Origin of the sequence: Actinopolyspora mortivallis (assembly GCF_003001495.1) — a bacterium.
GTDB lineage: Bacteria > Actinomycetota > Actinomycetes > Mycobacteriales > Pseudonocardiaceae > Actinopolyspora > Actinopolyspora mortivallis_A.
The window spans coordinates 1-93,618 of record NZ_PVSR01000011.1 but is presented as its reverse complement, the minus strand read 5'-3'; the positions used below and the strand labels follow the sequence as shown (position 1 = coordinate 93,618).

69 protein-coding genes and 4 pseudogenes are annotated in these 93,618 nt (G+C 66.9%); 31 read left to right on the top strand and 42 right to left on the bottom strand.

Going from position 1 to position 93,618, the window contains the following annotated elements; genetic code table 11:
* The first annotated feature begins 86 nt into the window (after window positions 1-86).
* Together CEP50_RS09435 and CEP50_RS09430 are read left to right on the top strand one after the other, a co-directional pair.
* Entirely contained in the window at window positions 87-653 is a 567-nt protein-coding gene (locus CEP50_RS09435) for an ImmA/IrrE family metallo-endopeptidase (RefSeq protein ID WP_106113564.1), read from the top strand.
* A 7-nt stretch (window positions 654-660) separates the two neighbouring features.
* Window positions 661-1,773, top strand: a complete 1,113-nt coding sequence (locus CEP50_RS09430; RefSeq protein ID WP_106113563.1) for an MAB_1171c family putative transporter — start codon at window positions 661-663, stop codon at window positions 1,771-1,773.
* Window positions 1,774-1,817: 44 nt separating this feature from the next.
* Here CEP50_RS09430 and CEP50_RS09425 read toward each other — a convergent pair whose 3' ends face one another.
* On the bottom strand, window positions 1,818-2,237 hold the full coding sequence (locus CEP50_RS09425; protein WP_106113562.1) for a helix-turn-helix domain-containing protein: 420 nt from the start codon (window positions 2,235-2,237) through the stop codon (window positions 1,818-1,820).
* A gap of 210 nt (window positions 2,238-2,447) precedes the next feature.
* Here CEP50_RS09425 and CEP50_RS09420 point away from each other — a divergent pair, with 210 nt between their 5' ends.
* The gene (locus CEP50_RS09420; RefSeq protein WP_106113561.1) at window positions 2,448-3,338 is read left to right on the top strand and encodes a helix-turn-helix domain-containing protein; all 891 of its coding nucleotides are present in this window, start codon (window positions 2,448-2,450) and stop codon (window positions 3,336-3,338) included.
* On the opposite strand, the gene CEP50_RS09415 is transcribed toward CEP50_RS09420, so the two are convergent.
* The 6 genes from CEP50_RS09415 to CEP50_RS09390 all read right to left on the bottom strand — a co-directional run bounded on the left by CEP50_RS09415 (window position 3,303) and on the right by CEP50_RS09390 (window position 8,979).
* A complete protein-coding gene (locus CEP50_RS09415; RefSeq protein ID WP_106113560.1) occupies window positions 3,303-4,298 on the bottom strand; it encodes a pyridoxal-phosphate dependent enzyme in 996 nt (331 codons plus the stop codon). The genes CEP50_RS09420 and CEP50_RS09415 overlap by 36 nt on opposite strands.
* Window positions 4,256-5,242: a GHMP family kinase ATP-binding protein gene (locus tag CEP50_RS09410; protein WP_106113559.1), complete on the bottom strand. Its 987-nt coding sequence runs from the start codon at window positions 5,240-5,242 to the stop codon at window positions 4,256-4,258. Before CEP50_RS09410 ends, CEP50_RS09415 begins: the two co-directional genes overlap by 43 nt.
* Window positions 5,239-6,069, bottom strand: a complete 831-nt coding sequence (locus CEP50_RS09405) for a Rossmann-like domain-containing protein (RefSeq protein WP_106113558.1) — start codon at window positions 6,067-6,069, stop codon at window positions 5,239-5,241. Before CEP50_RS09405 ends, CEP50_RS09410 begins: the two co-directional genes overlap by 4 nt.
* 90 nt (window positions 6,070-6,159) lie before the next feature.
* Window positions 6,160-7,149 carry an ABC transporter substrate-binding protein gene (locus CEP50_RS09400; protein ID WP_106113557.1) on the bottom strand — a complete coding sequence of 330 codons (990 nt, stop codon included), beginning with the start codon at window positions 7,147-7,149 and terminating at the stop codon, window positions 6,160-6,162.
* Complete coding sequence (locus CEP50_RS09395) at window positions 7,146-7,937, bottom strand: ABC transporter ATP-binding protein (protein WP_106113556.1); 792 nt, start codon at window positions 7,935-7,937, stop codon at window positions 7,146-7,148. Before CEP50_RS09395 ends, CEP50_RS09400 begins: the two co-directional genes overlap by 4 nt.
* Before the next feature lies 1 nt (window position 7,938).
* Window positions 7,939-8,979, bottom strand: a complete 1,041-nt coding sequence (locus CEP50_RS09390; protein ID WP_106113555.1) for a FecCD family ABC transporter permease — start codon at window positions 8,977-8,979, stop codon at window positions 7,939-7,941.
* A gap of 303 nt (window positions 8,980-9,282) precedes the next feature.
* Between CEP50_RS09390 and CEP50_RS09385 the strand changes: the two genes are divergently transcribed.
* The 4 genes and pseudogenes from CEP50_RS09385 to CEP50_RS09370 all read left to right on the top strand — a co-directional run bounded on the left by CEP50_RS09385 (window position 9,283) and on the right by CEP50_RS09370 (window position 14,442).
* Entirely contained in the window at window positions 9,283-10,524 is a 1,242-nt protein-coding gene (locus CEP50_RS09385; RefSeq protein WP_106113554.1) for an MFS transporter, read from the top strand.
* An 867-nt stretch (window positions 10,525-11,391) separates the two neighbouring features.
* Window positions 11,392-12,729: pseudogene (locus CEP50_RS09380) on the top strand (glycoside hydrolase family 6 protein); the annotation flags it as partial.
* Between the two features lie 186 nt (window positions 12,730-12,915).
* Entirely contained in the window at window positions 12,916-13,587 is a 672-nt protein-coding gene (locus tag CEP50_RS09375; RefSeq protein WP_106113552.1) for a lytic polysaccharide monooxygenase auxiliary activity family 9 protein, read from the top strand.
* 90 nt (window positions 13,588-13,677) lie between these two features.
* The gene (locus CEP50_RS09370) at window positions 13,678-14,442 is read left to right on the top strand and encodes a GH12 family glycosyl hydrolase domain-containing protein (protein ID WP_106113551.1); all 765 of its coding nucleotides are present in this window, start codon (window positions 13,678-13,680) and stop codon (window positions 14,440-14,442) included.
* Window positions 14,443-14,544: 102 nt separating this feature from the next.
* Here CEP50_RS09370 and CEP50_RS09365 read toward each other — a convergent pair whose 3' ends face one another.
* Window positions 14,545-15,576 (bottom strand): LacI family DNA-binding transcriptional regulator, encoded by a 1,032-nt coding sequence (locus CEP50_RS09365; protein ID WP_106113550.1) that lies wholly within the window; start codon window positions 15,574-15,576, stop codon window positions 14,545-14,547.
* 512 nt (window positions 15,577-16,088) lie between these two features.
* Between CEP50_RS09365 and CEP50_RS09360 the strand changes: the two genes are divergently transcribed.
* Window positions 16,089-16,541 carry a hypothetical protein gene (locus CEP50_RS09360; protein ID WP_106113549.1) on the top strand — a complete coding sequence of 151 codons (453 nt, stop codon included), beginning with the start codon at window positions 16,089-16,091 and terminating at the stop codon, window positions 16,539-16,541.
* A gap of 15 nt (window positions 16,542-16,556) precedes the next feature.
* Here the strand turns inward: CEP50_RS09360 and CEP50_RS09355 are convergent, their stop codons facing one another.
* On the bottom strand, window positions 16,557-17,555 hold the full coding sequence (locus CEP50_RS09355) for a glutathione S-transferase family protein (protein ID WP_106113548.1): 999 nt from the start codon (window positions 17,553-17,555) through the stop codon (window positions 16,557-16,559).
* A gap of 241 nt (window positions 17,556-17,796) precedes the next feature.
* Between CEP50_RS09355 and CEP50_RS09350 the strand changes: the two genes are divergently transcribed.
* Window positions 17,797-18,549, top strand: coding sequence for a DUF427 domain-containing protein (locus tag CEP50_RS09350; protein ID WP_106113547.1), 753 nt, complete (start codon window positions 17,797-17,799; stop codon window positions 18,547-18,549).
* A 126-nt stretch (window positions 18,550-18,675) separates the two neighbouring features.
* Entirely contained in the window at window positions 18,676-18,843 is a 168-nt protein-coding gene (locus CEP50_RS20100; protein ID WP_181188302.1) for a hypothetical protein, read from the top strand.
* Between the two features lie 29 nt (window positions 18,844-18,872).
* Here CEP50_RS20100 and CEP50_RS09345 read toward each other — a convergent pair whose 3' ends face one another.
* Window positions 18,873-20,435 (bottom strand): serine/threonine-protein kinase, encoded by a 1,563-nt coding sequence (locus CEP50_RS09345; protein ID WP_106113546.1) that lies wholly within the window; start codon window positions 20,433-20,435, stop codon window positions 18,873-18,875.
* Window positions 20,436-21,181: 746 nt separating this feature from the next.
* Window positions 21,182-22,228, bottom strand: a complete 1,047-nt coding sequence (locus CEP50_RS09340) for an XRE family transcriptional regulator (protein WP_146134778.1) — start codon at window positions 22,226-22,228, stop codon at window positions 21,182-21,184.
* 86 nt (window positions 22,229-22,314) lie between these two features.
* Here CEP50_RS09340 and CEP50_RS09335 point away from each other — a divergent pair, with 86 nt between their 5' ends.
* Window positions 22,315-22,632, top strand: a complete 318-nt coding sequence (locus CEP50_RS09335; RefSeq protein ID WP_258175115.1) for a hypothetical protein — start codon at window positions 22,315-22,317, stop codon at window positions 22,630-22,632.
* Between the two features lie 144 nt (window positions 22,633-22,776).
* Entirely contained in the window at window positions 22,777-22,911 is a 135-nt protein-coding gene (locus CEP50_RS20565; RefSeq protein ID WP_258175113.1) for a hypothetical protein, read from the top strand.
* A 584-nt stretch (window positions 22,912-23,495) separates the two neighbouring features.
* Here CEP50_RS20565 and CEP50_RS09325 read toward each other — a convergent pair.
* Window positions 23,496-23,885, bottom strand: coding sequence for a hypothetical protein (locus CEP50_RS09325; RefSeq protein WP_106113542.1), 390 nt, complete (start codon window positions 23,883-23,885; stop codon window positions 23,496-23,498).
* 511 nt (window positions 23,886-24,396) lie between these two features.
* Between CEP50_RS09325 and CEP50_RS09320 the strand changes: the two are divergent.
* A pseudogene (locus CEP50_RS09320) lies at window positions 24,397-24,591 on the top strand (Tn3 family transposase); the annotation flags it as partial.
* Here the strand turns inward: CEP50_RS09320 and CEP50_RS09315 are convergent.
* Window positions 24,588-25,403, bottom strand: coding sequence for a hypothetical protein (locus tag CEP50_RS09315; protein ID WP_106113540.1), 816 nt, complete (start codon window positions 25,401-25,403; stop codon window positions 24,588-24,590). The pseudogene CEP50_RS09320 and the gene CEP50_RS09315 sit on opposite strands and share 4 nt — an antisense overlap.
* A 1,556-nt stretch (window positions 25,404-26,959) precedes the next feature.
* Between CEP50_RS09315 and CEP50_RS09310 the strand changes: the two are divergent.
* A pseudogene (locus CEP50_RS09310) lies at window positions 26,960-27,532 on the top strand (SDR family oxidoreductase); the annotation flags it as partial.
* Between the two features lie 424 nt (window positions 27,533-27,956).
* Here CEP50_RS09310 and CEP50_RS09305 read toward each other — a convergent pair.
* Window positions 27,957-28,235 carry a hypothetical protein gene (locus CEP50_RS09305; protein ID WP_106113538.1) on the bottom strand — a complete coding sequence of 93 codons (279 nt, stop codon included), beginning with the start codon at window positions 28,233-28,235 and terminating at the stop codon, window positions 27,957-27,959.
* A gap of 1,079 nt (window positions 28,236-29,314) precedes the next feature.
* Here CEP50_RS09305 and CEP50_RS09295 point away from each other — a divergent pair.
* Complete coding sequence (locus CEP50_RS09295; protein ID WP_258175111.1) at window positions 29,315-34,744, top strand: AAA domain-containing protein; 5,430 nt, start codon at window positions 29,315-29,317, stop codon at window positions 34,742-34,744.
* A 342-nt stretch (window positions 34,745-35,086) separates the two neighbouring features.
* On the opposite strand, the gene CEP50_RS09290 is transcribed toward CEP50_RS09295, so the two are convergent.
* The 5 genes from CEP50_RS09290 to CEP50_RS09270 all read right to left on the bottom strand — a co-directional run bounded on the left by CEP50_RS09290 (window position 35,087) and on the right by CEP50_RS09270 (window position 40,536).
* Entirely contained in the window at window positions 35,087-36,073 is a 987-nt protein-coding gene (locus CEP50_RS09290) for an LLM class flavin-dependent oxidoreductase (protein ID WP_106113536.1), read from the bottom strand.
* Window positions 36,074-36,244: 171 nt separating this feature from the next.
* Complete coding sequence (gene cas6e / locus CEP50_RS09285) at window positions 36,245-37,003, bottom strand: type I-E CRISPR-associated protein Cas6/Cse3/CasE (protein WP_106113535.1); 759 nt, start codon at window positions 37,001-37,003, stop codon at window positions 36,245-36,247.
* A gap of 185 nt (window positions 37,004-37,188) precedes the next feature.
* Entirely contained in the window at window positions 37,189-37,620 is a 432-nt protein-coding gene (locus CEP50_RS09280; RefSeq protein ID WP_106113534.1) for a hypothetical protein, read from the bottom strand.
* Window positions 37,621-37,780: 160 nt separating this feature from the next.
* Window positions 37,781-38,473: a GH12 family glycosyl hydrolase domain-containing protein gene (locus tag CEP50_RS09275; protein ID WP_181188300.1), complete on the bottom strand. Its 693-nt coding sequence runs from the start codon at window positions 38,471-38,473 to the stop codon at window positions 37,781-37,783.
* Between the two features lie 62 nt (window positions 38,474-38,535).
* The gene (locus tag CEP50_RS09270) at window positions 38,536-40,536 is read right to left on the bottom strand and encodes a glycoside hydrolase family 31 protein (RefSeq protein WP_106113532.1); all 2,001 of its coding nucleotides are present in this window, start codon (window positions 40,534-40,536) and stop codon (window positions 38,536-38,538) included.
* Window positions 40,537-40,846: 310 nt separating this feature from the next.
* On the opposite strand from CEP50_RS09270, the gene CEP50_RS09265 reads away from it, so the two are divergent.
* The 3 genes from CEP50_RS09265 to CEP50_RS09255 all read left to right on the top strand — a co-directional run bounded on the left by CEP50_RS09265 (window position 40,847) and on the right by CEP50_RS09255 (window position 46,516).
* Window positions 40,847-43,843 (top strand): glycoside hydrolase family 3 protein, encoded by a 2,997-nt coding sequence (locus tag CEP50_RS09265; RefSeq protein WP_106113531.1) that lies wholly within the window; start codon window positions 40,847-40,849, stop codon window positions 43,841-43,843.
* 99 nt (window positions 43,844-43,942) lie between these two features.
* A complete protein-coding gene (locus CEP50_RS09260; protein ID WP_106113530.1) occupies window positions 43,943-45,337 on the top strand; it encodes a sugar porter family MFS transporter in 1,395 nt (464 codons plus the stop codon).
* A gap of 162 nt (window positions 45,338-45,499) precedes the next feature.
* Window positions 45,500-46,516: a LacI family DNA-binding transcriptional regulator gene (locus CEP50_RS09255; protein WP_106113529.1), complete on the top strand. Its 1,017-nt coding sequence runs from the start codon at window positions 45,500-45,502 to the stop codon at window positions 46,514-46,516.
* A gap of 165 nt (window positions 46,517-46,681) precedes the next feature.
* Here CEP50_RS09255 and CEP50_RS09250 read toward each other — a convergent pair whose 3' ends face one another.
* From CEP50_RS09250 to CEP50_RS09240, 3 genes are all read right to left on the bottom strand, one after another.
* Window positions 46,682-47,008: a hypothetical protein gene (locus tag CEP50_RS09250; RefSeq protein ID WP_106113528.1), complete on the bottom strand. Its 327-nt coding sequence runs from the start codon at window positions 47,006-47,008 to the stop codon at window positions 46,682-46,684.
* Window positions 47,009-47,199: 191 nt separating this feature from the next.
* Window positions 47,200-48,498 carry an MFS transporter gene (locus tag CEP50_RS09245; protein WP_106113527.1) on the bottom strand — a complete coding sequence of 433 codons (1,299 nt, stop codon included), beginning with the start codon at window positions 48,496-48,498 and terminating at the stop codon, window positions 47,200-47,202.
* Window positions 48,499-49,230: 732 nt separating this feature from the next.
* Entirely contained in the window at window positions 49,231-50,256 is a 1,026-nt protein-coding gene (locus CEP50_RS09240; RefSeq protein WP_106113526.1) for a LacI family DNA-binding transcriptional regulator, read from the bottom strand.
* A gap of 402 nt (window positions 50,257-50,658) precedes the next feature.
* Between CEP50_RS09240 and CEP50_RS09230 the strand changes: the two genes are divergently transcribed.
* Window positions 50,659-51,873: an AGE family epimerase/isomerase gene (locus CEP50_RS09230; RefSeq protein ID WP_106113524.1), complete on the top strand. Its 1,215-nt coding sequence runs from the start codon at window positions 50,659-50,661 to the stop codon at window positions 51,871-51,873.
* Between the two features lie 100 nt (window positions 51,874-51,973).
* Here the strand turns inward: CEP50_RS09230 and CEP50_RS09225 are convergent, their stop codons facing one another.
* The 11 genes from CEP50_RS09225 to CEP50_RS09175 form a co-directional block, all read right to left on the bottom strand.
* Complete coding sequence (locus CEP50_RS09225; RefSeq protein WP_181188303.1) at window positions 51,974-53,380, bottom strand: GH1 family beta-glucosidase; 1,407 nt, start codon at window positions 53,378-53,380, stop codon at window positions 51,974-51,976.
* Window positions 53,381-53,454: 74 nt separating this feature from the next.
* Window positions 53,455-54,429 (bottom strand): ABC transporter ATP-binding protein, encoded by a 975-nt coding sequence (locus CEP50_RS09220; protein ID WP_106113522.1) that lies wholly within the window; start codon window positions 54,427-54,429, stop codon window positions 53,455-53,457.
* Window positions 54,426-55,523, bottom strand: a complete 1,098-nt coding sequence (locus CEP50_RS09215; protein ID WP_106113521.1) for an ABC transporter ATP-binding protein — start codon at window positions 55,521-55,523, stop codon at window positions 54,426-54,428. The genes CEP50_RS09220 and CEP50_RS09215 overlap by 4 nt, the downstream gene beginning before the upstream one ends.
* On the bottom strand, window positions 55,520-56,488 hold the full coding sequence (locus CEP50_RS09210) for an ABC transporter permease (protein ID WP_258175109.1): 969 nt from the start codon (window positions 56,486-56,488) through the stop codon (window positions 55,520-55,522). Before CEP50_RS09210 ends, CEP50_RS09215 begins: the two co-directional genes overlap by 4 nt.
* Window positions 56,489-56,496: 8 nt before the next feature.
* Window positions 56,497-57,486 carry an ABC transporter permease gene (locus CEP50_RS09205; RefSeq protein ID WP_106113520.1) on the bottom strand — a complete coding sequence of 330 codons (990 nt, stop codon included), beginning with the start codon at window positions 57,484-57,486 and terminating at the stop codon, window positions 56,497-56,499.
* 30 nt (window positions 57,487-57,516) lie between these two features.
* Complete coding sequence (locus CEP50_RS09200; protein ID WP_258175107.1) at window positions 57,517-59,166, bottom strand: ABC transporter substrate-binding protein; 1,650 nt, start codon at window positions 59,164-59,166, stop codon at window positions 57,517-57,519.
* A gap of 383 nt (window positions 59,167-59,549) precedes the next feature.
* Window positions 59,550-60,560, bottom strand: coding sequence for a glycoside hydrolase family 5 protein (locus tag CEP50_RS09195; RefSeq protein ID WP_106113518.1), 1,011 nt, complete (start codon window positions 60,558-60,560; stop codon window positions 59,550-59,552).
* Window positions 60,561-60,811: 251 nt separating this feature from the next.
* The gene (locus tag CEP50_RS09190; protein ID WP_106113569.1) at window positions 60,812-61,774 is read right to left on the bottom strand and encodes a carbohydrate kinase family protein; all 963 of its coding nucleotides are present in this window, start codon (window positions 61,772-61,774) and stop codon (window positions 60,812-60,814) included.
* 132 nt (window positions 61,775-61,906) lie between these two features.
* Window positions 61,907-63,829 (bottom strand): cellulase family glycosylhydrolase, encoded by a 1,923-nt coding sequence (locus CEP50_RS09185; protein ID WP_106113517.1) that lies wholly within the window; start codon window positions 63,827-63,829, stop codon window positions 61,907-61,909.
* 331 nt (window positions 63,830-64,160) lie between these two features.
* Entirely contained in the window at window positions 64,161-64,382 is a 222-nt protein-coding gene (locus tag CEP50_RS09180; protein ID WP_106113516.1) for a hypothetical protein, read from the bottom strand.
* A gap of 15 nt (window positions 64,383-64,397) precedes the next feature.
* Window positions 64,398-66,005: an acyl-CoA carboxylase subunit beta gene (locus CEP50_RS09175; protein ID WP_106113568.1), complete on the bottom strand. Its 1,608-nt coding sequence runs from the start codon at window positions 66,003-66,005 to the stop codon at window positions 64,398-64,400.
* 652 nt (window positions 66,006-66,657) lie between these two features.
* On the opposite strand from CEP50_RS09175, the gene CEP50_RS09170 reads away from it, so the two are divergent.
* From CEP50_RS09170 to CEP50_RS09125, 10 genes are all read left to right on the top strand, one after another.
* Entirely contained in the window at window positions 66,658-67,701 is a 1,044-nt protein-coding gene (locus CEP50_RS09170) for a 3-oxoacyl-ACP synthase III family protein (RefSeq protein ID WP_258175104.1), read from the top strand.
* 3 nt (window positions 67,702-67,704) lie between these two features.
* Window positions 67,705-68,511, top strand: a complete 807-nt coding sequence (locus CEP50_RS09165; RefSeq protein ID WP_258175102.1) for an SDR family NAD(P)-dependent oxidoreductase — start codon at window positions 67,705-67,707, stop codon at window positions 68,509-68,511.
* A 35-nt stretch (window positions 68,512-68,546) separates the two neighbouring features.
* Complete coding sequence (locus CEP50_RS09160; RefSeq protein ID WP_106113515.1) at window positions 68,547-69,305, top strand: AfsA-related hotdog domain-containing protein; 759 nt, start codon at window positions 68,547-68,549, stop codon at window positions 69,303-69,305.
* On the top strand, window positions 69,302-71,101 hold the full coding sequence (locus CEP50_RS09155; RefSeq protein ID WP_106113514.1) for an acyl-CoA dehydrogenase family protein: 1,800 nt from the start codon (window positions 69,302-69,304) through the stop codon (window positions 71,099-71,101). The genes CEP50_RS09160 and CEP50_RS09155 overlap by 4 nt, the downstream gene beginning before the upstream one ends.
* 108 nt (window positions 71,102-71,209) lie before the next feature.
* A complete protein-coding gene (locus CEP50_RS09150) occupies window positions 71,210-71,983 on the top strand; it encodes a dienelactone hydrolase family protein (protein WP_106113513.1) in 774 nt (257 codons plus the stop codon).
* A gap of 359 nt (window positions 71,984-72,342) precedes the next feature.
* Window positions 72,343-72,924: an NADPH-dependent FMN reductase gene (locus CEP50_RS09145; RefSeq protein WP_106113512.1), complete on the top strand. Its 582-nt coding sequence runs from the start codon at window positions 72,343-72,345 to the stop codon at window positions 72,922-72,924.
* 95 nt (window positions 72,925-73,019) lie between these two features.
* Entirely contained in the window at window positions 73,020-73,352 is a 333-nt protein-coding gene (locus CEP50_RS09140; RefSeq protein ID WP_106113511.1) for a VOC family protein, read from the top strand.
* A 64-nt stretch (window positions 73,353-73,416) separates the two neighbouring features.
* Window positions 73,417-74,100 carry a YczE/YyaS/YitT family protein gene (locus CEP50_RS09135; RefSeq protein ID WP_106113510.1) on the top strand — a complete coding sequence of 228 codons (684 nt, stop codon included), beginning with the start codon at window positions 73,417-73,419 and terminating at the stop codon, window positions 74,098-74,100.
* Entirely contained in the window at window positions 74,100-75,317 is a 1,218-nt protein-coding gene (locus tag CEP50_RS09130; protein ID WP_106113509.1) for an MFS transporter, read from the top strand. The genes CEP50_RS09135 and CEP50_RS09130 overlap by 1 nt, the downstream gene beginning before the upstream one ends.
* Window positions 75,318-75,480: 163 nt before the next feature.
* The gene (locus CEP50_RS09125; protein ID WP_106113508.1) at window positions 75,481-78,219 is read left to right on the top strand and encodes an ATP-binding protein; all 2,739 of its coding nucleotides are present in this window, start codon (window positions 75,481-75,483) and stop codon (window positions 78,217-78,219) included.
* A gap of 64 nt (window positions 78,220-78,283) precedes the next feature.
* Here the strand turns inward: CEP50_RS09125 and CEP50_RS09120 are convergent, their stop codons facing one another.
* The 5 genes from CEP50_RS09120 to CEP50_RS20095 form a co-directional block, all read right to left on the bottom strand.
* Window positions 78,284-79,228 (bottom strand): hypothetical protein, encoded by a 945-nt coding sequence (locus tag CEP50_RS09120; protein WP_146134776.1) that lies wholly within the window; start codon window positions 79,226-79,228, stop codon window positions 78,284-78,286.
* A 62-nt stretch (window positions 79,229-79,290) separates the two neighbouring features.
* Window positions 79,291-79,914, bottom strand: coding sequence for a DsbA family oxidoreductase (locus CEP50_RS09115; RefSeq protein ID WP_181188299.1), 624 nt, complete (start codon window positions 79,912-79,914; stop codon window positions 79,291-79,293).
* Between the two features lie 691 nt (window positions 79,915-80,605).
* The gene (locus tag CEP50_RS19850; RefSeq protein ID WP_146134774.1) at window positions 80,606-80,881 is read right to left on the bottom strand and encodes a hypothetical protein; all 276 of its coding nucleotides are present in this window, start codon (window positions 80,879-80,881) and stop codon (window positions 80,606-80,608) included.
* Window positions 80,882-82,748: 1,867 nt separating this feature from the next.
* Window positions 82,749-83,243, bottom strand: a complete 495-nt coding sequence (locus CEP50_RS19845) for a hypothetical protein (protein ID WP_146134773.1) — start codon at window positions 83,241-83,243, stop codon at window positions 82,749-82,751.
* Window positions 83,244-83,672: 429 nt separating this feature from the next.
* Entirely contained in the window at window positions 83,673-84,374 is a 702-nt protein-coding gene (locus CEP50_RS20095) for a hypothetical protein (RefSeq protein ID WP_181188304.1), read from the bottom strand.
* A gap of 18 nt (window positions 84,375-84,392) precedes the next feature.
* Here CEP50_RS20095 and CEP50_RS20880 point away from each other — a divergent pair, with 18 nt between their 5' ends.
* Complete coding sequence (locus CEP50_RS20880; protein WP_219905403.1) at window positions 84,393-84,707, top strand: hypothetical protein; 315 nt, start codon at window positions 84,393-84,395, stop codon at window positions 84,705-84,707.
* On the opposite strand, the gene CEP50_RS19835 is transcribed toward CEP50_RS20880, so the two are convergent.
* The gene (locus CEP50_RS19835) at window positions 84,658-85,068 is read right to left on the bottom strand and encodes a hypothetical protein (RefSeq protein ID WP_146134770.1); all 411 of its coding nucleotides are present in this window, start codon (window positions 85,066-85,068) and stop codon (window positions 84,658-84,660) included. The genes CEP50_RS20880 and CEP50_RS19835 overlap by 50 nt on opposite strands.
* A gap of 1,628 nt (window positions 85,069-86,696) precedes the next feature.
* Here CEP50_RS19835 and CEP50_RS20875 point away from each other — a divergent pair.
* A pseudogene (locus tag CEP50_RS20875) lies at window positions 86,697-86,864 on the top strand (transposase family protein); the annotation flags it as partial.
* Between the two features lie 488 nt (window positions 86,865-87,352).
* On the opposite strand, the gene CEP50_RS09095 reads toward CEP50_RS20875, so the two are convergent.
* The 3 genes from CEP50_RS09095 to CEP50_RS09085 all read right to left on the bottom strand — a co-directional run bounded on the left by CEP50_RS09095 (window position 87,353) and on the right by CEP50_RS09085 (window position 92,932).
* Complete coding sequence (locus CEP50_RS09095) at window positions 87,353-87,700, bottom strand: immunity 8 family protein (RefSeq protein ID WP_181188297.1); 348 nt, start codon at window positions 87,698-87,700, stop codon at window positions 87,353-87,355.
* On the bottom strand, window positions 87,700-92,499 hold the full coding sequence (locus CEP50_RS09090) for a polymorphic toxin-type HINT domain-containing protein (RefSeq protein ID WP_219905402.1): 4,800 nt from the start codon (window positions 92,497-92,499) through the stop codon (window positions 87,700-87,702). The genes CEP50_RS09095 and CEP50_RS09090 overlap by 1 nt, the downstream gene beginning before the upstream one ends.
* A 163-nt stretch (window positions 92,500-92,662) precedes the next feature.
* Window positions 92,663-92,932 carry a hypothetical protein gene (locus CEP50_RS09085; RefSeq protein WP_106113503.1) on the bottom strand — a complete coding sequence of 90 codons (270 nt, stop codon included), beginning with the start codon at window positions 92,930-92,932 and terminating at the stop codon, window positions 92,663-92,665.
* Window positions 92,933-93,618: the final 686 nt, after the last annotated feature.

Below are 93,618 nucleotides of genomic sequence, written 5' to 3'. Positions count from 1 at the left end.
CCACCGACCCCCGCCCGTGCTCGGCACACCCCCCACGGGGGAAGCTCCCTGCCGCACGCCGCGCCGGCGAACCTAGGATTCTCCGTGTGACGAGGGTGAGGAACGGTGTGGCGCGGCTGGGACACCGGCTGCGCCGCGAACGGGAACTGTGGGCACTCCGGCGGAGGCTGCGTCGGGAACTGGACAACCTGCGACTGCACGGTCCCACCGACATGGCCACGGTCGCCGCCCGACTCGCCGAACGACGTGGCAGGCCGCTGCGACTGCTGCCCATGGCTCTGGACCCGCGGGGGCCTTCCGGACTGTGGATAGCCACGGGGAAGGCCGACTACGTGTGCTACCAGCAGCACACCACCCAGGCCCACCAGGAACACATCATCGCCCACGAGATCGGACACATGCTGGCCACGCACCATCCGGACCCGGGGGCCAACGAGCTGCTCGGACAGCTGCTTCCGGACCTTCCGCCCGAACTGATCGCGCGACTGCTGCCGCGGGAACACCACGACGACGCCCGGGAACGTGAGGCCGAGGACATCGCCACCCTGCTGCTGGAGCGGGCCGAGGTGGCCAGATCCCTGCGCACCCCGGCCCGCTCCCGCCGTGCGGCACGCGCCCAGGCGGCGCTCGAAGACGACCCCGGATGGGTGTGAACGGGATATGGAACCGGTCTCGCGTGTCACGGCCACGGTCGCGCTGCTGGTCCTGTCGTGCGGCCGGCTGCTGCGGCTGCGCCGCACGCCGGGAGATCCCGCCCTGCTCGGGCTGAACGCGTCCCTGCTGCTGTTCCTGCTGATCGAACCCGCGCCGTGGGGCACGCACACGACGCTGGTGCACGCCTTGGCCGGCGGGTCCTCGGCAACGGCGGTGGCGGCCACGCACGGAGTCCGCGTCGCGGCCGTCGCCTCGCTGCTGCTGTTCTTCCACTACAGCGCCCATCCACTCCACGAGGCACACCGACGTGCGCGTGGCGAGCTGCTCGGCGCGGCCGTCGTCGTGCTCGTCCTGGTGCTGCTGACGGCACTGCCGTCGACCTCGGCCGAGGCCGGCGGCGCACCGGGGTTCCACCTGATCTCGGGGGGTTACACGGCGGTGATGACACTGCGGGCCGGTTCCTGGTCCGCCCGTTACGCTCGCGAGGTGGCCTACCGGATGCGGCCGGGCCCCCGGGTGGGTGCCTTCGGGCTGTGGTTGTACGGGCTGGCCGTCTGCGGCGAGGCGGGTACCGAGTTCGTGGGGAGCACGAGCCGGATTCCGGACACTGTGGACAGCACGGTGCAGACGGCGCTGCACACCGGACGGGCCCTGTTCCTGCTCGGACTGCTGTATCCGGTGTGGTTGGCCCGTGTCGACGCCGTGCGGTTGTGGGCACGGCACTGGAGACAGTACCGGCTGCTCACACCGCTGTGGACGAGGTTGCACGAGGTCCTTCCTCCGGCGGTCGGACACCGCGAGCGGCGGTGGCAACGCTGGGTGCCGTGGCGGGTGCACCGCCGTCACTGGCGGCGAACCGTCGAGATCCGCGACGCGCTGCTGCGTCTCGGGCCGCAGTTGGCCGATCTGGGGATCACCGTCGACACCCCGTTGGGGGAGCAGGCCGCCGCCGTGAACACAGCACTGCGCCACGAACGCCAGGGCGTGGTTCCCACCAGCAGCGAGGCCGTGCCGGTGGCCGTCGGTGACACCGAGGACGCCCTGGTGCGACTGGCGCGGGCGGTGGAGGACCAGGACCATCGCGCTTCCCTCCTCCTACGGATGCCCCGGGAGCACTGAGCTGTCGACGGCATCGCTTCCGGGATCCCGCCCCGGTCGTGTGCTCATCGCTCCCCGGAATTCGCCTCGTTCTCCAGCGCCGCCAGTCGCTCGACCAGTTCGCAGACCAACCGACGGTTGTGCGGGGACAGCTCACCCGAACGGGCCGCGATGTGGACCACATCGGCCTCACCGAGCCGCACGGCGGTGTCCATCTGTCGTGCGTAGCGCAGCGCGCGCTCGTCCTCGGCGACGAGGAAGTCCACCGGGACGGAGAAGAACTCGGCCAGCGCCTTGACGATCCGCATGGAGGGGTCGGTCTTGTTCCCCGCCCGCAGCTCGTACAGATAGGAACGTCCCACACCCGTTCCCGCGACGACTTCGTCCCAGGTGTAGCGCCCCCCTCCCGGTTTGGGGAGGATGCGCCGCAGGAAGGAGATCCGCTCGCCCAGCGGAAACCCCTCCACGTTCTCTTCGTCGTCCATAACCCGTCCCGTGTCCGCCACAGTGGACAGTATTCCCCGAACCGTTCGCCCCAGTTGACACGAAAGCCCGGTGCCGCGTACTTTGCGCCTCGCCGGTGTCCACTGTAGCGAACATCGGCGAACGGGGACAGGCCGAACGACACGCCCCTCGGCGTCCCACGTTTCCCTCAGTCCGTCCAGTCGGAACCGGAAGGATCGCGCTGTAGCCGCATGGCCCTTTTCGCGGAAACCCTGAGGTCCTGGCGCTGCTACCGCAGGCTCTCACAACGCCAGCTCGCCGCGCGGGCGCACTGCCACGTGTCGTTGGTCTCGCACCTGGAGAGGGGGAGCAAACGCCCCACACCGGAGACCGCGGCCCGTTTCGACGAGGTGCTCGGGGCGGAGGGCGCGCTGGCCGAGCTCGCTCCCACCCCGACCACGGAGGTCGTCGCCGACCAACTGCCGCCGGTGACCGAACTCCTGGGACGGGAGGACGAGATCCGCAGGATGGACCGGGTCACCCGCCAGTCGCACGTCCTGCTCACCGGACCGGCCGGTATCGGAAAGACCGCGCTCGCGGTGCACTGGGCCCGGCGATGCCGACAACGCTTCGCCGACGGGGTCCTCTACCGTGATCTCGCCGCGGAACCCGATCCCTCGACGGTGCTCGCCGAACTGCTGGAGGACCTGGGGCACCGCGCCCCTCCGGCGGGCCGGCACGCCCGCACGCGGCTGCTGCGCAGCCTGCTCGCCCGACGCCGAGTGCTGCTCGTGCTGGACGACGCCTCGGACGCGGAGCAGGTCCGCTCGCTGCTGCCCGGCACGGCCGGCAGTCGGGTGCTGGTCACCAGCCGCCACTTCCTGAGCGAGCTCACCCTCTCCGGCGCGGCGGAGCGCCTGACTCTCGGAGGGCTGTCCCCCGAGCACGGGGTACGGTTACTGACCAGACACCTCGCTCCCACCGCCCCGGCGGGAACCGCCGAGCTCACCCGACTGGCCGTGCGCGCGGCCGGTCATCCGCGTCGACTGCGGGCGCTGGCCGAGAGTCCCCGGCAACGGCCCCCACACGCCGCCGTGCCGGCGGGGTCACTCCGGTGGACGTCTCCCCCACTCCATCCGTGACCAGGGGTGGGCCAGTCCGTCCACGGTGTCCACCTCGTGGGGGGCCAGCCCCCGCACGTCGCGTGCCCGCCGGTGGTGGGCGAACACGGACTCGGCGTAACGGTGGCCGGTGTCGGCGGCCACGAACAACACGGTTCCCTCCCCGTCCAGGGAGTCCTCCCAGTTCGCCGCGAGGTAGGCCGCTCCACTGGACAACCCCGCGAACACCGCGTGCGAGCGGAGCAGTTCGACGCTTCCCGCCAGGGCGGCCTCGAAGGAGACCCAGTGGATCGTGTCGTAGAGGGTGTGATCCACGTTGTCGAAGGGGATGGAGCTGCCGATCCCGGCTATGATGATGTCGGGGTCGGACACGTGCTGGCCGCCGAAGGTGACACTGCCGAAGGGCTGCACCCCCACCAGTCTGACCTCCTCCGAGTACCCACGGAGGTGGCTCGCCAGTGCCCCGGTGGAGGCTCCGGACCCCACCCCGCCCACCACGGTCAGCCCGGCGGTGCCGACCTCCTCGGCGATGCGTTCGGCGACGCCGCGGTACCCGAGATAGTGAATGCCGTCGTGGTACTGCCGCATCCAGTGGTACTCGGGATGTTCTCGCAGGATCTCCTCGATGCGCCGTACCCGGCGGTTCTGGTCGAGTTCCAGGCTGCCCGAGGGAGGCATCCGCTCCAGCTCAGCACCGAGGATCTCCAGTTGCAGCCGCAGGGTCTCGTCCACGGTGGTCGATCCGACGATACGACAACGTAACCCGAAACGGTGACAGGCCAGGGCCAGGGCGTAGGCGTATATCCCGCTGGAACTGTCGATCACGGTGTCACCGGGGCTGATCCGACCCCGGTCGAGCAGACACCGTACCGCCTCCAGCGCCGAAACGACCTTCATCGTCTCGAAACGGAGGCATACCACCCTTTCCGTGAGCCGTATCAGGCACGGACGGCTGATCGCGTCGGCGATGTGGGTGTCCATACCGGCTGTCCTCCCCTCGGAACGGGATAGGTTCTGAACAGGCGGGAGAACGGGATCCCGTGGTGGTCCAGGGCCCGTACGCACTCCCGCAACCGGGTCCGCACCCCGGGGCTGTCCGGATCGAAGAGCAGGCCGGCCACGTTGCCGCTGTGCGCCACCTGCACTCCGACCGCACCGACCCGCCCCGCGATGCGTTCCAGGATCTCCAGCTCGGGCTTGGGCAGGACCCGTTGGTTGTGCCGGGCGCTTTCGGTGCTGACCCGACCGAGCAGTTCCACGTCGGACTCGGCCACCGCCCGCCGCAACAACCCGCGCAGCCGCTGGAACAGCCGCACGTCCTCCTCCCGCTGCCCGCAGGAGGGCAGCCGCAGGGTGTCCACCGTGCTGCCGCCCCCGGTGAGGCAGCCGACCACCACCATCCGGGGCAGACCGCGCCCGAAGCGTTCGAGTACACGTCCCTCCCGCTGCGCGAACAACAGGGCGGAGTCCTCCAGCATCAGCGGATCCGAGGCCCCTTCGGCGCGCACGGCGATCGCGGCGATGGTGTGCCAGGGCAGCGAAACACCGAACCCCGCGGCCACCGCGCGCACCACGGCGATGACGTCGCTGGTCGAGGACCCCATCCCCACCCCGAGCGGAACGGTGCTGGTCAGTCTGATCCGCCCCCCGCACGGAGCACTCCGGGCGTGACGCGCGCACTCCGCGCAGGCCAGCACGGCGGCCGCGGCGGCTTTGGTCTTGGTGTCGGGTTCCACCCTCAGCGATTCCGGGGACGTGTCGGGCTCGGGCAGGAACTCGGCGTTCACACCGGGGCCGAACACCGGCAACGTGACCAGTCCACGGCACAGTCGCCTCTCGGAGTCACGGAAGACTCCCTGCAGGAGCTCGCCGTGGTGGCAGGAGGAGTGGCCGAACGTCCTGGTGGGCAGCACCGGACCGCTCATACGGTCCCGCTCCCCGCGCGATAGCGGTACACCACCGTGGGATCGGCGCTGAACTGCGAGAACGGGAAGGGTTCGGCCAGCAGGGCGGTGACCCCGTCGCCGAGGAAGGCCCGGGCCGTGTGGCTTCCCGTCTGGGCGTAGAGCACCAGCGGCAGCCCTCGTCGTCGACAGTGGTCGAGGATCACGTCGAACGTCCCGTTGCCCAGGGTCATGCCGGTGGCGATCACGGCCTCCGCCTCGGGCAGCACCTCGGAGAGGTGGTCGGCCACCGGATCGCCCCACCGGGTCCGCTCCAGGTTGAAGTCGCAGAGCACGCACTTTCCGCCTCGTTCCCGCACGGCGGCCACCAAGGGGTCGACCACCCCGATCAGCGCGACGTTCGTACCGGGTGCGATGTCGAGCGAGCCGACGATGGCCGCGTCCCTGGCCTCGGCACGGGTCTCCGGGGTTCCGGAGGGCAGCACGAGGCGTTCGGTTCCCGGAGCCGAGCCGTGCGCCTCCACCGCCCCGAGGTAGGCGTCCAGCGCGGCGGCCCGCACCGGTGACGGCGCGTGCCGCAGCAACCGCTCCACCGTGGCTCCCGACCACTGTTCGCAGACGCGGGGGTCCAGCTCGTTCTCCTCGAAGGCGCAGGCCCCGAAGACCCGCCCCACCCGCACGAGCACGTAGCGGGTGCGGTAGGTCACCGTGCCCCCGGACAGCCGGGTTCCGTGGTGGACCCAGAACACACTGGTGGCACACAGCTCGTCGGGGGACGGCCCCCGGCTCCCGGACAGCACATCGTCCACGAGGTCCTCGACACTGCGTGCTTCGTTGGTCGTTCTCATCGTGAGGTCTCGGCTCTCTTCCCGTTCTGGACGGGCTCGGGGTGCGCATCCGGCTCCGAGCCCGTCGCGGACAACGCGTCCTTCGGGGTCTCAGCGCCCGATCGAACGCAGGTACTCGGCGAGTTTCTCGGCGGCCGCCACGTTGCGGGGCCCGCTCACGGCGCTGCCGTAGTCGAGGACGTGGAAGCGGTTGTTCCGCACCGCCGGTGTGGAGGACAACGGGGGGAAGGATCGGAGGAACCGGATCTTCTCCTCGACGGGTCTGTCGCCGTAGTCGACCACGGCGATCACCTCGGGGTCGGCCTCGACCACCCGCTCCCACCCCACGGTGGTCCAGCGCTGCTGTGTCCCGGACAGGATGTTGCGCCCGCCCGCCAGGGAGACGATCGCCTCGGGGGCGGCCTGCCCGCCGGAGGTGAACGGTTCGTCCGTGCCCGAGTCGTAGACGAACACCCGCGCCGGATCTCCCTCGGGGTGCTGCTCGCGCAGGTCCTCGGCGCGTTCCTTCAGGTCGTGCACCAGTCGCTGGGCGCGCTGTTGGACGCGGAAGATCCGTCCGAGGTCGAGCAGGTCGGTGTACAGCGCCTCCAACGGGGGAACCCGCACCGGGTCGGGTCCGTAGTCGAAGCAGCTCTCGGTGTGCTGGTAACTGCGGATCCCCAGCCGTTCCAGTTTCTCCGGGGTGATTCCCCTGCCCTCGCTGAAACCGGAGTTCCAGCCGGCCAGCACCCAGTCGGCCTCAGCGGCCAGCACCACTTCGAGGCTGAGCACGTCGGTGCTGAGCGTCTCGACCCTCTCGTAGTCCCGCCGCCAGGGGGAACGGGCCACCGAGGGATCGGCGGTGCTGGGCATGACGATCCCGCGCATCCGGTCGGCCAGGCCGAGGGCGAACATCTTCTCGGTGCTGCTCATGTCGTAGGCCACCGGGCGTTGCGGCACCGGGTATTCGATCCGCTGCCCGCAGTTGCTCACGGTGACCGTGTCCCTTGCCCGTGCGGGGGTTGCTGTTTCGGCCCCGCAGGCGGTCACGAGCAGGCACAGGACCAGTCCGGACGCGAGTGCGGCGGTGTTTCCCTTCACGAGTCGTTCCCTTCCGTGTTCTCCGGGTCGAGTGCGTAGTGCAGCTGGGGGACGCCGGTTCTGGGGTGTGGCACGACGTCGGGGGTCACCCCGAAAACCCGCCGGACGGTCTCGGGGGTGAGCACCTCGGCGGGGGCTCCCGTGCTGGTCACCGAGCCGTCGCCGAACACGGCGATCCGGTCGCAGCACAGCGCTGCCAGGTTGAGGTCGTGCAGGGCCACGAGCACCGTGAGGCCGCACTCGCGCAGGTACCTCAGCAGCGAGATCCGGTGTCGCACGTCCAGGTGGTTGGTCGGTTCGTCGAGCACGAGCACGCTGGGTTGTTGGACCAGCGCCCGGGCGATCATCACGCGCTGCCGTTGTCCCCCGGACAGCGAGAGCAGGCCACGTCCGGCGAGATCGGCGATGTCGGTGCGCAGCATCGCGGTGCGGCACAACGACTCCACGGAGTCCGCGGCGTCCCGGGGGCGCGCGGGATGGGGGAAACGTCCCATCGCCACCGTCTCGGCCACGGTGAAGTCGAGACCGACCTCGTTGCCCTGGGTGACCGCCGCCACCGTGCGGGCACTCTCCCGGGGTGACAGCTCCTCCAACCTCGTGTTCCCGAGCCACACCGTTCCCGAGCTCGGGCGGATCGCCCGATAGACGCAGCGCAGCGCGGTCGACTTGCCGCTGCCGTTCGGTCCGACCAGGCCGAGAACCTCCCCGCTGCGGGCGTGGAGGGTGAGGTCCCGCACCAGGGTGGCTCCCGCGTGGCGGACGGAGACCCCGTCGAGCGTCACGTGCATGTCAGTGCCCTCCGAACAGGTAGCCGCTCCGGCGCAGCAGGACGACGAACACCGGAACTCCGAGGAGCGCGGTGGCCACTCCCAGCGGCAGCTCCCGGGGTGCGAACAGGGTTCGGGAGAGCAGATCCACCCAGACCAGCAGGATCGCCCCGGCCAACGGGGCCACGGTCAGCACCCGCCGATGGCCGGGTCCGACCAGCAGGCGCGCGAGGTGCGGCATGACCAGCCCGACGAATCCGACGGCGCCGCTGACGGCCACCAGCACCCCCGTGGTCAGAGCGGTCAGCAGGAAGAGGTTCCGGCGCAACGCGGTGGCCTCCACGCCGAGGCTGGCGGCCGTCTCGTCCCCCAGGGACAACACGTCCAGCCGGGAACCGCTGCGCCGCAGCACGAGCACGGCCAGCACGACCACCGCCGTGGCCGGGGGCAGGGCGCCCCAGGTGGCACCGCCCAGACTGCCCATCAGCCAGAAGAGCACGGAGCGGGCGGTCTCGCCGAAGGGGGAGAAGAACACGATCAGGCTCATCAGGGCCTGGAACGCGTAGGCCAGGGCCACTCCCACCAGCACCAGGCGCAGCGGGGTGAGTCCCGCGCTGGTTCGCGCCGCCAGATAGACCAGGGCGGAAGCCCCCAGCGCCGTCAGGAAGGACGCCGTGGACAGGGCGTAGACCCCCAATCCGGCGAACAGCCCCAGCGAGGCCACCGCGCTGGCTCCCACCGAGGCCCCGGAGGAGACACCCAGGATGAAGGGGTCGGCCAGCGGGTTGCGGACCAGCGCCTGCACGGCGACGCCGACGACGCTCAACCCCGCTCCCACCACGGCGGCGAGCAGTACTCGCGGGCTGCGCACCCGCCAGACGATCGAGTAGCCGGTCATCTCGTCGGGGGCGAGTTCACCTCCGGTCAGCGCGGCCCCGAGGTAGCGGACGGTGTCCTCGAGCGGAACGACCGTGGGGCCGAGGGCGACACCGACGAACAGGGACACCAGCAGCACCGGGACCAGGACCAGCACGACCGGAAGCAGTTCCGGCCGCGTCCCCACGCCGGTCGACGTCGAACGGGGTCTGGAGCGAAGCACGCACCGTCCTCCTCGTGGCTCACCGCACCGGATGAACGCGGGTCCTTCCGGTCACGTCGTGTCATCGACGTGCATATTAATAATGAAAATCATTTTCGTCTAGAGGACGGTCCACCCCGGAGAGATCGGTCACGCCCCGCGTCGGGACGACCCCATGTGCGACGTCTTAATCGAAAACGATTATCATTATCACAAAGGCTCCTCCGGGAACCACCACCGGAGGAAACAGCCGGTCGTCACCACGGCACCCCAGGAGTCGAAAGGACCATGTCCACCACCACCGAACCGAACACGGCCCCGAAGCCCCCGCCCTCGCGAAACATACTGCTCGACAGCGGTTTCCTCCGGCTGTGGGGCGGTTCCACGGCCTCGGCCACCGCAACGTGGGCGCTTCCCTTCCTGCTGGGGCTGGCGGTGCTGCAGAACACGCTCACTCCCACCGAGGTGGGGCTGCTGCTGGCCACCCGTACCACCGGATTCCTGGTCGCCGTCCCCGTCGGGGGCCTGCTGACCGACCGCTACGCGGCCCGCCGCGTGATCCTCCTCTCCGGCACGCTGGCTGCCGCGGCGACGCCCGTGCTCGCCTGGGGGATGGGCCACTCCCTCATGCTCGCCGCCGGCGCCGCCGCCCTGGTCGGCATCGGACAGGGAACCACCCGTCCCGCCTACCAGGCCCTGACCGCCGAAGTCGTCGACCCGGACCGCCTCCAGCAGGCCAACGCGGCACGGACGTTCTCGGTACGCGTGACCACCTTCGTCGCCCCCGCCGGCACCGCCCTGCTGGCCACGACCCTCGGTCTGCGCACACTGCTGCTGCTCACCGCGGCACTGTGGCTGGTCTCCGCCCTGTGCCCTCCCAGCGGCACCCACCGCGGGCACGACGAGGAGGCAGAGACGCCGGGGCTCCTCTCCGGATTCGTCGCGGGCCTCCGGGAGGCCCGTCGCCACAGCTGGTTCCCGGCGGGACTGGTCGCGTTGAGCACGGTGATCACCTTCGGCTACTCGGCCACCAACATCGTGCTTCCCCTGATCAGCCGGGACCGGTACGGAAGCGAGTTCGTCCTGGCCGGAGCCCTGACCGCCTACACGGCGGGAGCCCTGCTCGGAGCCGTCCTCATCGGACGTTGGCGCCCCCGTTCCCCGGGATGGACGGCCCTGGTCGCGCTGGGTTGTTACGGGATCGCCCCGCTCACCCTGCTGCTGCCCGTTCCCCCCTACGTGGTGTTCGCGGGCTACGTCGTCGCCGGAGTGGGCATAGAACTGTTCAACGTCCCCTGGTTCACGGCGACCCAGCGGGAGGTGGACCCCCGGTTGCTGGGTCGGGTCTCCTCACTGGACTTCCTGGTCTCCTACGGTCTCGCTCCGCTGGGACTGGCCCTGATCGGCCCGGCCGTCGAGGCCTTCGGTCCCGGGTGGGTGCTCGGCGCCTGCTCCCTGTTGTGCTTCACGGTCCCGACCCTGCTCACCCTGGTCCCGGGGACCCGTCACTTCGCCCACCCACGACGGTGATCCGCCGGTGCGGCCGGGCGTCTCCCACCCGGCCGCACCCTTCGTTCCCGTGCTGACGGGGCCGGACGGAAGACGGTGTCGAGTCACCGAGGCTCGGGACGGAATCCGTGTCCGGGACGAAGGGCCTCCGCTGTTCGGCGGGACTTCCGGAGTCCGCCGGACAGCCGAGAAAGGAAGAGCACGGCATTTCCCCACCTCGTTCCACCGTACGGTTTCCGACAGTTCTCGTTCGTTTTCCTCGGCGCGGGGTGATGCGCGACCGGCGGATCACCCCGATCGGGACCGAGACGGCACTGACACGAGCCGCGAGTTCCCGAACTCCGTGGACGTTCTTTTCCGGAAAGCGAAAAAGGGGACTCCATTCGTATCCGGACGCGTTTTCCGGTGTGGCCCCGTCCGAGGGCGGAGCGGCTCCCCCGCCTGGCCGCTGCTTCGAGTCCCCGAGGGACACACGGAGGTCCTCCACACGGCCCTCCGTGTCGCTCCGTCTCTTCGGGCACGCGAGCCGTCCTGTCGTTTCGGGAGTCCGGAGGACGAACCGTCTCCCGGAGCCGCCGGGAACGCCTCGGCCGTGTGGAGGACAAGAAGAGTTCGACTCCGTGCAAGGAACGAATTGTTTTCGAACAAGGGGTTTACTGGCTCTTTTTCTGTGCTAGTTTTGGGAGCGCTCCCAGTGATCCATATCACCGATCAGTGGGGCGGGAACGATCTCGACGAAGCACGAGGAAGCACGCCGGGATCGTGGTCGGCGCTCGTGCACCGGCCACTCGCAGAACAGAAAAACAAGGAGTCAGTCCTATGACGTCCACCTCGCCACCCACACGCCGAAAGTGGCGACGTTTCCTGCCCGCGGCCGTGGCCTTCGCCATGACGGCGGCGTTCCCCGTCGCGGCGTCCGGACAGCCCCAGGCGCAAGCCCACGTGGACAACCCCTTCGAGGGTGCCAGTTCCTACGTCAATCCCGACTACTCCGAAAACGTCCAGACCTCCATCGACCGGACGGACTCCCCGGAACTCAGGGAGAGAATGCGGACCGTCCAGTCCTACCCCACAGCGGTGTGGCTCGACCGCATAGCGGCCATCGAGGGAGGCGAGGACAACGGAGGACGACTGGGCCTGCGGGAACACCTCGACGAGGCACTCGCCCAGAAGGGATCCGGTCCCATCACGGCCTCGTTCGTCATCTACGACCTGCCGGGACGCGACTGCGCCGCCCTGGCCTCCAACGGGGAACTCCCGCTGACCCAGGAGGGCTTACGCCGCTACAAGAACGACTACATCGACGCCATCACGGAGGTGTTCCAGGACCCGAAGTACGACGACGTCCGCATCGTCACGGTCATCGAGCCGGACGGGCTGCCCAACCTGGTGACCAACCTGGACGACCCCGAGTGCGCCGAGGCCAAGTCCAGCGGTATCCAGGTCGAGGCCGTCCAGTACGCGCTGGACCGGTTCCACGAGATCCCGAACGTCTACACCTACATGGACTTCGCGCACTCCGGCTGGCTGGGCTGGAACAACAACCTGACCGACAGCGTCGGGCTCTACACCGACGTGGTGCGTGAGACCGAGGGCGGCTTCGCGAGCGTGGACGGCTTCGCGATCAACACCGCCAACTACACCCCCACCGAGGAACCGTTCCTGAACGACCCCTACGGCAGGGTGGGCGGTCAACAGATCCGTTCCAGCCAGTTCTACGAGTGGAACCCGAACTTCGACGAAACGGACTTCGCCGCCGACCTCCACTCGGAGTTCGTCGCCCGGGGCTGGCCCAGTGACATCGGCACGATCATCGACACGGGACGCAACGGCTGGGGCGGTCCCGAACGGCCCACCCGGGAGAGCTCCAGCAACGACCTGGACACCTACGTCAACGAGTCCAAGGTGGATCGCCGTGCCCACCGCGGTCTCTGGTGCAACGCCAGCGGAGCCGGCATGGGACAGCCTCCGCGGGCGAACCCCTCGGTGTCCGCCGACGCCCACCTGGACGCCTTCGTCTGGATCAAACCGCCGGGAGAGTCGGACGGCTCCAGCGAGGAGATCCCCAACAACGAGGGCAAGAGCCCGGACCCCATGTGCGATCCCGACTACGTCGCACCGGAGGCGGGCAACAACCCCACCGGGGCCCTGCCCGACTCCCCGCTGGCCGGGCACTGGTTCCACGACCAGTTCACGATGCTGGTGGAGAACGCCCACCCCACCGTCGGGAGCTCTGACGTGAACACCAACGTCGGCTCCTCGGGCGACCAGGGCTGATCCCCTCCACGGCCGGTCCCGCCACGGACCGGCCACCGGCACGGGTTTCCCGTCCGGGCACGACCGGTGTCGGGACGGGAGACCCGTCCTCCGACGAACCCAGCTGATTCCCACGGAACGAGACGGGAGCGACAGATGCGCTCACGAAGCACGCTGATCCTCGCCGGGGCGCTCGGAACGGTCGCCGCGCTGTTCGGCGCGACCGTCAATCCCGGAGCAGCCCAGGCCCACGGTGGATTCACCTACCCGAAGACCCGGACCTACGCCTGCTACGTCAACGGCCTGGAGGGAGGCCAGGGCGGCGATCTCGACCCCACCAACCCCGCCTGCGCCGAGGCAATCGAACGCGGCGGCAAGACCGCGCTGTGGAACTGGTTCGGCAACCTGATCAGTGACGCGGACGGACGGCACCGCGAGATCATCCCGGACGGCAAGCTGTGCGGCCCCACGGAGACGTACGACGCCTACAACATGGCCCGCACCGACTGGCCCACCACCGAGATGCCGGCGGGCGAGACCGTGACCCTGCGCTACAACGCCTGGGCGGCGCACCCGGGCACCTGGTACCAGTACGTGACCAAGGACGGCTGGGACCCGACACAACCGCTGGGCTGGGACGACCTGGAACCCGAACCGTTCAACGTGGTCACCGACCCGCCGATCAACGGCGAGGGACCGCACGGTCCCGAGTACACCTGGCAGGCCGAGCTCCCGGACAAGGAGGGCAGGCACCTCGTCTACTCGATCTGGCAACGCTCCGACAGCCCGGAGGCCTTCTACAACTGCTCCGACGTGATCTTCCGGTGACGACCACGCCGGTGGGTCACCAACCGCCGCACGGGTGGTGCGGATCCCGCCACACCGCCCGTGCCGAACCGGACCGGGAAGGATCGTTTCATGGTCAACGGAACCAGAGGCCGGCTGCTCGGGGCCGTGCTGTTCACCACGGGTGTGCTGGCGTCGAGCACGGCCGTCGGGACGGCCGCGGCCCAACCCGCCACCACCCTGTGCGACAAGTACGCCTCCACACGGGTGGAGGACGGCCGTTACATCGTCCAGAACAACGTGTGGGGAGCCGAGACCAGGCAGTGCCTCGACGTGGACGGCACCTCGTTCAGGGTGACCACGGCCGAGCACGACAAGCCCACCGACGGGGCCCCGGCGGCGTACCCCTCGGTGTACGTCGGCTGCCACTACGACAACTGCACCACGGGTGACTCCCTTCCGCTGCGGGCCGACCGGATGGGTGAGGTGCGCACGCACTGGGACATCACCACCCCCGACTCGGGGACCTACAACGCCGCCTACGACCTGTGGTTCGACCCGGTGGCGAACCAGTCCGGGCAGAACGCGGCCGAACTGATGATCTGGGTCGACCGCCGAGGGGACATCCAACCGATCGGTTCCCCGGTGGCCACCGTGACCATCGACGGCACCCGGTGGGAGGTCTGGACCGGCGGCGAGGACTGGAACGTGATCAGCTACGTCCGCGCGGAACCGGCCGAGTCCGTCGATCTCGACCTGAGCGCGTTCACCGCCGACGCGGTCGAGCGCGGTTCGGTGGCACCGCACTGGTACCTGAACAGTGTCCAGGCGGGTTTCGAACCGTGGGTCGGCGGAGCGGGCCTGGCCACCAACGACTTCTCGGTCGAGACCGGTTGACCGAGTCCCGGGCACGGGCGGCCCCTGGTCGCGTCCGTGCCCGCTCCCACACCCGCCGGAGGAGGCCCCTCCCCTCCGGCGGGGCTCCCTCGTATCCGTCCGTCAGGCGGAGTCCCGGTGGACCAGCCCGGTGGGCAGGATCACCGGCCCCGGCACACTGTCCGGTTGTTCGATCCTGGTCACCAGCAGGCGGGCGAGTTCGTTGCCCATCCGGCGTACCGGCTGGGAAACACTGGTCATGGCGGGGTCGGTGTTGCGGGCGACGTCCGAGTCGTCGAAGCCGACCACGGCGACGTCGTCGGGAACCCGCCTGCCGTGCTCCCGCAGGACCCGCATGGCACCGGCCGCCATCAGGTCACTGGCCGCGAACACCCCGTCGATCGTGTCGTCGCGCTCCAGCAGCTCACGCATGGCGCGTTCCCCGCTGGCCCGGCCGAAGTCCCCGTGGGCGACCAGCCCGGTGCCACCACGGCGGAACTCCAGGGCCGCACGGTAGCCGGCGAGCCGGTCGACTCCGGCCGCCATGTCCTGCGGACCGGTGATCGTCGCGATCCGGCGGCATCCGATCCGGAACAGGTGATCGGTGGCGGCCTCGGCCCCGGAGAGATTGTCCGCGTCCACGAACGGCATCCCACTCTCCGAGGAGAGCGGTCGTCCGGTGAGCACCACGGGAATGTCGGCGGCCACGAGTTTTCCCGGAAGGGGATCCGCCCCGTGCAACGAAATCAGCACGGCCCCGTCGACACGACCGTCACGCGCGAAACGCTCGACCCGCTCACGCTGTCGGTCACTGCCGGCCAGCATCAGACTCAGCTGAAGATTCGTCCTGGCCAGTTCCTCCCCCAGTCCCCGGACGAGTCCGGCGAAGAACGGCTCGCCGAAAACTCTTTCCTCCGCTTCCGAAACCACCAACAACACCGTGTCGGTTCGTTTGGTGACCAGGTTGCGCGCGGCCTGGTTGGGAACGTATCCGAGTTTCTCGATGGCTTCCCGGACAGCGTGCAGGGTGTTCGTGCTGACTTCGAGCGAGCCGTTGACCACCCGCGACACGGTGCCGCGGGAGACACCGGCCTCGGCGGCGACCTGTTCGAGAGTCGGCCGCCCGGCGGCCCGGGTGCGCCCGGGACTCGTCATAGGTCCTCCAGATCGTCCGCCCACCGGAGCTCATGGTACCGGGGCCACACGGGCGGCTCTTCGGCACCGACGAACGTCACCCGACCGCCCCCGACGAATCCTTCCCGTGACGATCGGACTAACGAGTGGCCCCCGGGGATTCGCACACCACGAACCCTACCCGAAACATCACGCGCGCGAACGCGAACAACGGAGGGATCACCCTCTTTACCGGTCACGAGGGACAAAAAGAACGAAACGATCCGTTTCGGTGAACTCTCTCCGGGACACATCCGGTTGTGGTGTTCAACCGGAATGCGCGAAAGGAATCACTGAATCGAGTTGTCGAACCCACCGGGAAAGTCACGGTCCCGATTCCGGCACCACGATCCCGCACCCGACCAGTGCCGGGAACGACCCGGTTCCGGGCACAGGACCTCGTGCCATCCGTTCAGCGGCTTCGCCGCGGCGGCGGGATCGCTCATCCTGGTCCGGGCGGCCCCTGGCGCCGCCCCGAACGGAGGACAACCGTGATGACCACCGACGCTCGCGGACGGACACCGGACACCGACACCGATCCCCGCAGCGACCCGAGCGGAACCGTCCGGGTGCATCCCGCGGACCACCCCTCCGATCCCCGGGCACGCCGGATCATCAAGACCGCCGACGGGCGGTGGCACGCCCTGACCCACCCGGAACCGAACACCTCGGAACCCCGCGCGGAGGCCCTGCGGGACTGGCCGCCCCAACCGCTGGCCGAACTCGCCCGGGTGCTGTGTGTCTCCTCCGACGGCTCCTCTCCGACCGTGCCGGCGCCCCGGGACGAACACCCGGAGCCCGAGCGCGGCTCCGACCGCACGGGGACACCGCCGAAACGCGCGAGAACACCGACGTTCTGGGAGGTGGCCAAGGCCTACTGTCGGGCGTTCCTCCGCACCGACGAACGACTGGAGCAGTACGAGCGGGGCAGGCTCCCCGGATGCTGACCCCGGTCCTCCCGGTCAGCCCAGAGGGGTGTGCGCCGGGTCCACCCGCTCGTCCTCCCGGACGGGGCCGGGAGGGGTTCCGTCCCCGAACGGACGCCCGCCCAGGGACTGACGCCCGTGGGGACTCGTCCAACCGGACAGGTCGGGTCCACCGGGCACGATGCCGGTGGGGTTGATGCCGCTGTGCACGACGTAGTAGTGCCGTTTGATCTGTTCGAAGTCCACCGTGTCCCCGAACCCGGGGGTTTGGAACAGGTCCCGCGCGTAGGCCCACAGCGCGGGCATCTCGGTGAGTTTGTGGCGGTTGCACTTGAAGTGCCCGTGATAGACGACGTCGAAACGCACCAGTGTGGTGAACAGGCGCACGTCGGCCTCGGTGATCGTCTCCCCCACCAGGTAGCGCCGGTCGCGCAACCGGTCCTCCAGCCAGTCGAGAGCCGACCACAGCCGCTCGTGGGCCTCGTCGTAGGCGGCCTGGGTCTCGGCGAAACCGCAGGCGTAGACCCCCTTGTTCACGTCGGTGAACACGCGCCGGTTGACCTCGTCGATCTCCTGCCGGTGTTCGGCGGGCAGCAGGTCGGGGGCACCCGCGCGATGGTGGGCGCGCCACTCGGTGGACAGGTCCGGGGTGATCTGAGCGAAGTCGTTGGTGACCACCGCGCCCGTGGTGGTGTCCACGATCGCCGGAACGGTGATTCCCCGCGCGTGGTTCGGGTCGCGCCGGAAGTAGGCCTCCCGCAGGCGGTGGATCCCCAGCACCGGGTCGCGCCCTCCGGGGTCGAGGTCGAACGTCCACGAGCGGGAGTCGTGCGTCGGGCCCGGCATTCCCACCGAGATCGCGTCCTCCAACCCGAGCAGTCGCCGCACGATGAGCGCCCGGTTCGCCCACGGGCAGGCGCGCGCGGCGATCAACCGGTAGCGACCGGACTCGACGGGGAAACCCTCGGCCCCGTCGGCGGTGATGCGGGTGGCGATGTACTCACTGTCCCGGGCGGATTCCTTGCCCTCGGTCACGGAGCCTCCACTGCGAGCGTGCGCGGGCCACGATCACCGGTGTCTCCGGCCGTTTCGGTGGCCCGTTGCCGCTCCGAGGCTACGCCCGTTCGGCGTGACCGACACCTCAGCGAACCCGTAGTATGTCAGAAAGCCCTCGCTTGCCGGCCTCGACGCGCGTACGTTTCGCCTTCCTCCTTCCGGAGGTACGGCAGGGGAAACGGCCGCACCACAGCGACCCCGACAGACGGAGGAACCTCCGATGAGTGAGCACAGCCGCGAGGAGATCCGGACCGAGGAGTCCGGCAAGCGCGTGCGGACCGTGCTCGGAGGACGGGTGGTGGCCGACACCCGACGGCCGGTGCTGGTCTGGGAGCACCCCTACTACCCCACCTACTACGTTCCGCGCGAGGACGTGCGGGCCGGGCTGACCGACACCGGCGAGGTGCGGCGGTCGCGACGGCTGGGCGAGGGCACGATCTACGACGTCGTCACCGACTCGGCGACGGCACCGGCCGCCGCGATCGGCTACCGGAACTGCCCGCTGCCCCGGCTGCGCGACCTGGTCCGGATCGACTGGAACTCGATGGACGAGTGGTTCGAGGAGGACGAGCCGGTCTACGTCCACCCCCGCGATCCGTACACGCGGGTGGACGTCCTGGAGAGCTCGCGGCACGTGGAAGTCCGGCTCGACGGCGTCACCGTCGCCGACTCGCACCACCCGCGCATCCTGTTCGAGACGGGCCTGCCGCCCCGCTACTACCTGCCGCTGCCCGACGTGCGGATGGACCTGCTGCGCCCCAGCGAGCACGAGACCCACTGCCCGTACAAGGGGACCGCGAGCTACTGGCACGTGCACACCGGCGAGGCCGAGCACCCGGACACCGTGTGGACCTACCGCACCCCGCTGCCGGAGAGCCACAAGATCGCCGGGCTGGCGTGCTTCTACGACGAACGCGTGGATCTTCTCCTGGACGGCGAGCTCCAGCGGCGGCCCACCACACCGTTCGGCTGAGCAGCCTCCCAGCGGAGTCGCCGTGGGCGGCGGAGGGTCGAGCCCTCCCCCGGAGGGACGGGGGCGAACCGGAGATCACTCTCCGGAAGGAGGACATCCGGGGCGGAGACGTGGTGTGATCGGGTCATGCGACGAGGCCGCAACGGACACCGGTGCCACCCGGACACCTCCCGTATCGGCCTGTGGCGCTGCGAGGTGTGCGGCCAGCAGTGGGAGATCCACGGCGTCGCCGGCAATCCCCGGGTTCGCAGGGTCAGCCGCCTCGGGTGGTTCCTCGCCAGGCTCTTCGGCTGAAGCGGTGCCGAAGGGCGCGGACGTGGGGCTCATCGCCCCAGTTCGTCGAGCCGGGCCAGCATCCGGCGTGCCTGCTCGACGTGCAGCGCGGATTCCTCGGTGGTGGCGGCGGCCAGCACCTGCCGCAGCAGTTCCCTGGCCGCGTTCGTCTCACCGGTGTTCGACAGCAGCGTCGCGAGCTGGACACGGACCTCCAGGATGCGTTCCAGCTCGCTCGGCAGCAGGCGCAGGTAGTCGTTGAGCAGCGAACGGAGTTCGCGGGCCGCCCGCTGGTCCTCGCCGAGCTCCGTGCGGCAGGTGGCGGCCATGAACCGGCACTCCAGCACGGACGTGATGGGGACGCTCGAGTCGTCGTCGAACTCCGCGAGCAGGGTGGTGTACTCCTCCAGCGCCGCCCGGTAGTCGCCGCCGAGGAAGTGGAAGGTCGCGAGGTTGCTCCTGATCTTCGTCCTGCGGTCCGGGGTGAGCTGGCGCCGCAGCGAGCGGTCGAGCAGCAACGAACGCAGCAGTTCCGCCGCCTGCGTGAACCGTCCCTCGTCGACCAGTTCGTTGGCCCGCTGTTGTTCCGAGCGGATGCGCTCCTCGGCCTTCCGTGGGTCCGCGAGTGGAACCTCCTCGGGAGCCCCGGTGGACTCGGGTCGGCGTCGCGAGGTTCGCGGGGCGTGCGGGTGCCGGTAGGGAGTTGTCGGGTCACCGTTGTCGGGGACGGAGGCGGAGTCCTCCGGTGCCGGCAGGTACGGCAGCAGCCGCCGGTAGACCTCCCGCGCGTCCTCGGGGCGCTCCTGCGGGTTCTTGGCCAGCAGATCGAGCACGAGTCGTTCCAGTTCCGCCGGAACCGTCACGCCGCACTCCCGTAACGGGGTCGGTGGCACGCTCATGTGCTTGTGGACGATCCCGGGTGCCCCGGGAGCGTCGAACACCCGCTCGCCGCTGAGCAGCTCGTGCAGCACGCATCCCAGGGAGTACAGGTCACCCGCCGGGGTGGCGGTGTTGTTCATGGCCTGTTCCGGTGCCATGTAGGAGGGGGTGCCCATACTGTCGCCCGCACGGGTGAGTTTGGTGTGTCCGCCTTCCAGCACGGCCGCGATGCCGAAGTCGAGCACTTTGACCGTGCCGCTGTCGGCGATCATCACATTGCTCGGTTTGAGATCGCGGTGGATCAGCGAGGCCTCGTGAGCCGAGGTCAGCACGGCGGCGATCTGCGCGGCGACCGACACCGCCCAGGACACCGACAGCGGCGCGTGCTCGGCGATGATGTCGGCGAGACCGGTACCGGAGATCCGTTGCATGACCAGGAACAGCTCGTCGCCCTCGGTGCCGACGTCGTGCACCGCCGGAACGCCGGGGTGTTCGACCTTGGCGGTGAGCTGCGCCTCGCGCACGAACCGCTTGGTCAGAGTCTGCGGGTCGTCGGATTCGGCCAGCTTGGCCGCCGGCAGCAGCTTCACCGCGATCCGCCGGTCCAGCCGCTGGTCGTAGCCGGACCAGACCTCGCCCATCGATCCCCGCCCGATCGGCGAGGTCAACTCGTACCGCCGCGCGATCACCCGGTTGCCGCCCACCGGCTCCTCCTCGTCACCGTCCACCGTCACGCCGCGCCCGATCCCCGTTCCGGCGGCTGATCCCGTGCGGACCGGGACAACAGCGTCCCACTGCGAACACACGGACAGAAGATCATCCGTATCACCCCGGAAAACAGGGGTCAAAACAGCGGTCGAGGCGCTGTGCTGTCCGTTGTGAACTCGCTCCGTCCTTCCTCGGAATCCGGCAGCGAGGCCGGGCTCGGGAACCGCGTGGACCCGTAAGGCTGCGATCCCCCTCGATCTCGGGTAAGCCGTGAAACGGACACAGCTTTCCCGGGATCAGGGGGAGGTGAAGGTCTCGGTCTACCGGAATTGTGGTTTCGGAGCTTCACCCCGCGCGGGGTGTTACACCCGCGCCGAGCCGGGGGTTACGCGCAGTGCCGGGATGATGGCCGGGGTGCACGAGCATGAGCGCCAGGGCTTACCAAGGACACGGCCGGGTTCGCCTAGATCGTGCGTTGCCTGACGCGCGAGCTTCACGCCCTCTGACGGCGGCCCGCACGGCTGTGAACCGTGGCCAGGACTTACAGCCCTACCCGCGCGCTGCCTGGGGTGCGCGTGGCGGGAAGTCTATTCCGTGCTAGACTCGGCACTGTTATTTTGATCTCTTGGCGGAATCAAGATAGCACGAGCCCTCTGGTCACGATCAGGGGGCTCTTTTTCGTTCGTGACCGAACGTGCACGCGATGAAAAGCACCCCCGGAACGAATCCGAGGGTGCGAAACTGTTCGGCCGGGGATCAGTCGAAGCGAGGTTCAATCGAGTTCACGAATCCGCTGTGTGGCAGCCTCGCTCTCCCACCCTGCGAGGACACGGTGGCCCGCCGCCCACTCGGCACGGGCCCAGGCTTCCGGCATGGCTTCCAGGGATTCTCTCGCGGCCTGACGAGCTTGTTCGGTGTCTCCGAGCGCGTGGAGCACGAACCCTTTGTGGCCGTTGAGGACAGCAGGTATGTGCCAGTACGAACCGTCCGGCAACTCTTGGGGATCGGGTGCATTCTCGATCAGGCGATCGGCTTGGGTGAGCATCCGGGTGGCGGTACGGGTGTCCTCTTGGTGGGCAGCGATCTCGGCACCTTGCAAGTGTCCGTACGCGCGGAGCCCCGGATCAACACGGCTGTCCCGGAGAGAAGCACGGTTGAGATTGGCCGCCTGGCTGTAATTACCGAGCAGTAGTGCGCGATACGCGGAAAAGCTCAGCGCGGTGGCGAGCCGTTGCGGGTCGTCGGCTTCCATCGCCAGCCGCGCTGCGGAGTCCAAGTGGGCTTGCGCGTGGCCGTACTCCTCCCGTGCGATCTTGAGCCACCCGAGGTACTGGCTGACCTCCGAGGCCAGTCCCACCGCTTCGGCTGTGTGCTTGGATTCCTCGGCCAAGTGGTTCACGAGCTCGGCGTGGGCCGCAACGCTGGGCAGGACAGCGCTCGCGGACGTTTCGTCTTCGAGCCTACGCACGGTGGACAACATGTCGGCTGCTTGGGACAGGGCCGTGGCATCGGCCGTGCGGGGGTGCCGCGCGGCCCTGCGGAGCCGTTCGGCTCGTGGGTCGGGTGCGAATCCGAGATCGTGATCGGTTGCTCCGAGAACAGCGCGGAAGGCAGCTCGGTAGTCACGTCCCGGCCGTTGGATCTGTCCACGTTCGAGCCTGCCGAGGTAGTGCCGGTCCAGCGCTCCCGGCCTGCCGGTGTGCTCTGCCAACCATGCGTTGACCCGCTCGGCCAACTCGGCGCGGCTCATGTGCTCACCGGGCACACGGGCCGATTCGGCCGCGTGCCGCGCGGCCTTGAGGTGATCGTTACCGACCATGCTCGTCAGTCTGCCACCGAGCTGCCCCGAGGTGACCCCCATTCCGCCACTGCGCTCAAAGCGACACTGCGTCGATGCTGTGAGTAATGAGTGCGATCAGTGCCGTGCGAGCAGGTCGACATCGTGGCCGGGCTGCCGTGGAACGGGGGAACTCAGTGGAGATCAGCGAGGAGACCAGGCGGGTCGTCGTGTCGTGGTTCGTGCCGGACGGCGACACGTACCAGCACGCGACGTTGGACGCGCTGCCGGTCGAAGGCGGTGCGGTGAGCACGCTCGGCGGGCACGCCTACGCCGAGGCCCCCGCGTCCCCTGACCGCCGCATGCACCACATCCGACCGTTCTGCGACCTCTGCTTCACCGCGTACCTGAAGCTCCACAGGGCCCAACCGAGCCGGAAAGAGTGATCGAACGTGGAAACCACCGAACGATGGCACTACTGGCTACCGGTGCCGGATCGAACCGGCTTCACATGGCACCGGCACGCCTTCCGGGGCAAGCACTGGGACGGCCGCTCCTCCGCCACGTCCGTGTGCGGCGTGCGATGCGCGATGGCGAAACCCAGCGAGCTGGACTGGTTCCAGGCTCCCACCTGCTCGGAGTGCACCGAACTCCTGATCGCCGAGCAGTGCGGGGACGGGAAAGCCGAGCAGTCGGACACCGGCAGCGCCGAGGGGGAACGATGACCGGGCGGCACCGCCAGGCGCCTCGACCACGCGGATACGTCCCCGCGTTCTCCGGCGACCTGTACGAACCCCCGAAGAGAGGGACAACGGTGCCGTACTCGGTTCTCGAACGGGTGCTGGCCAGACTCCGGAGGCTCTGAGAACGCCCACGGGGAAACGAACACCGACAAGCGAGTGTCCTCGTCACCCCTGGACACAACGGCCGAACCAGCGGGTGAGGAACCGCCTTGCCCGCTGTGGACCATCTGTTGGTCATCGCGGTTTTCCGCTGGTTCCCCGATCGTGCCGACTCGGTGCTGGTCTCGGAGCGCGTTGCCCGACAGCCTGACGCAGCCCCGGAACCAGGCTGCCGTCCGGGACGGTTTCCCACCGTCGACGCGAAGGAAGGAGTCTTTTTCTGCTGTTCACAGAGTCAGAGAGGCTGAGTGTCGCTTTGCGGGCAGCGTAGAACGATCCGGACTTCGGATTCCGGCACGGGTTCTCGTGAGTGCGGGTTGGCTATCCGGCCCCACTGTCCCTTTCGGCCCTTTCGGGCGTATCTTGGCCGCACCCGCCTCAGGCCAGTCTTGGGAGCACGAAGCCGACTAGCACTGTTGGGACTGGATGCCGTGGTTCTGACGGGGCAGGGACACCCGCAGGAGCAAGGTCGCGGTCACGATACCGATCACTCCGCTGAGCCCGGACCAGACATTCTGGTCAGCGAAGGTGAATATGCCGGTAGCGCCGAACGCGAACAGGACGATCAGACCACCCAGCCCCGCCAGGCCAACACGCAGCGCATCACTCCCACCCGAGCGGATCGCGACCCACCCTGTCACGAGGATTGCCTGCACGCCGGTGAATACAGCGGCGCACACGAACGCCGACACCCCGGCCCAGCCCAGCGCGATCAGAGCGGCCAGGGCCACAACGACAGCGAGCCCCGTGGTGGCCAGGCGTGGCCCGCCGAAGAAGTCCTCGAACTTCGTAGCCACACTCCAGTGTTGCGTATCAGACACATTTCCGGACGATACCACCGGCACAACTCACTGCACCAATAACGCCGAACCGACGGACCAGGAATTCGCATCCTTCTGCCATGTGGCGAATTGTTCGACCATAGCACCCCAGGAACCGAGCGCGACGACAGAAACGTTGAGGAACCAGCGACGATCTCCTTCCTCGACGTGTCCACAACACAGGTGTGTTCTTGCGCAGCGGGTCGGTCGCGGCCTGCGCCACCACTCCGGATAAACCAATTGTCAAAGCCGCCGAAAGTGCCAGTGTCGTAGCACGTACTGCCGAGCGTTTGACCCCACCAGCTCCTACAGGCGTGCCGAACGCTTGCTCCAGGCGAGGTTTCCCGACGACCCTGGTGTGTGGGTGCTCGCCCGGCACGCTGAAGTCAAGGTCGCCGTAGAGATGTTGAACAGTCCCCCTGACGACGAAGTCTTCGTGCTCGACCGAGAGGTGTGCGGCCGAGAGCGCAACCTCAGTGACGAGCACGACGCCGCCCTCACCCAGCTGCGCGACCAGGGCGATCCCGTCCGCGAGGAGGACGCGGCCCGGCTCTCCCCACTGGGACATGCCCATCTGAACTGCCTCGGCCGCTACACCTTCACCGCCTCCGCCCCCAACACCGGACTCCGCGCCCTGCGCGATCCGGACGCCACCGACGACGCGGACGACGCAGCACTCTAACCAGAACCGGTCTCACCGGCGCGGCTGGCAGTGAGCAGCAGCGGGGTGGTGACGCCGGACCACGCGCTCAGGTCGGCAAGCAGACCACCCAGCCAGCCGAGCGCGTCCAGCGACCATTCGGCCAGCGTCCCGTGGAAGCTCGCCTGATGCCGGGGCGGGCCGTTCCAGAACCGGTCGGCGAACGGAGGCTGCACCGGCAGCGAGTCCTGCTCGGCCAGCGAATACGACTCGCACACGAACACGTCCTGCTCCAGCCGAGTGAGCTGCTTCCGCATGTGCGGCGCCGCCGAACGGATGGACGAGACGTTCCCGCTGTCCAGCCGAAGCTGCACTGACGTCGCGGACTGCGGGTCACGGTCGCCGAACCATTCGGCGTTCTCTAACGATGGCATCAGGTCGGGCTCCGGACGCGACGCGGCATCGAGACCGTCGACGGGCAACAGCAGCTGCACGGCTTGCAGCTGCAGAGTGCCGATCCGTGCCGCGGCGTCTCCAGCGCAGCGCAGAAACGGCTGTACCGGCAGCGGCCGTTCGGTGGGCACCGGTTCCATCCCGACTTGGAACCACACGGCTAGCGGCAATCCAGGGTCCGGGTATAGGTGCTCCTGTCCAGCGTCGTTCATCGTCCACAGACCCGCTGCCCCAGCCTGCCTCGTCTCACGACCTGTGACGGTTTTTCGGGTCGCCGTGTGGATGTCGTGGAGCCATCCCATGGCCTGCGATCTGTCATGGAACAGCGAGTAGGCATCCGTGCCGCTGTCCTGGTCACGCCAGGGATGCGGCGTCAGCTCGCCGTACAGTGCGGCGAACATGGTGCCCGCGGTTCTGCCGCCACCCGGCGCCGCACTGGGGCGAGCTTCTTGACCGCTCCCTGTCAATCGCTACCTCTTACATCCGTCGGCACCACAGGTTGTCCTGCGCCCAGCTTGTTTCACCGGTGTCAACTTCCCAGTTTACGTCGACATCAACCCTAACGGCCCAGCCAGTGTAGGCGTCACCCTGGCAGCGTTCGCGTACGTTGAGCTTTGGGCTCTTGCCGGGAGCTTTGCTGCCATCTCTGGCCGTTTGCTTCGGTCGCCACGTGCCGTCGTCGTAGTACTCGTACAGGATCGCCGTCAGCGTCGCCGTGTTGTTGCTGCAGCTGCCCTTAAACCACCAGGCGTGAGCCGACACGTCGACCCCGTTCGCTGATATATGCGGGTAATCGGACCTTGTCCGAGGTGTGCATGCCGGTATTGCCTTGGCGCCTGACCTCGCGTTCGTGGATGTTTGAGGTTCCTGCGAGGACTCCATCCCGACCTCGGTAGGGATAGCGTCGGGAGGGGCCGGAGCGGGAACCGCATCAGGATCGGGCGCTTGTCCGGGCTCAAGCCCTAGGATCTTCGGAGGGCTAGGCTCCACACCATCCTCCGAGGCCGAGGCTGCCCCAGTTGCCTCTCCAGTGTCTGCTGACGGCGTTGCTGCCATCGCGGACGGCGTCAGCACGCCGACCAGCACCACCGCCGACGCCAGTACCGTGCTGCACCGTCCCGGCATTGACGACTTACGTTCGCGTCGCATCTTCGAACCTCCCAGTACACAGATGAGTCCTTGCCCGCATCAGTGCAAACCCAGGTTTGGGCGTCCCCACACGTCCCCCTGGGCCCCCAGCCCCTACGTCCCTACCGTTTCTGCAGTAGAGGTGATCCATAGTGCGCTCTCCACGGTCGTTGCCACCAGCCGACATCCGAGTGGTATAGATCGTCACAAAGTGGGCGTGGGCGACACGTTCGTGTAAGAACACCAGCTCGATATGCGCGAACAGCGCCAGCATTGCGACGGCGACCTCGCCCATCGCTGAGGTGTCGGTGCTGTCGATTCGAAGATCCCGAGGAGATTCACCGCCAGACTCGGGCGGTGTTCGCCAGCGTGCTCCACCGCCCCCTCTCGGCGGTGCTGCGGCATCTGCTGACCGTGGCCCAGCACTACGAACCCATGCCCGTCCCGAGCGGCCGCGTTTGGTCGACAGCCATCGCAGGTAGCTCGCGATCGCCTCGGCGATCGACGCCCCCTCCGACTGTCCGGCTGCGACGGTGCGCAAGTGCCGCCGTGTGGCCATCGACCCGCCCCACTTCCTACTTGTCTGATAATCGAGACCGCGCACCATCACCCCGTTACTCCGACGTGGAGGAATACGAGAGGCGTTCCACAGCCGCCCGCGCGACCAGACGAATCGCGCTTGTCGCGGCCAGCACTCTGGCCGCCTCCCTGGTGCCGAAAATCCAACGCTTAGCCTGCATGTCTTGTGAGAGAGTGCGCGCGTGGATCAGGTTCAGCGAAGTGAACTGGGACGAGAACTACTTCCGCTCCGGGGCAGGGTCGCGATGAGCACAGTGATCTCACCGAACCGGGCGCTCCAGAGCAGATCCTGGAAGCAGTGATCGAAGCGTTCGGCCACGTCGACATCCTGGTGTGCAACCACGCGCTGACCGGTGAAGACGGCCCGCTGGGTACGTTGACCACCGAGCTGGATCGCCACTGGGCCGTCGATGCCCGCTCGTCTATCCTGCTCGCCCAGGCCTTCGCCAACCACCATGACGGACGCGCCGGTGGGGCTGTCGTGTTCCTGACCTCCGGACAGCATCTCGGCCCGTTGCCGGGCGAGGTCGCCTACGCCGCGGCCAAGGCCGCGCTGGTCGGCGTGACCACGACCCTGGCGGATCAACTCGCCGACCAGGGCATCCGGATTAACACGGTCAACCCAGGGCCGGTCGACACCGGGTACCTCACCGACGAGATGTGGCGCGAAGTCGCACCGATGTTCCCGTTCGGACGCTACGGCCAACCGGATGATCCCGCTCGGCTGATCAGCTGGCTGGTCACCGACGAGGCCCAGTGGATCACAGGACAGATCATCAACACCGAAGGCGGGTTCGGGCGCTACCGTCCCCGAGGCAGGTGAGGCCTCCCTCTGGCTAACGACGATCAATTCACAGCAATCGGTCGTCTACCGGCCGGACCCCGATCTACACGACCGCGCGAAAGCGGCCGTCACCGAGGTCGACTCCGACATGAACGCCCACATACTCGGCTTCCTGCACTGGCTCGTCGGAGACACCGACCAGCTACCACCACGCCCCGAACACCCTCCGCGTGGCGACTGATCACCCTCGCGGGCCGATACCAACCTCATGAGACAGCACACCTAGGTGTGTCACGTGGTGCTGGTGGTCCGCAGTGTTCGGAACAGTTCGCGGGCGGTGTAGCGCTTGAGGAGTCGGCGGATTCTCTCGTACGGCTCTCGTGAGGAAGGCCCCCGACGGCGATTTCTCGTGAAACCGCGGCGCCGGCCACCCGAGCACCCGCGAAAGCGACCCTGACACCGCTCAGGCCACGTCGCGGTGAATCATCTCGTAGGCCCGCCTGCGCGCCAGCCGGATGTAGTCGTCCCGCACCTGCTGGTCGTCCAGGAACTTGGTGTTGTCCGCGCCGCGCGGCAGCACGTTGAACAGGTGTTTGCCGAACAGGTAGAGCTGTTCCAGGTCGGTGTCGTAGTACGGGATCACCTGCGACAGGAAGGCGTACATCCGCACGTAGTCCCGCAGCACGGCCCGGAACTCCTCGGCCTCCTCGGGTACACGCTCCGTGCTACCGAGCTCGATCACGTGGTTCCTGGTGATGACCCTCCGCTGTCGGACCTGCGGGCTTCCTGTTCCCACTGCAACGCGAACATAAGCTACCGGACACGCAAACGTAGGGCCTCCGAGAAACGCTCATCGGAGGTTCACCCAGGCAGTTCTACCACGAGACCATTACGGGATGAGGCCGCTCATAGCTTGAACGATGTTTGCGACGAGGTCGGTCACGGTGCGGATGAGGTCGAAGATGTCTCGTGGGTCAACGTTGGGGACATCTTGAGCGTAGGCGGCTGTCGCGCCACCCACGCTCATCAGCACGACCAACACACACGTGGCAGCAGCTTGCTGCAATCGTCCAGTCAGCATAAGCGGGATTCTCGTAATGACCGCGAGGTCATGTCGAGACCACGACCACCACGACTACCTGGCCGAGTGATGCGGACTCAGAATCGACGTCTCCTGGTCCGTCTCACACCCTGTCGATCCACTTCCACGAGTAAAACCATCCACAATAGACCTAGAAGCTCCATAACAGACGACCTGAAAACAAGACCACTATGGACTTTCTATGGACCACGAAAACCGAGATGGAGTCCCCCTGGCAACACGTCAGGAACGACCGGGATGACGCGGGCGCGGACAGTTGAGCGTCACGCACACTTGGCTCGAGCCCAACGACGAGAAGAGGCGGTGTGGAGTCAAGCCTGGGCCGCCGCCGAAACGGTCCAGCCAACGGCGACGGCAGAACAAGAGACACGAGACCGATCAGGTGAGCATCTCCGGAACGGTCGGGGTGCCCGAATCGGGGTTGGATGATCCGCACCCCTTGTAGCGGATCCGTACGCCTCCTTGGTGCGGTCCGGACAGGCTCAGTTCTTTCGAGCCCCGAGTGGCCGCCCGTCCCGCTCCTCCTCCCGGGGCACCGACAACCCACCTGCCCTGCCGGAACCAGACCGGCAGGTGCTAGAACAGCGACGGAACACGACACCCCGGAAAACGACAGCTCCCCCGTTCGAAAGCACTGTCGTCCCGACCCTCGACGACGCACGCGCGACAGGACGTCGCCCGCCCCTTTCGACAACGCGACCCCCGCGAGGAGAACAACTGTGACAATCGGCAGGGAGCAAACGGAGCTGGACTCCCCCGAGCAACCGGACGCCGAAGCCGCGAATATCGAGAACCCGGGCACCGCGGACCCGAACACCGAGGACGAGGCGCAGCCCCGGCCCCGGGAAAACGACCCGCTGGCCGACCGAGCGCGACGGTTGTTCCAGTTCCTCGGCGAGGCGCAACGGCTGCGCACCACCCCGATCCACACCATGGAGGAGTACCAGTCGGTTCGCTGGATGAGCGATGTCCCGGAACATCCGGCGGTCTCGCTCGCGGGCCGCGACAGCGCCCCCTCCGAGAACGGGCACGTGCTCAGCGTCCAACGACTGCCCAAGCAGGACCCGCCCCAGCCGTCGACGCGGCTGGCCGAGTGGCTCAACGGCTCGATCGACGACCCGGCGGAAACGCCCCGGCTGCGCGAGACGGTTCCGGCCGCCGCCGCACCGACGACCGAACGCGGCAGCGAGGAACGCGGCGCGGAACGGCTGCGACGCGCCGACCACCCGGAGATCGACGAGGACCACGAGGACTGGCTCGCCGACTGGAGCTCCTGGGCCGAGCGGGAACTGGCCGACCGGCCGGTGCGGGAACTCTACAACGAACTGTTCGGCCTCTACACCGAGATCGGCAACAACCCGGAGTCGCTGGAACTGGTGCTGGGGGTCGGCTGCCTGAGCTGGCAGCCCGACAGCCGGACCCGGATCAAACGACACCTGCTGACCACCGCCGCCGCTGTCCACCTCGACGACGACTCCGGCACACTCACCATCGTTCGTTCCGAGGAGGGCGCGGACGAGTTCACCCTCGAACGGGACATGCTCGCCCCCGAGCTGCTGACCGACACCGACAAGCTCAACGAGCTGGCCGCCGAGGCCGCCGCGCTGGAGGCACACCCCCTCGACCGGGACCAGCCGGCCGGAGTGATCCGCCGGTTCGTGCACACCCTCGACGCCGACGGCCAGTACCGGGACGAGGACGAGCCCGCGCGCCCCCAGTCCCACCCCGTGGCCACCTTCGCCCCCGCGATCATCACCCGGAAGCGCTCGCAGCGTGGGATCGTGCGGATCTTCGAGTCGATCGCCGCCCAGCTCGCCGAGAGCGGCGTCGTCCCCTCGGGAGTGCGTCCCCTGGTCGACCCCGACCAGCAGCCCGTCGGCTCCGAGCACCCCGGCTCCACCGGCGGGCGGGATACCGTCGACGAGGAGACCTTCCTCCCGCTGCCGGTCAACGAGAAGCAGCTGCGGGTCGTACGGCAGGTCGACGCGAAACCGCAGACCCTGGTGCAGGGCCCACCCGGCACCGGCAAGACACACACGATCGCCGCGCTGCTGGCACACCTGCTCGCCCAGGGCAAACGCGTGCTGGTCACCGCGCACACCGACCGGGCGCTACAGGAGGTCCGCGACAAGCTCCCCGAGGAGATCAAACCGCTGTCGGTGGCGGTGGTGGGCAACTCCCGCCAGGACATGTCGGACCTGCGGGTGGCGGTGGACACGATCGCCGACAACACCGAGGCGTACGACGAGGAGCGCGCCGCCGAGATCATCGCGGAGTGCTCGAACCGGATCGAGGAGGCGCGGCGGGAACGCGCCAGGCTGCACCACGAGCTGGTCGAGGCCAGACAGCACGAGACCAGGGAACACTCCGTGGGTGGCTACCAGGGCACGCTGTCGACGATCGCCCGGCAGCACGCCGCCGACGCGGAACGCTACGAGTGGCTGGCCGAGTTCGCCTCGGTGTCGGCCGACAGCGCACCACCGCTGGACAACGCCGAGATCAACGAGTGGCGCGCCGCGCTGTACGACCGGGAGACCTCGGCGGAGGAACCCTGGGCACGGCAGCGACTGGTCGACCCCGCCGAGATCGCCGCACCCGAGGAGTTCGCCGACCTGGTCGCCGCCGAGTCCCGGGCGCGCGAGGAGGAACAACGGCACGACGAACTCAGGAAACACGCCGCGTTCGACGCGGTGAGCGCGCTGGACCGGGCGGCGCGGGAATCACTGCGGCAGCGGCTGCGAGGACTGGCCGACACCGTCGAGGAGCTCGCGGGAGGTTCGCAGGCGTGGCTGAACACCGCCCTGCACGACGTGCTGGCGGGCCGTGGTGAGATCTGGCGTTCCCGCGTGAGTCGGATCGACGAGCTCGCCGAACGCTGCGACACCGCGCTGAAACAGCTGGACCCGCTGGTCGAGGTGCGGGTCGACGGCGCCGTCTCCGCACTGACCAACCTCGCCGAGGAGGTGCTCCAGCGGCTGAACGACGGCGGCAGGATCAGGACCCGCTCCGACGGAACCCCGAAGCTCGGCCTGTTCGCCGCCAAGTGGATCAAACACGCCGAACCGCTCTTCCGACAGGTTCGGGTCGACGGCCGCTGCCCCACCACGGTCGAACAACTGCGGACGTTCCTGCACTGGACCGAGTGCTACCGGGCGCTGATCGCGCTGGACAAGGCCTGGCCCGAGGACATGACGATCCCCGCCGAGAACACGTTCCGCGAACGGCTGGACTGGCACCTGGCCCAAGCCGACCAGCTGAAACGGGTACTGCGTCTCGGCGAGGAACTGGCCACCGAGGAACAGCGCCTGGCCCGGAAGGGACTGCCGAAACCCGACTGGAACGACCTCGCCTCGGTGCGGCGCTACGCCGCGCTGGTCGACGTCGCGGCGGCCGTGGAGGCCACGGCGGCGGCGAGCGCACCGCTGCGGGAACTCGAGCACAAGCTGGTGGGTGAGACGCGCTGGTCCAACACCGGTGAGTGCGTCCACGCGCTGGTGGAGGCCGTGCGCGCACGCGACATCGACAACTACGCCGCCCACCACCGCAGGCTGCTGCACCTGTTGGAGATCCGACGAGGCCTCCGGCGGCGCGACGAGCTGGAACAGCGGCTGAACGAATCCCTGCCGCAGCTGCGTACGGAGGTCGAGGCCGCCGACACCACGGCGGAACTCTGGGCCGAGCGGCTGGCGGACTTCGAGGCGGCCTGGCGGTGGCTGGCCGTGCGGGACTGGATGCTGCGACAGCACACGGTCGACGAGAACGAGCTGCAGACCCGGATCAACAACCTGGAGAACGTGATCCGGCAGCAGAGCGAGCGGCTCTACGCCACGCGGGCGTGGAGCCACGCGGTCGCCCCGGAACGACTCGGGGGCAGCGCGCGGGCCGACCTGCGCAACTACTCCAACCTGGTCCGCCGACTGGGCAAGGGCACCGGTACGCACGCCGAGCGGCGACGGTCCGAGATCCGCGAAGCCATGATGCGCTGCAGGCCGGCCGTGCCGGTGTGGATCATGCCGATCTACCGGATCGCCGAACAGTTCCGGATCCAACCGGACATGTTCGACGTGGTCGTGGTGGACGAGGCCTCGCAGGCCGGGCTGGAGGCGGTGTTCCTGCAGTACATGGCGCCGAAGATGGTCGTCATCGGCGACGACAAGCAGGTCTCGCCGATGGGCGTGGGCCTGGACCAGGAGGATCTGCGCAAACTGGCCGGCCAGTACATCGCCGACGACCGTTACCGCAACGCCTGGCAGGACCCGCTGCACAGCCTGTTCGACGACGCCAAGATGCGCTACGGCGGGCAGATCACGCTGACCGAGCACCGGCGGTGCGTGCCGGAGATCATCGAGTTCTCCAACCGCATCGCCTACCGGCCGGACAACATCCGGCTGAGCCCGGTGCGCCAGTACGACGCCGACAGGCTCGAACCGTTCCGGGCCCGCCACGTCACCGAGGGCCACCGGAAGGGCGAGCTGAACGAACCCGAGGCCGAGGCACTGGTCGAGGAGATCGTGCGCTGCGCGGCCGATCCGCGCTACGACGGAAAGACCTTCGGGGTCATCTCACTGCTCGGGGACCCGCGGCAGGCCCGGCTGATCGAACGGATGCTGCTGGAACGGCTCACGCCGCAGGAGATCGAGCGACGTCAGCTGCGGTGCGGCACCCCACCCGACTTCCAGGGCGCCGAGCGTGACGTGGTCTTCCTGTCCATGGTGGAGGCGAGCAGGGAGGGCAAGCGGATCAGCCCGCTGACCGCGCTGCAGCACGTGCAGCGCTACAACGTGGCGGTCTCCCGCGCCAGGGACCAGGTCTGGCTGTTCCACTCGGTGAGCCTGTCCGAACTGCACAACCAGGAGGACATGCGCTACCAGCTGCTGGAGCACTGCTACGGCGTGATCGACGGCGCTGCCCGGACCGACTCGAACGAGCTGGTGAGCACGGTCTCCGAGGAACACCGCGACACCAGGTTCGACTCGCTGTTCGAGCAGCGGGTGTTCAACCGGCTGGTCGAGCGCGGCTACTCGGTCATCCCGCAGTACTCCGTGGAGCCCTACACGATCGACCTGGTGGTGATCGGCAGCAGGGCGCGGTTGGCGGTGGAGTGCGACGGCGACGCGTGGCACGGCCCGGAAGCCTACGAGCGCGACCTGGCACGACAGCGCGAGCTGGAGCGCTGCGGCTGGACGTTCCACCGCGTCCGGGAGTCGGCGTTCTACGTGAACCAGGCACAGGAGCTCGACGCGCTGTGGAAGGCCCTGAGGGAGCAGGGGATCCACCCACGGGGAGCCGAACCGGAAGTCGTGGAGCGGGCGAGCTCGGAACCGACTGTCGTCGAGTCGGCCGCGGCGACGACAGCGGTCGACCCCACGGAGGTCGGCACCGCGGAGGTGGTGACCGCGGAACCGTGCGAACCGGTCTCGGCACGGCCGGTCGAGGACGGTGCCGTCGAGCCGGACGTCGTCGGGCGAGCGGCCGCGCCGCTCGCGGTGCCGGACGAGGACGAGAGCGCAACCACCGAGCACGAGACCGTGATCGGGGATTCGGAACCCGAGCCGGGCGAGGACGACTCCGAGGACGCCGACGAGGACGCGGGGAAAGCCGCCGAGGCATCCGGTCCGAGCGGTGAGAGGTCGGTCTCCGAGCACGAGGAGTACGTGGAGTACAGCGGCACGCTGCCGCATCCGCAGAACCTCGTGCGCAAGCAGCTCGCCGAGAAACTGACGGACATCGTGGCCACCGAGGGGCCGATACTCGGGGACCGGCTGACCAGGCTCTACGCCCGCGCCTACGGGGGACGGCGCACCGAGGAGATCTCCAAAACCCTCAACGAGGGCGTCTCCGCGGCTGTGCGCCACGAGATGCTGGTGGAGGACAACCCGCTGGGAGCCAAGCTGATCGCACACCGCACCTTCCGGCTGCCCGAGCAACCGGAGGTGCGGGTCCGCACCGCCGGGCCACGCACCATCGACGAGATCCCACCCCGCGAGCTGGCGACCGTGCTCGCGGAACAGGCCCTGCTGCACGGCCGGCGGGACGAGAAAGGGCTGTTCCGGGCGGTGGTGCGCCGGTTCGGCTGGCGACAGCTCAGCGCCAAGGCGGAGCAGCGACTGCGTGCCATCACACCGCTCGTGGACGAGGAGGACGCCTGAGCTCACCGCCGCACCAGGCAGGTCACGGCTGGTGAGCGGAGGTGCCGCGCGGGATCACCACCACACGGTCGGGCGGGTGGACCCGACGTGATCGTGTGGTGGGCCTCCCGCCCTGTCCGAGCACTTTCCCGGCCGGGACGAAGCGACGGGTCACGACGGTTCCGCCTGGCCGTGTCCTACGTGACCGGACGAACCGGATCCACGGGTCACTTGCTGAGTAGCTTGTGGAACACCGTGTTGGGAGGACTTCTGCGGAAAGACCGGGACACCGGTGGACGCCTGACACGGGCGGACCGCCGGAGGCGGGTGCGGACGCCACCGACAGGGTGCCGGTGCTCGGTCTCAGTCCGCCGAGACCATGCCGGTGGCCGCGGCCGTCAGTTCGAAGGAGCGCAGCCAGACCTCCCGCTCGGGGGCGATCGAGGTGACCATCAGCTCGTCGGCCCGGGCGTGTTCGGCGAAACCGTCCAGGTACTCCCGCACCTCCTCCGGGGTCCCCACGGCGGAGTAGGTGAGCATCTGCTGGGCCTGCTGTCCGGCCGGGGAGTCCAGGGCCATGTCGGCCTCCTCCCGCGTGAGGTCGCGGCCGGTGAGCAGCCGCAGCCTGCTGCGCTTGGCGGCCCGGAACTGCTCGTGGGCCCGCTCGGCGTCCTCATCGGCGATGATGTTGACCCCGGCGATGACGTGGGGTTCGGAGAGCTGCTCGGAGGGGGTGAACTGGCGACGGTAGAGGGCCACGGCGTCCTCCAGCGCGTTCGGCGCGAAGTGCGAGGCGAACGAGTACGGCAGCCCGAGCGCGGCCGCCAGTTTGGCCCCGAACAGCGAGGAACCGAGGATGTACAGCGGCACACCGGTGCCCTGGCCCGGAATCGCCCGCACCCCCTGCACCAGGGACTGCTCCCCCAGGTAGCCCTGCAGTTCCCGCACGTCCTGCGGGAAGTTGTCCGCGGCCTGCGGATCACGACGCAGCGCCCGCACGGTCTTCTGGTCACTGCCCGGCGCGCGCCCGAGACCGAGATCGATACGCCCGGGATGCAGGGTTTCCAGGGTGCCGAACTGCTCGGCCACGGTCAGCGGGGCGTGGTTGGGCAGCATGACGCCCCCGGCGCCGACACGGATCGAGCTGGTGTGCGCGGCGACGTGCCCGATGATCACGCTCGTCGCCGAGGAGGCGATGCGCGGCATGTTGTGGTGCTCGGCGTACCAGACACGCCGGTATCCCCAGTGTTCGAGCCGCTGTGCCAGGTCGACACTCGTCCGCAGGCTCTCACCCGGGGTCTCTCCTCTGCCGATGTTGGCGAGATCGAGGACGGACAGTGGGACACCCATGTGCTTCGCACCCCTCCGCGCGAGTACCGCAGCGGAACCTGCCACCGCTGCGTTCCGGCCAGTCGGTCGAACGCGTTCCCCCGATAGAGGTATTCCCGGTATTGCCGGGATCACATCCCCGGGCGCAACGGGCCAACGGAGGGAAGGAATACGGGGCAACCGTGTCCGAGCTCAGGCACGACCGGAACGGGCGTCCTCCGGCCCCGCCAGGGTGAGCAGGCCGCACCCGTAGGCCTTGCCCGGCCCGATCCCGGAGAGCAGGGTGGTGGCGAGCAGGTTCCGGTCGAGCACCCGCAGCCGCCCCTCGAACGTCGCCGTGGTCAGCACCACGTGGGGACCACGGCCGTTCTTGGGGAAGGAGTACCGCCTCCGGTCGGTGATGCGCACCTCGGGCGAACACTGCTGTGCGGCCACCTCACCGCCGTCGCCCGTCTCCGGGGAGGACGGCACCTCGAAACCCCACCGCTGTGCCCGCTCCAGGAACCATCCACGCTGGGCAGCGGGGGTGCGGCAGCCCGTCCGGCGACCACGCTGACGGCGAGGGGGAACGCTCTCCGCCCCCTCGGAACCGGACTCGTCCGGGCGGGGGACGTTCTGCACGGGATTGGCCGTCACCCGGAACGCGAACTCCCGGCCCTCACGCAACTCCTCCAGCACCGGGCCGTAGTCCCGCACGGTGTAGTGCCGCCCCTCCGCCCGGGGCCACCCCGCCTGTTCCACCAGATGCGACCAGTCCGGGGCGTCGACGGTGAGCACCACCAGCTCGGGGCGGTGGGAACCACCCCCGTCCAGCCGCCACAGCACTCGCTTGTCCTCGGAGAAATCCGGCACTCCCCCCAGGACGGCCCCGTGCATCTTGCGGGGGTTGCTCAGCAGCCTACGGCTGTGCTCACGGAACGGGTTGATGCGAATCCGGGACAGGAAAGGCACACTCGGCCCCCAACGAGCAGGACGACTCCGCGCGGAAGACACGAGTTCGAACCACCGCACCGGCACGCACGACCGGTTCGACGGCACCGAACCCGCCGTCCGTGATCATAGTGGCCGTGCCGACACGGCGGGGCGAATTCCACGAGTTTCCCGCAACGACCACAGCGCGGACCGGCGCACCGGTGTCAGTTCTGCGGCGGCACGATGTTGATCGAGCACTGCACCCGGTACTCGTCCACGATGTCCTCCCCGGCGGCGATGAGGCCGGTCACCGGGCCGTCGTGTTCGTGCTCGGGCACCATCGGCAGCGCCGAGCCGTCCGACTCCAGCACCCAGGCCGCCACGGGGCGTGTCTCGGTGTCCCCACCCGGGTACTTGATGGACACCGACCAACCGGGGGCGGCCGGACTCATCCCGGACACCTGGGCACAGACGTCCACCCCCACGAATCCCTCCAGGGTCCGCGCGTCGACCAGACAGTGGCGCTCGGTGTGCTCGACGACCAGCGGCTCCCCGTCGCGGCCCCACCGCTGCACCGGGACGAAGCTCCTCCGTTGCTGCCCCTCGACCTGTGTGTCGTAAACCGCTGTCCACCCGGTCGGTGACCACGTGTCCATGCCAGCCCACCCCTCCCTCGGGACGCCTTCACACGGTGGTTCCGTCACACTAGCGTGCTCGGCCCCTCTCCGACCCAGGGAACACGGCCGTTTCACGGGATCGGATGCCCGTCGACGGCCCGGCGACGGCCTCCGCGTCACCGGGCCGTCGGCGTCGTTCTCACTCCGAGGTCACCGAGTACCGGTTGCTGACGAAGTCCATGCCTCCGGACGAGGAGGTGATCTCGAACCCGAACTGCACCTCGTGCACCGACTCCTCGGCGCTGAACCATCCTTGTTGGACGATCCAGTCCAGCACCGCCTTGATGTCCACCGTCGCCGCGTTCGTGTCACCGTGACGGACGAAGGAGAACACCTCGTTGTAGCCGTTCGAACCCCGGTGCACGTCCCAGGTGTGGCCGCCGACCTCCGTGGTGTCCACCCGGGAACCGATCGGCCCGACGGGACCGTGCTGGTTCATCCACAGCATGATCTCGTAACCGTGGTCGTCGACCCAGATGTCGTAGGAGGTGGCGTAGGCACCCCCCTCCGGGACGGAGACGTCGAACTCGCTGGTCAGCGTGTCTATCTCGCTGATCCGCTCGTCGATCGGCCGAGCCGAGTGCGGGTAGGACTTGACCCCGCCGGTGTCGGGGTGGTCGGCCCACACTCCCCAACTGCTGTAGGAGTTCGCCCAGATCGTCTGGGGCCCGACACCGCTGCCCCAGATGTTGTTGCGCACGAGGTAGCCGTTGTCGGACCAGGTGGCGAACTTCTCCGAGGAGGACCAGGCGGCCGCGTAGGCCGTCCCGCCCCCGAGTCCGAGCGTCGCCAGCAGCGCCACGAGCACCACGGCAGCCCTGGGTAATCGCATTCTCCTGCCTCCTTGTTGGTTCTTCTTCCCTTCCGGCGCGTCCCAGCGCGTCGGAAGCCCGTTCAACCGCGGACCGGCACCTCGGCGCCGTCGCGGAGGAAAACGGGGATCCGCTCCAGCGGGGCGTCCACCCTGGCCACGGTTCCCCCGGTGTGCTCGGTTCCGGTCCAGGCCTCGGTCCACACGGCCCCCTCGGGCAGGGGGACCTCGCGCACCCGCCGCCCGGGATGCAGCACCGGGGCGACCAGCAGGTCCGGGCCGAGCATGAAACAGTCCTCGGTCCGCCAGGCCCGCTCGTCGTGAGGGAAGTCGACGAACAGCGGACGCATCGGCGGCAGGCCGGTCTCGTGGGCCACGCGCATCAGCTCGCCCAGATAGGGTCGCAGTCGTTCGCGCAGCCACAGCGTCTCGGTGACCAGCTCCAACGTCCGCTCGCCGTAGGACCAGACCTCGTTGGGCCCGCCGGTCATGTCCGGGCCGAACGACGGTCGCGGCTCCCGCACCCCGTGCAGCCGGAACAGGGGGCAGCAGGCCCCGTACTGGAACCAGCGCACCAGCAGTTCCCGGTACTCGGCCGAGTCGGGGTCACCACCGTGGAAGCCGCCTATGTCCGTGGTCCACCAGGGGATCCCGGACAGCGCCGTGTTCAGGCCCGCCCGCACCTGGGCCCGCAGCGACTCCCAGGTGGCCGGGATGTCCCCCGACCACAGGGCGGCGCCGTAGCGCTGGCTGCCCGCCCAGGCCGAGCGGCACAGCAGCACCACCGCCTCGTCCCCCGCGGCACGACTGCCCTCGTGGAAGGCGCGGGCCTGTTCCAACGGGTACATGTTGACCACCTCGGCTCCCGGTCCGGTGTGGAAGCTCAGGTTGTGCGGGTGGCCGGGTTGCAGCTCCGGCTCGCAGGCGTCCAACCAGAACGCCCGAACCCCCTTGTCGTAGTAGTTGCGCTTGACCCGCTGCCACACGAACTCCCGGGCCCGCGGGTTGGTCGGGTCGTGGAAGGCAACCGGCATCTCCGTGCCGAACCCCTTGTCGTGCCAGGGCGCGTGCACCGGGACCCCGCGTTCGGTGTCCACCAACATGCCGTGGTCGCGCATGGTGGGGAAGTTCTCGCTCAGCGGGCTCACCGAGGGCCACACCGACACCAGCAGCCGAATTCCCATGTCCGCGAGTTCGCGGATCATCCCCTCGGGGTCCGGCCACTCGTCCGGGTCGAACCTCCAGTCCCCGAGGTGGGGCCAGTGGAAGAAGTCCACCACGATCACCGACAGCGGCAGCCCGCGCCGTTCGTACTCGCGGGCCACCGACAGCAGCTCCCGCTGGTCGCGATAGCGCAGCTTCGACTGCCAGAAACCGCTCGCCCACTCGGGCAACAGGGGAGGACGACCGGTGGCCTCGGCGTAGCGCTCCAGGATCCCCGCCGGGGTCCCGGCCGCCGTCACCCAGTAGTCGATCTGTCGTGCCGAGTCGGCCACCCACCGCGTTCCGTTCTCGGCCAGTTCCACCCGGCCGGTTCCGGGCATGTTCCACAGCAGACCGTAGCCCCGGCTGGACACCAGGAACGGGATCGACACCTCCCCGTTGCGCTGCACCAGGTCCAGCACCAATCCCTTCTGGTCCAGTCTGCCGTGCGGGTGCTGGCCGAGTCCGAACAGTTTCTCGTCCTCGTAGGCGTGGAAGCGCTGTTCCCATCTGCCGTAACCGCCGTCCTGCCCCAGGAACAACCGCGGTCCCGGCCACCAGAAGTGGGCGCGCTGTTCGGCCAGCAGTTCCTCACCGGTGTCGCCGCGCCGGAACGTCAGCACCGCGACCACCCCGGTGTCGGTGGGCACCAGCTCGACCTCGGCGGCGAGTGCCCCGTTGACGATCCGGCCGCCGTCCCGGCCGGTCTCCGTGTCCACGGCGACCGGTTCCGGAGGCAGGAGAGCGCCGGGGACGTCGTCGGTGACCCGGTGCCGTGCCACGCGGACCCGGAGACTGTCCCGTCCCCACGGTTCGATCCGGATCACCTCGTGCCGCACCCGCACTTCGAGCACCCGCTCGTCCTCGCGGCTCTCCAGCATCACCAACTCCTCGTCATCGCGGTGAAACCATGTCGGGCGCGTCCCCGACGTTCCCGACCCGTGGCGCCTCGATTCGTCGAAGCGCATCGACGATCCGGCGCGAAACACGCTAGATCGAGGCGACGAAGAACACAAGAACAGTCGCAAGGAACATCTTGACTTTGCGGGAAAGCACTCGAAAAGAGCCGTTGACCGAAAGACCGTTCGGTGCCACAGTCTCCTCCATCGCTCCCCGAGAAGCACGAATCGATCGAACAATCGTCGAAGCGATTCGATTTCCTTTCGACACTCCCGGAGGTGTTTCACTCCCATGCGCCCGGTTCCCCCGAACCCGATCCCCCGACGCCGTGTGCTGTCGCTGGCCCTCACCGCCGCGGCCGGATCGACCCTGGCCGGCAACCTTCCTCGCCGCGCCGACGCGGCACCGGCGACACCCGGATTCCGCGATCCGACGCTGCCGTCGCACCAACGCGTGGAGGACCTGCTGGGCAGACTGACTCTCGACGAGAAGATCTCCCTGCTGCACCAGTACCAACCGGCCATACCCCGCCTGGGAATCGCCCCGTTCAAGACCGGCACCGAAGCCCTGCACGGTCTGGCCTGGTCGAACGACCGGAACGCGGGCGGCGCGGTGGTCACCGCCACGGCCACGGTCTTCCCCCAGGCTCTCGGTCTGGCCAGCACCTGGGATCCCGAACTGGTCGAACGCGTGGGGGCGGCCGTCGGCACCGAGGCACGGGGCTACCACGCCGAGAACCCCGAGGTCTGGGGTCTGCAACTGTGGGCACCGACGGTGAACCTGCTGCGCGACCCCCGATGGGGCCGCAACGAGGAGGGATACTCCGAGGATCCCCACCTCACCGGAGTGATCTCCACGGCCTACGGACGCGGCATCCGCGGTGACGACCCCGAACGATTACGCGCGGCCCCCGTCCTCAAGCACTACCTGGCCAACAACAACGAAACCCACCGCCACACCACCTCGGTCACACTTCCGCCCCGGGTCAAACACGAGTACTACGAACAGGCCTTCCGCCCGGCGCTGTCGGCGGAGGCGGTCACCGGAGTCATGTCGGCCTACAACCTGGTCAACGGAAGGCCGATGACCGTCCACCCCGACTTCGACGAGGTACTGCGCGGCTGGGCACCCCGTCGACTGTGCAACGTCACCGACGCGGGCGGACCGAACAACCTCACCGGAGCCCAGGACTACTACGCCACCCAGTCGGAGGCCGACGCGGCCATCCTCAAGGCCGGGCTGGACAGCTTCACCGTCGACGACACCGACCCGACGGCAACGATCACCGCGATCGGGAACGCGCTCTCCGAGGAGCTGCTCACCGTCTCCGAGGTGGACGAAGCCGTGCGGAACATCCTGGACCTGCGTGTCCGGCTCGGCGAGTTCGACCCGGACGGCGGGCCGTACGGGGGAATCGGCAAGGAGGTCGTGGACAGCCCCGAACACCGCGCGTTGGCCCGCCGGGCCGCCACGGAAGCGATGGTGCTGCTGAAGAACGAGGACGGCACCCTGCCCCTGGATCGCGGGCGGGTGAACCGGGTGGCCGTGCTCGGCCAACTCGCCGAGACCCTCTACACCGACTGGTACTCCGGCTCCCTTCCCTACGAGGTGACACCGTCACGCGGCCTCCGCGCCGCGCTCGGGCCGGGCACCGTGGTCACCTCGAAGGAGGGAGTGGACCGGATCGCCCTGCGGGCCACGGACGGGCGTCGCGTCACCGCAGGCCCCGCCGAACGACCGCTGGAGCTGACCACGGCCGAGGACTCCACCACCCTCTTCGACGTCTTCGACTGGGGCGAACGGATCGTGACGCTGCGGGCCGTCTCCAACGACCGCCACGTCTCCCGAGCCCAGGACAACACCCTGGTCAACGACGCGGAGCAACCCCATGGATGGTACGTGCGGCAGCAGTTCCGACTGCTGGCCCACGACGGCGGCCACGTGCTGGTCTACGCCGGCAACGACGCTTCCGAACCGTGGTTCGGCGAACGCAGGTACGTCACCGTCGAACGGAACGGGCGGTTGACCGTCTCGGCCTCCTCCCCGGAGTCGGCGACCGTGTTCACCCGCGAGGTGGTCGTCGACGGCGTCGCGGAGGCCGCGGAAGCGGCGCAGAACGCCGACGTCGCGGTCGTGGTGGCCGGCAGTATGCCGCTCATCAACGGCCGGGAGAACGACGACCGCCGGGACACGAACCTCGCCCCCGGGCAACAGGCGATGGTGGAGCGGGTGTACCGGGCCAACCCGAACACCGTCCTGGTGCTGGAGAACAGCTACCCCACCACGATCACCTGGGCCCAGGAGCACCTGCCCGCGATCCTGTGGACCACCCACGCCGGCGCGGAAACCGGCAACGCCCTGGCCGACGTGCTCCTCGGCGAGGCCAATCCGGCGGGACGACTCACCCAGACCTGGCCCCGCACGGCGGAGGAACTGCCGGACATCCTCGACTACGACGTCATCAAGTCCGCCCGCACCTACCAGTACTCCACGGTCCCGCCGCTGTACCCGTTCGGGCACGGCCTGTCCTACACCACCTTCGAGTACACCCACGCACGGCTGAGTACCCACGTGCTCGACGAAAACGGCACCGTGCGGGTGCACGTGCGCGTCCGCAACACCGGCTCCCGCACCGGCGAGGAGGTCGTCCAGCTCTACACCCACCAGCGCCGGTCCCGGAACCCGCAACCACGACGACTGCGTGCCTTCCGGAGGATCCGGCTGGAACCGGGGCGGCAGCGGACGGTGAGCTTCACGGTGCACGCCTCCGAGCTGGCGCACTGGGACGTCACCCGCGGGCGGTGGGTGGTCGAAGAGTCCCCCCACGAGTTCCTGCTCGGGTCCTCCGCCACCGACATCCGCGCCCGGCGGACACTGCTGGTGCGCGGGGAGACCATCCCACCGCGCGACCCGCACAGGACCACGGACGCCGTGGACTTCGACGACTATGCGGGCATCACCCTGACCGACCGGAGCAAAGACGGCGGCACGGCGGTCACCGCCTCCGACACCGACGGGTGGATCCTCTTCCGCGACACGGACCTGAGGAGAAGTCCGGGCGAGATCACCGCGCTGCTGTCCAAAGGCTCCTCCGCTCCGGCGAGCGTGACTGTCCGGTTGGACGATCCCCGCGGTCACGAGCTGGGCACGATCACCGTCCCCGAGACCGGGGACCGCTACACCTACCGCACGGTCCACACCAGGCTGGCACGGGCGCACGGGCGCCGCGACCTCTACCTGGTCCTCCACGGGCCGGTCCACCTCGCCTCCTTCCGGTTCGGACGGTGACGGGACCTCGTTCTCCGACCCACGGGGCTCTTCCTCGGCCCGGCGGTCCGGACACGGCCCGCCCGGCCGTCCCGCCGATGCGACGCAAGGACGACACCAATGACCACACAGGAAACCTCCCGGGCCGACGGGCGGCCCGTGTACGTGGCGGCGGCGGTCTGTGCGATCGGAGCGCTGCTGTTCGGCTACGACACCGGGGTGATCTCCGGAGCACTGCTGTACCTGAAAGGGCCGCTGGGCATCGCCGACAACGCCTTCATGCAGGGAGTGGTCACCAGCGCCCTGCTCGTGGGAGCCATGGTCGGGGCGCTGCTCGGGGGGAGTCTGGCCGCCCGGCTGGGACGTCGGCCGATGACTCTGGTCGTGGCGGTGGTCTTCGCCGTCGGATCACTCGCCGCCGCGCTCACCCCGGACGTGACCACCCTGGTGGTGGCGCGGTTCGTGATCGGCCTCGGAGTGGGGCTCACCTCGGTGGTGGTGCCGATGTACCTGTCCGAGATCTCCCCGACACGGATCCGCGGCACCCTCTCCTCGCTGTACCAGTTCTCCATCTCGGTGGGACTGCTGTTGTCCTACTCGGTCAACTACCTGCTCTCCCCCTGGGGTGCCTGGCGGTGGATGCTCGGACTGGCCGTGATCCCGGCGGTGGCGCTGTTCGTCGGCATGCTGTTCATGCCCGAGACCCCACGATGGCTGGCCAGCCACAACCGGACCGAGCAGGCCCGGAGGGTGCTGCGACGCACCCACCGTCCCGAGGAGATCGAGCAGGCCCAGGCCGAGATCAGCGCGGCCGAACGCCAGAGCCGCGAGCAGGCCGGATGGCGCGACCTCACCTCCCCCTGGATCAGACCCGCCCTGAAGATCGGGCTGGGGCTGGCCGTGCTGCAGCAGTTCGTCGGCATCAACACCGTCATGTACTACGCCCCGACCACGCTCACCGAGCTGGGCATGGGCAACAGCGCCTCGATCGCGGCGCAGGTCGGCATCGGGGTGATCGGGATGCTGGCCACTCTGGTGGCGGTGCGCTACACCGACCGGCTGGGACGCAAGCGGCTGTTGCTGGCCGGCAGCGTCGGCATGAGCGTCAGTCTCACGGTGCTCGGCGTGTTGACCCTGTTCGTCGGTGCGTCGGGAACGGCCATCGGCGTGATCACCATCGTCTGTCTGACCGCCTACATCAGCTCCTTCGGAGCCACCTGGGGCCCGGTGGTCTGGGTCATGCTGCCCGAGCTCTACCCGCTGCGGATCCGTGGTCCGGCCGAGGGACTGGCCACCTGGAGCAACTGGGCCAGCAACTTCCTGGTGTCGCTGGTCTTCCCCGTGTTGCTGGTCGGGGTGGGACAGGCGGTGTCCATGCTGCTGCTGGCGGTGTTCTGCGTGGTGTCCTTCTTCTTCGTGCACTCCTTCGTTCCCGAGACGACGGGCAGGAGCCTGGAGAACCTGGAGGAGGAGGTGACCACCTCGAACCCGCGGTCTCCGAGCCGGGGGAGCTGACCCCGCCGTTCCCGCCGGGACGCACGGGAACGGGAAAGACCGGGAAGGCGGAGTAGGATGCCGGGCCGGGCAGTGCTCTGCTCACCCGCACCGACGGGTGGGGGTGTGGCTTCGCCCCGGACTTCGTTCGAGGCGCTTCGGGACTCGTGCCGGGAGGACGAGATGGTGTCCATCGCCGACGTCGCGCGGGACGCGGGGGTTTCCTCCAGCACGGTCTCCTACGTGCTCTCCGGCAAGCGGTCGATCTCGCCGGAGACGCGGCGTCGTGTGGAGGACAGCGTCCGCAGGCTCGGCTATCACCCGCACGCGGGAGCCCGGGCGCTGGCCAGCAGCCGCACCAACGTCCTGGGACTGGTCATGCCGCTGCGCCCGGACATCGACGTGCCGGTGCTGATGGGCTTCGTCACCTCGGTGGTCACCTCCGCACGAAGGTACCAGCACGACGTGCTGCTGGTGACCAACGACGAGGGCCCCGAGGGGCTTCGTCGGGTGGCGAACTCGGCCACGGCCGACGCGCTGTTGGTGATGGACGTGGAGACGGCGGACCCACGGGTTCCGGTGCTGCACTCGCTGCCCTGCCCGGCGGTGCTGGTCGGACTGCCGGACGATCCCGGCAGCCTGTCCTGTGTGGACCTGGACTTCTCCGCGGCGGCGCGGCGCTGTGTGGAGCACCTGGCCGAACTCGGGCACGAGCGCATCGCGCTGGTCGGCCCCTCCCCGGCGGTGTACGAACGCGGGACCAGCTTCGCCGACCGGTTCCTCGACGGGTTCACCACGGCCGCGCGGCAACGGAACACCCACGCCGTCAGCAGTCCGTGCCCGCCCTCCTACGAGGGGGTGTGCGCGTGCCTCGACCGGATCTTCGCCGAGCGGCCGGAGCCCACGGGACTGGTGGTGCACAACGAAGCGGTGCTGGGCACTCTGCTGTCCGAACTGCGTGGCAGGGGACGGCGGGTTCCCGAGGACGTTTCGGTGGTGGCCGTCGGCCCCGGGGAGACCACCGCGAACTGGCCGGTTCCGCTGACCACGGTGCCGCTGCCCTCCGACGAGATCGGCCGGACGGCGGTGGAGATGACCATGCGCGAGCTGGAGGGAACCGCCTCCGCCGAGGTCCGTCTGCTCTCGCCCCGTCTCGTGCCGGGACGCAGCACCGCCCCACCACCGCCCACCGTCTCGTAGTCCCCGAGGGGAACGTCCTCAGGAGCGCCCTTCTCCGGATCCGTCGACAAGGAACCCGCTTCGTCCCGCCGATGTCCCGTTCACGCCGCCGTGCGAACCGAGCACGTGCCGACCGGATCGGTCACGAACACGACGTCTCGCGGGATTCGGGTGAGCGAGCGGACGTCAGCACGCCCGTAGGCCGTCGAAACGACCGATGGAGGCCCAGGAGAACGAATGTCTCTCCCCCGAGTCGAGCACGAGACACTTGCTGTCCGGGGCCCAGGCCACGACGACTTTGACGCGTTGCGTCGTCGAGCAGCCGTTGTGGAGGTGCGCGTAGTCGTACAACGCCTCGCTCGAGTTGTCGACGGTGACGTCGACGCAGTCGGGAGGCGGTGCCGCTTTCCCGGGGTGGGGCTCCGCCGTCTGCGCTGCCCCGGTCGGTACCGCCCCGAACAGCGGCAACAGCAGTGCGGCGGCGGTGCCGGTGAGGACCGTTCGTACCTTCATCCGAAAATCACTCCTGGTCGTCGTGCTCGTGTCACGTCCGGTCCCGACCGTCGGTATCGGCCGGACCCTCGTAACCCGATGGCCGCGTGATGACCCACGCGCAGTGGAACCGTGCCAAATCAGCACCACCCGCGAGACGAACACGGGAGGAAATCACTCGTTCGTTCCACGTCTCGCCGTTTCCGGCACCGCTACCCGGCGCCGCGGATGAACCGGAGCACCACGGCACCGGAAGCGGCGAACACGGCCGCGCCGAGGTAGAGCGTGGTGTAGTTCTGCCCTCCGCCGAAGGAGAGAAGCACCGGAGCCATCAGCGGTCCCACCGTCTGAGGAAGGGAGTTGGCCATGTTGAACACCCCCATCCCCTTGGCGGCGGCGGTCTCGCTGTCGGGCAGGACCTGGGCCACCAACGCGTAGTCCACACCGGCGTAGATCCCCTGGCCCACACCGGCGACCGCGACTCCCACGGCGAACCCGGACAGGGTGTGGGAGAACGCGATCACGACCATCCCGATCCCGAACAGGAACGCGGCACTCCCGACGAAGATCCTTCTCCTGCCCACGCGGTCCGACCACCAGCCGCAGCCCAGGCTTCCCACCACCACTCCGAGGGCCAGCACGAGCATCGCCCAGGCCAGGATCTCGGCGGCCTCGGAGGCGGTGCGACCGAGCCGGTCCATGAGGAAGTACGTCTTGTACGTGGTCAGCAGGGCGATGGCGGTGTGCATCAGGAACCTGCTGAGGAAGGCCCAGGCGAAGTCGGCGTGTCGGACCGGGTTGATCCACAGGCTGGTGAACAGCTCCGTCCAGCTCCGGTCCGGCAACTCCTCCCTCGTCCTGGGAACCTCGCGCAGGAACACGACGAAGGCCAGCACCGGTACGAGTCCCACCGCCGCCGGGACGAGGAACATCGTCGGGCCGGCCGTGCCGGTGAACGTGACGAGATAGCTCCCGATCGCCTGGGCCACCTGGTTGGTGATGCCCAGCAACCCTGAGGTGGTTCCCCGACGGTCCTCGGGGACCCGCTCGGGAAGCAACGACATCAGGGCGGCCAGGGCGGCGTTGAAGCAGAGCTGGGTCAGGCACCATCCGAGGCCGACGAGGAACACGTTCGGAGCCCAACCGATCACCGTCAGCGAGACGGCGCCGAAGACCATCCCGCCCACCATGTACGGGCGGCGCTGTCCCCAGCGGGAGGTGGACAGGTCGCTGAGGCGGCCGAAGACGGGATTGGCCACCAGCGCCACCAGGGCTCCCACCCCGGAGACCGTCGCCAGGGAGCCGGCCTTGCCCTCGGGGTCGAGCTCGGCGATCCGCAGTCCCAGGGTGATGGATGAGGGGGTCAGCAACGCCGTCCACAGCCCGAGCACGGCGAGCACGTAGCGGGTGACGAATCCGGGGCCGACGTGCTGTCCGGTCAGGCGGGCTGTCCGGTCGGGACGGCCTTCCCGTTCCTCCGGGGGTGTCTCCGGTGGCCGCGGTGGATGCATGGTGCGGAATTCCTCGTGAACGATGCGGTAAGGGTGCGGGGATCACTCGTCGTGCCCGAGAGAGTCCGGTGTCCACGTCCTCGTCCGCGAACTCCGGTCGTGGTCGGAACGGAACGTCGCGGGAGGCCCCGAATTGTTCGGACCAACGAATCCGGGAGAAACCGGATCGGGTTCTCGTTCCCGTTCCTCGCCGTCAGTTTCGAAAAGGTATTCCGCCACACCTCGGCGGCGGCGTCAAGGAAGAGTTCACCGGTGCGTGGTCCGTTCCTGTCGGCATGGGAAAAGCGCGAACCGTCACGTGAACACTGACGACGCGGGACGGCACCGTCCGGGAGGGACGGCGTGACCACCCGTCGGACAATCCGGCGAACCCCGACCCCGCCGTGGGAACGGAATCCTCCGAAAACACCGTCCGATCGAATTCCTCGCAGCGGAGCACTGCTCCTTCGAACGGAGGCGACGGAAAAACGCGACGAAAAGCCTGAGGTCACCGCTCGCGCCGTGCCGGATCCCGGAGCGGATCACCACCTCCGATGAGCCGGAAACGACGGTTTCGGAAATCTCTCCGGACGGGAAAACCGTGTTCTCGCATGCCCCTCCCCGACGGTCGGCGGACGCCCAGGACGACCACACCGACGACGCAGACCAATCCTGTGTCTGTCCGGGAGCGGGAACAGCTCATCAGTTAAGCGGTTAAGTGTCAAGAGTGGACCACCCGGGCGGGCACCGGCCTCACCGCGGGGTGACCGGCCCCGTGCTGGACCTGGGAACCAGTTCCGGGTCCGAGGTCTTCACCTTTCTGGGGGCGCCTCCTGCGACGATTTCCAGCAACAACTCGACCGCGGCGGCCCCGCGTTCGGCGATCGGCCGACGGACCGCGGACAGCGCGGGCCGCACCAGCTCGCACAGCGACGAGTCGTCCCAGGCGACCAACGAGAGCTGTTCCGGCACCGCGATCCCCAGTTCCTGGGCCACCCCCAGGGCGGAGATCGCCATCACGTCGTTGTCGAACACCAGCGCCGTGGGAGCCCGCCCCCCTGTGAGCACCCGGCGGGTCACCCGCGCGGCGGCCTCGTCCGAGTAGTCCGCGGGCACGATACGCGCCTCCTCCAGACCGAGCCGCCGCGCCGCGTCGGTGAACGCCGCGGAACGCGTCCGGGTGTGCACGAACTCCTCCGGGCCGGCCACCCGTACGATCCGCCGGTGTCCCAGGGCGACGAGGTACTCCAGCACCTCCACGATCGCCGCCGCGTCGTCCGTCCACACGCAGGGAAGCTCGTCCTGGGCGGCGGGCTCGCCCAACACCACGGCCGGCATGCCGAGTTCCCGCACCAGAGCCAGGCGAGGATCCTCCGTGCGCAGGTCCACCAGCAGCACCCCGTCGACCCTGCCCTCGGCCCACCAGCGCCGGTACGCGGTCAGCTCGGCGGCGCTGTCGTCGGTGACCTGGAGCAACAAGGCTGTCGGCCCGTCGGCGAGCGCGTCCTGGATGCCGGAGATGAGCTGCATGAAGTACGGCTCGACCCCCAACACGCGCGCGGGGCGGTCCACCACCAGCCCCACGGCGTTGGCCCGCCCGCCGGTCAACGAACGGGCGACACTGCTGGGTGCCCACCCCAGCCGTTCGGCGATCTCCAAGATCCGCCGTCGGGTCGACTCCGACACCCCCGGACGGTTGTTGAGCGCGTAGGAGACCGCTCCGGTCGATACCCCGGCCTCACGGGCGATGTCCGAGATCGTCGGACGCTTGCCTGCCATCAACGACTTCCCATCACTGAACCGGTTTTCCCGCCCCAGGCTAAGGGGTTCGCCTCTCTTCCCGCCCACGCCGCTCGTGAGACGTGGGGCGATGTTGACGGAGGGTCCACCGCCCCCTAGAGTTCCTCCCGCGTCCGCGACGCGGACACGACGCAGACCTCCCGGGTTGAGCCCACCGGTAACCGGCCCGTCGTGTGGGCACCGCCGAACACCGCCTGTGGAAGGTTCCGTGCGTCACAGTCCAGCCGCGTCCCGCGCGTCCAGGGAACCACCGGTCCCCGCACCGCGAACGCCACTCGCCGCTCCGTCCCGACGGCCCCGTCCTCCCCCGAGCCCCGGGACACCGCCACGCGCGATTCACCGAAACCCGCCATCGACGACGGTTCCCGTCGAGGAGACACAGTGAACGACCCGCACACGTCCACACCCAACGACCCGCTGGCCACCGAACGCCGCCGCCTCGTCGAGTTCGCCACCGGGGCCCGCGTTCCGCGAAGAGGATTCGGCTGGCTGGACGCCTCGGGAGGGCTCGCCTCCCACGACCCCCTGGCCACCTGGATCAACGCCCGCATGACCCACGTGTTCAGCCTGGCCCACGGATTCGGGGACGGGAACACGGCGGAGCTGGCCGACCACGGGATCGCCGCACTGCGCGGTCCGTTGCACGACGCGGAGCACGGTGGCTGGTACACCAGCACCGCGGACGGCACCAAGGGTGCCTACGAACACGCCTTCGTGGTCCTGGCCGCCAGCAGCGCCGCAGCCGTGGGCCGTCCCGGAGCCGAGCAGCTGCTGACCGAGGCCCTCGACACCGTCACCGCCCACTTCTGGGAGGAGGACGTCGGACTGGCGCTGGAAAGCTGGGACCGGGGCTGGCACACCACCGAGTCCTACCGTGGCGCCAACAGCAACATGCACCTCGTCGAGGCGTTCCTCGCCGCCGGCGACGTCACCGAGGACCCCACCTGGCACCGGCGCGCGCTGCGCATCGCGGACAAACTCGTCCACGAGGTCGCCGCCGCCCACGAATGGCGGCTGCCCGAGCACTTCACCCCCGACTGGCGTCCGGTCCTCGACTACAACCACGACCGACCGCGAGACCCGTTCCGTCCCCACGGCGGCACCGTCGGACACTGGCTGGAGTGGGCCCGGCTGTTGGTCCAGCTGGAAGCCGCCCTCGGCGACACCGCCCCGGAGTGGTTGCTCGGGGACGCCGAACAACTTTTCGACTCGGCGGTCACACGGGGCTGGAACTCCGACGGGCATCCCGGCTTCGTCTACACCCTGGACTGGCAGGACCGCCCCCAGGTGCGGGAACGCATGCACTGGGTCGTCGCCGAGGCTATCCTCACAGCCGCCGCCCTGCACCGCCGCACCGGGCAGCAACGCTACGCACGCTGGTACGAGGTCTTCTGGGACCACGCCCGCACGCACCACGTCGACACCGAACACGGCAGCTGGCTCCACGAGGTCACGCCCGACGGACGAGTCTCCGAGTCGGTCTGGCGGGGCAAACCGGACGCCTACCACGCCTACCAGGCCGCGTTGCTGCCCTCACTTCCGCTCTCCCCCGCCCCGGCCGTACTCGCCCGACGAACGCTGTCCCCCTCCCGGTGATCCCCGTCCCGGGGCGGGAAGCCTCCCACGGAGGGCGCCGGCCGGGCCGAGCGCGGTGGGCCGGCACCTCGGCAACCACCGGGTCCCGGCCCACCGGCTCTCACAGGCCGTTCTCGGCGATCACGCGGGCGTAACGGTAGGCACTGGCCTTCGGGGTACGACGCTGTGTGGCGTAGTCGACGTGTACCAGTCCGAAACGCTTGGCGTACCCCTCGGCCCACTCGAAGTTGTCCAACAGGGACCAGTAGAAGTACCCGCGCAGGTCGACCCCTCGTCGCAGGGCCTCGTGGGCCGCGCTCAGATGGCTTTCGAGGTAGGCGACCCGCTCGGGATCGTCCACTCCCGAGGCGGTGACCACGTCCGGATAGGCGGCCCCGTTCTCGGTCACGTACAACGGCGTAGCGGGAAACTCCCGGTGCAGTCCCACCAGCAGTTCGGTCAACCCTTCCGGAACCACTTCCCATCCCATGCCGGTGCGGGGCAGACCACGGCCGGGGAAACGCACGTGCTCCGCCCCCACCCAGGGGGACGGGGCGGCTGGGCGGCCGTCCGAACGACCGGTGACGGTGTGGTCGTGGTAGTAGTTGACGCCGAGCAGGTCCACGGGGGCGGCGATCCGCTCGGCGTCGTCGGCCTTCACGTGCTCACCGAGACCGAAGGGTTCCAGATCGGACAGCAGGTCCCGCGGGCAGGAACCGCGCAGCAACGGGTCCAGGAAGAAGCGGTTCTGCAGCGCGTCCACCCGGCGGGCAGCCTCCACGTCGGCCTCGTCGGCCGGATCGTGGGCGCGTACGGGAAACAGGTTCAGCGTGATCCCCGCCCCGGCATGAGGGGCGCGTTCACGGATGACCGCCAGCCCCTCCCCGTGGGCCAGCAGCAGGTGGTGCCCGGCCGCCACGGCCGCGCGCGGCTCGGTCCGCCCCGGGGCGTGCACACCGGCGGCGTATCCCAGGAACGCCGAGCACCACGGCTCGTTGAGCGTCGTCCAGTTCGACACACGGTCCCCGAGGCGTTCCAGCACACTGTCCACGTAGTCGGCGAAGCGGTGGGCGGTGTCCCGGTTCGTCCATCCACCACGGTCCTCCAGTGCCTGCGGAAGGTCCCAGTGGTAGAGGGTCGGCCATGGGGCGATGCCGTGTTCCAGCAACTCGTCGAGGAGCCGGTCGTAGAAGTCCAACCCCGCCGCGTTGACGGCCCCGCCGTCGGGCCGCACCCGGGGCCAGGCGACCGAGAACCGGTAGGCCCGCAGCCCCAACTCGGCCATCAGCCGGACGTCGGCGGGCATCAGCCGGTAGTGATCCGCCGCGGGCTCGCCGGTGTCACCGTTGGCCACGGTGCCGGGACGCGCGCAGAAGGTGTCCCAGATGGAGCCGCCTCTCCCGTCGGCGGCGGTGGAACCCTCGATCTGGAAGGAGGCCGTCGCCGCGCCCCAGAGGAAACCGTCCGGGAACGGGGCGGAAGCCTGTCCTCCCGCTTTCGCGGGACCGGTTCGCTCGTCATCGGGCATGGGCACTCGGAATCCCTTCTCGTCCGGAAGGATGTGGTGGGACACCTCGGTGGACCGGTGCCCCGGCGCCTCGTTCACGTGTTCTCCTCCGTCGAGGACTCGTAGAGCCAACAGCTGGTGAGGTGACCGCCCCCGACCGGGAACTCGGGGGGACGGCGGGAACACACCGGCATGGCATGGGGACATCGGGCCCGGAACGGGCATCCCTGGTCCCCGTCCGGAACCTCGGTGGAGGCGGGTTCAGCGGGGACGGTCAGCGGGTCGCTTCCGCCGGGATCCGGTGCCGCGCTCCGGAGCAGGCGGGTGTAGGGATGGCGTGGCCGCAGGATCACCTCGTCGCTGTCGCCCCGCTCGACCACCTGTCCCCGGTACATCACCAGCACCCGTTCGGAGAAGTGCCGTGCGGTCGCCAGGTCGTGGGTGATGTAGAGGACCGCCAGGTCCTCCTCCGCCTTGAGACGGTCCATCAGGTTGAGAATGTCCAGCCGGACGGAGACGTCGAGCATGGACACCGGCTCGTCGGCGAGCAGCACCCTCGGACCGGGGGCCAACGCGCGGGCGATCGCCACCCGCTGGCGCTGCCCCCCGGAGAGTTCGTGCGGCTGTTTGCCGATCACACGCTCGGGCGGCACCAGCGCCACCCGTTCCAACAGACGCTCGACCCGCTCGTTCAGCTCGGAGGAGCTCAGCCTGCCACTGTGCAGCCGCAGCGGGCGACTCAGATGGTGCCCCACGGTGTGGAAGGGGTTGAGCGAGGCGAACGGGTCCTGGAAGACCATCTGCACGTCACCGCGGTAGCCACGGGTGGCTCTGCGTCCGGTGCCGACCGCCCTGCCGTCCACGCGCACCTCTCCGGAGCTGGGCGGCAGCAGCCGGGCGAGCATCCGGGCCAGGGTGGACTTTCCGCTGCCGCTCTCCCCCACCAGCGCGACCGTACTTCCGGCGGAGAGATCGAACGAGACACCGTCGACGGCACGCAGCCTCCGCCTGCCGCCCCTCTCGTGCAGGCGGAACTCCTTGACCAGGTCACGGACTTCGAAGGTGCTCACCGGATCACCTCTGACTCCTCGATCGGGCGGAACTCGCCACGCAGCAGCGACTCCGGGGGCGCGGTGCCGTACCTGCTCGGGTCGTGGGCGTGGCAGGCCACTCGGCCGTCCGCCCCGGCTGGAGAGTCCGGGTGGGCGACGAGCGGGGGTTGTTCGCCGTCGCAGACCTCGCGACGGTAGGGGCAGCGTTCGGCGAAGGCACACCTGTCCAGCTCCTCGGCCAGGTCCGGCGTGCGGCCGGGGATGCCGTGCAGACCGGTGGGCTCACCGGTGAGGCTCGGAAACGAGCGGAGCAGGCCGAGCGTGTAGGGATGCAGCGGGGTGCGGCGCACCCGCTCCGTGCCGCCCTCCTCGACCACCCGACCCGCGTACATGATCGCGATCCGGTCGCTGATCTCCAGCAGCAGGGACATGTCGTGGGTGATGAACACGACCGCGAAGCCGAGTTCGGCACGCAGCCGGGCGATCTCGGCGAGGATCTCGCGCTGCACGACCACGTCCAGCGCCGTGGTCGGTTCGTCCATGAACAGCACGTCCGGACGCAGGATCAGCGCCATGGCGATCATGACGCGCTGGCGCATCCCGCCGGAAAGCTCGTGCGGGTAGCTGTCGAGTCTGCGCGGGTCCACGCCGACGAGTTCGAGCAGTTCCGCGCAGCGCCGTCCGCGCTCGCGCCTGTCCGTCGCCGGTTCGTGGGCGCGGATGACGTCCTCCAGCTGGGCACGCACGGTCAGCACCGGGTTCAACGCGTTCATCGCGCCCTGGAAGACCATGGCCAGCCGGTTCCACCGGAAGCGGCGCAGCTGTTCACCGTCCAGGGCGAACACGTCGGTCTCGGTGCCGTCGGCGTGGTAAAAAACAACCTCGCCGCCGACGACGTGGGCGGGGGGACGCAGCAGCCGGTTCACGGCGTAGGCCAGTGTCGACTTGCCGCACCCGCTCTCGCCGGCCAGACCGAGAATCTCGCCGCGGCCGACCGCCAGGTCCACCCCGCGGACGGCGTGCACGGGTCGCTCGGCCTCGTAGTCGACGCTCAGACCACGCACGGTCAGCACCGGTGACCACCGTTCGGAAAAGGTCGGTTGCGTGTTCATCGGGACACCTTCCGCTTGCGTGCCGGGGTGCGCAGGTTCGGGTCGATGACCTCGTCGATGGCGAAGTTGATCAGGGACAGACCGCATCCGGTCAGCGCCATCAACAACCCCGGTGGGACGAACCACCACCAGGCGCCGAGGACGAGCGCCTGGGCGTTCTGCGCGTAGTACAACAACGTCCCCCAGGTGAGCTGTCCGAACCCGGCCAGTCCGAGGAAGGCCAGCGACGCCTCGGTGAGGACGGCGAAGACGACCGAGAAGACGAACTGGGAGGCGACCACGGGCAGGAGATTGGGCAGGATCTCGACGAACAGGATCCGCCACGTCCGTTCCCCCGAGGCCTTCGCGGCGCTGACGTAGTCACGTTCCCGCAGCGAGCGGGTCTGCGCCCGCAGCACCCGCGCCGGGGCGGCCCAGATGGTGACGCCGATGACCAGAACGGTCACCGCCAGCCCACCACCGGCCAGGTAGTTCGCGATCACGATGGCCAACGGGAGGCTGGGTATCACCAGCACCACGTTGGTCAGCAGCGAGAGCGTCTCGTCGGTCCTGCGGCCGGCGTAGCCGCCCACGACGCCGACGACGACCGACAGCGCGGTGGCCAGGACCCCCACCACGAAACCGACCAGCAGCGAACCCCGCGTGGCCTCGGCGAGTTGGGCGAGCACGTCCTGGCCGGTCTGGGTGGTACCGAACCAGTGTGCCCCGCTGGGAGGGCTCAGTACCGCGCCGCTGATCGCCTGCGGGTCGGGAGTCAGCGGAGGCCCCAGGACACCGAACAGCACGATGGCGGTCACGATGCCCAGACCGGCCCGGAGTTTGCCCGAGGCGGGCAGACGCAGTCGGCGGAACGGGTTCCTCCGGCCGCCCGAGCTCGGGAGCGGGCCACCGGCGGGGCTCTGCCCGGAACGCTTCGGTCTCTCCTGGTGGCCGGCCCGGCCCCTAGGGGAGGTGCGCGTTGCCATCGGGAGTCTCACTCAGCCTTCCTGGTACGGGGGTCGATGACCGAGTGCAGCAGGTCCACGGCGAGGTTCGCGCCGAGCACGGTCAACGTGATGACGAGGAAGATCGCCTGCATCAGGGGGTAGTCGTTGTTCTGCACCGCCTGCAGCAGCACGTAGCCGACCCCCGGGTAGGAGAACACCGCCTCGGTGACGATCGAGCCACTGACGACGAAACCGAGCGAGATGGCGAATCCGGCGATGCTGGGCAGCACCGCGTTGCGCGCGGCGTAGGCCAGCATGATCCGGCGGGAGCGCAGCCCCTTGGCCTCGGCGGTGAGGACGTAGTCCTCCGACAGCGTGGAGACCATCATGTTGCGCATCCCCAGCATCCAGGCACCGACCGAACTGAGCACGATCGTCAGGCCGGGAAGCACGGCGTGGTGCAGCGCGCTGAGGAGGAACTCCGCGTTGAGACCCGGGGTGGTGTCGTAGTCGTACCCGCCGGCCAGCGGGAACACCTGCCAGAAGGAACCGAACAGGAACAGCAGGATCAGTGCCAGCCAGAAGTAGGGGATGGCCGACAGGAAGGTGGTGGCCGGAGCCACCCCGTCCAGCCAGGTCCCCCTGTGCCATCCCACGAAGGTGCCCACGCCCACACCGAGCACGAAGGCCAGCAGGGTGGACACGCCCACCAGCACCAACGTCCACGGCAGGGCCTGTCCCAACACCGTCAGTACCGGTGTGGGGAAGTACGTCACCGAGACACCGAGATCCCCGGTGACCAGATTGCCCAGGTACTCGACGTACTGGACGAGGACGTTTCCGTCGCCGGACCGGCCGAGCGCCGTCTCGAGGGCCTGCCGGGACTGCGGCAGCACCGTGGCGCCGCCCTGTTGCAGTCGCGCCAGCAGAATGTCGACCGGGTTTCCCGGCATCATTCGCGGAATCGCGAAGTTCACGGTGATCGCGATCCACGCCGCGACCAGATAGAACAGTATCTTGCGTCGGAGATAGGTCATAGCGGTGTCACCTCGTTGCCCCGGTCCGGGTCATTTCCTGACCCTCAGGTTCTTGGCCACGATCCCGAGATCCGGCACGAACTGGGCGTCGGGAACGGCGTAGCGGTCGTCCTCGGTGGGCCATCCCGTGACCCGGGCGGTGCTGTACTCGGTCAGCGAGTTCGACTGCAGCACCGGGACGTAGGGAACCTCCTCGGCGATGACCCGTTGCAGCTCCGCGTAGGCCTCCCGGCGGATCTCCTCGTCCCGGGTGGAGGCGATCCGGGCCAGGGCGGCGTCGACCGTCTCGTCGCGGAAACGCGCGTAGTTGGGATTGGCCTGCTGCCCCACCGGGGCGGTGTTCTCGCTGTTGTAGAAGCGGTTGTAGAGGTAGTACGGGATCGGGCCGCCGTAGAGGTTGTCCAGGGCCAGTTCGAACTCGCCGTTGTTGCGTTCGGCGGTGAACGCTGCGTAGGAGACCTCCTCGGGGTTCAGTTCGACACCGACCTCGCTCAGCTGTCTGCGCATGACGGCGGCCGCCGAGATGTAGTCGGTGTAGCCGCTGACCATCTTCACCGTCAACGAGAGCCGTTCTCCCGACGGGCTGACGAAGATCCCGTCGGGACCACGCCGGTAGCCGGCCTCGGTGAGTATCCGACGGGCACGGTTCCTGTCGGTGTCCACGCGTCGTCCCCGGAACTCCGGCGCGGTGTGGGCCTCGTCGCGGGGCAGGAGCAGCATCGCCGGGGAGGGGGCCTCGTTGTAACCGCCGAAGGCGAGTTCGTTGATCTGCTCGCGGTCGATGCCCAGTGCCAGCGCCTGACGAACCGCCCGGTCCGCCGTGAGACCCCGGTCGTTGTTGGCGATCATCACGGTCAGGTACAGCGGTGTGGTGACGTAGGCGTTGTCCTCGTCCTGGGAGACGTAGGTCCCCTCGACCCGGGGGATGTAGATCTGTGTCCAGTCGATCTTTCCCGCCAGCAGGGCCTTGGTCGCGGCCTGGTTGCCGTTCAGCGAGATGTAGCGCAGGCTCGGCACCTCGGGCTTGCCGGGTTCCCAGTAGTCGGGGTTGCGGGTCATCACGTAGCTCTGCGGGGAGAAACTCTCCAACACGTAGCCTCCGGTCCCGACGGGTTCCGGGTTCGGGAACGTGGCGGGGTCGTCCACCTCGCTCCAGACGTGTTCCGGGACGACGAAGGTGTAGCCGGCGATGTACCACAGGTCGGCGAACACCGCTCGGGTGAAGTCGATCGTCACCGTGCGCGCGTCGGGGGTTCGCACTCCGGCTATGGGCAGCGCGGCGGTGTTGATGGCGGGGGTGCGCCTGATCAGGTCGAAGGTGAACGCGACGTCGGCGCTGTCGAAGGACGTCCCGTCGCTCCAGGACACTCCCTCCCGCAGGGTGAAGGTGATCGACGTTCCGTCCGGTGCCCACTCGTAGCCCGTGGCGAGCTGTGGGGTGGGTGCGTCGTCGCGGGCCTGGTTGAAGAACATCAGCGGCTCGTGGAGCATGCCGCGGGCCGGTGGGTTCGACGTGGCCGAGAAGGGGTTGAAGTTCTTCGTCAGCCTTCCGCTCTTACCGGTGTAGACGGTCAGCGTGGTGTCCCCACCGCTGTCCACCGCCGAGCATCCCGTGGCCACGAGTGCGGCGCCCGCTCCGAGACCTCCGAGCACCGTCCGCCTCGTGAGGCGTGCTGGCATGGCGGCTCCTTCCTGTCACGATCCTCGTCCGCCTCCGTCGACCGCAGTTGCGACCCGTCCGATGAAGCGCTTAAGTGAGTTGGCGTACATAGTTGCCGAGAATCTTCGCGCAGACAAGAGCGACGGCGACATCCCGGTTACTTGATTAATCAAGCAACCGCCGAGAAGAGGTCGCGGGATCGGGTCGGCCTCTCCGCTCCTCCGAACGATCACCCCTGGAAACTTATCCGTTTAACCACCCCGGCGCGCCCGTCGTCCTCGAACTCCCCGGCACGAGACGGCGCGAGGACACACACCGGTGGCCGCGGGTGCGCTCCCGCGGCCACCGGCGGGGAGTCGTCGGCAGGGTCCCGTCCGACGAGTTCCCGAAGAACGAGCTCCGCCTAGTAGACCGAAGCCTCCCGAGAGGTCTCCCGGATGCCGTTCTCGCCGTTGAACAGGCGCTGTCCCCACGGAGTCAGCCTGTTCGGGTCGAAGTCCTCGGTCATGTCCAGGTACTCGACACCACCGCTGTTACCACTCCAGGACCAGCCCAGATAGCCGATACCGAACGACTCGGCCGCGGACAGGATCGCGCTCTCGGCCACGTCCCCGTCGGAGTGTTTGTGGCCGAACTCGCCGACCACGATCGGCAGTCCCTCCTCGACGAAGTGCCACAGGTAGTCGCGCACCGCGTCCCCGGTGCCGAACACGCCGTACATGTGGACGGAGAACACCGTGTTGCGCAGCGGGTCGTCGGCGAAGACGCTCGCGGCGTCGTCGCGCATCGTGTACCGCCAGTCCTGGCCCCAGTTGGGGGCGTCGACCATCAGGGTGTGCTCGAAACCGGCCGAGCGCATGCGCTGGATCGCCTCACTGGTGGCCGAGGTCCACTGGGAGTGGGTGCTGTTGCCGAAGGGCTCGTTGCCGATGTTGACGACGACGTACTCCTCCTCGCCCCGGAGCGCCTCGCGGACGCTGAGCCAGTAGTCGACCGCCTGGTCCAGGGTGGCGGCCCGACCGCCCTGGTCACCGTAGCCGGTCGTGTCGTGCACCTCCAGCACGCAGATCAGCCGGTTGCGCTTGCAGTCGGCGACCACCTCGGCCACGTCGGCGGTGTCGTTGCGGGTCCACTGGTGACCGCTGCTGAGCACCACGCGCACCGTGTTCGCTCCCAGGGACTTGATGTCGGACAGCGACTGCGTCTGGTCCGGATACCACGTGTGGGGGTGGTTGACTCCCCGCATGACGAAGTCGTTGTCGTTGGCGTCCAGCAGACGCCCGTCCCTGACGTGGAACCCCTCCGGGGCGGGCCGGTGGTGGGGCGTGTCCGCGGTGGCCTGCGACAACGTCGTCGCCAGGGAGAGTGCCAGCACGGCCAGTGCCGTGCCCAGAACGCGTAACCGTGTTTTCATGGAACACCTCGTGGTGTGTTTGCCTGTCCGATGGCGAATCCGGATTCGGCCTCCTTCGACCACGGTGGAACGAGCCGGACACCGGAGTTTCCCGAATGTTCACCGTGATTCCGGCCACAGACAGCGAAACACTTACGCGCTTAAGTTTCAACCCCGGGCAGGAACAGAAAACAGCGACGCGGCGGGCGCGGACCCGACGCAGCCCCGAGGGCCAGCGGGGCCGCCGAAGCACGGTGCTCCGGTCAGCCGGGTCACCGTTCCACCGACGGACCCCCCGTAACGAGTTCGACGGCCCTGGGAGGCTCGGCCCCGGCACGGGAACAGGTCACCGCGGCCGCCCGCGTCGCGAAGTCCAGCGCCTCCCGCCACTCGGCTGCTCCCGTCGCCGCGAGCCCGTCCCGTCCCAGCAGGTTCCGCTGGTCCAGCCAGGACAGCAGCGCGGCCTGCACCGTGTCCCCCGCCCCGATGGTGTCCACCACGGGGGAGTCCGGACCGGCGACCTCGACACACGTGCCGTGTCGGGTCACCACCGACATACCCGCACCACCGTGGGTCACCACCACGGCGGAGGGTCCCCTCCCCACCCATCTCCGAGCGGAGGTCATCGGTTCGCGACCACTGCCCGCGTCCAACCAGCGCGCGTCCTCGTCGGAAAGCTTCAGCAGGTCGACGTGCGGCAACCAGCCCTCGAAACGTCGCCGGTAGGCAACGGGATCGGGGACCAACGCGCTCCGGACGTTCGGATCGAGCGCGACGAGAACACCACGCTCCGACTCGCGCCGCAGCACGGTCTCGTAGACACCGGCCCCCGGTTCGAGCACCAGCGACAGCGTTCCCAGCGCCACCGCCCGCGTCCGGGAGGGCAGCGGTCCGGGATCGGACACCAGACGGTCGGCGGTGTCGTGAACACGGAAGTCGTAGTCGACCCTCCCCTCCTCGTCCGGCAGGGCCACGGCGAGTGGCGTGCGCTCGTCACCGCGCTGCACCAGCGAGGTGTCCACTCCGGACGTCACGAGACGCCGGAACAGCGCCCGGCCGAAGGTGTCGCCGGAGATCCGGGACAACAGGGCGGCCTTCGCTCCCAACCGGCCCAGCGCGATGGCAACGTTGTACGGTCCCCCACCCAGACGAGGGACCAACGGGGCGAGCTCCCCGCTGGGGACGCCCCCGTCCGGGACGAGGTCGACGAGCGCCTCTCCTCCTACGACGATCACGAGAGTTCCTCCCAGGGAGTGTTCCGGTAGCTGTCGGGAACCGGCCCCGCGGGCCGGCCGGGCGAGGACCACCGAGATCCCGGGCACTTCCACACCGGTCCCCACCCGGAGCGAGAACGGCCTCGGCGCGCTTCACCCCTCCAGCAGCAGCACGCGGACCTCGTGGGCGGCCAGCTCCAGCGTCTCCACGGTGGTGCTCGTCCTCGGGTCGACGAGCCGCCCCGCCACCTCAGGTTTGACCGTCACCGGCAGGTCAGAGTGGCTGGCCACGAACACGAAGCTCCGTCCGTCGCCGTGGTCCAGCACGTCCGCGCTGACCGAGGGGTCACCGGTAACCACGGGGCGTTCCACCCCGGCGAGGGTGGCCAACGCCTCGTAGAGGGTCACCGTGGCGTCGGGGTTCACCCCCGGGGTGAGGTCGGCCATGTGCTCCAGCGGGTAGGTGCACAGCACGACCCACCCCTGTCCCACGCGCCTGCACAGCAGGGCGGGACTGCCGTCCTGATCGGTCGCCACCACCTCGGCCTCGGCAGGCCGCACAGGAAGGCGGGAACGACTGTGCTCGTTGCCGGCCACGGCGAAGCGCAGGGTCGTCCCCCGGGACAACCCGCCGAACTCGGTGGTGAGGGTCAGCTCGACCTCGTCGTGCTCGACCGGGTCGACCAAGCCGTAACGCAGCTGGTGCTCCACCCCGAACATCCGGTTCAGGTGCGCGAACCACGGTCCACGCTGGAACGGCGTGACGCCGTGGCAGTACGAGACGTAGACGACCGCGCCGTCGCGGGCCAGTTCTTCGAGCCGGTAGCCGGCGGGGGCCGTGAGCTGCTTGGTGGACGGCAGCACGTAGAGCGAGCAGTCCCCGTCGAGTCCGTCGCGCTCCCTGGTCAGGCCGACCGGTACATCGGCCAGCTTCGCGCCGACGTAGGCCTGCCGAAGGACGGAGAAGGAGAACCGGTTGTCCTGGTCGTCGGTGATCGGAACCCGCCCCTCCAGGTACTCGGGCACCACCAGGGCCGTCCGGGCGTCCCTGCGCCGGCAGTTGGCCACGTCGATCTCGGACAGCACCCGGGAGAACTCAGCCATCTCCTCCAGCTGGGGTTTCGGCTCCCCGTCGACGGTGGTCAACCCGAAGTGCAGCTCGAACGGGTGGTGACGGTACGGGTCCTGCTCGAAGAGGTTGTCGAAGTCGGTGTTGTTCCAGGCCAGCCAGCCCGTCGCCCCCGCGAGCAGGCTGTGGTACAGCGCCTGGCGGTAGTAGTGGGCGGAGTGCTCGGCCGAGGCGAAGTCCGAGGACAGCCCGAACTCCTCCAGCACCACCGGGTGCCCGAGGGTGCTCACCATCTCGCAGACGAAGGCCGCCGCGTAGTGCTGGCGGATCTGGTCGTCCTCCATCCGGTACACGTGCGGGCCGAGGAAGTCGGTCATCCCGCCGAGCTCCCGCACGGAGAAACCGTTGTCCACACCGGTGACCTCGACGCCCCACGCCCCGTCACCGATCGAGACCGGCTGGCGTCCGCCCGCCGCACGAACCGCGCGCACCATCATCCGGGCCCAGCTCGACACCGCCTCCTCAGAGGCATGCCCACCGTAGATGGGCATCTCGTTGCTGATCAGCCACCCGGTCACGGCGGGGTGTTCGGCGAACCGCTCGGTCATCCGCTCGACGAACCACGCCTGCCTGTCCACCATCCACACGTCGGTGTAGAGGTCGCGTCCCCCGCGCCACGGAGGGTCGAAGTTCTCGCCGGACATGTGTCCGACGAGGAAGGTGGGGATGGTGGTCATGCCGATCTCCAGGTGCGCCTGCAGGAAGTCGGCGTAGTTGGCGACGCAGTTCTCGTCGACGCGCTCGGGCTCCGGCATGAAGTCCGGCCAGAAGAAGAACGACCGGGTCACGGTCAGTCCGTGCCGTCGCAGCGTTCGCAGCTCCGTGCGCACCAGTTCGGAGTCGTATCTGCTCCACATCCGCGGGCCACCGCTTCGGGACCAGAAGTTGGCACCGAGCCAGTTCACCGGCCGGCCGGACGTGTTGACCATCGCGAAGTGGCGACGCATGGAATCCTCTCCTCGACAGGGCCGGGTCTCCCCCGCCCACGGTGCGGGTCGTGGTGGGTGCCGACGGGACGACGGAATCTCCGGCAGGGCCACGCGGCATCGGCACGTTTCCGGCACCGGCTGGAACGAACGCGGTGCGTACGGCCTCGACGACGTGTGCCGGTCCACCTCCGACCGGAAACGGCAACCGGAGGCGAGTTCATCAGTTAACCGCTTAAGTGTCAAGCGTCGAGACCCCGTGTGGGGATCGAAGGACCCAGTCCCCTGGAGGAACACCGCGGAAGAGGCAGGCAAGGACACCCGCGCACGGACGGGCCCATCCCGTCGGAACCTACCGGCTCCTTTTCCGGGAGAAGTCCCTTCTCGGATTGGGGACCATCTCCGCACCCCGCCACGAGGTGGGAGCCCGATAACTCCCGCTGCCGACCCAGGGGGCCGGTTCCGGACCGGTGGCGCGAACACGATCAAGTGACAGTTCGATCGCCTTGATGACGGCGGTCATCTCGTCCTCGGTGGGACTGCCACGAACGAGGCGGACGTCGTAGCGGTTCATACTTCGCTTCCTCACTCACATCGGGCCGTTACCGTGTTTGCGCTGGGCCAGCGGAGCGGCTTTCGCGTGCAACGCCTTCAGCGAGCGGGCCAGCACCCGCCGTGTTTCGGCCGGGTCGATCACGTCGTCGACCAGCCCGTGCTCGGCGGCGTAGTAGGGGTGCATGAGCTCGTCGCGGTACTCCTGGGTCCTCGCCGCGCGCGTTTCCTCCGGCTCGGAGGAGTTCTCTATCTCCTTCCGGAAGATGACACCGGCGGCGGCCTCCGCCCCCATCACCGCGATCTCGTTGTTCGGCCAGGCGAACGACAGGTCCGCCCCGATCGAACCGGAGTCCATCACGATGTAGGCACCTCCGTACGCCTTCCGGATGATCACCTGGATCCGCGGCACGGTCGCCGAGCAGTAGGCGTAGAGCAGCTTGGCCCCGTGCCGGATGATGCCCTTGTGTTCCTGGTTCTTTCCCGGCAGAAAACCGGGGATGTCCACGAGCGTGATCAGCGGAATACTGAAGGCGTCACAGAGCCGAACGAAACGTGATGCTTTCTCGGAAGCCGAGATGTCCAGAACGCCGGCCAGCACGCTGGGCTGGTTGGCGACGATCCCCACCACGTGTCCGGCCACTCTCGCCAGTACGCAGATCACGTTCCTGGCCCATTGGGAGTGAACACCGATGTACTCACCGTCGTCGACGATCTCGGCGATGACATCGTTCATGTCATAGGACTGCTTGGAGTCCGCAGGGACTGTTCCGGTCAGCGTGTCGTTGGGACGATCGAGGGGATCGTCGTGTCCCTCGCACGGCGGCAGCTGCTGATTGTTCGACGGCAGCAGCGAAACCAGATAGCGCACGTCCCGCAGACAGGATCGTTCGTCCTCGTGAACGAACGTGGCCACTCCCGAGCTCTCGGCGTGCACATCGGCACCACCCAGTTGCTCGTGGGTGATGCTCTCGGCCGTAACCGTGTGCACCACGTCGGGTCCGGTCACGAACATCCGGGAGACTCCGCGGACCATGAAGACGAAGTCCGTGAGCGCCGGTGAGTAGGCCGCTCCCCCCGCACAAGGCCCCAGGATGACACTGATCTGCGGAACCACACCGGACAGACGTACGTTTCTCCGGAAAATACCGCCGTAGCCGGCCAGGGCGTTCACACCTTCCTGGATCCGCGCCCCGGACCCGTCGTTGAGACTGACCAACGGGGCTCCCGCGGCCTCGGCCATGTCCATGATCTGGTGAATCTTCGCCGCGTGGCTCTCCCCCAACGAACCACCCAGGGCCCGGAAGTCGTGAGCGTAGACGAACACGGTCCGTCCTTCGATCTCTCCCCAACCCGTGACCACGCCGTCCCCAGCCGGACGACGTCGCTGCATACCGAAGGCCGTGGAACTGTGCCGCCGGTGCCCCTGGATCTCGACGAACGTGTTCTCGTCCAGCAGGATGTCCAGTCTCTCCCGGACCGTGAGCTTGCCACGTGCCCGTTGCTGCTCCGTGGCCTGCGGAGACGGTCCTTCCACGATCTCGTCACGTCGGCGGAGCAGTTCCTCGGCGCTCTGCTGGACGGCGTGTTCCCGCTCTGCCCCCCGGCCGGACTCCGAGTCCTCGTCGTGGGAGTCACGACTCATCTCGACACCACCCTTCGAGTTGTCCGCGCTCAAACCGCGGTTCCGTTCCGGAACGCCACTTCGAACTCTTCGGCCGGCAGCTACCTGATTCACTCGCACCCCGTGCTCGTTCTCGTCATCCCCTGTTCTCCGGGATTGTCGATTCCCGCTCGGCGCTCACCTCACTCCTGATCGTGGCCGGAGTCCGGAAGACCGTCGAAGCGGCATTCCGTGTGACGGAACGCCGCCTTGCCGTTCGCGGAACGGTTTCGGAAGGGTGTGGAGTCTCCGAGCACCGAACTCACGAGGCGACACGATGACCGCACCGACCCAACACCTGGAGACCGGGTCCAGGGACGGACCGAAAGCGCCCTCGTTCTCGAACAGCCCGGGCACACCGACTGCCGTGAACCGTTTCGCGGGCTCGCTCCGGAGAAAACTCCCCGTCTTCCACGTTATCAGACCTCGCTTTCCGGAAGAGGCCGTCGCGACACCGTTCCCGGCGAAGCACGACTTCCTCGAGGACTCGATTCCCGTTCCGCGGAAAGCGGATACCAGAAAAGAGCCCGGAAGAGGAACGGACGAATTCGAGCCCGAGCGTCCACAACAGTCACCCCATTACTCACTGCGCTGATCAGGGAGACATCGTGAGCCCCATGACAGGACAAGGCGGGTGTCAGTGTTGCCGAGCGGAATCGGAATCCTCGGTCTGGGTGCCTACCTACCCGAGACCGTGCGCACGAACGAGGAGATCGCCCCCGCAGCGGGGGTAACCGTCGAATGGATCGAGCAGCGTACGGGGGTGATGCAACGCCGGGTGGCCGAACGCGATCAGGCCACCTCCGACCTGGCGGCCGAAGCGGCGTCGCGCGCCTTGACCTCGGCCGGGATCGATGCTTCCCGGATCGGGATGTTGGTGCTGGGCACCTCCACCCTGGACGAGTTGGGCCCGGCCACGGCATGCCGGGTGCAGCACAGGATCGGTGCCGCCGGAGCTGTCGCTTTCGACGTGAACGCCGCGTGTTCGGGCTTCGTGTTCGGGCTGCGCATCGCCCATGACTGGCTCGCTCACCAACCCAGAGGGCAATACGCGCTGGTGGTCGGAGCGGAGCTGTATTCGACATTCCTGGATTCGAGTGATCGCGGAACGGCCGTCCTGTTCGGGGACGGGGCGGGGGCGGCCGTCGTCGGCCCGGTCTCGCCCGAACGCGGTGTGCTCCACACGAGCCTCGGCTCGGACGGCGGGCAGGCCGACCAGGTACTCATCCCGGGCGGTGGGAGCCGCATCCCCGCGAGCCGGGAGTCACTGTCCGCGGGCAAGCACACCATCTTCATGAACGGACGGTCGGTGCGGGACTTCATCACCGAGATGTTCCCTCGCGTGGTGGACGAGGCGTGCACGGCCGCCGGGATCGGTATCGCGGACCTGGACGTGGTGGTACCGCACCAGCCGAATCCCCTGCTGCTGCGGAGTCTGAGCGAACGAACCGGACTGCCCGAGGAGAAAACGGTCATCCTCGGAGACCGCGTGGGCAACGTCGGAGCCGCCTCGATCCCGGTGGCGCTGACACACGCCGTCGCTCGGGGACGCGTCTCCGACGGCGACCACGTGCTGCTTCCCACCTTCGGGGCGGGCGTGACCTGGGGATCGTGTCTGCTGCGTTGGTCCCCCACAACACACAGGCCGCTCAGCGCACTCGACGAGACGGAAGGATGACGGATGGAACTCGGAAACTCGTTGTTCGACCTCTCGGGGCGGCGTGTGTTGATCACCGGCGCCTCGCGGGGGATCGGACTGTGCCTGGCGCGCGGGTTCGCCGCCAACGGAGCGCGGGTGGCCATGGCCGCTCGCTCACGGAACACCCTCCGCAAGGAAGCCGCCACGATCGGCGAGGAGGGCGGCGATGCCGTCCCGATCCCGGGGGACCTGTCCAGCGACGACGGTTGTACCGGGGTCGTGGAGGACGCGGTGACCGAGCTGGGGGGTTTGGATGTCCTGCTGCACAACGCGGGCGGTCCGGTCGTCGACGAGCACGGCGTGCTCCAGATGCGTGCGGTGCTGGGAGCCTCGGACGCCGACTGGGCCGGGGTGCTGGACGTGAATCTCATGGGAGCGGTGCGGCTGCTGCGGGCGGCCCAACCCTTCCTGTCCGTCTCCCCGGATCCGAGTGTGACGGTGATGTCCTCGGTGGCCAGCCTGCTCGGCGTGGGGGGCATGGAACCGTACGCGGCGGCGAAGGCGGCCCAGGTGTCCCTGGTGCGTTCGCTGGGCACCGCTTGGGCCCGACAGGGAATTCGGGTGAACGCCCTGTGCCCGGGGTGGGTGCGTACCGAGATGACCTCCTCCGCACACGAGGACGAGGCCACCTCGGAAGCCGTGCTGTCGAACGTGCCGCAGCGCCGCTGGGCCGAGCCGGAGGAGCTGGTGGGACCCGCGGTGTTTCTGTCCTCGCCCGCCGCCTCGTTCATGACCGGCCAGACGCTGATCGTCGACGGTGGGCTGGCCGCACATCCGTTGATCGACTGACACGGGAGAACCGCGAGCCCGGGAAAGGGGCTGTGATGTCGGAGGAACACGTGTGGGTCGTGGGAGACTGCCTCGCGCCCTTCGCGAACAACGATCACGTGGAGACGCTCGGCGGTGTTCTCAGTCGTCTGGAACGCGGCCCCCACGGCAAAGAAGTGACCGTGCTGCACCCAGGGCTGGGGGTGGACCGGACCTGCTGGCGGGATGTCGGCGATGCGATCACCCGACGGGGGTTGTCCTCACTGGTGCTGGCCCACGGCGAACCACCGCAACCGGTGGCTCGGCACAGGGTGCTCAAAAAGGCCCAGGACAACGTGCTCCTCGGGGACGCCCGCGCCTCGGGAGAGGAGCTCTGCGCCTCGTTGGTGGTGCCCAACGAGACGGAGATGCTCCGTGACCACACCGCCGAACAACAGCACGTTCCGGGAATGCTACTGATCGAGGCCGCGATTCAACTGGTCACGTGGGGTGTGGGTGAAACCGTTCCCCCCACCGCGCGCGGGGAAACACGGTACGCCGTGATGCACCGGTGCGGATTCTCGTTCGGGAGGTTCGTGTTCCCGCTGCCCGTGCTGCTACGAGGACGGCTGTCCCGTTCCGGAGAGGCCGATGACGAGCGGGTGCCGTTGACCGCACACCTGTGGGCGGAGCAGGCGGGCGAAACCACCGGCGTGTACGACTTCGAACTCAACGCGTTCGATCCACGGGCGGTGTTCGCGATCGAAGCGGGCCAGGCGGGCAAGACACTGGCACGTGCCGGTGCGCCGTCGGGAGAAGAGGGGAGCACGGAATGATCGGAAGTTTCGTCCGCTGTGGACAGCAGCAGTACGACCCCGAGATGCGGCCGGTGTTCACCGCTCCCCTGTTCACCAAGGCCAACGGGGATCGATCGAGGTCACGGGAACACCGGCACACCTACGAGCAGCTCCGCCACATCAACGCGGCACTCGGTCTGGCCGAGCGGAGCCGACACGAACCACGGGCCCTGTTCGCCGCGCTGGAGTGGGCCGCCGTGGCCAATCCCGCCCTGTTCCTGACGGCGACGGTGCACTACGGGGTCTGCGTGGCCGGGATCGACGGCATGGGCCGCCCCGGTACGGAAGTGGACCGGGCACGGGCCGAACTCGACTCCGGGCGGGCGGTGGGAACCATCCTGATCACCGAACTCGGACACGGGACGAGCCACGTCGCCCTGCGCACACGCGCGGACTACGAGCCCTCCACGCGGACGTTCGTGCTGACCACTCCGGACGAGGCCGCGCAGAAGTTCATGGCCCACGCGGGACTGGAAGGTGTTCCCAAGATCGGCATGGTCTATGCGCAGCTGTACCTACACGGCGTGTGCCACGGGGTCTTCCCGTTCCTCGTCCGACTGCGGGAGAGCACGGGGACGTGCACGGGGGTGCGTATCGGTTCCGTCTGGAACTCGGAGGCGGTCTCGCTGGACTACACGCTCGTCCGTTTCGAGGGAGCGCGGGTTCCTTTCGACTGGTGGCTGTCCGACGGGGCGGAGTTGACGCGCGAGGAGGAGCTCCGGGATCCTGCGGACTCCCCGCAACAGCGGTTGGTGCGTTCGCTGCGGGTCTCCCGGAACGCTTCCACCGCCGGGGCGGTGGGGCTGGCCGCGGCGGCGCGTGCGACCGCGGCGATCACACTGCGGTACTCGCACCAGCGGATCACCTCGGGAGGACTGGCCCCCGGAGTGGCGACGATCCGTTACGGCGGGGTGCAGCGGGCGGTGTTCGGCTCCTTGGCCACGGCCATGGCGATCACGGCCCGGGTGAATCGGGCGCGGGAACTGGCACTGGCCGATGACGAGGCCGAACGGCCCACCGAGACCACCTGGTCCCCGTGGGCCTCGGTGCACAGCGAGCTCGCCCTGACCAAGGTGGCGGCCACGTGGGCGGCCGAGCGGGTCACACGGGACTGCCGCAAAACCATCGGGGCGCAGGGGCTGCTGGAGGCCAATCGCATCCGCGAGTACGAAGGCCTGGCGAGCGTCTACCACTCGGCGGGTGGGGACAACAACCTGACGGTGCTGGACCTGGCGCGGTCCCTGGTCACGGAGGCGCTTCCACCGGCTCCGGTGGAGACCCCCTCCCCCTCGGAGGGAGACGTCTCCGAGGTGGGCTTCTGTGTCCGGCTCGCCCGGGCTCGGGAGAACATGCTGCACACGCACTTGTGCGCCCGAGTGGGAGCGATGTGTGACCGTTCCGAGTTCGACAGGTGGAACGAAAACACCCCCCTGGCGTGGGAGCTGGTGCGGGCGCACGCCCACCGGCTGACTCTGGAGGAGTTCCGGGCCCGGACGGAAGCTCTGGACCAGGGACGGGAACGGGAGCCGCTGGAACGACTGTGCCTGGTTCACGCGTTGGAGGAGCTCGACTCCCACGCGGAGCAGCTGGTACTGCACGGATGGCTCTCCCGAGGACAACAGCGACGGATCGTTCCGGTGCTGAACGAGCAGTTCCGGGCGCTGGTCGAGGCCGGGCCGGGATTGCTGGACGAAGCCGGGTTGGACGGTGACGTGCTGAACGCCCCGATCGCCGCCGAGGACTACGTAACCACGATGACCACCTCCGTCCGGTGACGGGAACCGTCCACCGGCACGAGCGGGACACGGCGGGATGTGGTGGGATGAGACAGAGGAGCATCGCCCCGGGCAGGCGGACGTCGACGGCGTGGAGAGGAGCGGCCCGTGACTGCCGTACGTACGAGTTCGGTGGACATTCCCACGGCGGACGGTGTGGCCGACGCCTACCTGACTCATCCGGAGGACACCGCCGCCCACCCGGGTGTGCTGCTGTACATGGACGCCTTCGGGATCCGTCCGCACCTGACCGCCATGGCCGACCGCCTGGCCTCGTCCGGCTACACCGTCGTGGTGCCCAACGTGTTCTACCGGCACGGGCGCACTCCGGTGGTGGAGCTGCCCGAGTTCATCGACCCGCACCAGCGCCCGGACATCTTCGAGCGGATCGGCCCGATCATGCGGGAACTCACTCCGGAGCGGGCGGTGCGCGACGCCGGGGCTTACCTCGAATGGATGACCACCCGCCCGGAGGTGGCCAACGGACCCGTCGGTGTCACCGGTTACTGCATGGGCGCGGCACTGGCCATGCGCACCGCCGCCGCCCATCCCGACCGCGTCGCCGCCGCGGCCTGCTTCCACGGCGGGAACCTGGCCACGGAGGACCCGGACAGCCCGCACCGGCTGGCCGAGCACATCACCGCCGAGCTGTACTTCGGACACGCCGACCAGGACCACGCGCTGCCGCCCGAACAGATCGAGCGGTTGGACCGGGCGCTCACCGAGGCGGGGGTCCGCTACCGTGCCGAGGTCTACGAGGGCGCCGCGCACGGTTACACCCAGGCCGACACGGCCAGCTACGACCGGGACGCGGCCGAACGGCACTGGACGGAACTGCTGGCGCTGCTCGACCGCGCCCTCAACAGCGAAGGCGCTTCGTGACACCGGTCGCGTTCACGCTTCTCCCGCGTGCGCGCCCGACCGCACTCCGCCCTCTCACACGGGTTCCGACGCCCCTCCGGAACGTGCGGCTCGGACACGAGTCCCCCGCGGCGCCCCTCCCAAGCCCGCGTTCCGCCTCACCGAACAGCCGGCCTCACCCCCGCGGGAACTCCTCCCGGAAGGACTGAGGGGATGACCGGGTTCGTCCCGAAGTGAGCCCCGACAGACCCTGTCATCCAAACCCGGTCGGTTGACAGAGGCGGACGCCGGCCGGCTCTCCGTAGATTCAACCTCGCCGATCGCAAACGTGCGGACCTCACCCGCAGGACCACCGCACCCCGCCGAAAAGCGAGGATCACATGTCCGAGGAACATCCACGCCTTGCCGTGCTGGTAGGCAGCGCCCGCGAGGGGCGGTTCGGGCCCACGGTCGCGAACTGGTTCGCCGACCAGGCCCGTCAGCACAACAGCATGGAGACCGAGCTGATCGACCTGGCCGAGACCCCGCTTCCGGTGACGCTGACCTCCCACCCCGACCCCGGTGTCACCGAGATGCTGGACAGGCTGAGCCCACGTCTGGAGTCCGCCGACGCGTTCGTCGTGGTGACCCCCGAGTACAACCACAGCTTCCCGGCGGTCCTGAAAAGCGCCATCGACTGGCACTACACCCAGTGGCGAGCCAAGCCGGTCGGATTCGTCTCCTACGGCGGCATGTCCGGAGGGCTCCGGGCAGTGGAACAGCTGAGACTGGTGTTCGCCGAGATGCACGCCGTGACCGTCCGTGACGGAGTCAGCTTCCACATGGCCTGGGAGAAATTCGACCAGGACGGAAGCCCCGTCGACCCCACCAGCAACGCCGCGGCCAAAACCATGCTCGACCAGCTCACCTGGTGGGCTCGCGCCCTCCGCACCGCGCGGACCCACCATCCCTACACCACCTGAACGGCCACGTGCGCCCGAAGGCGAATCCCCCACCGTTCCGCTCCCCTGCCCGTCCCGCGCCGGAACGCACCCGAACCGGAAAAGGAAGCACGACAATGTTCGGAAAATTCATGGTCCGCCTGGTCAAGTGCCAAAACCTCGAAGCGATGGCGGTCTTCTACCGCGACAAGCTCGGGCTCACGGTCACCAAGGACAACATGCCCGAATGGATCGCCTTCGACGACGGCATCGGCGGCGAGTTCGTCCTGGGCAAGGCCAGCCCGATCGGCGACGCCACGGTGACACTGGCCTTCACCGGTTCCCCCGATCTCTCGGCCGCCCGTCAGGCGCTGATCGACGAGAGTCCCACCGAGATCGCCGGGCACGACACCGGGAAGAGTTTCTGGGTCCAGGACCCCGACGGCAACTACGTCGGTTTCGCCGACTGACACGATCTGCCCGACGCGGTCCGGCGCTGCGCGCCGGACCGCTTTCCCGGAAGCGGAGAACCACATGTTCGGCACACGATCAACCGCCCCCTCCCTGTCGTGGCCCGCCCCGACGCGGCTGACCGGCTACCTCCTCGGGTGTCTCGTCTTCGCCGCCGGCGCGTCCCTGTTCATCCACTCCGAGCTGGGAGCCGACCCGCTGGACGTGCTCTCCCTCGGCATGAAGGAACACTTCCCCGTCACCATCGGACTTGCCCAGGCACTGATAGCTCTGCTGTGCATCACGACATGGTCGCTGTGGAACAAGCGGCGGCCGGTCGTGAGTCCGTTCGTCACGTTCTTCCTCTGCGGCAGCCTGATCGACCTGATCCTGCTGGGAAACCTGTCCGCCATCCCCCCGCTGGTCGCGATCGCGCTCGGGCCGCTGCTGTGCGCCTACGGTTCGGCACTGATCATCATGAGCGGCATCGGCATCCGCGCCATGGACCTGCTGGTCATCTCCATGGTCACCCGCTGGAAGTTCCCCTTCTGGGGCGCCAAGATCGCCGTGGAGGCCGTGCTGCTGGGCGTCGGCTATGTCCTCGGTGGGCCCGTCGGTCTCGGCACTCTGGTCTTCCTGATCTTCGTCGACGGCCTCATCCAGCCCTTCATGTCCCTGAACAAGCACGCCCTGCGGATGACCAATCACGGGCTTGCCGCCCCCGCTCCGGTCGAGACTCCGCGCCCCGCCCCCGCGGGAAAGATCTGATGGCAACGCACCGGAAAACAGCCCTGGTCACACTGCTGCTGGCTTCCACGCTCGCGGTGATGGCCGGCGCCATCCTCACGCCGGTCCTCGAAGTGATACGCGGCGATCTCGGTGTCACCGGAACCGCCGCCGGCCTGATCATCACCGCCCACGGTCTCGTCATCGCCCTCAGCAGCCCGCTGTGGGGATGGGCGATCGACCGCTGGGGGGTTCGCCTCCCCCTAGCCGGAGGACTCGCGCTCTACGGCCTCGCCGGCGGCGCCGGCGTGCTCACCTCCTCCTACCCCGCGCTCATCGCCTCCCGTCTCCTCTTCGGCCTCGGAGCGGCAGCGGTGTTCACCGGCACCACTGTCGCCCTGTTGAACCTCTTCCGCGGGGAGGAACGCGATCGCGTGATGGGGTGGCGCGCGACGGCCACCAGCCTCGGAGGGGTGCTCTGGCCGCTGCTGGGAGGTGCCGTCGGCGGCTTCTCCTGGCACGCGCCGTTCGCGATCTACCTCGTCGGCGTCCCCCTCGGGTTCGCCGTGCTGGGGCTGCCGTTCACGTCGAACGAGGAGGAAGGCCGCGGCGCTCGCGTGGCCCGCGGTGGGACGCTCCGGTTGTGGCGCCGACGTCCCCTGCTGCTGGGCCTCTACGGAATGCAGCTGGTCACCGCGGTGCTGATGTATGCCTTGATCGTGTTTCTGCCCCAGCGCCTGTCCCAGATCGGGATCGAAGCACCGTTGCTGGTCTCGCTGTACAACGTGACCATGTCCGCGGTCATGAGTCTGGTCGGTCTGGTCTACGCCACGATGCGCGCCCACCTCGGTTACGAGACCCTGTTCAGGATCACGTTGACCAGTTGGGTGGCGGCCTTCCTGCTGCTGGCCACCACGAGCCATCCACTGCTGATCGCCGCCGCACCGGCACTGCTCGGTCTCGGCCAGGGTATCGCCCTGCCCGCTATCACCTCGTTGGTCGGGGACACCGCACCACCACAGCTGCGCGGGCAGGCGACCTCGGTGTTGGGGACGGTGACCTTCGCCGGGCAGTTCGCCTCACCGCTGCTGCTAGGTCCCCTGGTCAGAGCCACATCCATCCCGGCGGCCTACCTGGCCTCAGCGGGGGTGGCCGGAATCGTGCTGGTGTTGCTGCTGGTTACCCGCGTTTCGTGGGACTCCCCGCCGAACGTGGAACCGGCACCGTCGCCGGAGCCCGTCCGGCCCGTCACGAGGTGATCCGCCCCTCGGCCCATGCCGGCGTTCCACCGCACGGACGTGGTCCCGTACGTGACCGGCGCTGCCACCGTCCGCCGCCCGTTCCGGATACGCTTGGATCCAAGATCGTCATCCGCCCGGGGAGGCGAGAGACTACCCGACACCCCTCCGAGGTAATCCAGTCATGCTGTACGGACGGACAGAGGAAATGGCCGCGGTCGAGCGCGTACTCGACGAAGCCCGGGCCGGCCGGAGCGGCTGTCTGGTACTCCGCGGCGAAGCCGGCATCGGGAAGTCCGCGCTGCTGGAGCACGTCGTCGCGGCCGCGGGGGACATGCGTGTGCTGCGCAGCAATGGCATCGAGGCGGAGGGCGAGATCCCGTTCGCCGGTCTGCACCTGCTCCTCGGAAGGGTGTTGGACCGCGTGGACACACTGCCCGGAGTGCAGGCCCGGGCACTGCGCAGCGCGCTCGGCCTGGCCCCCGCCTCCGGTGGGGACCGGTTTCTGGTCGGCCTCGCCGTACTGACCCTGTTGGCCGACCTGGCCGAGGAGAGTCCACTGGTCTGCTTCGTGGACGACGCGCACTGGCTCGACCAGGAGTCTGCCGACGCGTTGCTGTTCGCGGCGCGTCGTCTTCAGGCGGAGGGGGTCGTGCTGCTCTTCGCGGCCCGGGACGTCCACGCGCCGGAGTTTCCCGCCTCCGGACTGCCGGAGCTGCGTCTTTCCGGGCTGCCCCGTTCGGCCGCTGTGGAGCTGCTGTCCGAGAGCACCGTCGAGTTGTCCCTGCAGGCCCGCAACTGGGTGCTGAACGAGGCACGCGGCAACCCGTTGGCCCTGCTCGAAATGCCCGCGGCCCAACGCAGCGACACGATGTACGTCTCCCCGTACAGCGCGAGGGCCCTGTCCACTCCCAACAGAATTCAGCGGATGTTCGCCGAGCGGATCGCCGCCCTTCCGGAAAACTCCAGGAACCTCGTGTTCGTGGGCGCCGCCGAGGAGACGGGGGATCTCGCGGTCATCCTCGAAGCGGCGAGAGAGCTGGGGGCCTCCGTGCACGACCTGGAGCCGGCCGAGCGGAACCTCCTGGTCCAGGTGGACGGAGACCGCCTGGTGTTCCGTCACCCGCTGATCCGCACCGCAGCTTATCACGATGTTCCGACGAATCAGCGGATCACCATCCACCGCGCCCTGGCCCGGACGCTCGACTCCCCGGCGCGATGCTCGCCGACCGACCTTGACCGCAGCGCCTGGCACTGGGCGGCGGCCACCACCGGACCGGACGAGGACGTCGCGGCGAAACTCGAACGAAGCGCCGAGCACGCCCGGGCACGCGGTGGCTATGCCACGGTCGCCACAGCCTACGAACGTGCCGCCGCACTCAGCCCGCGCCCCCGAGACCGGGGACTTCGGCTGGAGGCGGCGGCCCAGGCCGCGGCTGATGCCGGTCAACTCGACCAAGCCGTGGCCCTCGCCGAGGAGGCAGCCGGCCACACCACCGACGCCGTGGCCCTGGCCCGGATGACGCTGATCCGGGCCTCCGTGGCCGACGAACAGGACCAGTCGAAAACAGCGCACACGATGCTGGTCGAGGCGGCCTCGAAGGCCGCCGAGCAGGACCCGGACACCGCCGGTCGGTTGTGCTTCCACGCGGCGGTGGCCGCCTGGAACGCCGACGACATCACGGCTGTGGAGCGAACCGCGCACAAAGCCGCAGACCTGCGACTTCCAGGGACTGAGCGTGTCCGCGCACTGACTCGGGTGATCGCGGAGCAGAACCGCCACGCGGACGAACGCGCCGCCGACGGCACCTCCGCGCTGCGGGAGCTGGTGGACAACATGGACTCCGGAAGCGGTCTGGAACGGTTGCGGGACCGGACCAAACTCGGCTGGTGGCACCTGCTGCTCGGGGAGTTCGAGACCGCGCACGAGCTGGCGACCACCCTGGAGCGCGAATGCCGCGACCGGGGCGCGATCGGTGTGCTCGCGCTCGTGTTGATGCTGCTCGCCCGGACGCAGCTCAGCATCGGCAAGCACCACGAGGCGTTGGCCAGCGCATCCGAAGGAGTGCGCGTCGCCGAGGACACCGGGCAGAACAGGGTGCGTGTCTATCTGTCCACCGTGCTCGCCCAGCTCGCCGCCGTGGCGGGGGACGAACAACGGTGTTGCTCTCTCACCGAGGAGGCCTTCTCCCGGGGAATCGCTCCGGGGACCACGCACGCCGCAGGAGCCCGTAGCCTGCTCGATCTCGGTCTGGGCCGCTACGAGTCGGCGGTGGAGCGGATCGCGGGTGTCGTCGCCGGTCGCCATCGTCAGGGCGTGCTCAGCAGCATCCCCGATTTCGTCGAGGCCTCCGTCCGTCTGGGACAACCGGAGCGGGCGCGGGAAGCCCAGGACTGGTACCAGTCCTGGGCCACCGACCTCGGGAAACCGTGGGCACGGGCGATCGCGTTGCGCTGTCGGGCTCTGGTCGGTGACGACGTGGACGCCGAACAGCGCTATGTGCGGGCAGTCGAGCTGCATCAGCAGGGTGGTAGCCCCTTCGACCGCGCCCGCACGGAACTGCTTTACGGCGAATGGCTGCGCCGCGCCCAGCGCCGCAGCGAGGCGCGGACGCCGCTGCGCTCCGCCCTGGAGGTCTTCGAACGACTCGGTGCCGATCCCTGGACGGAACGGGCGCGGATCGAACTGCGCGCCACCGGCGAGAGCATCACCCCGTCGGGGGGCGAGCCCGACCTGCTGGGGAGGCTGACACCGCAGGAACTCCAGGTCGTGCGACTGGCCGCCAGGGGGCTGAGCAACCGCGAGATCGGAAACCAGCTGTTCCTCAGTCCCCGGACCGTCGGTTACCACCTCTCCAACGCCTACCCCAAGCTGGAGGTGGCCTCCCGTCGTGAGCTCGGTCGGCTCGACCTGTTCCGGTGAAGCGAGGAGACCAGGAGGGGGGTGGGGCCGCTGGGCCGGCCCCACCACGTGTTCCAAGACGTCCCTACTCGACGTGGATGATCTCGTACTGCCCCTTGGTCCCGAGCCGGACCCCGTCGTCGGCGTCCTTGATGAAGGTCAGTACGGCGTAGCGACCCGGTTTCAGCGGCACCTGGAACACCGCGGACTCATCCGAGGACAGCGGCAGCACTCCGAGCCCGCTGGAGGGGTCGACCGGGGGATTCGCCGGAAACTCGCCGTCATCGCCGAAGGACTCGAAGAAACTCTGGAGCCTCTCGCGCGTCACATCCTGCCCCACGGGGAAGAACACGGCCTCGTTGATCTGCTGGTCCATCCTGTTCACGAATCGCACGGGGCAACCGGCTCGTACTGTCCCATGCACTTCGAAACGAGGCCCCACACCGGCGACCGTCCTCGACACCAGGGTCGCCGTCGCCCGCGGAACGTCCCCCCGCGCCGTCCCGCTCACCACGAGTTCGGCGTGACGGGGTTCCGAGGTGCGCACGACGTCCTTGTAGTCGAACAGGACGTAGCTTCCCGTCCGCAGTCGCTGGGTGAAAACCCCCGGCTCCCCCGGGTGGATGACGACACCGCCGAGCAGCTCGGCCGAACGGTTCAGCTCGGCGCTGCCCTCGACGATCTTCGAGGGATCACTGGAGAGGGTCCGCTTCAGGGCGAGACGGAAACGCTGCCACGAAGCACCCTCGCGCAACCGGGCGAGCCCTATCCATCCGGAGTCCTCCGCTGTCGTGTCCACCCGGAACGTGGTCGGTCCGGGTGTGGTGGACTCCGGTGCCCGCAGCGAGTCCGCGGTCGAGGAGACCCGGAGCGTGCGTGTCTCCCGAACACTCGTCGGAGAGGTTCGGTGTTCTCCTCCGGTGTCCACCGCGGCCTCCGCTACCGAGGAGGTACCGACTCCGCTGCTCAGCAACAGCAGTCCGGCCGCCGCGACCCCGAGGGCGTGGCGGAACATTCTCGAATTATTCACGGTGTGGCTCCGTACTCGTACGTGGTTGTCGAAATCAGCTGCTTTCCGTCGTTCCGGAGAAGTCAGCCTCCCCTCCTGGAGGGGTCGGCTCCGCGCAGCGCACCGAGAAGCGCCTCCGTCGGCTGGAATCCGGTCAGTGTCTCGCCCCCCTCGAAGCGGAACACCGGGATTCCGGTGACCCCCGAGCTCTTGACCTCGTCCAGTGCGGCGCGCACTTCGTCTGCGGAAACGCTCGGCGCGGTGACCCCGACCTCAGCGGCCAGTCCGGCCAACGCGTCCGGATCGCCCACGTTCACACCGTCCGTGAAGTGCGCGCGGAAGAGCCGCTCGACCATCGGCTCGCCCAGTCCCTGGTGAGACGCCGAGGCGATCAGACGATGCGCCTCGAACGTGTTGGTCGCGATCGCACGGTCGTAACGCAGCTCGATTCCCTCGTCGGCCGCCACGGCGGCCACACGCTTCGTTTCGGCGGCAGCGGCCTCTCCGAACCCTCTCCGCAACGCGTCGAGAACGGGTTCTCCCCGAGAGGACACGTGCGGGGCGAGCTGGTAGGGGCGGAACGAGAGTTCCGCCTCGCCACCTTCCGCACGGTACTGGGAGAGCGCGTGAAGCAGACGGTTGTAACCGAGATAGGACCACGCGCACATGACATCCAGAACAAGCTGGACTCGTTTCGCGGTTGGCACTTCCCCACCTTTCCTTGTTCCACCCGGGACCGTCATCCGTCGGTCGGACGCGGTGTCACGTATCACTACCCGGTTGATCCTAGTAATTCACCCAGTCCCCGAAAATGATCGACGCATCAATTCCGCGTCAAATCCTGGTGAGAGGCCAGAAAAATAAGCCGCCCCGTGCAGAAACATCGACCGCGGCGTTCTCCGCCGACATCCCCGCCCAGCCCCCTTGCCCTGGTTCCGGAGGCGGCACGAGGCCTCTCTCCACCGAAGCCCCTCCGAGGAGACCAGTGGGTTGATGTCCGCGTCTTCGTCCGGATCCGCCCTCCGAGAAAGAAAGAACACCAACCTCTTTTCGTTTCGTTGATCCCCGACAACGGAGGACACGTCGACCCCCGACAAGCCGTGCTCTTCCCACAGCCAGCCGAGTAACCCCCGGATGAGGCAGTCGATTTCCCAGAGCGGTGGAATGCCCTTGGACCAAGGCAGGAGGCCCGCCGGCAGTGGGCGCGAGGTGATCCCATTGGGTCAACCCCACGTACTCGCCCAACCAGCACAGCGAGCCCTCACACCTGCCTGTGGTATCCGGGCAAAGCAACGGTCGTTCCTCGACGTACTGCTCGTTCATGACCGAAAAGCACGATACCGGAAAGACCATCACTCCTCGCGTCAATCCTCACCAATCACCGCACACGCATAACCTTCAGTAGATATCTTTATATTTTTCAACGTAGCCAAAGAAAATTCTCAACGCGGAAATATCGCGCTCTATCAAAAGATCATGATGATCCTCGTCTTGCACCATTTCAGGATATCCAAAAAAAACCCAATTCTCCCCTTCGTCGTTTTTCAAGTTGCCGACCTCCCAGTCCACCGGCAGAGAATTATCAATCAACTCAAACATATCAAAAGGATACCAATCAGGCCATTGATCATCATCCACAATAAGAATCGTAGCTCCTATTTCGATAAATCTCACGGAATAAACCGTATACGAACTCCCGACTGTCAGCGGATAATCAATAGTGTTCGGAAAATACCTTTCATTCCAACGCGGATCGATCGAATTAGCTTTTTCGTCTACACACTTTACCCGCATTAAAAACACCTCGCGCTTTCGCGGAACACTGAGGGTTATGCACTGAACTGCTTACCAGGTCTCTTGGAGTCGTCGGAGCCCGGTAATGATGTGGAGTATTCGTTGACGATGAACGAGTGAGAGGCGATATCGGCTGACGGGGACGTTCCAGTTTTTCAGGCGGGCGACGGCGCGCTCGGCCGGGTAGCGTAGGAACGCTATCGTCGCGTTGTCTTCCTCTCTGTCGGGATCGATTTTCCGTTTTCGGTGTGGTGTGGAAAGATCTCCGAACATGTCAGGGTGACGCGCCCTAGGAAGTACTGTAGTTTGGCATCAAGGTCGTGGCGTACTCTTCCGAAACAGTCCGTTTCGCCGGGGCCGGGTATACGTACGTCTTCAACGCATCAGCGACCTCCATGAAAGGCCCGTACTGCGTCCACCATTCGTTCCGCACATCACTTTCCGGAAATCCCTGGAACACAGCTATCTCATCATTCCTTTCTCCCCAGCACCCCCACTTACCGGAGCGACCGCTGATAGCGACGACCCCCGCAGACTTCGCGATCGATCCCAATATTTCACCATTAGGCTCGCAGCCGACCAACTCCCAATAATCCTATTCCTCGGCGTCGACTGACAACGACAGAGCAGGGTACATCCGATACTCAGGAAAGTAGAAATTCTCGCAGGACGGCTCTACAACCAACAACTCTATGTGGCTGTCCCCATTCCATCGAGCCAACTCGCGCAGCGTAGGCCAAAGTTCCGTAGCGAGAACTCCGTAGAACTCACTGAAAAGTGAATCACCTTGATTCTTCTTAAAAACCTGGTCCGGCAACCTGAGGTCCAGGTTGAACACAGCAGAAACACATGAATATATACTTTGATATTCCCCTCGATCGAATGCGATCGAACCCGCATCAGTCATCAGTCAACTCCTGGTCTGATTTTGATGTCAGCTCTCTTTGAACCTGGCATGTAATAGTCTGCACCCCACCCATCATGAATTTTTTCTTCCTAAAGAAAAGGATGTCTCATCCTATCTTTTTCATGCACAAAGTTCAACCCTTTTTCCGTTCTACTCCAACCATCAACAGCCGGGTCTGGGCCCACTGACGGGTGTCGGTAACCTCGACCAACTCACCGTCAGAAGTGCGGAGCTCGTCGCGAATTTTGAGCGTCGCGACATCACCCCACCGTCCCGGTCATCCCCCAGAACGGGTGCTCGGGCGGATCGGTGGTCCCGGCGGTTGGTGCCGGATGAGTACTCGGGGAAGTTGGTTCACCCGTTGATTCCGGAGATCGCGCAGCGGCCACAGGGTGGCAGGACAGCTCGGAACGGATGACGGTGCAGTTTTGACCGCACTCGTGGATCCATGCTGACCAACGGATGTGCCTGGTCAGACCTGCCACCCTCGTTCTCCTGCCACGGCCCACGGTACACCGCTGGTTTCAGCAATGTCCCTAGGCCGGATGTTGCTTCGGCTGCACCGAACGGTGAATGAGCTCGACACTCAGGGCGAGATCGAGCAGGTCACACCGTGGTCAATCCGGCCACGGTGAGCACACAAAAACACGTACCGACATCTGCGGCGGCAACGAGGGATCCGTTCGTTGATCATCCATCCGTGCTACCCGCGACACCAACCAGCCCGTACGCTGTATCGTCGAACACACCCCGGGCTCTGCTACACCAGTTCCGACGCCTGGCCACTCCCTGGGAATACCGCACCGACCTCCACCACGGCTTTCTGACCCTGAATATTATTTATTTGAATACAGGATTCAACCAAATAGAACACAATTCACAATCTTCTACGCCAAGAATCACCCCCGTCGCGATCTTATAATTTTTCCGGATGGGATATTTTTTGTTTGTGACGCACAGCAAATTGCTTTTTCTGTCAAAGTACGACACCCACTCTTTTGAGTCAGGCAAATTTATTGAAACGCCATTCGCGATCCTTCCCTTCGAGATATAGTAAACAGCTCCATTCGAATATTCTGGCACCATCAAACTCAAATTTTCCCATTGGAAATATGGATGATATCCCCACACAAAAAGACATCTACCAGTTTCTGATTCAATTTCCACTTGGAGTGTACCTATTTGCAAACTGGCGACACCTCCTTCGCCGAAAGAGGTACTAAAGGAGTACAACTTTTTAGGTTTGAAACAAAAACTAAGATCCTCCGTTGCGTAATACAGATTTCCCTCCACCGGTTCTTTGTTTTCGGCAACAGCAATCATTTTATTTACCACCAGAAAAATTGTGGTGCATTATTGTGTTTCTATTTGCGCCAATCACTAATTCCCACGTTCTTTCGCTTCCGTTTAGACTACCAGGAGTGTCCCAGCGAACAGCACCCGGGAGGCCGGACGGGTCATTTTTTGGTTTACTTCCACGCATAATATCTCGAACCGTCATGTCTGACTTCATAAACGGCCTCCTAAGCTTCCCACTAAGGTGCCTATCGCGAAAATGGATTTTTTGGGCGCGAGGTGATCCCATTGGGTCAACCCCACGTACTCGCCCAACCAGCACAGCGAGCCCTCACACCTGCCTGTGGTATCCGGGCAAAGCAACGGTCGTTCCTCGACGTACTGCTCGTTCGTGACCGAAAAGCACGATACCGGAAAGACCATCGCTCCTCGCGTCAATCCTCACCAATCACCACACACGCATAACCTTCAGTAGATATCTTTATATTTGTCAACGTAGCCAAAGAAAATTCTCAACGCGGAAATATCGCGCTCTATCAAAAGATCATGATGATCCTCGTCTTGCACCATTTCAGGATATCCAAAAAAAACCCAATTCTCCCCTTCGTCGTTTTTCAAGTTGCCGACCTCCCAGTCCACCGGCAGGGAATTATCAATCAACTCAAACATATCAAAAGGATACCAATCAGGCCTTTGACCATCATCCACAATAAGAATCTCGACCCCTATTTCGATAAATCTCACGGAATAAACCGTATACGAACTCCCGACGGTCAGCGGATAATCAATAGTGTTCGGAAAATACCTTTCATTCCAACGCGGATCGATCGAATTAGCTTTTTCGTCTACACACTTCACCCGCATTAAAAACACCTCGCGCTTTCGTGAAACACTGAAGGTATTGCATTCGTTAGCATGTTTGTGGAAAGATTGTGTACCCGTTGGGCGTGGGCTCATTGGTGGGGCGGTGGCCTCAACCAACTCACTGCCTGGGGCTCGTCGCGGATTTTGAGCGTCGCGACATCGACCCACCAACCCGCTCATCCCCAGAACGAGTGCTCGGGCGGATCGGTGGTCGCGGCGCGCGCCCAAAAAGAGGATCGATATCCGGGCCCAGCCCCGTTGATCGAGGCACGTCCGGCTCGACGCTCCACCCTGCTGACCGATCACGCCGGTCTCCCGCTGGCGATGGCGGTCTCGGCGGCCAACACCCACGACAGCAACGGGACGAAACCCTTGGTCAACGCGACCCCGAAGGTCCGTTCCCGGCGGGGCCACGGCGAATCCTCCACCATGCTCCACGCCGACACAGCCTACGACGACGATGCGCTGCGCACCTGGCTCCGGCAGCGAACAATCACACCACGCCTCGCCCCCACCTGCCCCTCGAACCCCGCCACACGCTCGGCCGCCAGCCTCACCTGCTACACAAAACACCCACACAAGACGCACTCTAAGGATATCCACATGAAGAAGTTTTGCTTGCTGGAATCTTATATTTGATTGCTATTTCCTTGTCAAGAATCACAACTAGAGCATCGGGCATGTACGCCAAACCCGATCCTTCATCCTCACCCAGAGCAACCACCAGGCTCACATCATCAGAAAACACGAAGTGATACGACCAAGGCATTTGCGCACATCTCTCATTTGGGACATGCCAAGCCAAATTAATGTCCGAAACCGGCACACCAATAAATTTGTTCCAGTCGGCACGACTTGTCACATCAACAGGATGACCAGGAAAAATAAATCTCTTTTCTTCGGAGGTTCTAAAATCCGATGCTATGCCCTCATTAACACCATCCATATCCCAGTAAAGGGTCAGCACTGACCCGCTTTCCATGCTCAGTTCAACGGCCATGTCGACTTCGTGAACTCTATCCGCCCTATGCCCTTCGGGCCACCTTTCTTCCCGGAGCACCACGTAGCGAACCGTTCTCACCACCTCCCCAGTGAAACACCCTCGAAGCTCGGCGAGAACAACGTCATCATCTTGCCGAACATCCCATGGATGGATTACCAACATTTCCAATGTCTCCCAAAGTACGGGAACTGACCATTGGCGTCGAAAGTCGCACCTATTCCGCGACCACCAGCTGGATCCGGCATGACATACCGATAACCGCCAGCGAAGTTGCCGGATTCTACAGGATAACTAGTCGTTTTCGGATTCGTCAAAATATCATCCAGCAGGTCCTGCCCAGCTGATTTTAATTGTTTACCTGGAACCACGGGGAGATCTCCTCGTTGCATATGCTTCTGACACTCACGTCCTGCATGAGTTGTTTTTCCCTTAGCCGCACGCATCCCGCTCTGAGAGAGAGCGTCCAGATCAGGACAGCCACTGGAGTTGCGAACGAGGAGGTCGGTGTTCCCCGCAGTGACATGGTAGGTGTGGATGCCGGCGATGGACAGGTTGTGCACCCGCCGGGTCTGGGTTCACTGACGGGTGTCGGTGACTCCGACCAGATTATTCGCACCGTTCCCGGTAATCGTGGCCACGACCTTCGCGGAGACAGCAACAACACCCCGACCTCCCCAACCGTCCGCGAAACCACCAATATCCCAGAAATATAGAGCAACGATTTTCCCTTGATGTGCGCATACCTCCGCACGAAACAGGACTCCGGAAAATCGTTGCTCTTATGCCACCACGCTCACCTGGAAATCATCTAACTGAACCACAACTCCCTCTCCAGCACAGCGAGCGTGACCCCGACAAGATCGACTTTCCAGTCAAGCTCTTCGTCACTTTCCCGGAGCATCTCGATTCTCCACGTCACGGCTCGACACTCCTTTCAGGATCCTCCTCCTTCAATCGCTCATCAGCATTAATAGCAAAATCCCCAAATATTTTCATACTTATTGTACGCAGCAAGTTAACCATGCGATGTGGATTTCGGCTATGGATATTAAGAGGGAAATCAGAAAGTATCGTTGCTCCCGCCCTCCTTTCTCGCCAGTACCACGCGGCTATATCGAACCAAGGATTTCAGAAAGATAATTTACTCGCACTTAATAAATGAAGGTTATGCAGGTGTGGTGATTAGTGGGGATAGACACAAGAAGCAACGGTCTTTCCGGTATCATGCTGTTCGACCAAGGACAAACAGTATGCCACGGAAAGACCGTTACGTTACGAGGATACAACAGGGTTGAGTGAGGACCAGCTATGCTGGTTGGCTGAGTGGATCAGCGGGTTGATTCGATGGGACCGAGGAACACGGTGCCTGTTCATGGCTCTCGTGGTGACGGTGGAGTTCTATCGGAGAAAATCTGACCAAGAAACAATTGGCGGCGTTCCGAAATACGAGCCAGTCGACGATGTCGCGGGTGATGCGTCGGATTGATCTCGTCCTGGCCGACACGGTGGACGAGGCACACGCCACGCTTGAGGAGTTCCACGGACGAGTCACCCTCGTGGATGGTGCACTCATCCCCACTGGAAATCGTCGCGATCAGAAAAAACTGTATTAGGGAAAGCATCGACGCTACGTCGTTCGTCTTCAACTGATCACCGATCTCCGAGGGAACCTTCTCGCGTGTTCGGAGATCTTTCCCGGGGCCACCCATGACCTCACGGTGTTCCGGCACTCATCACTGTACGAGACGCTCAATCACACCAACACCATCGGCGATCTCGGGTATCTGGGATAGTGTTATCACTCAACTCACCACAGCACTAAAAAACGGAAAACTCGACCTCGATAGAGAAAAAGTCAATACTACGATAGCTTTCCTGCGCTACCCGATCGAACACGCCGTCGCCCACATGAAAAATTGGAATATCCTGTCCACTCGATACCGCTGGCCACTCGTTCATCGTCAACGAATCCTCACATCATCATCGGACTCCGGCAACTCCAAGAGACTTGGTAAACAGCTCAGTGCATAAGCTTCAATGGATATATGACGAATTTCTTATATAAGTGCTTCTGCGTTTTTCCCTGTCCATCAATTCTTGACTCTTCCCGAAAAACATGATGTTTATTTCACACATCCGGATCGATGGAACGCTGTTTGGATCAGCCTAAAACATTTTTCTAGCGGAGCTCCTGCCAGTACAGCACATTGATCCTGTTCAATTCCAGGAGCTCCGCTAGTCATATGAGTACCATTAATAAATTGTTTTCAATTAAAATAAGTCAATATTCCTCAAATTCCCAGCGACCTATCCTACTTATCTTTTTTGCCATATCCTCCCAGTCATAAGACTCAAAAGATTCGACAATTTTTTCCAAAAAATTTTTTATCGAATTCAGCGAATATTCTTCCACAAGCAACAATCCTCTACCAACCAAGGGTCCATTGTTACTCACCCACCTGCCAATCCATTTAGAAGTACAGACAAAAACTTCGAACGATTCTTGAGACTCTTCACCTCGAGGTCCAACATATATCTGCAGCAAAAATCCAAAATCTCCAGGATTTTCCGGAAAGAATTCGTCCAAATCAATATCAGGACTAGTATAATCTTTGATCGTCGCCCTCATCATCTCCCCCTTATATCAAGATGCCCATTAGCTTGCCACTTACCCCGCGGAGAATTTCTGTATTCAAAATTGGCTTGCATCTTACCAAGTCTTGGCTTTTCAGAAGGAACTCGAAACTGTCGCAATTCATCCTTGCTTAGAAAAACATCTTTTTTTCTTCCTGTGACTTTATATCCTTCTCCAACCCAAGACCTTCCTGCTTTCATGGCCTGGTCGTATGTTGCTTCGCCAAGACCAAAGTTACCTTTACCGGAACTAGCATCACGCAGAATCCCACTTATTTCAGCATCATTATATAGCTCACAGTCTCCCTGGTTATGAACGAGCAGGTCTGCCTGTCCCGCTCGGACATGGTAGGTGTGAATGCCGGCGATGGACAGGTTGTGCACCCGCCGGGTCTGGGTCCACTGACGGGTGTCGGTGACCTCGACCAACTCACCGTCAGAAGTGCGGAGCTGGTCACCGTTTCGCAGTTTCTCGGCGTCGACCCAACGGCCCCGGTCGTCCACCCAGAACGGGTGCTCATCGGTGGCGATGACCACCCCGGTCTCGTCCCCGGCCTCGCCGTCGGTGTCGACGGTGACCTCGACCAGATCCTTCTCGCCCTCGCCGGTGATCGTGGCCACCACCCGCTTAGGTTCGGTCTTACCTGTCTGCGGATCGGTGGCCATCACCCGATCCCCGACATCAACCTCCTGGATCGGCTGATGCGAGCCGTCGGCCATCAACACCGCCGTGCCCGGAACGAAACTGTTCGGCACACACCGGGGCTTGCGCCGCGAAGTCAGTTTCTTCCACAGCCCCTTGGCAGCGTTCCAGGCACGCTTGCCGTACTTGGTCAGCGTCGCGCCCTGACCCGCCCCGGGAACCGCTGCCGCGCACGAGAGCGTGGCGTCAGTCTTCTTCCCCTCGGCGGCATACCACGCACAGTTGGCGCCATCGGCGACATTGCCGACCAGCGGCACCATCCCCGCCGCGTCCAACAAGCCGTGCCCGACCTCTTTGAGCGTCGGCAACCGCGAACCGTTGTCCGGCTTCTCCTCCCTGGCACGAGCCCCGGAAACTCCACCGGCACGGCGCTGGGAACCACCGCCGCCGACAAAATGCCGATCAGAGCCCTGATCCCCGTAATGCATCATGGAGTTCAGGACGTAATTCAAAAAATTGAGCACGAAGTTCGGGACGAACGGAATAAAGAACTTCCCGCTGGGGTCCGAGTACGTCGCCGGATTGTTGTTGCCGTAGGTGTAGCCGTGCATCTGCTGCGGATCGGTCAGATCCATGACCGGATCCACGGAGATGAACCGTCCGATGCTCGGGTCGTACTGCCGCACACCCAACGTGGTCAGCCCGACCGAGTCATCGATCGTGCCCCCGACGAACCCCTTCTCCCCGGGGAACTCGGTCTGATCGCCGCGGGAGGCCCCGAAGGGCAGGAACCGTCGCCTGGTGGTTTCCAAGGACTCCGCGTCGATCGCCAGCTTCGAGGTTCCCTGGTGGTCCGAGGCCAGCCAGGTCAGCCCCTCGCCGGACTCGCGCATCGCCACGGTTTTGTCACCGTGTTGGTAATAGCGCGTTGCCGACAGCTCTTCGCTCTCGGCATCCAGCCGTAGTTGCTGGCCGTCCAGGTACAACGTGGTGCCCGACGGCGAGCGACGCAGCAGCCGCTGGCCGTCCGCGTCGTAGACGAACTCGGTGCTGTTGCCGTCCGGCGTGGAAACCCTGGTCAGATTCCCTCGTGCACTCCACTCCAATGTCTGGTCACGACCACTCACCTTCCGAGCGGTCATGTTTCCGGTGGCGTCGTATCCGAACTCACCGCTGGTCGTGCCGTCGGTGGACACCGAGGTCAACGCGTGCCCCTGGTCATAGGAATACTCGCGAACGGTGTCTCCGGCGGCGGAGTGACGCGTCTCGGTGAGCCGGTTGCCGACCTCGTCGTAGGTGTAGGAGCGCCAGTACGGCGCGGGGCCACCCAGATCCTCGGTCGTGGGATCCTGCGAACACCGCGAACCCGTGGTCCACGCCTCGGTCAACCTACGCAGGTGGTCGTACCGGAAGCACTGCACATCCGGCACACCACCACGCGGCTGATCCGCGATCGAGGTGATGTTGCCCGCCGGGTCGTAGGAATAGGCCAGATCGGCCTGCATCGGATCCGGCACCTCGGCGTCCACGATCGTGCGCTTGGTGCGCCTGGTGTGCTCGTCGTAGTAGTACGACTGCCACACCCGGTTGCCGACCTCGCCCATCTGGACACGGGCGAGCTCACCGTAGGAGGTGTAGCGGGTGTCGGAAACGTACTCGGGATCGTCACCGATCGTTCCCCACGTGGTCAGGAGATTGCCGAGATCGTCGTGGGTGTGACTGACGGTCTCCTCGGCCAGTCCGCCCACGGACGAGTACGTCCTGCTGTCCTGGGAACCGTCCGGGGCGTACTGGAAATACGAGGTGTAGGTCCCGGCGAGCTTTCCTTCGGAGTCGGGGATGACGGTTTCGGCCTTGATCGGATTGCGTAACGGGTCGTATCCCGCGAATTTTCGCTGGTAGGCGTTACCGTCTATCCAGCGTGTCGCGACCGCCAGTTCACCCGTGCCCTGCAGGGCTGTGTCGTACTCCCACTCGGCCAGTTTGGGCCCGTCGCGCGAACCCGAGTGTGTGGCGGTCTTACGCCCGAGTTCGTCGTAGGTGTAGACGAGCTTCTCGCCGCGGGCGTCCGTCTCGGCCACCAGCTGGCCGGCCGCGTCGTAGGAGTAGGTCGTGGCCCCGCGATCCGGGTCCTCAGCCTTGGTCTTGTTCCCACGCAGGTCATAGGTGTAGCGCCACGTGTTCCCACCCGGATCGGTGACCGTTTCGAGCTGTCCCGCGTCCGTGTAGGTGTAGCTCGTCGCGTCGTACTCACCGGTGGGTGTGGGCTCCTCGTACTGGCGAAGCTCGATCTTGCGCCCACGAGCGTCGTTGATCGTGGTAGTGGCCGTTCCGCCCTGTGGCGGGGTGACATGCTTGCGGTCACCGCCGTAGCCGTACTCGGTGCGCCACTTCTCCACCCCGCCGGCCATGAAGACCTCGGCGGTCTTGCGCCCGGCACCGTCGTATTCGATGCGAGTCAACGCGGGGATGTCACCAGCGCTTCCCGCCCGCCACAACTTCTTGTCCACCGGGTTGTCGTTGAAGTACGGCTCGGTGGAACGGTAGACACGACCGTGTGAGTCATAGTGCTTCTCGGTGATCAGCCTGCCCCCGCCGGACGCCTGGGTCTGGGTCTGGCGCAGGTGCAGCAAACCGTCGTAGATCTTGTTCGTCACCGTGTAGTTGCCGGAAGCGTTGAGCTTCTCGGTCGTGACGACCACCGGTTTCTCGCGGGCGACACGATACTCGAACCGGTAGTTCGGACTCTCACTGTCCGCCCGTTCACGGTTGGGCAACCACACCGCCGTCTTGCGCGCCAAGGTGTCGTAGCTGATCTCGGTGACACGCCCGTCGGGACCGACTTTGCGTTGCGGCTTGCCCGACTCAGGAACCAGTGTGATGGTGTTCGTGTGCCCGGCGGGGTTGGTCACTTTCTTCGAGGTCAGCGGCCCACCCAGCTCCGGGGTGTAGCTGTTGGTCGTGGTACGCCCCAGCGCATCGGACTCGGTCAGTATCCGACCGTGAGGATCGTAGGTTTTCCTGGCCGTGGTGATGTAGTCCGGGGAACCCGCGCTGTAGCCGGACAGTTCCTCGACCCGTGTCGGATTGCCGGAGGTGGGTGGGTCACCCACGTTTCCGCCGTCATAACTGGTGCGGGTGTCCGACACCGCGTCCTGCGGAAACGTGGGTTCCTGTCCGCAGGTCACCGAGTTGGTCCACTCGCGCTTCGGCAGATTGAGCAACCAGCTCTCGGTGTTGCGGGCGTAGCTGGTGTGTTCGCACAGATCGTCGGTGGGATCGTCCACATCGCCGAGATCGTTGACCCTGGTGACCAGCCCCTGCTCGTTGTAGCTGGTCACGGTGCGGGTGACACGTCTGCCACCGGTTTCCAGCGGTGTGTAGGTGGTCTTGGTGCCGGGTTTGACCACATAAGCTTCGAGATCACCATTCTTGGCTGTCGGCCCCTGCCAGGTCGGCTCGGTGATGGTCTTGTCGACCACCGGCCCGTCCTCACCGTTGTAAGTGACGGACTCGTACTCGAAACCGCGCAGCCACTCGTGGTCGGTGTGTCTGTTTCCCTCCGAGTCGGTGACCTGAACCTCACGTTCACCCCCGTCGGGAAGCGCGTCACCGTCCATTCCCCGGAAGAAGTGCTTCTCCGTCAGGGTCACCGGCCCGTCCTCACCACTGCCGGTACGGATCCGGACCCGACCGAAACCGCGGAACTCGTTCCAGCTCCGGTCCTCCTGGGAGGTCACTGCCGAGGTACTCTGCGCCCAGGCGGCCCCGTCCAGATACTCGTACTTCGTGACGGAACCGGCCGTGCTGCCGATACGGTCGTGTTCGGTGATCGACTCGACCACGTACTTGTGGAAGTAGTCGGTGCGCTTCGAGACGTACGGTGCCGACCAGGTGACCGGGAAACAGCGCAGGGTGTTCGTTTCCGGCTTGTCCGGCATGGTCACACCGTGCTCGCACTCCGGTTCGGCGTACTTGACCGAGAGCACCCCACCCACTTCGGAGACGATCGCGCTGATGCGATAACGGATCAGCGCCGCGTGCCCGTCCTCGGCGTAAACCCTGTTGGGCTTCGGAACACCTTCGAAGGTGACCTCCGGCAAACTGATCGAAGAACCGCCGATGTGGCCGGTGTGCGTGATGCCGTCCAACCACAACGCGGGTGTTTCGCCATCTCCCGGGTCGGGAAACTCGTGCCGCAGGGTCCAGGAGTCCGCATCGGTGAATCCGGAATCCGTCCGAACCTGAGTGGTGATCTTTGACAGGCGCTTGGTCGTCCAGAAGGTCGGCGAGTTCTGAATATCCTTACAGGAATCACCGGTGCATTCGTGCTCCCAGGGGACGTCCGGCCAGTTCTCCCACCTGTGTGGTGGGGGTGGTCAGCTCGGTGACCTTCACCCGGGAATCCTGCCGAGCGGCCGCCCTGGACGCGGCCGCTTCGGTCGCCGCCGCCGTGATCGGCTCGGCTGCGGCGGCTCGTGCGGTGACACCGATGGACTGACTCAACGGAGACCCCAGCACTGCGAACACCAGGAGAGTGACCCCCAGTGATCTGAACAGGCGTCCCTGAGGGGACGTGCGCACTCGACTACCTCCCACGTGCTCCTCGGTCTCGCCGACGGCAGACCGATCAAGACAGACCGACAGACAGCATCGAGGCAGCCAGAAATATGAACAATACTCATTTTGAGCACGGGGGAATCCGACGTTCGGAGCAACAAAACAGACCTTCGAGTCGCTTTACACGAGATGTGGTTCACGAAGTTGCCGATTCGTGATCACGAAGACACGATCATGTCACCTTAAAACTCAGCGAGACGACCCCGTCGGAGATCCCGTCACGAGGAAGGACCAAGCGCCCCGGCCCCGCTGTGGTCCGCTCCGACGGTTCGCGACGGTCGGCGCACACCCGCAGGACTCACGGCCTCCGCCGGGCTCTCCGACGCGCGGTGAACACGGGCGGAACCTCCTCCTCACCACGGTCTTCCATCACCGTGAGCGACTCCCCGTCTCCGACGAGGGTCGACAGCACCGGGAAACGACCGAGTACTCAGGGACGTGGCCGGGGATCTGAGTATTCGTACTGTTCCCGCACAAAGGCCTCACACACCATGTTGAAGACATGTCCGAGCCGGATCCCCCCACCCTGGAAGCGGTCGCCGAGGAAATCACCGAGATGAGCCGACGGCTGGACCGCCTCGCCGGTGCCGTGCGGCCGCGGACGAACCCGCCTGCCCCACCCTTCCCCGCGGAACAGCGCTTCCCAGCAC

Coding starts and splice junctions, on each gene's coding strand:
- CEP50_RS09430 (WP_106113563.1), top strand. CDS start 661: ATGGAACCGGTCTCGCGTGTCACGGCCACGGTCGCGCTGCTGGTCCTG.
- CEP50_RS09425 (WP_106113562.1), bottom strand. CDS start 2,237: ATGGACGACGAAGAGAACGTGGAGGGGTTTCCGCTGGGCGAGCGGATC.
- CEP50_RS09420 (WP_106113561.1), top strand. CDS start 2,448: ATGGCCCTTTTCGCGGAAACCCTGAGGTCCTGGCGCTGCTACCGCAGG.
- CEP50_RS09415 (WP_106113560.1), bottom strand. CDS start 4,298: ATGGACACCCACATCGCCGACGCGATCAGCCGTCCGTGCCTGATACGG.
- CEP50_RS09410 (WP_106113559.1), bottom strand. CDS start 5,242: ATGAGCGGTCCGGTGCTGCCCACCAGGACGTTCGGCCACTCCTCCTGC.
- CEP50_RS09405 (WP_106113558.1), bottom strand. CDS start 6,069: ATGAGAACGACCAACGAAGCACGCAGTGTCGAGGACCTCGTGGACGAT.
- CEP50_RS09395 (WP_106113556.1), bottom strand. CDS start 7,937: ATGCACGTGACGCTCGACGGGGTCTCCGTCCGCCACGCGGGAGCCACC.
- CEP50_RS09385 (WP_106113554.1), top strand. CDS start 9,283: ATGTCCACCACCACCGAACCGAACACGGCCCCGAAGCCCCCGCCCTCG.
- CEP50_RS09375 (WP_106113552.1), top strand. CDS start 12,916: ATGCGCTCACGAAGCACGCTGATCCTCGCCGGGGCGCTCGGAACGGTC.
- CEP50_RS09370 (WP_106113551.1), top strand. CDS start 13,678: ATGGTCAACGGAACCAGAGGCCGGCTGCTCGGGGCCGTGCTGTTCACC.
- CEP50_RS09365 (WP_106113550.1), bottom strand. CDS start 15,576: ATGACGAGTCCCGGGCGCACCCGGGCCGCCGGGCGGCCGACTCTCGAA.
- CEP50_RS09360 (WP_106113549.1), top strand. CDS start 16,089: ATGACCACCGACGCTCGCGGACGGACACCGGACACCGACACCGATCCC.
- CEP50_RS09350 (WP_106113547.1), top strand. CDS start 17,797: ATGAGTGAGCACAGCCGCGAGGAGATCCGGACCGAGGAGTCCGGCAAG.
- CEP50_RS20100 (WP_181188302.1), top strand. CDS start 18,676: ATGCGACGAGGCCGCAACGGACACCGGTGCCACCCGGACACCTCCCGT.
- CEP50_RS09340 (WP_146134778.1), bottom strand. CDS start 22,228: ATGGTCGGTAACGATCACCTCAAGGCCGCGCGGCACGCGGCCGAATCG.
- CEP50_RS09335 (WP_258175115.1), top strand. CDS start 22,315: ATGAGTGCGATCAGTGCCGTGCGAGCAGGTCGACATCGTGGCCGGGCT.
- CEP50_RS20565 (WP_258175113.1), top strand. CDS start 22,777: ATGGCGAAACCCAGCGAGCTGGACTGGTTCCAGGCTCCCACCTGCTCG.
- CEP50_RS09315 (WP_106113540.1), bottom strand. CDS start 25,403: ATGTTCGCCGCACTGTACGGCGAGCTGACGCCGCATCCCTGGCGTGAC.
- CEP50_RS09290 (WP_106113536.1), bottom strand. CDS start 36,073: ATGGGTGTCCCACTGTCCGTCCTCGATCTCGCCAACATCGGCAGAGGA.
- CEP50_RS09280 (WP_106113534.1), bottom strand. CDS start 37,620: ATGGACACGTGGTCACCGACCGGGTGGACAGCGGTTTACGACACACAG.
- CEP50_RS09275 (WP_181188300.1), bottom strand. CDS start 38,473: ATGCGATTACCCAGGGCTGCCGTGGTGCTCGTGGCGCTGCTGGCGACG.
- CEP50_RS09270 (WP_106113532.1), bottom strand. CDS start 40,536: ATGCTGGAGAGCCGCGAGGACGAGCGGGTGCTCGAAGTGCGGGTGCGG.
- CEP50_RS09265 (WP_106113531.1), top strand. CDS start 40,847: ATGCGCCCGGTTCCCCCGAACCCGATCCCCCGACGCCGTGTGCTGTCG.
- CEP50_RS09260 (WP_106113530.1), top strand. CDS start 43,943: ATGACCACACAGGAAACCTCCCGGGCCGACGGGCGGCCCGTGTACGTG.
- CEP50_RS09255 (WP_106113529.1), top strand. CDS start 45,500: ATGGTGTCCATCGCCGACGTCGCGCGGGACGCGGGGGTTTCCTCCAGC.
- CEP50_RS09250 (WP_106113528.1), bottom strand. CDS start 47,008: ATGAAGGTACGAACGGTCCTCACCGGCACCGCCGCCGCACTGCTGTTG.
- CEP50_RS09245 (WP_106113527.1), bottom strand. CDS start 48,498: ATGCATCCACCGCGGCCACCGGAGACACCCCCGGAGGAACGGGAAGGC.
- CEP50_RS09240 (WP_106113526.1), bottom strand. CDS start 50,256: ATGGCAGGCAAGCGTCCGACGATCTCGGACATCGCCCGTGAGGCCGGG.
- CEP50_RS09225 (WP_181188303.1), bottom strand. CDS start 53,380: ATGCCCGATGACGAGCGAACCGGTCCCGCGAAAGCGGGAGGACAGGCT.
- CEP50_RS09215 (WP_106113521.1), bottom strand. CDS start 55,523: ATGAACACGCAACCGACCTTTTCCGAACGGTGGTCACCGGTGCTGACC.
- CEP50_RS09210 (WP_258175109.1), bottom strand. CDS start 56,488: ATGGCAACGCGCACCTCCCCTAGGGGCCGGGCCGGCCACCAGGAGAGA.
- CEP50_RS09205 (WP_106113520.1), bottom strand. CDS start 57,486: ATGACCTATCTCCGACGCAAGATACTGTTCTATCTGGTCGCGGCGTGG.
- CEP50_RS09200 (WP_258175107.1), bottom strand. CDS start 59,166: ATGCCAGCACGCCTCACGAGGCGGACGGTGCTCGGAGGTCTCGGAGCG.
- CEP50_RS09195 (WP_106113518.1), bottom strand. CDS start 60,560: ATGAAAACACGGTTACGCGTTCTGGGCACGGCACTGGCCGTGCTGGCA.
- CEP50_RS09185 (WP_106113517.1), bottom strand. CDS start 63,829: ATGCGTCGCCACTTCGCGATGGTCAACACGTCCGGCCGGCCGGTGAAC.
- CEP50_RS09180 (WP_106113516.1), bottom strand. CDS start 64,382: ATGAACCGCTACGACGTCCGCCTCGTTCGTGGCAGTCCCACCGAGGAC.
- CEP50_RS09175 (WP_106113568.1), bottom strand. CDS start 66,005: ATGAGTCGTGACTCCCACGACGAGGACTCGGAGTCCGGCCGGGGGGCA.
- CEP50_RS09165 (WP_258175102.1), top strand. CDS start 67,705: ATGGAACTCGGAAACTCGTTGTTCGACCTCTCGGGGCGGCGTGTGTTG.
- CEP50_RS09160 (WP_106113515.1), top strand. CDS start 68,547: ATGTCGGAGGAACACGTGTGGGTCGTGGGAGACTGCCTCGCGCCCTTC.
- CEP50_RS09155 (WP_106113514.1), top strand. CDS start 69,302: ATGATCGGAAGTTTCGTCCGCTGTGGACAGCAGCAGTACGACCCCGAG.
- CEP50_RS09145 (WP_106113512.1), top strand. CDS start 72,343: ATGTCCGAGGAACATCCACGCCTTGCCGTGCTGGTAGGCAGCGCCCGC.
- CEP50_RS09140 (WP_106113511.1), top strand. CDS start 73,020: ATGTTCGGAAAATTCATGGTCCGCCTGGTCAAGTGCCAAAACCTCGAA.
- CEP50_RS09135 (WP_106113510.1), top strand. CDS start 73,417: ATGTTCGGCACACGATCAACCGCCCCCTCCCTGTCGTGGCCCGCCCCG.
- CEP50_RS09130 (WP_106113509.1), top strand. CDS start 74,100: ATGGCAACGCACCGGAAAACAGCCCTGGTCACACTGCTGCTGGCTTCC.
- CEP50_RS09125 (WP_106113508.1), top strand. CDS start 75,481: ATGCTGTACGGACGGACAGAGGAAATGGCCGCGGTCGAGCGCGTACTC.
- CEP50_RS20880 (WP_219905403.1), top strand. CDS start 84,393: ATGGCGGTCTCGGCGGCCAACACCCACGACAGCAACGGGACGAAACCC.
- CEP50_RS19835 (WP_146134770.1), bottom strand. CDS start 85,068: ATGGCCGTTGAACTGAGCATGGAAAGCGGGTCAGTGCTGACCCTTTAC.
- CEP50_RS09095 (WP_181188297.1), bottom strand. CDS start 87,700: ATGAGGGCGACGATCAAAGATTATACTAGTCCTGATATTGATTTGGAC.